Here is a 95501-nt window from a genome sequence, read left to right on the forward strand (position 1 = left end):
GGGACGTCGAGGGCCTCGACGTCCCCGCCGGCGCCGATATCGTCACCACCTCTCCGGCCGCCGCCGTCGAGGGCTCGGCGCATCCGGAGCTCGGCCGGGAGTTCGTGGATCTGCTGGCCGGCGAGGAGGGCCGGCAGGTCCTTCGCGAGCACGGGTTCGGCCGCCCATGAGATCCCTCCCCCGCTGGGTGCTGCTCCCGGCGCTGCTGGGCCTGCTGCTGGTGGTGCTGCCGCTGGTCTCGATGGCCGCGCGCGTGCACTGGGGCGACATCGGGGAGCTGCTCACCAGCGAGTCCTCGCTCGCGGCCCTGCGGCTGAGCCTGCAGACCTCCGCGCTGAGCGCCGCGCTGTGCGTCCTGCTGGGAGTGCCGCTGGCCGTGCTGCTGGCCCGCTGCGAGCTCCCCGGGATCGCCCTGCTGCGCGCCCTGGTCCTGATCCCGCTGGTGCTGCCGCCGGTGGTGGGCGGCATCGCGCTGCTGTACACCTTCGGCCGCCAGGGCCTGCTGGGCCGGCACCTCGAGCTGCTGGGGATCCAGATCGCCTTCTCCACCACGGCCGTGGTCATCGCACAGACCTTCGTCGCCCTGCCGTTCCTGGTGATCAGCCTCGAGGGAGCGCTGCGCACCGCCGGCACCCGCTACGAGCAGGCCGCCGCCTCGCTCGGCGCGCGCCCCACCCGGGTGCTGCTGCAGGTGACGCTGCCGCTGGTGCTGCCCGCGCTGGCCTCCGGCACCGTCCTGGCCTTCGCGCGGGCGCTCGGCGAGTTCGGGGCCACCATCACCTTCGCCGGCAGCCTGCAGGGCACCACCCGCACCCTGCCGCTGGAGATCTACCTGCAGCGCGAGACCGACCCGGAGGCCGCCGTGGCCCTCTCCTTCCTGCTGATGGTGGTCGCGGTCGCGGTGATCGCCCTGACCCGGCGCAGGCCGACCGCATGAGCCTGACGATGCACGCCACCGTTCCCGAGCGCGGCCTCGACGTCGCCCTCGAGGTCGCCGAGGGGCAGACCCTGAGCCTGGTGGGCCCCAACGGCGCCGGCAAGTCCACGATCCTCGATCTCATCGCAGGGACACTGCGGCCGGCCACCGGCAGGATCGCCCTCGATGCGCAGGTGCTCACCGAGGGGCGCACGCTCGTGCCGCCCCACGCACGATCCATCACCACCCTCAGCCAGGATCCGGCGCTGTTCCCCCACCTCACGGCGGCCGGGAACATCGGCTTCGCCCTCCGCTCCCGCGGCGTGCCGCGCCGACGTGCCCGGCTCGAGACGCGGCGCCGGCTCGCGGAGGCGGGCCTGGAGCAGCTCGCCGACCGTCGGCCCGCGCAGCTCTCCGGCGGCCAGGCGCAGCGGGTGGCGATCGCCCGCGCCCTCGCCGCGAGCCCGCGCCTGCTGCTGCTGGACGAGCCGATGGCGGCGCTGGACATCGACGTCGCTCCCGCGCTGCGCGAGCTGCTGCGCCGCGTCCTCGCCGAGCGCACCGCGATCGTGGTCAGCCACGACGCCCTGGACGCGGTGACCCTGGCCGACCGGATCGCGGTGCTCGAGGAGGGCCGGATCATCGAGTCCGGGCCGACGGCCGAGGTGCTCGCCCGGCCGCGCACCGCCTTCGCGGCGCGCTTCGCCGGGCTGAACCTGCTGCACGGCAGCTGGGACGGGGATGGAGTGCGCCTGCCGGGAGGCGAGCTGGTCCCGGCGACGCCCTGGCAGCCCGTGCGTCCCGGCACGCCCATGTCCCTGGCACTGCGCCCGTCGGCCGTCGCCGTCGCCGGCTCCCTCCCCGGCCCCGCGGCCGACGGTCCCAGGCCCGGCCCCGGCCGACCCACGATGCGCCGTCGCATCCGCTCCCTGGAGCCGCTGGGCGATCTGGTCCGGGTGCGGACCGACGATCTCGCCGCGGACCTCGAGCCGCAGCGAATCGCCGCGCTCCGGCTCCGGCCCGGCACGGAGATCGACCTCGTGGTCCGTGGACGGGATGCGGTCGCCTACCCGGCGCGCTGAGCCCGGACGCACAATGGGGGGATGAGCGACTCCCCGGGCAGCAGCAGTCTCACCGTCCTCCTCGCCTTCTGCGCGAACCTCCTCATCGCGATCGCCAAGACGGCGGTCGCCGTGCTCACGGGCTCCGCCTCGATGCTCGCCGAGGCCGTGCACTCCTGGGCGGACACCGGCAACGAGGTGTTCCTGCTGATCGGCGAGCGTCGGCAGGATCGCGCCCCGGACGCCTCCCACCCGCTGGGCTACGGACGGGTGGGCTACGTGTGGGCGATGTTCGCCGCGATCGGGCTGTTCGCCGTGGGCTCCGGGGTCTCGGTGTGGCACGGCATCCAGTCCCTCGGCGCCGAGGCGGAGGACGGCACCGGCTACGGCTGGGCCTACGCGGTCCTGGCCATCGCCTTCGTGCTCGAGGGGACCTCTTTCCTGCAGGCCCTGCGCCAGGCGCGCAGCGGCGCGAAGGTGCGGCGCATCGGTGCCCTGCGCCATGTCAGCACCACCTCGGATCCGATGCTGCGGGCGGTCTTCGCCGAGGATGCCTGCGCGCTGATCGGCCTGCTCATCGCCGGCGGCGGCCTGGCCCTGCACCAGCTGACCGGGAACCCGGTGTGGGACGCGATCGGCTCGATCCTCGTGGGCCTGCTGCTGGGCGCGGTCGCTCTCATCCTCATCTCCCGCAATGCCGCCTTCCTCTCCGGGGAGGGAGGCTCCCCGCGCACCCGCGACCGGCTGCTGCACCTGCTCACGGAGCATCCCGACATCGAGCGCGTGACCCTCCTGCACACGGAGTGGGTGGGCGCCGACCGGCTGCTCGTGGTCGCCTCCGTCGATGTCACCGGCAATGTGCGCGAGTCCGAGCTGCAGGTGCGCGTCCAGGCGATCGAGGACCAGCTCGAGGAGGAGCCGGTGGTGGCGCGGGCGCTGCTGACCCTCGCCCGGCCCGGCAGCACCGAGCAGCTGGTCCCGGGGCGATGAGCGGCCAGGCGCCCGCCGACGACGCGTCCCCTGCCCCCCAGGGCACCTCGCCGGGGGCGGTCGACCTGCGGGCCCTGCACGCGGAGCTGCGGCATCGCCACGGCCCGCAGGGCTGGTGGTGGCCGGGCGAGGAGCCCTTCGAGATCGCCGTGGGCGCGGTGCTCGTCCAGCGCAGCCGCTGGGAGCAGGCGGCCGCCTCGCTGGCCGCTCTGCGCGGACAGGGGCTGCTCGCCCCGGCGCCGCTCGCCCGCGCCGAGGAGGCCCGGGTGCGGGAGCTCGTGCGCCCCTCCGGCCTGCCCACCCTCCGACCGCGCCGTGTGCTCGCCCTCGCGCGGTGGTGGACACGCCGCGCCGAGGAGGTTTCCGTCCTGGACGACGGGGCGCTGCGCGCCGAGCTGCTGGCGGTCGAGGGGATCGGCGAGGAGACGGCCGACGCGATCGGCCTGTACTGCTTCGGCCGGCCCGCCTTCGTGTGCGACGAGTACGCACGCCGGCTGCTGCGGGCGCGGGGTGCCGTGGTGCCCGGCTCCTACCGGGCCTTCCGGCGCGAGATCGCGCCGGCGCTCGACCGGGCACGGCTCGAGGTCGCCGAGCTCGCGGAGCTCCACGGCCTGATCGTCGAGGAGGGGAAGCTCAGAGCGCGCTGAGCAGCTCCCGCACCGCGGCGTCGAAGGACTCGGGCCGCTCGAGGTTCGGGTAGTGGGCGGCGCCCGGGATCTCGACGTAACGCCCGGACCCGCCCACGGAGTCCGCGAGGCGCCGGCCCATCGACCGATGGTCCTCGCTCTCCTGGTCGCCCCCGATCGCGAGCACGGGCACCCGGATCGTGCCCAGCCGTTCCCAGGTCTGCGTGACCGGGGTCGGCGGGTGCGGCGGCAGCGGGAGGCCGTCGGGTCCGACGCGGAGGTGCTGGTGGACGGTGTCGCGGGCCATGGTGCCGATGAGGTCCCAGACGGCGGGGTCGACCTCGTCCCGGGTGCGGTGAGGGCCGGTGGTGAAGCGCTGCAGCACCTCGACCCAGGCCTCGAGGTCGGAGCCCTGCTCGGCCGCGCGCCAGTCGGCGAAGGCCTGCAGCACCCACGGGTCGGTGAACTGCGGCTCGCTGGTCCCGGTGCCGCCCACCACGAGGGCGGTGACGCGGTCGGGATGCTCGAGGGCGACGTCCACGGCCGTGCCGCCGCCCATGGAGATGCCCGCGAGCACGGCGCGCTCGATGCCCAGTGCGTCCAGGAGCGCGACCACGTCATCGGCCAGGCGGTAGGGCCCTTCGGCATCAGAGGATCCGCCGTGGCCGCGCGCGTCCGGGGCGAGGACGCGGTGCTCGGGGAAGGCGGCGAGCTGCGGGTGCCACATGCGCCTGTCCACGGCACCGCCGTGGAGGAACAGGACGGGGAGGGCATCGGCCGGGCCGGTCTCGACGTAGGCGATGCGCTGATCGGGAAGGTCGAGGGTCTGGGTGGAGAGCATCATGACAACCAGGGTGTCATGCCGCCGGACAGATGACAACCGTGGTGTCATACTGGACCGATGAGCACTCCGCTGGATCCGGACTCCCTCGCCGACCGCCTCGCCGAGGTGTACGTCGCCCTCGGCCCGGTCTACCGCCGGGTGGCGCGCATCGTCGAGAAGGACGAGGAGCTCAGCGGCCTCTCCGTGGGCGTGCGCAATGTGCTGGACCAGCTGCGCCGCGACGGCGAGCGCACCGTGCCCCAGCTCGCCCGCGCCCAGGAGCTGAGCCGGCAGTTCGTCCAGCGCATGGTCCATGACGCCCGGAGCGAGGGCTGGGTCGAGCTGACCGACAATCCCGCGCACCGCCGCTCCTCCCTGGTGCGGCTCACCCCGGCCGGCGCCGCGGCGATCGATGCGGTCACCTCGCGGGAGCACGCGCTGCTGGGACGAGTGGGCGGCGACCTCACCGCCGAGGAGCTCGGCGCGACCCTGCGGGTCCTGCACCACATGGATCACGCGCTGGTCGAGATCGAGCAGGAGCGCACCCCATGAGCGACCGGCCGTTCGACGCGAAGCGGGACCTGGACCACTACCGCGCCCGACGCGGCACCTTCCGGTTCCTCGACATCCCGCTCCAGCACTACCTGATGGTCGACGGCGCCGGGGATCCCAACGCCTCCCCCGCCTACCAGGCGGCGCTCGCGGCGCTCTACCCGCTCGCCTATCGCCTGAAGTTCCTCAGCGCACGGGAGCTGGGGCAGAACTACGTGGTCCCGCCGCTGGAGGGCCTGTGGTGGGCGGAGGACATGGCCGCCTTCACCACCGCCCGGGACAAGAGCCGCTGGCAGTGGCGACTGATGATCATGACCCCGGAGTGGATCCGGGCCGAGCACGTCGAGGCGGCCCGCACCGCGACGGGCACGCGGGCCGAGGGATCAGCGGGTGGACCACCGGTGCGCTGGGAGCCCCTCACGGAAGGGCTCTGCGTGCAGACCCTGCACGTGGGCCCCTACGACGCGGAGGGCCCCGTGCTCGAGAGGATGCACCACGAGGTGATCCCCGAGGCGGGTCGCACGAGGCGCGGGACGCACCACGAGATCTACCTCGGGGATCCGCGGCGCAGCGCCCCCGAGCGCCTGCGCACGATCCTGCGCCAACCGGTCGGCTGAGCGCCGCCCGCGCAGGAGGCGCCCCGCCGCGCGCCGGTCAGACGAGGACGTCTCCCGCGCGGGCCACGACGCGACCCCCGGCCAGCACGAGCTCCCGGCGCGGGGCGCGCACGATCGCGTCGGGGACGTTCTCCGCCTCGAGCAGGACCACATCGGCGCGCGCACCAGGCACGAGATCATGGACCTCGCGATGCACGTACGGCGCGGCGGCGCTCGTGGCCAGGCGCGCCACCTGCGCGAAGTCCTCGTCGTAGCGCACTCCGTGCAGGCGCGCGAAGTCCAGCGCGACCCGCAGCAGGTCGCCGTCGCCATAGGGGGACCAGAGGTCGCGCACGCCGTCGGTCCCCAGGCCGATGCCCACGCCGCCCTCGCGCATCGCGACCCAGGGCAGCGGCGCGGAGCGGATCGGCGCGACGGTGGACCAGGAGATGCCCAGCTCCGCGAAGTCCTCGAGCAGAGCCTGCTGGCGGCCGGGCGGGAGCTGGCCGAGCGCGAAGCCGTGGGCGATGTTGACCTTGCCGATCAGGCCCGCCCGACGGGTGCGGTCCACGATCAGGTCGTACTCGAAGGCGCCCAGGTCACCACCGGCATGGAGGTGGATGTCGATCCCGCAGCCATGGCGCGCGGCGATGTCGAACAGGCCGTCGAGCTGGGCGACGGGGTCCCGGTCGATGAGGCACGGGTCGAGTCCGCCGATGCTCTCCGCCCCCTCGCGGGCCGCACGGTCCAGCAGGTCCAGGACGCCCTCGCGCCGGATCACGCCGTCCTGGGGGAACGCGACGACCTCGACCTCGACGGCGTCGCCGAGCGCGGCGGATGCCTCACGGAGCACGGCGATGCCGTCCAGCCCCACCCCCAGGTCCACGTCGACGTGGCTGCGCACGGCGGTGGTGCCGTGGCGGAGGAACTCCCGCAGCACGCGCTCGGTCGATGCGGTGCTCGGGATGCCCAGCGCTCCGCGCTCGGCCCGCTCATGGGCGATGCGTCCCTGGGTGGTGGCCTCGCCGCCGTAGGACACCCATGGCGCGCCCCACCAGGACTTGTCCGCGTGGGCATGGGCGTTCACCAGGCCCGGCAGGGCGAGCAGACCCCGGCCGTCGATCACCTCGGCGCCCTCGGGGCGTCCGGAGCCGGCAGGGAGGACGGCGGCGATCGCCTCCCCCTCGATGACGAGGTCGGCGGAGTCGAGCCCCCAGGGGCGGACGGAGGCGAGGATCGTGGTTCTCGAGACAGTCATGGGACGCGATGGTATACCAAATGGTGTGCCGGGTCAGTCCGGCGCCGCGACGGGGGCCTCCTCGCGCTCCCGCGCGAGGGCCTCGCTCGTGGACAGGTGCTCGGCGACCAGGCGCTGCGCCTCCTCGGCGTCCTGGGCGGCGATCGCCGCGCAGAGGCGTTCGTGATCCCGGGCGATCGCGAGCAGGTCGTCGTGCTGGGAGAGGAACCAGCGCATTCTGCTGCCCAGCATCCGACCGATCTCCGAGAGCACCCCGTTGTCCGCGAGCTCGAGGACGACCTCGTGGAAGTCGGCCCCCGCCCGGCGGGCGGCGACCGCGTCCCCGCGCCGCGCGGCCTCCAGCTCCGCGGAGAGCACCCCACGCAGCCGGTCGAGCCCCTCGGGGGTGCGCCGACGGGCGGCCAGGGCGAAGGCGGTGGTCTCGAGGGCCTCCCGGGCCTCGGCCACGTCCTGCGCCTCCCGTGCGGTGAACTCGTGCACCACCGCCCAGGTGCGCGGTCGGAGGGTGACCAGCCCTTCGCCGGCGAGCTCCTTGAGGGCGTCGCGCACCGGGACCCGGCTGACGCCGAGCTCCTCGGCGAGCTCGCGCTCGACCAGCCGGCCGCCCGGGGCACGCACCCCGTCGAGGATCTCGTCGCGCAGGCGCGCGGTGATGCGTGCCGCCTCGGGCACATGATCGGCAGGTTCGCTCATGCCCTCATCCTCCCAGGGCGAGGCCGCGCCGGAACCGCGCCCGGTGGGCGTCTGGGAGGATCGAGGGCATGATGTCCGCGCTCCTGGATTCCCGTCGTCCTCTGGTCGCCGCCCCCATGGCCGGCGGTCCCTCCACGCCCGCGCTCGCCCGGGCGGTCGCCGCGGCCGGCGCGTTCCCGTTCCTGGCCGGCGGCAATGCCGCCCCCGAGGCGCTCGCGGCGCAGATCGCCGAGGTGCGTGCGCTGGGCGCGGGATTCGGGGTGAACCTCTTCGTGCTGCCTCCCCGCCCGCCGGACCGGGAGGCCTTCGCCGCCTATGCCGCGGAGCTGGCCGAGGAGGCCGCGGCCCACGGGGTGGCCCTGGACCCGGTCCCGCGCGAGGACGACGACCGTTACGGGGAGAAGCTCGCCCTGCTGCAGGCCCAGCCCGTGCCGGTGGTGTCCTTCACCTTCTCCCAGCCGCCCCGGGAGGACGTCGCCTCCCTGCAGGAGGTGGGGTCCACGGTGCTGGCGAGCGTCACCTCCCCGGCCGAGGCACGGGCGGCCGAGGCGCGCGGCGTGGACGGCCTCGTGGTCCAGGGCCCCGCGGCGGGAGGGCACAGCGCCGTCCACGACCCCTCCCGCACGCCGGATCCGATCGCCACACCGGCCCTCGTGGCGCAGGTGGCGGGCGCATCGACTCTCCCTGTGATCGGGGCCGGCGGGGTGGACGGCCCCTCGTCGGTGCGCGCGATCCTGGAGGCCGGAGCGCAGGCCGTGGCCGTCGGGACGATGCTGCTGCGCACCACGGAGGCGGGCACCTCCCCCACCCATCGCGCGGCCCTCGCCGATCCGCGCTTCACCGGGACGATCCTCACCCGCGCCTTCACGGGGCGGCCTGCACGGTCGCTGCGCAACGGCTTCGCGGAGCGCCACGACGCCTCGGCGCCCACGGGCTATCCGGCCGTCCACCGCCTCACCGGGCCGCTGCGCCGCGCGGCCGGGGCGGCGGGCGACGCGGAGCGGCTGCACCTGTGGGCCGGCACCGGGTGGCGCAGCGCCCCCGAGGGCTCCGCCTCGGAGGTCATCGACCGTCTCGCGGCAGGCCTCTGAGCCCTCCGCGCCGCGGCGGCGTCAGGGTCTGCGGTCGTCGGGGCCGGGCGTGGACGCCAACAGGGCGCGGAGCTGCTCGGTGGTGCGCTCGGACTGGGCGATCAGCGCCGCGAGCTGCTCGCGGAGGTCATCCTCCGCCGGCGTGTCCGCGGCGCCGGCCGTGATGGCACCGGAGGTCCCACCCGCCGCCACGCCCACGGCGGTGTCGGAGGCGTCCTGCCCCTCGAGCTCCGGCGCTCCCGCCCCCTCCTCCGCGTTCTTCGCGGGTCCCAGGAACACATTGGCGAGATAGCCCGTGAAGGTGCCGAAGATGCCCACCCCGACGACGATGACGAGCACGCCCACCAGGCGGCCCGCGGTCGTGACCGGGTAGTGGTCGCCGTAGCCCACGGTCGAGATGGTCACGAGGGTGTACCAGAGGGCGTCGGACGCCGAGGTGATGTTCGAGCCCTCGGCGCCTCCCTCGACCGTCAGGATCGCGAGGCTCCCGAACTGCAGCACGAGCACGCCCAGCAGCAGCAGGGTCATCAGTGCGCTGTTGGCGCGGTCGCGCACCAGGGCGTTCCAGACGCGGCGCGCACCGAGGTGGCGCAGGAGCCGCACGACGCGCAGGAGGCGGAACACGCGCAGCACCTTCAGCTGCGGGAACGGCAGGCTGGCCAACAGGTCGGCCCAGCCGTACTGGCGGAGGAGATAGCGGGAGGCGGAGGAGGCCGTCGTGATCCGATAGACGAAGTCCCCCAGGAAGACGACGCTGAACAGTGCGTTCATCACGGCCAGGACGAGCTGCAGGGCGCCGTCGGAGGGGATCGCGACCAGGAGCACGAGATTGACGATCGAGAGGATCGACAGCGCTCCGAGGAAGATCTCGTACGCCGTGCTCTTCAGCTCGGTCCGCTCCCGCCTCCGTCTCCTGACCATCGCGCCATTGTGCCCGACGCCGGATCGCGGACGGTTGCCCGTCCGCTGGGCACGAGAGGATGGCTCCATGACCTACGCGATGACCGAGACCTTGGACGAGCACCCCGCGCAGCGGCTCACGCTGGCCACCTCGGCGCACTTCGACGGGCTCGTCGCAGCACTCGAGCAGGCGGTGCCCGCCCTCTCCGATCCGGAGGCCCTGCGGCGCCTGGCCGAGGACGGCGACTGGGCGGCCTTCGTCCGCGGCCTGGCGTGGGAGTCGCCGAGCGGTTTCGTGCGGGTGGCGACCTCGCGTCCGTCGGACCTGCTGCAGCATGCCGGCAGCCGGTCCTCCTGCATCGTGTGGAGCCTGGCCCACCATGCGATCGCCGCCCGGATGATCCGGCACGACCCGAGCACGATGCTCCACTCCCCGCTGCGACTGGCGGCGTACACCACCGGTTCCCCGGGGACGACGCTGAGCCTGGAGGTGCCCAGCTCCTCGCTGGGCGGCTTCGGACTCGCGAAGATCGCGCAGGCCGGGGCGGAGCTGGACCGCGCGCTCGGCGATCTGCTGGAGGACCTGGGCCTGCCGCGCCCGGCGGCGCTCCGCCGCTGAGGTGCCGGGACAGCAGAAGGGCCCCACCCGGAGGTGGGGCCCTTCTGACGAGTCACTGTCTCACGGTTTCTCGAGTGGAGCTAGGGAGATTCGAACTCCCGACCTCTTCCATGCCATGGAAGCGCGCTACCAACTGCGCCATAGCCCCGTACTGGGCGCCGCCTCTCTCGTGGCGACTCGTAGAGATTACAACGCCTCGGGCCGTCAGGGGAAATCGGGGGCCAGGTTGTGTGACACCAACCTCATGAGCCCGCTGTCGGGCTCCGCGAGGAGGGGTTCGAGGATCGTGCGATGGCAGTTCTCGAGCCCGGCGACGCCGCGGAAGCCGTTGGTGTCCAGCCCGAGCAGGGCGGTGATCCCCAGCGTGATCGCGGCACCGTGCGCGACCACCATCACGGTCGACCCGGCGTGCTCGTCGAGCAGGCGGCGGCAGGCCGACGCGACGCGCGCGCCCACCTCGGGCCGGTCCTCCACCCCGACGCCGAGCACGGGACGGTGCTCGCGCCAGGCGGCGTGCTGCTCGGGCCAGCCGTCCCTGATCTCCTCGCCCCGCAGTCCTTCCCAGTCCCCGAAGCTGCGCTCGAGGAAGGCCGGATCGGTGGCGACCTCGAGTCCGGCGGAGCGGCCGATGATGCGCGCGGTCTCGCGGGCGCGCTGCAGCGGCGAGGCGACCAGGACGTCCGGCGGGTTCCGGGCGACCACGGCCGCGAGGGCAGCCGCCTGGCGACCGCCGGTCTCGTTCAGGGGGATGTCGACCTGGCCCTGGAGGCGCCCGTCGCGGTTGTAGTCGGTCTGCCCGTGCCGGACCAGCACGAGCCGCGTGCCGATCCTCACTCCGCGGCGCCCTCGTCGATCTGCAGGTCGATGATCGGCGCGTCCCGCCACAGCCGCTCGAGCGCGTAGAAGGCGCGGTCCTCGGCGTGCTGGACGTGCACCACGATGTCGCCGTAGTCCAGCAGGACCCAGCGGGCATCGCGCTCCCCCTCGCGGCGCAGCGGCTTGCGGCGGCGCTCGGTCAGCAGGGCCTCCTCGATGCCGCCCACGATGGCGGAGACCTGCCGCTCGGTGTCCCCGCTGCACACGAGGAAGACGTCGGTGATCACGACCAGCTCGGAGACATCGAGGCCGATGACCTCCTGGGCGAGCTTGTCGGCGGCGGCCTGGCCGGCGATCCGGGCGAGGTCGATGATGTCGTCGGGTGCGCTCACGCGGCAGGTTCCTCCAGAACGAGGTGGATGAGGGACGGATCGTGCACGGCGGCGTCCAGGGCGGACGCCTCCGCGGGGCCGATGACCCCGGTCAGCAGCAGGATCACGAGCACCACGATGGCGATCGCGATGAGGGCCCAGACCAGCCACACCAGCGGCAGACCGCCGGAGCGCTCGGGCCGGTGGAGCACCTTGCCGTCGAAGCGCGGTGCGGGGCGCGGGTCGGGAGCCTCGGTGACGGACAGCTCGCCGAGCTCCACGCCGTCGTGATCGCGCTGGATGTCCGGCGCGGTCCGCTCGTCGGGGACCGTCGAGGAGGACTCCTCGCTGAGCTCGATGATGCGCGCGCGACGTCCGAACTTGCGGAGCGTCGGCACCGGGTCCTCGGCGGTGGGCGGGGCGACGGCGCCGCGGACGCCCGGGACCCGGTCCTGCTCGCCGGTGGCCTCCACGGCGGCGCGGGCCTCCAGGGCGGCGCTCTCCTCGGGGCTCAGCGTGCGGGCGCGACGGCCCCGGCGGGGGGTGGTGTCGGGCTCGGTCATCGGCCGTCACCTCCTGTGTAGAGGGCGTACTTGTTGATGTATTGGACGACCCCGTCGGGGACCAGGTACCACACGGGGGCGCCCGCGGCGACCCGGGTGCGGCAGTCGGTGGAGCTGATGGCCATCGCGGGGACCTCGATGAGGGTGACGCCGTCCTCCGGCAGTCCGGAGGTGTCCAGGGCGTGCCCGGGGCGGGTGACGCCCACGAAGTGCGCGAGCGCGAAGATCTCCTCGGTGTCCTTCCAGGTGAGGATGTTCTGCAGGGCATCCGCACCGGTGATGAAGAACAGGTCCGCATCCTCGTGCTCCCGGCGCAGGTCACGCAGGGTGTCGATGGTGTACGTCGCCCCCGGCCGGTCGATGTCGACGCGGGAGACGGTGAAGACGGGGTTCGCCGCGGTCGCGACGACCGTCATCAGGTACCGGTGCTCGGGGTCGGAGATGTCCCGGTCGTCCTTCTGCCAGGGGCGCCCGGTGGGGACGAAGACCACCTCGTCCAGACCGAACACGCTCTGGACCTCGCTGGCGGCGACGAGGTGGCCGTGATGGATGGGATCGAAGGTCCCGCCCATCACGCCGATCCGGCGTCGCTGCAGCTCCACGTCGATCAGTGATCGGTGGAGGAGTCGGACTTCTTGTCCTTGGAGCGCTGGTGCGCACCGCCGGTGAGCCAGGTGAGACCGAGCAGGGTCATCAGGATGATGAAGGCACCGATCCCGACGACGGGCGCGCTGAGCCCCTCGCTCGCTTCGGCGCCGGACTCGGCGAGGATCATGAGCTGATCGATCATGTTCGTGCAGGCCTTTCCACGGGTGACCGCGCCATCATCCCACAGCACGGCGCCGGGTCACCCCCCGGCGCGCGCGATGGGAGCGGGTTCACGGGCGCACCTGCCCCTGACCGACGACGAGCCACTTGGTCGCGGTGATCTCGCGCAGGCCCATCGGGCCCCGGGCATGGAGCTTCTGCGTGGAGATCCCGATCTCCGCGCCGAAGCCGAACTGGCCGCCGTCGGAGAAGCGGGTGGAGGCATTGGCCATCACCACGGCGGAGTCCACCTCGTCGAGGAAGCGCTGCTGGCTGCGCAGGTCCCGGGTGAGGATCGACTCGGTGTGCCCGCTGGAGTGGGCGCGGATGTGGGCGAGCGCCGCGTCGAGATCGTCGACCACCGCGACGGCGAGCTCGAGGGCGAGGTACTCGGCGTCCCAGTCCTCCTCGGTCGCAGGGACCACCTCGACCCCGGTGCCGGCGAGCAGGGACCGGGAGCGCTCGTCGGCGTGCAGCCGCACCCCGGCCGCGGCGAGCGGCCCGGCCAGCCGGGGCAGGGCCGCCTCCGCGATCTCCCGATGCACCAGCAGCGTCTCGAGGGCGTTGCACACGCCCACCCGCTGCGTCTTCGAGTTCAGGATGATGGGCTCGGCCTGGTCGAGATCGGCGCCGGCATCGAGGTAGACATGGGTCGTGCCGGTGCCGGTCTCGATCACCGGGACCAGGGAGTTCTCGACCACGCGACGGATCAGGCCGGCGCCCCCGCGCGGGATCAGCACGTCCACCAGGCCGCGGGCGCGCATCAGCGCATCGACCCCGTCGCGGCCGTGCTCGTCGATGCCCACCACGAGGTCCTCGGGCAGATCGTGCGCGGCGAGCACTCGTCGGAGCACCGCGATCAGGGCGGTGTTGGAGTGCAGGGCCGCGGAGCCGCCGCGCAGCACCACGGCGCTGCCGGCCTTGAGGGCGAGGCCGGCGGCATCGACGGTGACATTGGGGCGCGCCTCGTAGACCATGCCGATCACGCCCATGGGCACGCGCACCTCGCGCAGCTCGAGCCCGTTGGCCAGCACCGAGCCGCGCACCACCTCCCCGACCGGATCGGGCAGGGCGGCGGCATCGCGCAGCTGGCCGGAGATCGTCCCGACCCGCTCGACGTCCAGCGCGAGGCGGTCCCGCAGTCCCGGCTCGATGCCGGCGGCATCGGCCGCCTCGAGGTCCCGGGCGTTGGCCGCGACGATCTCCCCGGCGGAGGCCACGAGCGCGTCGGCCATCGCGTGGAGCACCGCGTCCTTGGTGTCGCGATGGAGCCGGGCCAGTGCGGGCTGGGCCTCGCGCGCCGCGCGGGCGGCGGAGGTGACGGCGTTCTGGACGGCAGAGCGATCTTCGGTCATGCCGGGAGTCTACGGAAGAGGGCATACAGCGGAGCCGGAGCGTCCGTTCAGGGAACCTTGCACCACGTGCCCTACCGTCGCCACACCTGACTGTGCACGCCGAGCCCCGAGGAGGGACCGCCCCCGATGGACTCCGTGCTGCACCTCGTGGAGGTCGTGATGGCCTCGCCGTGGCTGTATGCGGTGCTGTTCCTGGTGGTGGCCGTCGACTCCGTGTTCCCGGTGCTGCCCGGCGAGACCGTGGTCGTCACCGCCGGCACCTACGCGATCGTCCAGGACTCCCCCGCCCTGTGGCTGCTGCTGCCGGTGACCGTCGCCGCCGCCGTCTGCGGCGACCTCACCGCCCACCACGTGGGACGGGGCGCCGGGCCGCTCGCGCAGCGGCTGCGGCGGAACCGGATGGGCGATCGGCTGTTCACCTGGGCCGAGGACGGACTGAGGACCCGCGGCGGCGCCATCATCGTCACCGCCCGCTTCGTGCCAGGAGGCCGCACCGCCACCTCGATCACCTCCGGGATGATCGGGTATCCGCGCGGGAAGTTCCTCGCCTTCTCCCTGCTGGCCGCCACCGCCTGGGCGATCTACTACATCGGCCTCGGGATGGCCGGGGGCTACCTCTTCCGCGACCAGCCGCTGCTGGGCGTGGTGATCGGCGTGGGGATCGCCCTCGTGCTCAGCACGATCATCGAGCGGGTGCGCGTGCGCCGCATGCGTCGCGCGCAGCGGCGTCGGGCGGCGGCGGAGATCGCCGAGGACCCGGCCGCGAGCAGCGAGCAGAGCGTCGGCGCCCTGGGCTGAGCCTCAGAGCACCACCAGGTGGTCGCGGTGGATCGCCGACCGCCGGTATCGCTCCCCCAGCCTCTCGCGCAGCTCGTCGGAGCCGTGGCCGGCCATGACGCGCAGCTCCTCGCTGCTGAAGCTCGTCAGTCCCCGCGCGAGGATCGTGCCGTCGGGTGCCGCGAGGTCCACCGGGACCCCGGCCGGGAAGGTGCCCTCGACCCCGGTGATCCCCACCGCCAGCAGGGACCGACGGCGGGTCCGCATCGCCGCGGCGGCGCCCTCGTCCAGGTGCACGGTGCCCGCGCCGCGGGTCGCGAAGCGCAGCCACACCAGGCGGGAGCGACGGCGCCCGTGGTGCGCGGGGAAGAAGGTGCCGATGTCCTCGCCGGCCACGGCCGCCGCGAACTGCTCGGTCGAGGTCATGAGGGCTGCGGTGCCGGTGGTCGAGGCCAGCTGGGCGGCCGAGAGCTTGGTGACCATCCCGCCGGTGCCGACCTTCGAGCCGACCTCCCCGATGCTCACCCCGGCCAGGTTCGCGACGTCCTCGACCAGGCCGATCCGCCGGGCGCCGGGCTCCCGCGGGGGCGCGGTGTAGAGGGCGTCGACGTCGGTGAGCAGCACCAGCGCATCGGCGCCGAGCAGCTGGGCGACCAGCGCGGCGAGCCGGTCGTTGTCCCCGAAGCGGATCTCGTGGGTCGCGGTGGTGTCGTTCTCGTTGACCACCGGGACGGTGCCGAGCGTCAGCAGGGACTCCAGGGCGCTGCGGACATTGCGGTAGGTCTGGCGGCGGATCACGTCGGACTCCGTCAGCAGCACCTGGCCGGTGATCCGGCCGCGGGCGGCGAAGGCGCTGGACCAGGCGGTGGCCAGCAGGGCCTGGCCCACGCTGGCCGCGGCCTGCTGCAGCTCCACGGAGGTGGGACGCTGCTCCATCCCCAGCGGGCCGAGCGCCGCGGCGATCGCGCCGGAGGAGACGATCACCAGCTCCGTGCCACGCTCGGCGAGAACCGCCGCGGTGTCCACGATCTGCTCGATGCGCCCGCGATCCAGATGCCCGTGGGCGTCGGTGAGGCTCGAGGAGCCGATCTTCACCACGATCCGACGGGCCTGCGCGAGGTCCTCCCGGGTGGTGAGCCGTGCGGGCTGGCGCAGCTCCGCCGCGCCGTTGCCGGTGCCCGCCACGCTCAGCGGGGCCCGTCGTCGTCGGCCGGATCCGCCCAGTGACCCTGCTCGCGCTCGGCCCGCATCGCCGAGATCCGGTTCATCCGCGCCTCGGTCCGGGCCCGCTGGTCCTCGCGCTTCTGCTCGCGGGTGGGGCGGTGATCATCCTCGAGCCGCTTGTCGGTGCCGCGCCGGCCCAGCAGCTCGGCGCCGCCGACCATCGTCGGCTCCCAGTCGAAGACGACCGCGTCGTCGCCGGGGCCGATCAGGACGGTGGAGCCCGCGACGGCGCCGGCCGCGTACAGCTTGTCCTCGACGCCCAGGCGGGCCAGACGATCGGCGAGGAAGCCGACGGCCTCGTCGTTGGTGAAGTCGGTCTGACGCACCCAGCGCTCGGGCTTGTCGCCGCGCACACGGAAGGCGGTCTCGCCCTCGTACTGCTCGGTGACCACCCGGAACCCGGTCTCGTCGACCGCCCGCGGGGTGAGCACGATGGGGGCCGCCTCGGGCGCCGGGAGGGCGGCACGGGCCTGCTCGACCAGCTCGCCGAGGAGGAAGGACAGCTCACGCAGCCCCTTGCGGGAGACGGCCGAGACGTCGAGGATCGGGATCTCGCGCTCGGCGAGCCGCTCGCGGACCATGTCGGCCATGTCGGCGCCGTCGGGGAGATCGGTCTTGTTCAGGACGATGACCGTGGGGCGCTCCATGAGCGGGACGCGCGTCTCTGCCTCCTCGTCGAGGCCCGCCGCGTACACGGCCAGCTCGTTCTCGATGATGGCGAGGTCGCTGACCGGGTCACGATCGGACTCGAGGGCCGCGGCGTCCAGGACGTGCACGATGACGTGGCAGCGTTCGATGTGGCGCAGGAAGTCCAGGCCCAGCCCCTTGCCCTGGCTCGCGCCGGGGATCAGGCCGGGGACGTCGGCGATGGTGTAGCGGTGCTCGCCGGCCTCGACCACCCCGAGGTTGGGGACCAGGGTGGTGAAGGGATAGTCCGCGATCTTGGGGCGGGCGGCGCTCATGGCCGCGATCAGGGAGGACTTCCCGGCGCTGGGGTATCCCACCAGCGCCACGTCCGCCACGGACTTGAGCTCGAGCACCAGGGTGCGCTCCTGCCCGGGCTCGCCGAGCAGCGCGAAGCCGGGGGCCTTGCGCTTGGTGGAGGCCAGGGCCGCATTGCCGAGCCCGCCGCTGCCGCCGCGAGCGGCGACGAAGCGGGTGCCGATGCCCATCAGGTCCGCGAGCACCGTGCCGTCCCCGTCGGTGACGACCGTGCCGTCGGGCACCGGCAGGACGAGGTCCTCGCCGCGCGCGCCGTGGCGCAGGTCCCCCTTGCCGAAGCCGCCGCCGGTGGCCCGCTGATGGGGCCGGTGGTGGTACTCGAGCAGGGTGGTGGTCGAGGCGTCGACCTCGAGGATCACATCGCCGCCGCGGCCGCCGTCGGCACCGTCGGGCCCCGCCAGCGGCTTGAACTTCTCGCGGCGGATGGAGGCGGCGCCGTGGCCGCCGGATCCCCCGACGACCTGCAGCTGGACGCGGTCGACGAATGTGGCCATGGGTGCTCTCCGAACGTGGTGGTGAGATGCGTCGAGGGGCGGAGCGTTCGGCTCCGCCCCTCGATGAGACGCTGCATGCCCCGGCGTGCGGGGCGAGCGGTCAGACCGTCTCGACGATGCTGACCACGCGGCGATCGCGCTTGCGGCCGAACTCCACGGTGCCCGCGGTGAGCGCGAACAGGGTGTCGTCGTTGCCGCGACCCACGCCGTCGCCGGGGTGGATCTTGGTGCCGCGCTGGCGCACGATGATCTCGCCGGCGCCGACGGTCTGGCCGCCGAAGCGCTTGACGCCGAGGCGCTGGGCGTTGGAGTCACGCCCGTTCTTGGAGGAGCTGACGCCCTTCTTTGATGCCATCTGGAATCAATCCTTGTCTTGTCTCGAAGGGATCGCTCAGGCGATGCCCGTGATCTTCAGCTTGGTGAGCTCCTGGCGGTGGCCCTGGCGCTTCTTGTAACCGGTCTTGTTCTTGTAGCGGAGGATCCGGATCTTGTCGCCGCGGAGGTCCTCGACCTTCTCGGCGGTGACCTTCACCGCGGCCAGCTCGCTCTGGGCGGACGTGACCTTGTCACCGTCGACCAGCAGCACGGGAGCGAGATCGATGCTGTCGCCCGCCTCGCCTGCCACGCGGTTGATCACGATGGTGTCACCGACCGACACCTTCTCCTGACGACCGCCTGCGCGGACGATTGCGTACACCACGTCACTGCTCCATCTTGTGAATCGGATCTGATCTTCGAGTCGTGCATCCTGCTGGGTGTCACCGCGGACCTGCGACCGTCAACCGCTGCCTCGCCCCGTGAAGGGATCGGCCGGGAGATGCGGTCGCGCGATGTCCACCTCGGTCACGACATCGGCACGTTCTGCGCCAAGGAACAGCTTACGATCCCGTGAACGGTCGGTCAACCACCAGAGGCCGTGCGACCTGCGAGAACGCGGTCACACCCTGTGGAACGCGTCACCTCTGGGAGGGGGCGTCCTGCTCCCACTCAGAAGCGGACGAGCCGCCGTCCTGCGCGGGCGCCGTCCCCTCGGCCTCCGGGGCGTCGGCGGCGGGGCTCTCCTGCTGCTCCGCCGGCGACGCCGACGGCTCCCGGTCGGCCTCGGCCGCGCCGTCGTCCGCCTCGGGGGAGGTCTCGGACGGCGTGTGGCTGCCCGAGGCGGCGGCGATCGAGGCGATCGTCGCCCGGGCGAGCGCACGGCTGTCCGCGTCGTCCTCGAGACGGTGGACGTCGTCCTGCGATTCCTGCGACGAGGAGTCCTCGGTCTCCGGGGCCTCCTTCGCGCCACCCCGGGAGCGCCGCCCCCGGCGTCGCGAGGACTTCGAGGACTCGTCCCCGCCGCCGTTCCCGCCGCCGCCGTGGGTGTGCTCGCCGTCCATGTCGACGACCAGCCCGCGCCCGTGGCAGTGCTCGCAGGGGGCGGAGAAGGTCTCGACCAGGCCCTGGCCCACGCGCTTGCGCGTCATCTGGACCAGGCCCAGGGAGGTGACCTCGGCGACCTGATGCTTGGTGCGGTCGCGGCCCAGGCACTCCACCACGCGGCGCAGCACGAGGTCACGGTTGGACTCGAGCACCATGTCGATGAAGTCGATGACGATGATGCCGCCGATGTCGCGCAGCCGGAGCTGCCGCACGATCTCCTCGGCCGCCTCGAGGTTGTTCTTGGTGACGGTCTCCTCGAGGGAGCCGCCGGAGCCGGTGAACTTGCCCGTGTTCACGTCGACCACGGTCATGGCCTCGGTGCGGTCGATCACCAGGGAGCCGCCCGAGGGCAGGTACACCTTGCGGTCCATCGCCTTGAGCAGCTGCTCCTCGATGCGGTGCTTGGCGAACACGTCCTTGTCGCCGACGTGCTTGGTGACGCGCTCGAGGAGATCGGGGGCGACCTCCTTGACGTAGGCATGGACGTCGTCGTAGACCGCGCCGCCCTCGACGATCAGGGAGGTGAAGTCCTCGTTGAAGACGTCGCGCACCACCTTGATCGCGATGTCGGGCTCCTGCGAGAGGGCCACCGGCGCGGACTTCGCCTTCTGCGCCTTCTGGATCCGCTCCCACTGGGAGCGCAGGCGCTCCACGTCGTGCGTGAGCTCCTCCTCGCTCGCCCCCTCGGCGGCGGTGCGCACGATGACGCCCGCGTCCTCGGGGATGATCTGGCGCATGATCTTCTTCAGCCGCGAGCGCTCCGTATCGGGCAGCTTGCGGGAGATGCCGGTCATGGAGCCGCCGGGGACGAACACCACGTAACGGCCGGGCAGGGAGATCTGGCTGGTCAGTCGCGCACCCTTGTGCCCGATCGGGTCCTTGGTGACCTGCACCAGCACGGGGTCGCCGCTCTTGAGCGCGAGCTCGATGCGGCGCGGCTGCCCCTCGAGGCCCACCGCGTCCCAGTTGACCTCGCCGGCGTAGAGCACGGCGTTGCGGCCCTTGCCGATGTCCACGAAGGCGGCCTCCATGGACGGCAGCACGTTCTGGACCTTTCCCAGGTAGACGTTCCCGACCATCGACGTCTGCGACTTCTGGGCGACGTAGTGCTCGACGAGCACATCGTCCTCGAGGACGGCGATCTGGGTGCGCCCGGGACGCTCGCGCACCACCATGGAGCGCTTGACGGACTCGCGGCGGGCCAGGAACTCGGCCTCGGTGATGACGTTGCGGCGACGCCCGGCGTCGCGACCCTCCCGGCGGCGCTGGCGCTTGGCCTCCAGACGGGTCGAGCCCTTGACGGCCTTGACCTCGTCCCGCGCCTCGCGGACCTTCACCACGGTGTTGGGCGGATCGTCGGTGGAGCCGCTGCTGTCGTCGCTGCCGCTGCCGCCGGAGCGACGGCGCCGACGCCGGCGCCGCGAGCTCGAGGAGCCGCGATCGGAGCTGCGGTCCTCGTCCCCCTCGCCTGAGGAGGAGTCCCCCTCGGAGTCCGTCGAGCCGTCCGTGTCCTTCGCGGTGTCCTTCTCGTCCTCGGCCGAGTCGCCCTCGTCGTCCCCGCGTCCGCGGCCGCGGCGACCGCGGCCACCACGACGACGACGCCGGCGGGAGCCCCCGCCGGAGGACTCGGAGGAGCTCTCCTCGTCCCTGTCCTCGTCCTCCTCGGAGGTCTCCGGGGACTCCGTCGCGGCCGGGGCGTCGGCCGGAGTGCTCTCCTCGACCGCTCCGCTCTCGCGCTGGGCGGAGCGGCGCGAGCGGCTCCGGCTGCGGCGGGAGCGGGTCGACTGCTCCTCGTCGCGCCCGGCGTCCTCGGCACCGTCGCCGTCCTCCTCGGCCGGCTCCTCCTCGACGGCCGCGAAGGAGAGCTCCGCGCTGCCGACCGGGGCGTCCTGCGCCCCGACGGTGGTGCGGGGCTGCGGGGTGGGCGCCTGGAACAGGAGGGAGGCGAAGTCCATCTGGACCTGCTCCCGGCGGCGGGCGCGGTCGGTGTCCTCCGCGGAGGCGTCCTCGGCGGGCTCGCTCGCCTCGCCCCGCGCGGTGGCCAGGGCGCGCAGATCGCCGACGACGGGGTTCTCGCCGGTCTCGTCCGCACCCTCGGTGCTCGCGGTCGAGGAGTCCTCCTCCGCGTCCTCCGCGGGCTCGACGTCGTCGGTCGCGGCGGTGGCCTCGTCCTGCGGGGCCTGCGCACCGGTGGTCGTCGGGGCGGGGCTCGCCGCGCGCTCCGGGGTGCTCACGGGCTCGGCGTCCTCGCTGCGGGACTCCTCCGCCTCCGGCTCGGCGGGGGCGGGGATCACGGGGGCTCCGGCGGGGGCCCCGGCACGGCGGCGACGGCGCTTCGCGGCGGTCGGCGCCGGCGCGGCGGGCTCCTCGGTGCTCGCCTCCTGCGGGGCGACGACGGTGCGCGGCGCCGTCTCCGACTGCGGAGCGATCGGGGGCGGAGTGAACGCCGGCGCTCCGGCCGGCGAGCCGGCGCGTCGCCGCTGCCGGCGGGCCGGAGCGGCCTCCGGCGTGCCGTCCGGGTTCTCGGAGTTCTCGGGAATGCGGGTGCTGTCAGCCATGCGGCCGTCTCCTTCTGGAGGGCCAGCGCACCCTGACCCCTTCTGGTCATCGTCCCTGGGGACGGAAGTCTCTAGCCCTCGCCGTCGCGCAGCTCCCCGATGGAAGCGCTGCGATGCCGAGCGAGAGAGCACTGCGGTCGCGGTCGTCCGCGTAGCCGGTGCTCCGACGTCACGACGCCGGGAGGTTCCCCCACCCGGTACGGAGCGGGAGAGTGCCTCCGCCAGTATGGCACAGCGGGATCTGCCCGCCGGGAGCGACATGCTCCCCGGCAACCTCGCTGATCAGGGCGGAGCACGGGATCCCACCGGCCGTCCGCGGGGCGCCGTCGCGGACCCGCGGACGCCCCGACATCGCTTTCCGCCGCGTTCCGGGGGACCATGGTCCCGTCGCAGGACACAGGGGGCCCCTAGGTTTCCTGACAGCGTGTCGTCCATCCGGGAGGATCCATGGAAGCCCTCGACCTCGCACGGTGGCAGTTCGGCATCACCACCGTGTACCACTTCATCTTCGTGCCCCTGTCGATCGGGCTGTCCCTGCTCGTGGCCATCATGCAGACCATGGCGATGCGGGCCCGCGACCCGCTGCGCAAGGACGCCTGGACGCGGATGACGAAGTTCTTCGGCTCGATGCTGATCGTGAACTTCGGCATCGGCATCGCGACCGGCATCGTCCAGGAGTTCCAGTTCGGCATGAACTGGTCCGAGTACGCGCGGTACGTGGGCGACGTCTTCGGCGCGCCCCTCGCGCTCGAGGGGCTCGCGGCCTTCTTCCTCGAATCGGTGTTCCTGGGGCTGTGGATCTTCGGGTGGGGGAAGATGCCCGAGAGGATCCACCTGCTGACCATCTGGGCGGTCGCGATCGGGACCATGCTCTCGGCCTACTTCATCATCGCCGCGAACTCCTTCATGCAGCACCCCGTCGGCGCGATGCTCAACCCGGAGACCGGGCGCGCGGAGCTGGATCCGTCCCAGGGCTCGCTCTGGGGCGTGCTGACGAACATCACCGCGCTCGCGGCCTTCCCCCACGTCATCTCCGGCGCCTGGCTGGTGGCCAGCGCCTTCCTCGTCGGGGTCGCCTCCTGGCACATGGTGAAGCACCATCGGGCCGCCCGCGAGCTCGGCCTGGAGACCGAGGAGGGGGCCGAGCAGGACCGCGCCGCCCGCGACCTCTACCGCCCCACCGTGCGCTTCGGCGTGATCGCCATGGTGGTCTCCGCCGTGGTGCTCGTGATCTCCGGGGACTTCCAGGCGCAGATCATGTTCAAGCAGCAGCCGATGAAGATGGCCTCCGCGGAGGCGCTGTGCGAGACCGAGAGCGGAGCACCGTTCTCGATCCTCACCGTCGGCGGGCCCGACGCCTTCGCGACCGACTGCTCCGAGGTCACCCACCTCATCGAGATCCCCTACCTCACCTCCTTCCTGGCCACCCACACCTTCGACGCCACCCTGCAGGGCGTCGACGATCTCAACGCCCAGTACAAGGAGGACTTCGGCGAGACCGTGACCGACGTCCAGGGCAACGAGGTCGCCGTGGACTACCGGCCAAACCTCTTCGTCACCTACTGGTCCTTCCGCCTCATGATCGGACTGGCCGCCTTCAGCGGGATCGTCGCGCTGTGGGCGCTGTGGGCGACCCGCCGCGGCCGGACCACCGGGTCGAAGGCCTTCCAATGGTTCACCGTGCTGGCGATCCCCATGCCCTTCCTGGCGAACTCCGCCGGCTGGGTGTTCACCGAGATCGGGCGCCAGCCATGGGTGGTGCACCCCAATCCGGACGATCCGACGATCCGCCTGCTCACCATGCAGGGCGTCTCCGGCAATCCCGGGTGGATGGTCGTGATCTCCCTGGTCGCCTTCACCCTCGTCTACGGCGTGCTGGCGGTGATCTGGTTCCGGATGATGCGGCGGGCGGCCCTCAAGGGCGTCCCCCTGGCCCGCCGGGACCCGACGTCCGACGAGCTCGACACCCCCACCCTCTCCTTCGACTACTGAGAAGGGATCCGCGCAGATCATGGATGCCATGCTCGACCCCACGGTCCTCCAGACCCTGTGGTTCTCCCTCATCGCCTTCTTCTTCCTGGGCTACTTCGTGCTCGAGGGCTTCGACTTCGGCGTGCAGATGAACGTCGCCGCCTTCTGGAAGCGGGGTTCCGGCACCCGCGGCACGATCCTGAGGACCATCGGACCGGTCTGGGACGGCAACGAGGTGTGGGTGATCACCGGCGGCGCGCTGCTCTTCGCGGCCTTCCCCGAGTGGTACGCGACCCTGTTCTCCGGCTTCTACCTCGCCCTGCTGCTGCTCCTGCTGGTGCTGATCGTGCGGGTGTGCGCCTTCAAGTGGCGCGACAAGGTCGACAGCAAGCGGTGGAGGACGTCCTGGGACGTGGTCCACGTGATCGGCGGCTTCGCCCCCGCGCTGCTGTGGGGCGTCGCCTTCGGCAACATCGTCGCCGGTGTCGAGATCGACGAGAACCGCTGGGTGACCACCACCCTGCTCGAGCTGCTGAACCCCTTCGCGCTGCTCTCGGGCGTGGTCTTCGTGCTGCTGTTCTGGCTGCACGGCACCCTGTACCTGACGCTCAAGGTCGACGGACCGCTGCGCGCGGACGCGCGCCGGCTCGCCGGCGTGCTGGCGTGGCCGACGATCCTCGCCGGCGCCGCCTTCCTGCTGTGGTTCCAGATCGCCCACTCGAACACCTGGCTGACCCTGATCCCGATCGCGGTCGCGGCCGTGGCGCTGATCGCTGTGGTCCCCCTGAACCGGATGCGCCGGGAGGGCTGGGCCTTCGGGGCGACCACTGCCGCGATCGCCGGCGCCTCGATCGCGCTGTTCGGCGGCCTGTTCCCCTACGTGCTGCCGGCCACGAACGATCCCGCGCTCTCGCTGACGGTCCAGAACGCCTCGTCCTCCGCGCACACGCTGACGATCATGCTGGTGGCGCTCGCGATCCTGCTGCCCATCGTCATCGCGTACACGATCTGGACCTACCTGGTGTTCCGCCACCGGATCACCGACGAGGACGCCCCCGCCCCCGGCTCCGAGCTGCTGGACAAGGCCAAGAAGGGGTACCGGGAGGCCTTCGAGCAGGAATGAGCGGATCCACGGAATGTCCTCGATGACCGCCGCGACCACCGCGGCCGCTGCCGGGTCCGGTGCCGGTCCCGCCACGGCACCCCGCCGCGCCCGCCGGGCACCGCTGGATCCCCGCCTGCTGCGTGAGGTCCGCGCGGCCCGCCGGCACGTGGTCCGCAACGTCGCCCTGGGGCTCGTGCAGTCCGCGTGCGTGATCGTCACGGCCCTGGTGATCGCCCGTCTCGGCGCCGATCTCCTCGTCGATCGGGAGCTGCCGCAGAACGCACCGGGGGCGCTGGCGCTGCTGGTCGCCGCGCTCGCCGTGCGGGCCGGCGCGATCCTGCTCGAGCAGCGTGGAGCCCATCGCGCGGCGACCGCGGCCATCGGTGAGCTGCGCGGGAGGATCGTCGGCCATGCGGCGCAGCTGGGGCCCCGCGGCGGCGCCGGGCGCGGCGCCGACCTCACCGCCCTGGCCACCACCGGCATCGAGAAGCTGCGCCCCTACCTGGTCGGCTACGTGCCCCAGCTGATGCTCGCGCTGACCGTGACCCCGCTGTGCCTGCTCGCCATCGCCCTGCTGGATCCGCTCAGCGCGCTCATCGCCGCGTTCACGCTGCCGCTGATCCCCGTGTTCATGATCCTCGTCGGCACACTCACCGTGGGCCGCTCCGAGCGGCTGCTGGCGGACATGCGCACCCTGTGGTCGCAGCTGCTGGATCTCGTGGAGGGGCTGCCCACCCTGCGGTCGCTGGGACGCGAGCGGGGCCCGGAGAGCGCCGTGCGAGCCCTGGGCGACCGTCACCGGGCCTCGGCGATGGGGTCGCTGCGCTACGCCTTCCTCTCCTCGATGGTGCTCGAGCTGCTGGCCACGCTCTGCGTGGCGCTGATCGCGGTGAGCATCGGCCTGCGGCTGGTGGGCGGGGACATGGAGCTCGCCCCCGCCCTCGCCGTGCTGGTCCTCGCCCCGGAGGTGTACCAGCCGCTGCGCAACGTCGGCTCCCAGTACCATGCCTCGACCGACGGTCTCGCCGCCGTCTCCGCCGCCTTCGCGCTGTTCGACGAGGAGCCGGCGGCCGACGGGAGCGTCCCCGCCCCGGACCTGCGGGCCTCCGCCCTGGCCCTGCGCGGCGTCTCCGTCCGCTCCCGCGACGGCGAGGCCCCGCAGCGCGCCGAGCTCGTGGTGCGACCGGGCCGGGTCACCGCGCTGACCGGCCCGTCGGGGGCGGGGAAGACCACCGCGATGCAGGTGATGCTGGGGCTGCTCGAGCCCGCCGCCGGCCGGGCCGAGGTGATCTCCGCCGACGGCGTCGCGAGCGATGTGCGCGCGCTGCAGCGGCGAAGCCTCTGGGACCAGGTGACGCTGCTCCCCCAGCGCCCCGTGCTGCCCCCGGGCACCCTGCGCTCCGTCCTGGCCGATGCCCGGCCCGGCGTCTCCCGGGCGGAGCTCGAGGCGGCGGCCGCCGCGACCGGGCTCGACCAGGTGATCGCCGAGCGCGGCTGGGAGGCGGACCTGGGCCGCGGCGGCGGCGGGATCTCGTTGGGCGAGCGGCAGCGCCTGGCCCTGGCCCGCGCGCTGCTGACCCCGTGCCCGCTGGTGGTGCTCGACGAGCCCACCGCCCACCTGGACGGCGCCGCGGAGCAGGTGGTCCTCGACCTCATCCGGCGCCTGCGCGAGGAAGGACGGACGGTCGTGGTCATCGCCCACCGCTCCCGCCTGGTGGATGTGGCCGACGACGTGGTGAGCGTGGAGGCGAGCCGATGAGCGCCCGCACCGCCGTCCCCGCGTCCTCCCCGGCGCTGCGCCGGGCCGAGAGCGCCCTGGAGATCCCCCGTGCCCGCCTGCTGGCCGCGGTGCTCGCCGCCTGCGCGACCCTGGGCTCCGCCTTCGCGCTCGCCGCCGTCTCCGCGTATCTCGTCACGCGCGCCTGGACCATGCCGCCGGTGCTGGACCTCACCGTCGCCGTGGTCGCGGTGCGGGCGCTCGGGATCTCCCGGGGCGTGTTCCGCTGGCTGGAGCGGATGCTCACCCACGACGTCGCGCTGCGCGGCGTGGTCTCTCTGCGCACGAACCTGTTCACCGCGCTCGCCGCCCGCCGCGACGACGCCCTGACCCGACTGCGCCGCGGGGAGCTCCTGGCCCGCCTCGGTGACGACGCCCAGGAGCTCGGCGATCACGTCATCAAGGCCGTCGTCCCCGGCCTGGTGTCCGTCGTGATGGCGGTGGCGGTGCTGGTCACCTTCGCTCCGCTCTCCCTGCCGGCGACCGCCGTGATGCTCGCCGCCCTGGTGCTCGCGAGCGTGCTCGCCCCGCTGGCCGCCCACCGGGCGGCGCGGCTGTCCGAGCAGGCGGTGCTCACCACGCGCTCCGCGGTGACCGCCCAGGCGCTCGAGATCCTCGACGACGCCACCGCGCTGCGCGTGGACGGACGGCTCGAGGAGGCCCTGGCGGACCTGCGATCCACGCAGTCCGCGCACGATGCCGCCATCGACCGGGCCGCTCTGCCCGCCGCCGTGGCCGCGACCGCCGTGCCGCTGGCGATCCTGCTGGCCGCCACCGGGTCCGTGCTCGCCGCCGGTGGGCTGTGGCTGGACGGCGGGGCCTCCGCCGGGCAGATCGGCATGCTCCTGCTGCTGCCGCTGTCCTCCTTCGAGGCCGCGACCGCCCTGCCCGCCGCCGCGACCCAGCGCGCCCGCTCCCGGGCGGCCGCCGAGCGCCTCGCCGATCTCGTCGGCACCTCGGACGCACCCGCCCCGTCGGCGCCGACGGACGCGGCATCCGCCCCGGCCGGCGGCGCAGTCCCCCACCCTCGCTCCGCCGCTCTGCGGGCGGTGGGTCTCGACGCCGGCTGGAGCCCGCAGTCCCCACGGCTGGAGGCGCTGGACCTCGACCTGCCCCCGGGATCCCGCCTGGCGGTGGTCGGTCCCTCCGGCTGCGGGAAGTCGACCCTGCTGGCCACTCTGGCCGGCCTGCTGGACCCGCTGGCCGGCCAGGTGGAGCTCGACGGTCACGACCTCCGTGCGCTGCCTCCCGCGCAGGTCCGCGCCGCCGTCACCCTGTTCGCGGAGGACGCGCACCTGTTCGCGACCACGGTGCGGGAGAACCTGCGCGTGGTGCGTGGCGACCTCGAGGACGAGGAGGCGCTCGCGGCGCTCGCCGCCGTCGGCCTCGAGGGCTGGCTCCCCACCCTCCCGCACGGACTGGACACGATGCTCGGTCCGGACGGGACCACCGTCTCCGGCGGGGAGCGGCGCCGCCTGCTGCTGGCCCGGGCCGTGCTGCGCCGCGGGCCCGTGCTGCTGCTCGACGAGCCCACCGAGCACCTGGACACCGAGCGCGGGGACGCCCTGCTGCACGCCCTGCTCGCCCCGGAGGACGACTCCCTGGTCCCGGCCACCAGCACGGTCGTGGTGGTCACCCACCGTCCCGAGGCGATCCCCCGCGGCACCGCCGTCCTGCACCTGGGCCCCGGGCCCGCGCACCGGATCGAGGAGAGCTGATGTCGACGACCCCTCCCCCGCCGGACCGCGCCCGCCTCCAGGACCTCACCAGCGCCGTCCTCGCCGGCGGCGAGAGCGAGGACCTGCTGGACCTGCTGGTGCGCTCGGCCCATCGCGATCTCGCCGCCCGCAGCGCCGCGCTGATCATGCCGCTCGCGGCCGGGCGCTGGGGCCTCGAGATCGTCGAGGGTCCGGACGCCCCGGAGCTGCTCGGCGAGGTGGTCCCCGAGCGGTCCGCACTCGGCGAGGCGCTCCAGCGGGCCGATCCCGAGGCGCTCGAGGCGCTCGGGGAGATCGAACTGGGCGGCCGGACCCAGCGGGCGCTGCTCGCCGCGGTCGACGGCGCGGAGCACGGGATGGGGGCGCTCGCCGTGCTGCGGAGTCCGGCGGACGGGGACGAGGGACGGGCCGACCGCGAGCGGCTCGATGCCCTCGCGGGTCTGGTCTCCCTCACGCTCCGTGCTCCGTCGCTCGCGGCGCCCGCGGAGTTCGACGACGAGCGCGGACGCATCGCCCGCGACCTCCATGATCTCGCCATCCAGGAGCTGTTCGCGGTCGGCATGGAGCTGGAGGCCCTGGTCCGGGCGCTCGGCTCCCCCGACCGCGCCCCCTCGGACGCGCACGTCCGCGCCGCCGTCGCGACCTCCGTGCAGGGGGTCGAGAACGCGGTCGCCCAGATCCGTCAGATCGTGCAGTCGCTGCGCCGCGAACGCTCCGAGGCCACCCTCTCGGAGCAGCTGCGCCACGAGGTGGGGCTGGCCACCGCCGGCCTGGGCTTCGTGCCCGCCCTGCGGCTGCCACCGCACCTCGCGGAGCTGGACGCCGAGCTGCCGCCCGAGATCGCCGAGGACGTGGTCGCGGTGGTGCGGGAGGGGCTGGCCAACGCCGCCCGCCACGCCCAGGCCACGGCGGTCGCCGTCTCGGTGAGCGTGTTCTCCGAGGGGGTGGACCGCGTGGTGCAGGTCAACGTCTCCGACAACGGGCGGGGCATCGATCCGACGGTGCAGCGGCGCAGCGGCCTGGCGAACCTCTCCGCACGCGCCCGGCGCCACTCCGGATGGGTGGACGCGATCAACCTCGAGCCGGGCACGATGATCTCCTGGCGGGTCACCCTGCTCGCCCACTGAGGGCGGCCGGGCGCCATCCTGCCGAGCCGTCCTACGGCTTCCAGCCGGCGCGCCGACGGGCCGCGACCATCGCGGTGACCTGGGTGCGGCGCTGCAGGTCGAGTGCGTGCAGGATCACCGTCACCCGGTTCTTCACGGTCTTCTCCGCGATGCCGAGCGCCTCGGCGATCTCACGGTTGGAGTGCCCGTCGCCGATGAGCTCGACGATCCGGTGATCGGACTCGGAGAGCTCCGAGAGGTCATCGGGATGGTCCGCGGGCCAGATCGACCCGCCGGCGTGCACCCGGGTGATCGCCGCCAGGATCTCCTGCGAGCGGGCGGACTTCAGCATCATCCCGGCGGCCCCGGCGGCCCGGGACTCGCGCAGCGCCGCATCGTCGTCGAAGCTGGTCAGCACCAGCATGACCTGCTCGGGGTCGAGCTCCCGCGCCGCCTGCATGACGTCGATGCCGGTGCCGTCGGGCAGCTGCAGGTCCACCACCAGGACATCGGGCCGGATGGCGGGCAGGCGCCGTGTGGCCTCGAGCACGCTGGAGGCCTCGCCCACCACGCGGAGCGATCCGCTCGCGTCGATGACCGTGACGATGCCGCGCCGGACCACCTCGTGGTCGTCGACCAGCATCACCCGGATCGGTTCCTGCTCCCGAGGTCCTTCATGGATCGTGTCCCCAGTCGCTGTCACGGGGCATCCTTCCTGCATCGTGCCGCGGGCCGCCGGGCGCCCAGGCGGCCGCGATGACGTCGTCCCTGGTGGACGGCTCGTTCCTGCAATGTATCGCACGGCGGGCTCGGTTCCTGGGGGTCCCCGGGCTCCGGTCAGGGCCGGCGCCGCCGTGACCGCCCGGATCGGCCTTCGGGGCTCGGGGCTCGGGGCTCGGGGCTCGGGGCTCGGGGCTCGGGGCTTCACGATCACTGTCGGAATACGGACAGGCAGAGCGCTATTCGTCCTGCCTGTCCATATTCCGACAGTGATCGTCACGCGCGAGCGGCGCGCCCGTCACCGGCGCGGGGAGAGCCGGGCGAGGAGCTCGTCCACGATCTGCTCGACGGTGACCGGGGCCTGCCCCTTCCCGAGATGCCCGCCCAGGTGCAGTTCGATCGCACCGTGGACCGTGGAGCGGATCAGATCCGCCGTGAGCGCCGGGTGGGTCGTGGCGATGCGCCCGGCCGCCACGGCGGCGTCGACGAGGTCCACGAGCGCCGCCAGCGCATCGGCCGCCGCGGCGGCCAGGGCCGAGGACTCCACCGTCCATCGGCCGTAGACGAGACGGAACCGATGCGGCCGATCGATCGACCGCTCGATGGCCGCCCGCAGCGCGGCGGCAGGATCGTCGCGGTGCGCACGGAGGATCCGGGCGGTCTCGCGGAGCTCGCAGGCCGCGATCTCGGCGAGCATCACCTGCTTGTCGGCGAAGTGCTTGTAGGGCGTGTTGTGCGAGACGCCCGCACCGGCCCCGACCGCGCGCATCGTGACAGCCTCCGGGCCGTCGGTGTCGAGGAGCTCGGCAGCGGCGGCGAGCAGGGCGTCGCGAGTGGAGGTCACCGGCTCATCCTACGCCCGTGGTTGACAGTGTCACCCGTGCGCCCTAGCGTCGGCTCCGTAAGGGTGACAACGTCAACCTCAGGAGTTCTCATGTCCCTCTCCACCGGCCGTGGGCGATGGATCGCCGCAGGCATCATCGCCGTCATCACTCCTCTCGCCCTCGTCGGCCACCGGTCGACGAGGCCGCCGCCCCGCTTCCCGGACTTCGCCGGGCCCGTGCCACAGGTCGCCGAGGGCGGGTACCTCCGGGCCGTCCACACGACGCAGATCGCCGCGCCGCCCGGCGAGGTGCGGGACATCCTCAGCGATCCGAGCCTGTCGCTGGAGGACGTCATCGAGTTCGACGGCGGCCTTCCCCCGGTGGTGGGAACCGATGCGCTGATCGGCTCGTGGGATCCCGGCGAGCGCACCGGGGATCGCCGGCGCGTGCGCTTCGCCGACGGGCACTGCCTCGCGGAAGAGGTGCTCGTCGACGAACCCGATCGGTTCCGCTACATCGTCTGGGGGTTCACGAACCCGCTGCGCTGCGCCGTCCGGCATGCCGTCGCGGAGTTCCGGTACGAGGCGCACGAGGGAGGAACCCTCGTCCGGTGGACCTACTCGCTCCTCCCGACGTCGGCGCTGATGGCTCCGGTCGTCTCGCGCATCGTCGACCGGACGATGTCACCGATGATGATCGCGACGCTCGACGGGATGCGTGCGCACGTCGAGCGGACGGTCGCGTCCTGGCGCGGCGCCTACTCCCCGGGCGCGAGCAGGCCGCTCTCGTAGGCGAGGATCACGAGCTGTGCGCGGTCGTGGGAGCGGACCTTGGTCATGATGCGGTTCACGTGGGTCTTGGCCGTGTGCGGGGAGATGAACAGCTTCTCGGCGATCTCGCCGTTGGACAGTCCTCGTGCCACGAGCAGCAGCACCTCGGCCTCGCGGTCGGTCAGCTTCGCGAGCGCCGCGGCCGCCTGGGGTTCGGCTGGCCTCGTCCGTGCGTCGGCGAGCACATAGCGGTGGATGAGCCCGCGTGTCGCCGCCGGAGAGAGGAGCGAGTCTCCGGCATGCACGGAACCGATGGCGCGCGCGATGTCCTCCGGCTCTGCTCCCTTGCCGATGAAGCCGCTGGCACCTGCCCGGAGCGCTGCGACGACGTACTCGTCCTCCTCGAAGGTGGTGAGGATGAGGACCTTCGTCTCTGACAGGTCGGGGTCCTCACAGATCAGCTCGGTGGCTTCGATGCCGTCGAGGCCCGGCATGCGGATGTCCATGAGGACGACGTCCGGGTGCAGCTCCCTGGCGAGTGAGAGTGCCTCGGCCCCGTTCTCGGCCTGGCCGGCGACGGAGATGTCGGGGTGGGATTCGAGGATGCCGGCGACGGCCCGTCGGATGAGCGGCTGATCGTCGGCCACGAGCACGGATGTCACGCCGATCCCCCTTCTCTGGACAGGGGCAACTCTACGTCCAGTCGGTGGCGTCCCTCCTGCCGACTCGTCGAGACCGTCCCCTGCGCAGCGGCCACGCGTTCGCGCAGTCCGATGAGGCCGAGGCCCGTGCCCGCACCGGCGGCGGCACCCCGGGGCCGCGACGGCTCCTCCGGCACCGGGTTGTCGATCTCGATGCGCAACTGCGTCTCCCCCGCGGTGACGCGAAGCCGCGCAGCGTGCCCGTCGCCGTGTTTGTGAGCGTTCGTCAGGCCCTCCTGGATCACGCGGTACGCGACGTGTCCGGTGGTACCGGTGACTCGGGACAGATCGCCCCGGATGTCGGTCTCGATCACCAGGCCCGCCTCCCCCATGCGGCCGAGCAGGGCGTCGAGGACGTCGAGGCTCTGCTGCGAGGGCGTGGAGTCCGCGCTCTCGTCCTCCCGCAGATATCGCAGCAGATCGCCGATCTCGCCCAGTGCGCCCCGGGCGGCCTCACGAATAGTGGCCAGCGCGTCCTGGGCGCGTTCGGGCTGGCGAGCGATGTACCCCGACGCCGCTCCGGCGTGCAGATTGATCACGGAGATCTGATGGGCCACCGTGTCGTGCAGATCGCGGGCGATCCGCAGCCGCTCCTCCGACACCCGCCGGAGGGCCTCGGCCTCACGCGTCAGTTCGGCCCGCCGGGCGCGGTCCTCGGCCTGCAGGAGATACTCCTGCCGAGAGCGGGCGCTGTCGCCGAGCGCCGCAGCGATGGCGAGCGCCGCTCCGACCTGGAACACCCGAGAGTCCAGCGATTCCCCTCCCGTCGTCGCGAAGGCGAGGGCGACGACCAGCGCCGTGGCGGTGGCCGTCACCGCCAACACCACCGTCCGCCGGGCACGGAATGCGAAGGCATGGGCCGCGATCGTCGCCGCGATACCCGGTCCCAGCGAGGGCAGGCCGAGCAGCACGGCGAGGACGAATCCGGCGAACGCGACGGCGAGCGCGGGGATCGGCCACCGCCGCCGGACGAGCATGAGCGCTGCCGGCACGATGAGCAGCGCCAGCGTCAGCAGCGGGGCCTCGACAGCGGCAGCGGACGGCCCGCCCGGCCCCGACCCGTCGAAGCGAACGTCCGGTGGGCCGTCGACGGGTCCGAGGAACTCCGGGCCCGGGAGGAGCGCGCCGCCCAGCAGCCCGCCACCGAGCAGAACGACCGCCGCGGCGATCACGTCGCCGAGATGGCCCATCCACCATGACCGATCTCGCGGCGCTGCCGCGCGCTCCGGTCCCCTCGGATCGGTCCCGGTCCCGGAGCCGGGCGGCGTGGGTTCCTCGCTCATGCCCCCCAGTGTGACGCCCGCCCAGCGCACGCGGCGTCCACCCACTGCGGCCTCACGCCGTACCGCGGGCGCGGTACGTGGTGTCTGCGGCGGGGCGACGCGCGGGCCGCGCCCTCGGGGAAAGCTCGATGCATGAACGGAAGGAGACGATCATGACGACCCGAATCCCGGAGCCCACGCCCACCGCTGAAGGGCCCGCCTACGAGGGGCGGCTGCTCGATCGGCCGGACGAGGAGGTGGTCGACCAGGGCGCGAGCTTCGACATGCGCACGCTCATGAGTCGACGAGCGCTCCTCGGGACCGGCCTGGCGGGCTTCGGCTCCGTCGCGCTGGCCGCCTGCGCTGCCGGTGGGAGTGACACCTCGACACCGTCCGGAACAGCTGCCTCGGGCTCGGAGATCCCCGATGAGACGGCCGGCCCCTATCCGGCCGACGGCTCCAACGGCCCCGACGTGCTGACCCGCTCGGGGATCCTGCGCAGCGACCTCCGATCGAGCATCGGGGCAGACGATCCGGTCGACGGCGTGCCGCTCGACGTCACGTTCACCGTCATCGACATGGCAGGCGGCGACGTCCCCTTCGCCGGTGCGGCGGTGTACGCCTGGCACTGCGACGCCCAGGGGCGGTACTCGATGTACTCCGACGGTGTCGAGGACGAGACCTGGCTGCGCGGCGTCCAGATCGCCGACGCCGACGGCACGGTGACGTTCACCTCGATCATCCCCGGCTGCTACACGGGACGCTGGACCCACATCCACCTCGAGGTCTATCCCGACGTGGACTCCCTCACCGACGCCGCGAACGCGATCGCGACGTCGCAGATGGCGCTGCCCGAGGACGTCCTCGCCGCGGTCTACGAGCTGTCCGCCTACGACGGCTCGTCCCGGAACCTCTCCGGGATCACGCTCGCGTCGGACAACGTCTTCGGGGACGACGGCGCTGCGAGCCAGATGGCCGCCATGACCGGTGCCATCGACGCCGGGTACACCGCCGCGCTGGACGTCCGCGTCGACACCACCACGGAGCCGAGCGGCGGCGGTGCCCCGCCCGCGAACGGCGGAGGACCCGGCGGCGAGTCGCCGCCCGGGGACGGGCCGACGGAGCCGAGCTCCTGATCCCGGCGCGTCCTGCGCCCGTCGACGTTCACCATCACCACCCGACTTCCAGGGAGAACACCATGCGACAGACCACGTCCGACACCACCACCTCCGCCCGCCGACTCCTGCGCCGCGGCGCACTGCAGGCCGCCTCCGCCCTGATGATCGGCGGACTCGTCCTGACCGGATGCTCCGCAGGGTCCACGGACACCTCCGCCTCGGAGGCGACTGCCCAGTCCTCGAGCACGTCGACCACGGACTCCACGAGCAGCGACAGTGACACCTCGACCAGCGACGCGGCGACCACCGCCTCGACCATCTCCGACACGACGGCCGCCGCCGAGGCATTCATGGCCACGCTGACCGACGAGCAGATCGAGACCTTGACCTACGAGTACGACGACGAGACCAAGTCGACGTCGTGGTCGAACTTCCCCGTGACCTTCGTCGACCGCGCGGGCCTGAACCTCGCCGACCTCACCGACGAGCAGCGGGCCGCCGCCCTCGAGGTCCTCGAGGGGCTGCTCAGCGAGGAGTCCTACGCGATGGTCGAGGGCATCATGGGCGGCGACGAGTACCTGCTGGAGAACAGCAGCACCACCGAGGACTCGCTGGGCCAGTACTACATCGCCTTCTTCGGCGATCCCTCCGACACCGACGCCTGGTCGATCCAGTTCGGCGGCCACCACCTCGGCATCAACGCCGACCTGAACGGCGCCGAGAGCGCCATCACCTTCGCTCCGACGCACCTGGGCGTCCAGCCGGCCGTCTACACGACCGAGGACGGCGAGGAGGTGCAGCCGTTCGACGCGATCTACACCGACGCCTTCGCCTTCTTCGACAGCCTCACCGAGGAGCAGCAGGCCACGCTCACCTCCGGCGACGTCAGCATGTGCGCACCCGGCGGCACCTGTGACTTCTCCACCGGCTCCGGGCTGACCGGCGCCGACCTCACCGCGGAGCAGAAGGAGCTCCTCCTGGAGCTGATCGCGAACTGGGCCGGGATGGCCGACGAGGAGACGAACGCGGCTGAACTGGCCGAGATCGAGGCGACGCTCGACGACACCGTCATCGCCTGGTCGGGAGAGACCACGTACGACATGAGCACCGGCGACGGGATCAGCTTCTCCATCTCCGGGCCGGACGTCTACGTCGCCTTCCAGGCCCAGGAGGGCTCGGCCGGGGCCGACGTCGACGGCGTGACCACCTCCGGCTGGGGCCATGTCCACACCATCTACCGAGACCCGAGCAACGACTACGCCGGAAGCGTCCCCCAGCAGGAAGGCTCCGGAATGGCCGGAGGCCCCGGCGGCGAGGGGGACGCACCCGGCGGTGCCGGTGACACCCCGCCCGAGCGTCCGTGAGCCACGGCGCGGAGCGGCCAGGACGGTTCCGATGCACGTTCCGTCGCGGCGACGAGGGCTGACGCGTCGCCGTTCGGTCCACGCCGGACACGCGTCGCCCGGGCGACGGACCGCCGGCATCCGAGACGCACGCGCCGGATGCGACCGACTGCTAAGGTCGTATTCCTTGAATCCATGGAATACCGCTGAGGTGAGCAAGGAGTCCGTCGTCGAGGTCTTCGCCGAGGCGGTCAAGGCGATCGCGAACGGACGGCGGCTCGAGCTGATGGAGCTCATGGCCCAGGGTGAGCACGCGGTCGAGGCGCTCGCCCGACAGACGGGCATGGCCACGACGACCACGTCCGCACACCTGCAGACGCTCCACCGGGCGGGCCTGGTGGTCAGGCGGCGCGAACGGACCACCATCTACTACCGGCTCAGCGGGGACGATGTCGCCGAGCTGTACACGGCGGCCAAGCGCGTGGCGCTGAACCGGTACCCGCGGCTGCGGGAGGCCCTCGACGCCTACATGGGCGAGCCGCGCGCCCAGGGACCGGTCATCGACCCTGCCGCAGTGACCTCCCAGATGGTCGTCATCGACGTGCGCCCGGCCGAGGAGTACGACGCCGGGCACTTCCCCGGCTCGGTCTCCTTCCCGCTGGCGGAGCTGGAGGACCGCATCGACGAGCTCCCCGAGGACCGCGAGATCGTCGTGTACTGCCGCGGCGAGCTGTGCCGGCTGGCGCGCGAGGCGGCCGTGCTCCTGCGCGCGCACGGACTGGACGCCAAGGCCATGGACGAGGGCGTCGTCGAGTGGCGCGCGAGCAAGGAGATCGACCTTGGAGTCGGCTGACGCCAGCACCGCGGAGCGCGCGGTCGCCGTCGAGTCCGAGCGGGCACGGGTCCACCGGCGAACCCTGACCGTCGTCATCCTCAGCCAGATCCTCGGCGGCGCCGGGTTGGCGGCCGGGGTCTCCGTGGGCGCACTGCTGGCCCAGGACATGCTCGACTCCGATGCCCTGTCCGGACTGCCCATCGGCCTGTTCACCCTCGGGTCCGCGCTGGCCGCGTTCCTGGTGGGCCGCTCCACGCAGCAGTTCGGCCGCCGGGTGGGCCTGGCCTACGGTTTCCTCGTCGGCGGCGTCGGGGCCGCCGGGGTGGTCGCTGCCGCGGTCCTCGACAGCGTGCCCCTGCTGTTCCTCGCCCTGTTCATCTACGGCTCGGGCACCGCCACCAACCTCCAGGCCCGCTACGCCGGCACGGATCTCGCCCCGGCGAGCAGGCGCGGCTTCGGCACCAGCATGGCCATGGTCGCGACCACCGTCGGTGCCGTCGCGGGGCCGAACCTCATCGACCCGATAGGCAGCGTCGCCCAGTCCCTGGGCGTGCCCACCCTGGCCGGGCCCTTCCTCCTCGCCGCCGCCGCGTACGGGGCGGCCGGACTGGTGCTGTTCGTCTTCCTGCGCCCTGATCCGTATCTGCTGGCCAAGCGCATGGCCACCGATGCAGCTGCCGCGGACGGGACAGGTGCTGCGAGCGGCGCGGTCCCCGAGGTCGGGATCGGCGCGTACGTGGGCGCGGCGGTGATGGTTCTGACCCAGATCGTGATGGTCGCGATCATGACGATGACGCCCATCCACATGCGGGCCCACCACCACGAGATGGCCGCCGTCGGCCTCGTCATCGGCATGCACATCGGGGCCATGTGGCTGCCCTCGCTCGTCACCGGCATCCTGGTGGACAAGCTCGGGCGCACCTCCATGGTCATCGCCTCCGGCGTCACGCTGCTGCTCGCCGGAGTCGTCGCGGCCATCGCGCCAGGCGACTCCCTCGGCCCGCTCATCCTCGCTCTCGTCCTGCTCGGCGTCGGATGGAACCTCGGCCTGGTCTCCGGCACCGCGCTGGTCGTGGACGCCACCGTGCCGCAGAACCGCCCGCGCACGCAGGGCACCATCGACGTGCTCGTCGCCCTCTCCGGAGCCGGCGGCGGCGCGATGTCCGGCATGGTCATGTCCGCGACCAGCTATCAGGCCCTGTCGCTCGGCGGCGGCATCCTCGCCCTGCTGCTCATCCCCGTGCTGCTGTGGGCCCGTGCCCGCCATGCCGTCGCCGCCTGAGCTCGGCCCGACCTCGCACGCCGCGCGAGGTCGCTATGGGCGGCGCTGGCAGGAACGACAGAAATGCGAGGACCGGTTCTGGTAGGTGACGCGCCGGATGGTGCTCCCGCACCGCGGGCACGGCTCCCCTTCCTTGCCATAGACGTTCAGGCTCCGCGCGAAGTACCCGCTGCGCCCCTCGACGTTGACGTACAGCGCGTCGAAGCTCGTCCCGCCCACGGCGAGGGCGCGCTCCATGACCTCGCGGGCCGCGCGCAGGATCGCCAGCGCGCGACGCTGCGTGAGCGCCTGGCCCGGGGTGTCGTAGCGGGTGCGGGCGGCCCACAGCGCCTCGTCGGCATAGATGTTGCCGATCCCGCTGACCAGGTCCTGCGCGAGCAGCAGGGACTTGATGCCGGCGCGGCGGGCGCGCAGCGTGCGGGCGATGGCGGGCAGATCGGCGGCCGGGTCCAGCAGGTCACGGGCCACGTGGGCGGCGTCCTGCGGGAGCAGCGCATCGAGGCTGCCCGCCCCGGCGAGCGCACCGTCGGCCGCTGGCACCAGATCGCTGATCCACAGGCCGCCGAACAGCCGCTGGTCGAGGAAGTCGATCACGGCGCCGTCGTCGAGGTGCAGGGACAGGCGGCGGTGGCGCAGCGGATCCGCGGCCGGCCCCTCGGAGGGCTCCGCGGCGACCGCGAGCGCCCCCTCGGCGGTACGCAGGCGCAGCTGACCGCTCATGCCCAGGTGCGCCATCAGCGCTTCGCCGCTCTCCGCTCCCCCGGCCTCGGCCAGGCGCCACCACAGGAACTTCCCGCGCCGCACCACGGCGGTCAGCCGCGCCCCGAGCAGGGCGGCGCGGAGGCGGTCCTCTCCCCCGCGCTGGCGGCGGATGCTGCGGGCATCGAGGACCTCGAGCGCGGTGACGGTGCGGCCGACGGTGCGGGGCTCGAGGCCGCGGCGCACCACCTCGACCTCGGGCAGCTCGGGCATGCGCTCAGCCCCGTGGGATGAGGGTCTCGCCGCGCTCGGCGAGCACGGCCCGCACGGCGTTCTGGGCGGCGGCGAGCTCGGCGTCCTTCTTCGAGGCGCCGTCCCCGTCGGCGGTGATCACGCCTTCGACGGTGACCGTCGCGGTGAAGGTCTTCTGGTGCTCGAGGCCGCTCTCGCCGAGGGCGTAGGCGACCGTGCGGCCCTCCGCGGCGGCGATCTCCTGCAGGCGGGACTTGTAGTCGTAGCCCGCCTCGAGGAACTCGTCGGACTCCAGCAGCGGCCCCATGAGCTCGAGCACCATCCGCCGCGAGACGTTCTGGCCCAGCGCGAGGTGGACCGCACCGATGACCGCCTCGGTGGTGTCGGCGAGGATGGAGGCCTTCGTGCGCCCTCCCGTGAGGTCCTCGCCGCGGCCCAGCTTCACGTAGGCCCCCAGATCCATCCGGGAGGCGACCACGGCGAGCGCCCGGGTGCTCACGGTCGCGGCGCGGCGGCGGGCCAGGTCCCCCTCGGGCAGCGTGGGGTGGGTGGCGTAGAGGTGCTCGGTGACCGCCAGCTGCAGCACCGCGTCGCCGAGGAACTCGAGCCGCTCGTTGTGCGGGACGCCGTCGTGCTCGTAGGAGTAGGAACGGTGGGTCAGGGCGAGGTCGAGCAGCCCGGTGGCGGTGAGATCGGCGGCCTGGGCGGCGTCCAGCGGCAGCGCGTCGAGCAGGGCCGAGGGGTCGGCGGCCTCGGTGGCGCGGCGGCGACGCGCCATCAGGATTCCTTGGGCTCGTCGTCGAACAGGCCCTTCAGCGCGGCGAAGCGGTCGTCGATGACGTCGTGGTGGTGCTCGGGATCGTCCTCCATCCGGGCGCCGCACTGCGCACACAGGCCCGGGCAGTCCTCCCGGCACAGCGGACGCTCCTCGGCCTCCATCGCCAGCAGGTCACGCACCAGCGGGCCGAGGGTCACGGCGTCCTCGACCAGGAGGACAGCGTCCTCCTGCTCCTCGGCCTTGACCTTCTCGGGGATCATGAACAGCTCGTCGAGGCGGGCGTCCACGTCCTGCTCAACGGGGTCCAGGCAGCGGGAGCACTCCCCCTCGAGGTGGGCGACGACGGTGCCGTGGACGTAGATGCCCTCGACCACGGCCTCGAGCTCCACGTCCACGGCGATGTCCTCGCCCTCGGGGACCTGCATCGCGAGGCCGCCGGCCTCGCGGGCGGGGGCGGGCACGGTGGCGGAGACGTGGCGATGGGTGCCGGCGCGGCCGACGAGGTCGACGGCGTCGAACCGCAGCAGGCTGTCGAGCGGGGAGGTGGGAACGGAGTCGGAAGTCATCGGCGGCGGTCCTGTTCGTGACGTCGGGGCAGGTGGTGCGGTGCGAGATGGCGGGGTGGTGCGGTGCGCAGGACCATTCAGGATACGGCCGCGGCGGCGTGCAGCGCGTCCAGGGACGGGGCCGGGATCATGTCGGAGACGTCACCGCCCAGTGCGTGGACCTCCCGCACCAGCGAGGAGGAGATGTGGGACCAGGTGGCGTCGGTGAGCAGGAACAGCGTCTCCACGCCCGCGAGATGGTGGTTCATGCGGGCCATCGGCTCCTCGTAGGCGAGGTCCAGCTGGGAGCGCAGGCCGCGCACCACGGCGCCGGCCCCCACGTCGCGGCAGAAGTCGACCAGCAGCCCGCGGGGCAGCGTGCGGGCCTCGACCTGCTCGGCGAGACCGGCCTCGGCGAGGACGGCGGTGATCGCCCCCAGGCGCGCCTCGAGGTCGAGCGTCCCCTTCTTCGCGGGGTTGTGGGAGACGGCGATGATCACGTGGTGCCCGAGCGCGGCCGCCCGGCGCGTGAGATCCAGATGCCCCAGAGTGAAGGGGTCGAACGAGCCGGGCAGGACGACGGTGCTCATGGCGCCACTGTAGTGCGCCCGGCGCCGTGCAGGACGCCGGATGCGCGGGGCCGACGGCGACCGGCCGATCGTCGGCGGTCCGGAGCGCCCGAGGAGTCAGTCGAGGTCGAGCGTGACCTGGTGCACGCCGTCGTCCCCGATCCCGTCGATGGTCACGGTGCCCGTGGTGCCGGCGAGCTCCTCGGTGCCCGAGCCCGGGGCGATGACGTAGTGCAGGGCGGGTTCGCCGTCGGTCATCGTGCCGAGCTGCTGCAGGGTGAGGCGTCCGCGGCGGCCGTCGAGGGTGCCCTCGAAGATCTCGGTGGCCACATAGCCGGCACCTCCGGAGGCCGGGTCCCCGGCGGTGAGCATGAGACCTTCCGACCTCCCGTCGAGGTCGCCCTGCCAGGTCTTGGCCAGCGCGAAGCGGTTCCAGGCTCCCGGGAGCGGTTCCCCGGGGTGCGTCGTCACGGTGAAGGTCGCAGACAGGCGAGGCATGGCCCCACCTTAGACCTCCGTCCCTCGGCGCGCTCCGGCGGAGGGGGTGGCCGCGACCCCCTCGGCATAGCGTGCAGGGGTCGTCCCGGTCACCTGGCGGAAGTCCCGCACGAAGTGCGACTGGTCGTACCAGCCCAGCTCCTGGGCGAGGTCCGCGGTCGACACCGCCTCGCCGCGGTCGAGGGCGGCGACGGCGTCCCTCACCCGCGCCCGCACCACCATGCGCTTGGGCCCGACGCCGACGAAGCGGCGGAACATCCGCTGCAGGGAGCGCAGCCCCAGCCCGGAGCGCTGCTCGAGGGCGGCGGTGCCCGTGACGCCGGGGTCCTCGAGCAGCGCCAGGACGCTCAGGAACGCCGCGTAGCCCGGGTCCTCGCGGGGTCTCACGGCGAGCAGCCACGCATCGAGCACGGGCGCGGCCGTGCTCGCGGTGCCGGGCCCCTCCGGTCCGATCTCCGGCAGCGCGTTCGCGAACCACGCGGACGCCGGGACGGTTCGGTCACGCAGCTCCGCCGGCTTGGCGTCGACGAAGGCGGTGATGCCTCCCGGACGGAACCGGACTCCGACCACCCCGCCGGAGCCGTGCTGGGTGACGTCGAAGCGTCCGCGGGTGACCGGGCCGGTGATCCAGCTGCCCGCGCCGTCGGTGTCCGCGCGCCGGACCCCGCCCCACTCGCGCGTGAGATGGACGGCGGGCTCGTCCAGCGTGGCCGCGCGATGGGACTGGCCCGGCCCCAGCTCCCAGCGCACCGACCAGTACCGGTCGATCCAGCGCCGCAGCGCGGGCGCGGGGGCGGCGCTGTCGTACCGGGCGCGGGCGAGGAGCTCCTCGGGACGCAGCACGTGGCCGTACATGTGCTCGGGAGGAGGGGACGCTGTCGCGTTCGTCCTATCCGCGCTGCCGGTCATGGCGCGAGTGTGGCAGACATGACCGACACCGCACAGGACACCACCGCCCCCGATGCCGCCCCCGTCGCCTCGCTGGCGATGATCACCCTCGACGCCGCGGAGACGGAGCCGCTCGCCCGCTTCTGGCACGCGGTGCTGGGCTGGCCGATCCTCCACCTCACCGCGGAGTACGCGATGCTGCAGGGCCCCGCGCACGCCCTGGGCATCGGGGCGATCCCCGACCATCGTCCGCCGTCCTGGCCCGACGAGGGCCGCAAGCAGTTCCACCTCGACCTCGCCGTGGCAGACCTCGAGGCCGCCGCGACCCGCTGCGAGGAGCTCGGTGCGACGCGCGTCGACGAGCAGCCCGGCGAGACGTGGATCGTGCTGCGCGATCCCGCCGGGCACCCCTTCTGCCTGACCAGGGCGGAGAACTGGGCCTGACCCCTCCCCGCCCGGCGACGGCGCACGACCTCCGCGCTGCTCAGCGCTGCTGGTCGCGATGCTCCGCGGCCAGCAGCGCCCAGCTCATCCCGTCGAGCCAACGGCCGCTGCGGTGCAGGGATTCTTCGCGATGGACGCCTTCCAGGCGCATCCCGATCTTCTCCAGCACGCGCCGTGAGGCGAGATTGTCGGCGAAGCAGTGGGCCTCGACGCGGCGCACCCCGATCCCCTCGACGGCCAGGCGCAGCAGCGCGTAGGCGAACTCGGTGCCCAGCCCCTGCCCGTGGACGCCGGGGTCCAGCACCCAGCCCAGCTCGGCCTGCTGCCCGCGGGCCTGCTCGACCATGTCGGCCTGCGACCAGGCGTCCTGCTGCTCGATCTTCCCGACCGCGACGATCCTCTCCCCGCGCAGCCCCACCACGGACAGGGACAGCCGGTCCTCCCACCACGCCTGGTGCTCCTCGAGCGCGGTGTGCCAGGACGTCGTCCACTCCTGCACCGCGGGCAGGCGGTACCAGGGCCAGATCGCGGCCGCGTCCTCGCTGCGGGCGAGGCGCAGCTCGAGGCGATCGGTGCGGACCGGCCAGTCGAGAGCCGCGAGCGGTGTGGTCATGGCCTCAGCGTAGTCATGCGGGTCCGCCGAACTGCAGGACGGTCTCGCCGTAGGTCCTGGTGCCGTCGTCGGCCCACCCCTCCGGCCACGCGACGGGGCGGGTGCGGGAGGAGCGCTCGAGGACCACCAGCGCCTCCGGTCCGAGCGCCGGGACGAGGCCGAGCAGCAGCTGCTCGAGCGCCTCGCTCGCGACGTCGTAGGGCGGGTCGAGGAAGACGAGGTCGATGCCGCGCCCCCCGAGCTGGGGCACGACGGTCTCCGCCTTCCCGGGGCGGATCTCGCAGCGCTGCTCGAGGCCGAGGTCGCCGGCGGTGCGGCGCAGCTGCGCCGCGGTGGCACGGTGCAGCTCGACGAGCAGCGCGTGCTCGGCGCCGCGGGAGAGGGACTCGAAGGCGAGGGCGCCGGTGCCGGCGTAGAGGTCGAGCACCCGGGCCCCGGCCAGGGCGTCCCACCCCTCGAGACGGGAGAAGAGGGCCTCGCGCACCCGGTCGGAGGTGGGGCGGGTGCCCTTGCCGGGCGGACCGGGGATGGTGCGGCCTCCCAGGGTGCCGGCGATGATCCGCGGCATGTCAGCTCCTCTCGACGTCGGGGTCGGCATCGCGCAGCCGTTCGGCGATCGCGGTCTCGAGAGCGCCGTGCGCGGCGAGCTCGGGGTCGCCGGCGACCACGGCGAAGGCGTCTTGCCGGGCATTCTCGATGAGGCGGGCGTCGCGCAGCACGTCGAGGTGGCGCAGGGTGCGCCGCAGACCGGACTGCTCCTCGCCGACGAGGTCGCCGGCTCCGCGTCGCTGCAGGTCGAGCTCGGCGAGGGCGAAGCCGTCGGCCGCCTCCGCGATCGCCTCCAGGTGCTGGGAGTGCGCCCCGCCCACCTCGACGCGGGTGTCGAGGAAGGCGATGCCGGGGTGCTCGCCGCGGCCCACCCGGCCGCGCAGCTGGTGCAGCTGGGAGATGCCGAAGCGCTCGGCGTCCAGCACGATCATCACCGAGGCGTTCGGCAGGTCCACCCCCACCTCGATGACGGTGGTGGCCACCAGCAGGTCGAGGGTGCCGTCCCGCACGGCGTCCATCGCCTCCTGCTTCGCCTCCGCCTCGAGGCGGCCGTGGAGCACACCGATCCGGGCGCCGCGCAGAGCCGGGTGGCGGCGGAGCCGCTCGGCGGTCTGGGTGACGCCGCGCGCCGGCTCCAGCGGCGGCGGCTTCTCCGCGCCGTCCTGCTCGGGGCCGCGGGGCTCCGGGGCCTCGTCGAGGTCCTCGTCGATCCGGGCGCAGACCACGAGGACCTGCCGCCCCTGCGCGATCTCCTCCCCGGCCCGCGCCCACATCCGCTCCTCCCAGGCGGGGAGCTGCTCGTGGACCACGTAGCTGCTCACGCCGGCGCGGTTCCCCGGGCTCTCCCGCAGGGTGAGGACGTCGAGGTCGCCGACGGTCGCGAGCGCCGCCGTGCGCGGGATCGGCGTGGCGGTCATGACGACGACGTGCGGACTGGTGCCGCCCGGCCCCTTGGTGCGCAGGCGGCGGCGGTGATCCACGCCGAAGCGATGCTGCTCGTCGATGACCACGAGGCCCAGCGCGGCGAACTCGACGCTCTCGGTGAGCAGCGCGTGGGTGCCCACCACGATCCCGGCCTCGCCCGAGGTGACGTCCAGCAGGGTCTCGCGCCGGGCGCCGGTGCGCTGGGACCCGGTGAGCAGACGGACGCGGGTGGCCTCCGGGTGGCCGTCGAGCTGACCGGCCCGGGCGAGCTCCCCGAGGAGACCGGTGAGGGTGCGGTGGTGCTGTTCGGCGAGGACCTCGGTGGGGGCCAGCAGCGCCGCCTGGTGGCCGGAGTCCACGGCGCGCAGCATGGCGCGCAGGGCGACGACCGTCTTCCCGGAGCCGACGTCCCCCTGCAGCAGGACGCTGGTGGGGTGGTCGCGGCCCACGTGCTCGACGAGCTCGGCGCCGATGCTGCGCTGGCCCTCGGTGAGCGAGAACGGCAGGCGCTGCTCGAACAGCCCCTGCAGCGGCCCCTCGGCGCGCAGCGCGGGAGCGGGGGTGCGCTCGTCCTGGGCGCGGCGCTGGGCGAAGATCGACTGCAGCACGAAGGCCTCCTCGTACCGCAGATGCGCCATGCCCGCGCGGGTGTCCTCGAGGGTGAGCGGCGTGTGGACGAGCCGGGCGGCCTCGGCGAGGCTGACCAGACCGCGCTCGGCGAGCACCTCGTCCGGGAGGATCCGGGTCAGGGCCTCCGCGTGCTCGACCCCCTTCTCCGTCGCCTCGCGCATCGTGCGCTGGGCGATGTTCTTGCGCAGCGGGTAGACGGGCCGGGGCCGCTGGGCGTGGGCACGGCCCGCCGCGGTGTCCTCGACCGGCTCGTACTCGGGGTGGGTGATCTGGAAGGTGCCGCGGTAGTCGTTGCGGCCCACCCGGCCGTGGACGACGATCAGCGCACCCACGGGGAGATGGCTGCGGTGCCAGTCGACCAGGTGCGGCTTGGCGAGGAAGAAGGTGAGGGTGATCTGCTCGGAGGAGTCGGAGACCGTCACCTCGAGGACGGAGCCGGGCCGGGTGCGCATCCGGCGCTCGTGCACGCCGACGACGGTGACGATCGCGCTGACCTCCTCCCCCTCGCTGATGGTGCGCAGGGAGGTCAGAGGAGCAGGGACCAGGTAACGGCGCGGGGCGAAGCGCATCATCGCGTCGAGATCGCGCACGCCGAAGGACGCCATGGCCTTGGCCTCCTTCGGGATCAGCAGCTCCCGCAGCGGCATCGCGCCGCGCGGGGGATCCTGCGTCCTGGCCATGCGGTCTCTCCTCGAGGACTCTCCGTGCGCACGGTGGCCCGTGCCGGGCACCATGGTGCCACTGCCCTGCGACGTTGTGGCGGAGTCCACAGCGTGCCGACCTTCCGCCCCTCTTCTGGCGCGCAGGAAGGTGAGCTATGATTCCGTGGTTGCCCTGACCGCCGGGGGCTCGCACCTCCGTGCTCACCCAGGTCACCGACTCCGCCGAATCGATGCGGGGCTGGAGTGGGCACCGCGATCAGAAATCGACTTACCAGGAGACGACAGTGGCTGCTTCCACGTGTGACATCTGCGCCAAGGGCCCTCGCTTCGGCAAGGCCGTGTCTCACTCGCACCGCCGCACCTCGCGTCGCTGGAACCCGAACATCCAGTCGGTCCGCACTGTGATCAACGGCACCAGCAAGCGCGTGAACGTGTGCACCTCCTGCCTCAAGGCAGGCAAGGTCAGCACGCTCGGCGCCTGAGCGAGACCGCCCAGGACTCATCCGCGCGAGCCCTCACCCCTCGGGGTGGGGGCTCGCGCGCTGTCCGGGGCGAGGCCGCGGGCGCAGCGCCGGTAGCCTGAGCAGCTCCGGGCCCCCTCACCCCGCCAGGAGCAGCCGATGCCCGCCTCCGAGCCCACGATCCTGGCCACCAGTGCCGGATACCGTCCCCACCCCCGGCTGCGCTTCGGCTTCGGGCCGATGATCGCCTTCGCCGTCGAGCTCAGCCGTGAACAGGGTGCCGACCCCCGCGTGAGGCCCCGGATCTGCAACGTCTCCACCGCCTCCGGGGACGACAGGGGCTTCCAGCGGGACATGGAGGAGGCTGCCCGCGAGGCCGGGTACGAGCTCTACCATCTGAGCCTGTTCTCGATGCCGAACGTCGAGGACGTCGAGAGCTACCTGCGCGGCGCCGACGTGGTGTGGGTCAACGGCGGCTCGGTGGTGAACCTGCTGGCCGTCTGGAGGGCGCACGGCCTGCCGGAGATCCTCCGGCGGCTCTGGCAGGAGGGCGTGGTGCTGGCGGGGATCTCCGCCGGCTCGATCTGCTGGTTCGAGGGCGGGGTCACCGATTCCTTCGGCCCGGAGCTGCGGCCGGTCACCGACGGCCTGGGCCTCCTCCCCGGCGCGAACGGAGTACACATGGACTCCGAGGAGGGCCGGCGTCCGCTGCTGCGCGCGCTGGTGGCCGACGGGACCCTCGGGCCCGCCCTGTGCACGGACGACGGTGCGGGGCTGCTCTTCCGGGGCACCGAGCTGGTGGAGGCGGTCGCCGAGGTGGACGGTGCCCGCGCGACGCGGATCGCCCGGGACGACTCCGGCGCGGTGCTCGAGACGGAGCTGCCGGTCCGACTGCTGCGGTGACGACAGCGATCGAGGCGTGGTCGCCGGGGAACTCTCCCCGAGTTCCACAGTGTCCACGCCTCGACCGCGTGCACGGGCCCGCGCAACGAGCCTCTCAGCCGAGGTCCCGCAGGCGCGAGGTGAGCCCGTTCGGGATCTCGACGAGATGGACGGGATCCTTCTCGACGGGATCGAGCGTCGCCAGCAGCGGGGCGGCGTGCGGATCGGTGGGATGGTTGTCGAGGTCCAGGTGGGTGACCCCGAGGTCGCACAGGCCCTCGAGCGCGGCGGCGAGGCACAGGGCCACATCGAGGCGCGCCGTGGGTTCCGAGGCGTCCACTGCTTCCACGCACGCCTCGCGCACGGGGCCGACGGGCTCGTCGTAGACGTCCAGCAGCGCGGTGATCCGTCCTTCCCGCAGTGTCGCCCAGGACAGCTCCAGAACGCTGTTCTCCACGATACTCGCCCCCACCTCCGAGACCAGGACGTCGCGGGAGGCCGTCGGCGACCAGCTGGCGTGCTGCCAGTGGTACCGGTCGGCGAGGGCATCCGCCACGTCGGCGCGCGGCAGCTCGCCGAGGCGGACCAGCTGGACGTCCCCGTCGGCGGCCTCGCACACCGCCGCGCACCAGCGCTCCGTGCGCTCCGCGGCGGCGTGGACGGAGAGCAACGGGACCGGCAGGTAGGTCACCGCTCCGAGGGAACGCAGGAAGAGGTCCCGCTCGCTGCCCGGCGCCACCTTCGAGGACAACGGATTATTGCTGTATCTGCCGAGTTCGCGGAGAAGCGCTGTTCCGTGGCCTTGGCGACGATGGGCCGGATCGATCTCGAGCTCCACCAGATCGCGCCGCGGATGCACCGTGCTCGCACCGATCCGGCCCACGCCGATGACGCGCCAGGTCCCGTCGCCGCCTTCCTCGATCTCCAGCACGAGGGCGCGGAAGCCCTCCCGCCAGCCGTCGGGCTTCAGCCAGGCGAAGCGGTGGCCGTCACGGGCGACGTCCTCCGCGGTCGCGGGGCGGGACCGGCGCGGGCAGCTCACGCCACCGCCGCGTCCTCGAAGCTCGCGATGTCGATGACGACGCGGAAGGCCACGTCGCCGGCCACCACGCGGTCGTAGGCCGCATCGACCCCGTCGACCCCGATCGTCTCGACCGTCGCGGCCAGGCCGTGCTCGGCGCAGAAGTCCAGCATCTCCTGGGTCTCGGCGATGGAGCCGATGTTGGAGCCGGCGAGGACCTTGTTGTCCCCGATGAGCGAGCCGAACCCGAGCGACTGCGGCTCCGGCGGCAGCCCCACCACCGCCATCACGCCGCGCGGCGCCAGCAGCGAGAGGTAGCCGTCCAGCGGGAGGTTCGCGCTGACGGTGTTGAGGATGAGGTCGAACTCCCCGCGATGTGCGGCGAAGAAGCCCTCCTCCGTCGTGGCCAGCACGCGGTGCGCCCCGAGCTCGAGCGCCTGGTCCCGCTTCCTCAGCGTGCGGGTCAGCACGGTGACCTCGGCGCCCATGGCGGCGGCGATCTGCACGCCCATGTGGCCGAGGCCGCCCAGACCCACGACGGCCACGCGCTTGGCGCGCCCCTCGACCTGCTCGCCGGCGCCCCAGCGGGCCAGCGGCGAGTAGGTGGTGATGCCCGCGCACAGCAGCGGCGCGGCCTCCTCGAAGCCGATCGCCTCGGGGATGCGCAGCACGAAGTCCTGGTCGACCACGACCTTCTGGGCGTAGCCGCCCTGCGTGATGGTGCCGTCGACGTCGGTCGCGTTGTAGGTGCCGACATTGCCCTCCCGGCAGGACTGCTCGTACCCGGCGAGACACTGGGCGCAGCGGCCGCAGGAGTTCACCATGCACCCCACACCCACGCGGTCGCCGACGCTCCACCGCGTCACCTCGGACCCGACGGCGGAGACCACGCCCGCGATCTCGTGGCCGACGGTGAGCGGGAAGTGCGCCTCACCCCACTCGTTGCGGATCGTGTGGATGTCGCTGTGGCAGATCCCGGCGGCGACGATGTCGATGACGACGTCTCCCGGCCGGGGGTCTCGACGCTCGATGGTCGTCACTTCGAACGGCTGGTCGGCGCCCGTCTTCTGCAGGGCCTTGACCGTGATCGACATGGGGATCCTCCTCGTGGCTGGATGGCGCGCACCAGCCTACGGCGCGGCGTCGAAGTGATCGAACCCGTGGCCGGGGATCGGGGAGCCGTCCAGGACCACCGCGGGGAAGGCGGCGTCGACTACCCGACCGATGGGTCGGAACCCCGCCGGGACGGCGCCGACGGGGAAGGTGGCGAGCATCGCGTGTTCCTCGCCCCCGTGCAGCACCCAGGTCCAGGGATCGATCGTGAGCTCCTCCCCGAGTGCTGCGAGGGATCGCACGTCCGGGGTGAGGGCCTCGCGATCCAGGTCCAGCGCGACACCGGAGGCGCGGGCCAGGCGCTCCCCGTCCCGCACCAGGCCGTCGGAGAGATCCATCATGGCGCTCGCACCGCGGCCGACGGTCCACCCCAGGGAGAGGTCCGGCGCCGGGGCGTCGTGCCAGGCGACGAGGTCCGCGAAGGAATCGGCCCCCAGCACCGCGCCGTCCTCGACCCGGATCAGACCGGACAGGACCAGCGCGAGGCCCGCCGCCGAGCGGCCCAGGCGCGGCGCGCCGATCGCGAGCACCTGCCCGGGCCGCGCACCGGAGCGGAGCACGGGCGGGCATTCCCCCTCGAGGGCGCCGAGGGCGGTGACCGTGAGGCTCAGCCGCTCCGCGCGGCCCAGGTCCCCGCCCACCACGCGGGCGCCGTCGGCTTCGGCACGCTCGGCCAGGCCCGCCGTGATCTCCTCGAAGACGGAGCTCGGCGTGGAGGCGGGCGCCGAGAGCGAGGAGACCAGCGCGACCGGCCGGGCGCCCATCGCCGCGACATCGGCGAGGTTCTGCACCGCCGCCTTGCGGCCGATCCACCGCGGCGCCGTGGTCCCCGGCAGGAAGTCGTGACCCTCCACGAGCGTGTCGGTGGTCACGACCACCCGCGGCGAGGGCAGGCGGACCACGGCGGCATCGTCCCCGGGCCCCACCTCGACGCGGTCATCGGTGGACAGCAGCGGGAGCATCCGGGCCAGCAGCTCGCTCTCCCCGCGGGGCATCTGGGCACTCATGCTCCCACGGTAGTCTCGACGGGTGCTCCGCTCCCGCTCCCTCGCCCTGGCCGCCGGCGGCGCTCTCGCCGCGGGCCTCGTGCTGACCTCGTGCGCCGCCGTCCAGGTCCCTCCGGGCCCCGAGGCCCAGGACCCGCTGTGCGCGGACATCGTGCTGGGCGCACCGGAGCAGGTGCTCGGGATGGAGAAGGTGGAGACCTCGAGCCAGGGCACCGTGGCCTGGGGCCACGGGGAGGACACGGTGGTGATGCGCTGCGGCGTCACCCCGCCCGGTCCCACCACCGACCAGTGCACGACCCTCGCCGACGGCAACGGCACGGAGGTGGACTGGATCGTGCGCGAGCTGGAGGACGGGGTCTTCCTCTACACCACCTACGGCCGGGAGCCCGCGATCGACGTCACGGTGCCGCTCTCCGCGGCGCCCGATCAGCCCTCGGCCGCCGCTCTCGACCTCACGCAGGTCATCACCCGCACCATCGAGGCGACCGACCGCTGCGTGGGTCCCGGGGACACCGCGGCGCCGTGACCCCGGCGCCCGGCCCTCTCAGCGGGAGCCGAGGCGGCGGGAGCGGGCCTGCTCGATGAGATCCGTGATGAGATCGGCGTAACTGAGCCCCATGGCCTCCCACAGCACCGGATACATCGAGTACGGGGTGAAGCCGGGCATGGTGTTGACCTCGTTGATCAGCACGCGATGGTCCTCGGTGACGAACATGTCCACCCGCCCCAGCCCCTCGAGGCCGAGGGCCGTGAAGGCACGGGCGGCGGTCTCGCGGACCTCCTCGAGGTCGCGGTCGGGCAGCGCGGCGGGCACCTGGATCTGCACCGTGCCCTTGCCGAAGTACTTCGCCTCGTAGTCGTAGAAGTCGAGGTCGTCGCCGACGGCGACCTCGCCGGGGAGGGTGGTGCGCGGTTCGGCGCCGTCGCGGCCCTGGAGCACGCCGCACTCGATCTCGCGCCCGGTCACGCCCTCCTCGATGAGCACCTTGGGATCCTCGGCGAAGGCCTCCTTCAGCGCGAGGTCCAGCTGTGAGGGGTCCGTGACGCGGCTGACCCCGAGGCTCGAGCCGGCGCGGGCGGGCTTGACGAACCAGGGCAGCGGGTGGTGCGCCTGCAGGTGCTCGAGGACCTGGCGGGACCCGGCGGCCCAGCGGTCCTCGTGGACCACGATGCCCGGCGCGCACTCCAGGCCGTGGGCGCGCAGCACGAGCTTGGAGGCGGCCTTGTCCATGGCCGCGGCGGAGGCGAGCACACCGCTGCCCACGTAGGGGATGTCCAGCATCTCGAGCATGCCCTGGACGGTGCCGTCCTCCCCGTAGGCGCCGTGCAGCAGCGGCCAGACCACGTCCACCTCCGCGAGCGGCCGGACCACCCCGTCCACGACGGTGCGCAGCACGGCCCGCTCCCCCGGGCGGTGCCGGGACTCGGGCAGCAGCACCTCGGCGCCGCGGGGGTCGATCTCCGGGGCACGGCCGTCGACCATGGTCCAGTCCGAGGCGTCGTCGGAGACGTGGATCCAGCGCCCCTCGCGGGAGATGCCGATCGCGATCACGTCGAAGCGGCGGCGGTCGATCGCGGCCAGGATGCCGCCGGCGGTCACGCAGGAGATGCCGTGCTCGCCGCTGCGGCCGCCGAACAGGAGGGCGATGGTCGTTCTCATACCGAAGAGCTTATTGCTCGGGACGGACCGAGCGTGACAGCAGGGCCGCGGTGACCTCGTCGATCCGTGCGCCGTGGTCGACGACGGCGACCACCGCGCGGGCGATCGGCACGTCCACGCCGATCCGCGCGGCGAGATCCGTCACGGCGCGGGCGGTCGCGACGCCCTCGGCGGTCTGACCCACCTCGGCGGCGGCCGCCTCCACGTCCAGCCCGCGCCCGAGGGCGAGGCCCAGGCGGTGGTTGCGGCTGAGCGGCGAGGAGCAGGTGGCCACCAGGTCGCCCATCCCGGCGAGTCCCGCGAAGGTCTCGCGCCGCCCGCCGAGGGCGACGCCGAGGCGGGTGATCTCCGCGAGGCCGCGGGTGATGAGGGAGGCGGTGGTGTTGTGCCCGTGCCCCAGACCCACCGCGGCGCCCACGGCGATCGCGATGACGTTCTTCACGGCGCCGGCGATCTCCACGCCCAGCACGTCGGTGGAGGTGTAGGCGCGCAGGTACGGCGCCTCGCACCAGGTGGCGAGGACGTCCGCCAGCTCCTGGGAGGGGGCGGCCACGACGCTCCCGCACGGCCGGCGCTGCAGGATCTCGCCGGAGAGGTTGGGGCCGGAGAGCACGCCCACGCGCTCGGGGTCCGCTCCCCCGGCCTCCACCAGCACCTCGCTGATCCGTGCGTCGGTGCCGCGCTCGAGCCCCTTGGCCAGGGACAGCACGGGCACCGGAGGCAGGGCGGGCCAGGTCTGCAGGGTCGCGCGCAGCGACTGCGCGGGGACGGCGACGACGATCCCGTCGGCCCCCTCGAGCGCCTCTCCGAGCTGCGAGGTGGCGCCGACGGTGGCGGGCAGCTCGTGCTCGCCGAGGTAGCGGCGGTTGCGGTGCTCCTCGCGGATCTCGCGGGCCACCTCCTCGCGCCGAGCCCAGAGCATCGTCTCGCTGCCGCCGTCGGCGAGCACCTGCGCGACGGTGGTGCCCCAGCTGCCGGCGCCGAGGACGGCCAGGCGGGTCATGACTCCTGCTTCCAGGCCCGGTAGCCGGGCTGCGTCCTGCCGATCTCGGGGCGGTGCGCGTCCATGCTCCCATCATGCAGCACGGCGGGCGGCGTCTCGCCGCGCAGCCGGCCGAGCAGCTCCGCGATCCGCGCCATCAGCTCCTCGGTGACCCGCCGCACGGCCTGCTGGGAGGTCTCCCCCTCTCGGCGGGAGACCGTGAAGGGCTCGCCGACGAGCATCTGCACGCGCCGGCCGGGCCCGGGGTGCGGGACCGGGGAGCCGACGGGCCACAGCGCGCGCGAGCCCCAGCTCGCGATCGGCACCAGCGGGGCCCCGGTCTCCAGGGCCAGGCGCGCAGCGCCGTAGCGTCCCTGCATCGGCCACAGGTGGCGATCGCGCGTGTAGGTGCCCTCGGGGAAGATCATGAGCAGCTCTCCCCGGCCCAGGGCGGCGCGGGCGTCGCCGAGGGCGTCCCCGCTGCGGGAGGTGCCGCGGCGCACGGGGATCTGCCGGGACTGACGCAGCAGCGTCCCCAGCACCGGGACGCGGAACAGCGACTCCTTGGCGAGGAAGCGGGGCGCGATGCCGGAGGCCTGCAGCAGGTGCCCGTAGCCGAGAGGGTCGAAGGCGCTGAGATGGTTGCCGCAGGCGATCGCCGGCCCGGTGGCCGGGAGGTTCTCGACGCCCTGCCAGCGCGGCCGCGCGAGCAGGGACAGCAGGGGGCGCAGCGGGATCTGCGCGAGGTCGATGACCGCCCCGGCGCGACGCGGGGCCGGGCGGGCCCGGCCCACGTCCCAGCTGCGCAGGACGCCCTTCACCGGGACGTGGTGGAGGTGCCGCGGCCCAGCGCCCTGCGGGAGACCTGACCGGTGAGGGAGGCCGCCCGGGGGTTGCCGGCGAGGGCGCGGCGCTTGAGGGTCGTGGGCGCCCGACGGGCCAGGGTGTTCACCGCGGCGGCGTGCATCAGGCGGCGCGGGGCGAAGGCCAGGCGGCCGCGCACCGAGCGGTACTTCACGGCCGTGGTGACCTGGAGCAGCGATCCGCCGGGGAGCAGGGAGACGCCGATGCGGATCTGCAGCTTCTCGTCGTCGTCGATGATCAGCGCCTCGGAGCCGACCACCTCGTCCGCGAGGTACTCCTTCTCCGGCGGCGGGACCATGTCGAACAGGCGGATCGCCTCGTCCCGCAGGGCGCGGACGCCGCGGGAGGTCAGCGGGGTGTTCTCATGGGCGAAGATCGCATCGGCCCAGACCCGGGGATCCGATTCCTCGACCCCGCCGGTGGGCACGATGACCACGTCGCAGTAGTCGGGGATCGGGATGTCGCGCAGGGCGAGGGAGCTGGTGGCCGCGGCCACCGGTGCCTCCTCGTCGCGCTGCGCCTCCGGTGCGGCGCCCTGCTCGAGGTGCTCGCTCATGCTCAGTCCTCCCAGAACTCGGCCCCGAGCGCCGCGAGCTTGTCGCGGAAGGACTCGTAGCCACGGTCGATGAGGTCGATGCCGCGGATCGTGGAGACCCCCTCGGCCCCGAGGGCCGCGATGAGGTAGGAGAATCCGCCGCGCAGGTCGGGCACCGTGATGTCCGCACCGTGCAGGGGCTTGGGCCCCGAGATGACGGCCGAATGGTTGTAGTTGCTGCGACCGAAGCGACAGCTGGAGCCCCCCAGGCACTCGCGGTAGACCTGGATGCGGGCGCCCATGTCGTTGAGGGCCCGGGTGAAGCCGAGACGGTTCTCGTAGACGGTCTCGTGGACGATCGAGATGCCGTCGGCCTGGGTGAGGGCGACCACCAGCGGCTGCTGCCAGTCGGTCATGAGACCGGGGTGCACGTCGGTCTCCACCGCGATCGAGCGCAGCGTGGTGCCGGGGTGGTAGAAGCGGATGCCCTCCTCGGTGATGTCGATCCCGCCGCCGATCTTGCGGAAGACGTTGAGGAAAGTGGACATCGGCTTCTGCTGGGCGCCGCGGAGGAACACCGAGCCCTTGGTCACGAGCGCGGCGCAGGCCCAGGAGCCGGCCTCGATGCGGTCCGGCAGCGCCCGGTGCTCGTAGCCGCCGAGGGTCTCGACGCCCTCGATGGTGATGGTGCGGTCCGTCTGCACGGAGATGATCGCGCCCATCTTCTGCAGCACCGCGATGAGGTCCTCGATCTCGGGCTCCACCGCGGCGTTGGTCAGCTCGGTGACGCCCTGGGCGCGCACCGCCGTGAGCAGCACCTGCTCGGTGGCGCCCACGCTCGGGTACTCGAGATGGATCTTGGTGCCGCTCAGACCGTTCGGCGCGGTGATGTAGATGCCCATGTCGCGCTTGTCGACGACCGCACCGAAGCTGCGCAGCACGTCGAGGTGGTAGTTGATCGGCCGGTCCCCGATGCGGCAGCCGCCCAGATCCGGGATGATCGCCTCGCCGAGCCGGTGCAGCAGCGGGCCGCAGAAGAGGATCGGGATCCGCGAGCTGCCGGCATGGGCGTCGATGTCGGCCACGTGCGCGCGCTCGACGTTGGAGGGGTCCAGGCGCAGCACCCCGCCGGGGATGTCGTGCTCGATCTTGACCCCGTGGATCGACAGCAGGTTCGAGACGATCCGCACGTCGGAGATGTCCGGGACGGAGGAGAGCACGCTGGGACCCTCCCCCAGCAGAGCGGCCACCATCGCCTTCGAGACGAGGTTCTTCGCTCCGCGGACGGTGATCTCACCGTCGAGGGGACGTCCCCCGCGCACATGGAATGTCGAGCTCATGGTGTCCTTGCCTCGAGGGGAGGGTGCCGCCGGCGCCCGGTTCTGACCGGGTCACCATACCGGAGGCTCCTGCACCGGGCGATGAGCCCGCAGGTCCCGCGGCGGAGGGCCGCGGGCCTGCGGGGACGCCTCAGATCGAGTCGGCCGTGCGCGCCGGCAGCGTCTTCGGCATCCACGCCGGACGAGTGGCCTCGAAGGCGGTGATCTCCTCCTCGTGGCGCAGCGTCAGGCCGATGTCGTCCAGGCCCTCCATGAGGCGCCAGCGGGTGTACTCGTCGACGTCCATGCGGAAGGTCGCATCGGCCGCGTGCACCTGACGGTTCTCGAGGTCGACGGTCACCTCCGCGCCGGGGCTCTCCTCGAGGATCTTCCACAGCTGCTCGATGTCGTCCTGGGCCAGGACGCCCGCGACCAGGCCCTGCTTGCCGGCGTTGCCGCGGAAGATCTCCGCGAAGCGGGTGGAGAGCACGGCCTTGAAGCCGTAGTCGCGCAGCGCCCAGACCGCGTGCTCGCGCGAGGAGCCGGTGCCGAAGTCCTCCCCGGCCACGAGCACGGTGCCCTGCGCGTAGGCCGGGCGGTTGAGGACGAAGTCGGGATCGTTGGTGCGCCAGGCGTTGAACAGACCGTCGTCGAAGCCCGTCTTGGTGACGCGCTTGAGGTAGACGGCGGGGATGATCTGGTCGGTGTCGACGTTGCTGCGCCGCAGGGGGACGCCGATGCCGGTGTGGGTGGTGAAGGCTTCCATCGGGATGCTCCTGATCAGGCGACAGGCTGGAGGTCGGTGGGCGCGACGGGCGCGCCGAGATCCGACGGCGAGGACAGGGTGCCGCGCACGGCGGTGGCGGCGGCCACGACCGGCGAGACCAGATGGGTGCGCCCGCCCTTGCCCTGGCGGCCCTCGAAGTTGCGGTTGGAGGTGGAGGCGGCCCGCTCGCCGGGGGCCAGCTGGTCCGGGTTCATGCCCAGGCACATCGAGCAGCCGGCCTGGCGCCACTCGGCGCCGAAGTCCAGGAAGATGCGGTCCAGGCCCTCCTGCTCGGCCTGGATCCGCACACGGGCGGATCCGGGCACCACGAGCACGCGGACGTCGGGGTGCTTGGTGCGTCCCTCGAGCACGGAGGCGAAGGCGCGCAGGTCCTCGATGCGGCCGTTGGTGCACGAGCCCATGAAGACGGTGTCGACCGGGATCTGCTTCAGGGGGGTGCCGGGCACCAGGTCCATGTACTCCAGCGCGCGCTCGGCGGCGTTGCGCGCGCTGTCGTCGGTGAAGTCCTCCGGGGCGGGGACGTCGGCGCTCAGCGGGAGACCCTGGCCCGGGTTGGTGCCCCAGGTGACGAAGGGCTCGAGCTGGTCGGCGTCGATGACCACCTCGGCGTCGAAAGTGGCGTCGTCATCGGAGCGCAGCGTCTTCCAGTACGCGACGGCCTCGTCCCAGTCGGCGCCCTGCGGGGCGTGAGGACGGCCCTGGACGTACTCGAAGGTGGTCTCGTCCGGGGCGATCATGCCCGCGCGGGCGCCGGCCTCGATGGACATGTTGCAGATCGTCATCCGGCCCTCCATGGAGAGCCGGCGGATCGCCTCGCCGCGGTACTCGAGCACGTAGCCCGCGCCGCCGCCGGTGCCGATCTCGGCGATCACCGCGAGGATGATGTCCTTGGCGGTGACGCCCGGCTTGAGGTCGCCGTCGACCGTGATCGCCATGGTCTTGAAGGGGGTCAGCGGCAGGGTCTGCGTGGCCAGCACGTGCTCGACCTCGCTGGTGCCGATGCCGAAGGCGAGGGCGCCGAAGGCCCCGTGGGTGGAGGTGTGGGAGTCGCCGCAGACCACCGTGATGCCGGGCATAGTCAGCCCCAGCTGGGGGCCGACGACATGGACGATGCCCTGGTCCTTGTCGCCGAGGGAGTGGATGCGCACGCCGAACTCCTCGGCGTTGCGGCGCAGGGTGTCGATCTGGGTGCGCGAGGTGATGTCCGCGATCGGCTTGTCGATGTCGATCGTGGGGGTGTTGTGGTCCTCGGTCGCGAGGGTCTGGTCGAGGCGGCGCGGGGACCTGCCCTCCTGCCGGAGCCCGTCGAAGGCCTGCGGGCTGGTGACCTCGTGCAGCAGCTGGAGATCGATGTAGAGCAGGTCCGGCTCGCCGTTCTCCCCGCGGCGGACCACGTGATCCGCCCAGACTTTCTCCGCGAGAGTCCCCGCCATGTCGATCCTTCCCTGCGCCCGGGATGCGGGCGCGTTCCGTGAATGCTGAGCAGCGCTCGGGGTGCGAGCGCAGTCATCATCGTGTTCCGGTCCACGATCCGACGCACTTGCGTCTCACCAAATAAGACGGCAGTATCGGACCATGGACAAGATCTCGGAGGAGAACGGCAGCGGCGTCGGCGTGCTCGACAAGGCGGCGATCGTGCTCGGCGCCCTGGAGGCCGGACCGGCGACTCTCGCCCAGCTCGTGCAGTCGACCGGGCTCGCGCGACCCACGGCGCACCGCCTGGCGGTGGCGCTGGAGTATCACCATCTGGTCGCCCGCGACATGCAGGGGCGCTTCATCCTGGGCCCGCGGCTCGGGGAGCTCGCCGCCGCGGCCGGTGAGGACCGGCTGCTGGCCGCCGCCGGTCCGGTGCTCGCGGCGCTGCGGGACCACACCGGGGAGTCCGCCCAGCTGTACCGCCGCCAGGGCGACCACCGCATCTGCGTCGCCGCCGCCGAGCGCCCCATCGGGCTGCGCGACTCGGTCCCGCTGGGCGCGGCGCTGACCATGAAGGCCGGCTCCGCCGCCCAGATCCTGCTGGCCTGGGAGGAGCCGGACCGCCTCCACCGCGGACTGCTCGGCGCCCGCTTCACGGCCACCCAGCTCTCGGCCGTGCGCCGCCGCGGCTGGGCGCAGTCCATCGGGGAGCGCGAGCCCGGCGTCGGCTCGGTCTCCGCCCCGGTCCGCGGCCCCAACGGCCGCGTGGTCGCGGCGCTGAGCATCTCCGGCCCGATCGAGCGCATCACGCGCCAGCCGGGCCGCCTGCACGCCGCCTCGGTCATGAGCTCCGCGAACCACCTCACCGAGCTGCTGCGCCGCGCCGGCTCCTGAGCGCCCCCGGGCCGTGCCCGCCCTCGGGGCCGGTGGGTGACGTCTCGACGACCCCTCCCACCGGGTGGAACCCAGCGGGATGGATCAGTCGCGCTCGATCCACACCGGGGTGTGGGCGAAGCGCAGGACGTTGACCAGCTGGCGCGGCGCGCCGACCCGGCCGTCGTCCGCCGCGGACCGCTCCCCCGCCACCACCGTCAGGCACGCGTCCCGGCTCGCCTCGATGAGCTCCTTCGCGGTATCGGCCGCGGCGACGGTCACGTCCCGGACGAACACCGAGGGATGCGTCAGCGCGATCCGCTGCGCGGTGCCGGCCAGGATCTCCTGCGCCTGCTCCTCGGTGGTGCCCGGCCGCACGATCAGATGGATGTCGCGCCCGTAGGCCTCGGCCAGATCCGCGGCGCGCGTGACCACCTCGGTGGCGGTCTCGTGATGGACCAGGCCGATCGGCCCCTCCCCCTCGATGCGCCCGCGCACCACCACCACCGGGCAGGCCGCACGCGCGGCCAGGGCGAGGCTCTTGGAGCCGACGATGAGCGTCATCAGCCGGCCCAGCCCTCGACCCCCCAGCACCAGCAGATCCGCCTCAGCGCTCACCCCGACCAGCACCGGCACGGCGTTGCCGTCGATCACCTCGGAGGTGATGGGGAGGTCCGGATGGTCCTCCCGCGCGATCGTGAGGGCGTCCTTGAGCAGGCTCTGGGCGGCGCTGCGGAAGCCCGATCCGGCCATGCCCGAGATCGGGTCGATGTTGACGTCGAGCTCGGTCCAGACGAAGGCGTGGACCAGATGGAGCGCGCCGCCGACGGTGGCGGCGTGCTGGGCGGCCCAGCGGACCGCCAGATCGGATTCGTCGGCATCGAAGACGCCGACGGTGATTCTCGGAGCTGCGCTGTGCGTCATGTCACGACGATACTCTCCCCCGGCCCCGGCGCGCAGGGGCGTGGTCCGCGATACCGCCCGCATGGTCGCGCCGAACGAGGTGAGGCCGCGAAGACGGCGGGAAAAGGGGGAGAAATGAGAAGGAGCCGGCGCTCATGAGCGCCGGCTCCTGTCCGTACCCCGTACCGGATTTGAACCGGTGTTACCGCCGTGAGAGGGCGACGTCCTGGGCCGCTAGACGAACGGGGCGGGTGCGAGATCCGAAGATCTCGCCTCGTACCCCGTACCGGATTTGAACCGGTGTTACCGCCGTGAGAGGGCGACGTCCTAGGCCGCTAGACGAACGGGGCGCGGACTGCGCGACAGGAAACTGCCGCGTAGCGCTGGGGTACCAGGACTCGAACCTAGAACGACGGTACCAGAAACCGCTGTGTTGCCAATTACACCATACCCCATGGTGAGAAGTACTTTCCGTGGTTCTTCCCGTTCCGCTCCCCGGTGGTTTCCGTGGGCTTTCCGGTCAGTCCTGCGTGCCGTACCGAGGTAAGACTCTACCGGCTCTGTGCCCGCAAGACAAAGCGAGAGGGCCTCTGAGCGCTGTGAGGCTCGGCACCTCGCCCCACAGCGCTCCGCGGGCTCACTGCGCGGCGGTCGCCTCCGCGAGGCGATCGCGCAGCGCGCGCAGGCGAGCGATGCTCGAGGCGCGCCCGAGCAGCTCCATGGACTCGAACAGCGGCGGGGAGATCCGGCGGCCGGAGATCGCGCTGCGCAGCGGACCGAAGGCCAGGCGCGGCTTGATCCCCATGTCCTCGACGATCGCGGCGCGCAGGGCGGGCTCGAGGTGCTCCGCGGTGAAGGCGCCGTCCTCCAGTGCCTCCACCTCGACCAGGGCACGCTCCAGGACCGCCACGGGGTCGTCGCCGAGCTTCTTCAGCGCGTCGTCCTGGACCACCAGCTCCTCATCGGGCACGAAGAGGAAGCCCAGCAGGTCCGGAGCCTCGGCCAGGAGGTTCATACGGGTCTGCACCAGCGGCGTGGCGGCGGCGACGAGCTCCCGCTGCTGCGCGGTGACCTCCTCGCCCAACACGCCGCCCCGCTGGAGGTACGGGAGCAGCCGCTCGGCGAGCTCCGCCTCCGGCAGCAGACGGATGTGATCGGCGTTGATGGCGGTGGCCTTCTTGAGGTCCACGCGCGCCGGATTGGGGTTCACGTCGTTCGCATCGAAGCGCTCGACGAGCTGCTCGCGGCTGAAGATGTCCTCGTCGGCGCTGTAGCCCCAGCCCAGGAGGGCGAGGTAGTTGACCATGCCCTCGGGGGTGAAGCCCTGATCGCGGTAGAGGAACAGGTTGGACTGCGGATCGCGCTTGGAGAGCTTCTTGTTGCCCTCCCCCATCACATAGGGGAGGTGGCCGAACTCCGGGATCCGCTCCGCCACGCCGATGTCCACCAGCGCGCGGTAGAGGGCGATCTGGCGCGGCGTGGAGGACAGGAGGTCCTCGCCGCGCAGCACGTGGGTGATGCGCATGAGGGCGTCGTCGACGGGGTTGACCAGCGTGTACAGAGGCTGTCCGTTCGCGCGGACCACCACGAAGTCCGGGGTGGAGCCGGCCTTGAAGGTGATCTCCCCGCGCACCAGGTCGGTGAAGCCGAGGTCGGTCTCCGGCATGCGCAGGCGCCAGGTGGGCTCGCGACCCTCGGCACGGAAGGCCGCCTTCTGCTCCGCGGTGAGCTCGCGGTCGTAGCCGTCGTAGCCGAGCTGCGGGTCGCGCCCGGCGGCACGATGACGCTCGGCGATCTCCTCCGCGGTGGAGAAGGACTCGTAGATGTGCCCGGCGTCCTTGAGCTTCGCGATGACGTCCTGATAGATCTCGCCGCGCTGCGACTGGCGGTAGGGGCCGTGGGGGCCGCCCACCTCCACGCCCTCGTCCCAGTCGATGCCGAGCCAGCGCATCGCCTCGAGCAGCTGGTGGTAGGACTCCTCGCTGTCCCGGGCGGCGTCGGTGTCCTCGATGCGGAAGATGAGCTTCCCGCCGTGGTGGCGGGCGTGGGCCCAGTTGAACAGGGCGGTGCGCACGAGGCCGACGTGCGGGGTGCCGGTGGGGCTGGGGCAGAAGCGCACCCGGACCTCATCGGTCGGGGTGGCGTTCGCGGCGGGGACGGTGGTCACGCGGGGTGCTCCTGGAGGATCTGGGCGGGCGAGGGGGCGGGGCCGGTCAGCGGCGCACGATGGGGTTCGAGAGCGTGCCGATGCCCTCGATGGTGATGTCGACGGAGGATCCCGGTTCGACGGCGCGCACGCCGGCCGGCGTGCCGGTCAGGACGAGGTCCCCCGGCAGGAGGGTGACGACGGCGGAGATCTCGGCGACGAGCGCCGAGACGTCGCGGAGCATGTCCGCGGTGGTGCCGTCCTGGGCGACCTCGCCGTCGACCGCGCTGGAGATGCCCAGGGACGCGGGGTCGAGGTCGGTCTCGATCCAGGGGCCGATCGGGCAGGAGGTGTCGAAGGCCTTGGCGCGGAACCACTGGTTCTCCGCCGCCTGGGCGTCGCGGGCGGTGAGGTCGTTCGCGCAGGTGTATCCCAGGACATGCTCCGGGACCTGCTCCGGGGTGAGGTCCTTGGACATCCGCTTGATGACCACCGCGAGCTCCGCCTCGAGGCTCACCTCCTGGCTGTACGCCGGCAGGACGACGGGGTCTCCGGGGCCGACGACGGCCGTGTTGGGCTTGAGGAAGTAGAGCGCCTGCTCGGGGACCTCGTTGCCGAGCTCGGCGGCATGGGCGGCGTAGTTGCGGCCCACGCACACCACCTTCGAGCGCGGGATGACGGGTGCCAGCAGGCGGACGTCCTCGAGCGGGAGGATCGTGCCGGTGGGGCGGATCTCGGTGTACAGGGGGTCACCGGTGATCCCATAGACCATGTCCCGGCCGTCCTTCTCCTGGACGATGCCGTACTGGGGATCCTCGCCGGTGGTGAATCGGGCGATGCGCATGCCTGTCAGTCTAGGCGGTCGCGCCGGCCGGGCATCACCGGCCGGCTCCGTCCTGCATGTCACCCCTCGCTCGCCGGTAGCAGGAGGGCGCGCAGCCGCAGCTCCGCCTCGCTGCGGTCGATGCCGTCGTAGACGTCGCGCACGAGCGGATGGGAGACGGTGGAGTCGGGCACCACGAGAGGCAGCTCCATGCCTCGGGTGAGGATCTGGACGGGGAGCGAGGTGGACCGGGAGTACCCGTCGACCTGCGTGGCCAGCTGCCCGGGATACACCTCCGAATGCTCCGGGTCCTCGTAGTGCTCGGTGTAGTCGAGGAAGCTCTCCTCGCTCACCTGGACCCACAGCGCGCTCTCGAGGCCGAGATCCTCCCCGCGCACCGGGATCCTCAGAATCCCCCGCAGGTAGAAGTCCGGCAGGGGGCGCACCCAGATCATGCAGAGCTCCTCCGTGCCACGGGCATGATGCTCACGCTCGTGGCCCGAGAGGGCGAGATAGGCGTCGGGACACGGGTAGTCCACGCCGGGCCAGGGCTCCAGCAGCGTCCCGTCCGGGGCGGTGAGCGGTCTGCCGCAGTCGGCACAGTGCGCGCGGTGGTCGTCGCGGTCGACATGGTCGTCGTGGGAGGTCATCGGTGCTGCTCCTCGTCGGAAGGGGTGAGGCGACGCTAGATCGGAACGGCCCGCCTCCACCGCACCCACGGCCCCGTTGTGGAGGCCGGGGCGGTGGGGAGGAACGGTCCGCGCCGCCTCGTACGATGGATCGCCCCGACGGACCACCCCTGCAAGGAGCTCCCGTGACCCCGCTCCCGGTCGACTCTCCGACCCGCGTCCTCTCCCGCGCCGAGGCGATGCGCTCGCGCCGCGCCCACGAGCAGCGGGCCGATGCGCTGACCGCCGGTCATCGCGAGCGTCGCGCCCAGGGCATCAAGCACCCGGTCGAGGACTTCCTGTTCACCTACTACCCCTTCAGCGCCGCACGGCTGCGGCGCTGGCATCCGGGCTGGGAGCTGGCATACGACCCCTCGGCCGACGTCGACGCCGACGGTCGAGCTGTGATCGCGGATGTCGACGCCGAGGGACGTCGCTCCTGGTACCTCGACTCCCCCGGCCCCGCGGGCGGACCGACGCGGCGCGCGGACCTCCGGCGCTATCTGGACGAGCGGGCGGATGCCGTCGACTTCATGGCGCGCCTGCTGCGCTCCTCCTCCCTCGCACGGCGGACGCCGAACTTCTCCTGCTTCGGCCTGCACGAGTGGGCGATGGTCTACCGTCTCGCGCCCGGCGAGCAGCGCCACGAGGATCTCCCGCTGCGGCTGGGGCAGGAGGCGACCGACGCGGTGGTCGAGAGCGAGCGTCTGGTGTGCTCCCATATCGACGCCTTCCGCTTCTTCACGCCCCCGGCGGTGCCGCGCAACGCGATCACGCCCACCCGTGCCACGCAGGTGCAGCGCGACAACCCCGCCTGCCTGCACGTGGGCATGGACCTGTACAAGTGGGCGATGAAGCTCGTCCCGCTGATCCCCTCGTCGCTGGCGCTGGACTGCTTCGAGCACGCGCGCGCCACCCGCGTGCTGGACATGGAGGCCAGCCCGTACGACGTGCGGTCGCTCGGCTACGGCGTGGTGCCGATCGAGACGGCCGAGGGGAAAGCGGAGTACCGGCGCCGCCAGCACGATCTCGCCGAGCGCGCCGACGCGCTGCGCGAGCAGATCCTCGCGCATCTCGAGCCGCTGCTCTCCGCGGAGGCCTGACCCCAGCGGTCTCGCCGCCCACGGGCGCGCAGCGTGGCGAGTCAGGTCATGGTCCCGGGCGCCGCGGCCGCGCGGGGAGTGCTGGAGGGTCGGAGCTCCCTGGCAGACTGGACCCCATGCCGATCCTCACGCCCTTCCTGCCCGAGAGCTCCGCCGATGCCGGACAGGACGCGATCGTCGACGGGTTCGTCGAGGCCCAGGAGTCCGTCGGCCGGACCCTCTACCCGCACCAGGAGGAGGCGCTGCTGGCCATCGCCGCGGGCGATCATGTCATCGCGGCCACGCCCACCGGCTCCGGCAAGACCACGATCGCCTACGCGGCCCTCTTCGCCGCCCTCGCCCGCGGCGAGCGCGCGTACTACACCGCACCGATCAAGGCGCTGGTGAGCGAGAAGTTCTTCGACCTGGTCGCCCAGTTCGGCGCGGAGAGCGTCGGCATGATGACCGGCGACTCCTCCGTGAACCACGAGGCGCCGATCATCGTGTGCACGGCGGAGATCTTCGCGAACCACGCCCTGCGCGAGGGACCCACCAGCGAGGTGGGCCTCGCGGTGATGGACGAGTTCCACTACTACGGGGACCCGCAGCGCGGATGGGCCTGGCAGGTCCCGCTGATCGAGCTGCCCCGCTGCCAGTTCGTGCTCATGAGCGCGACCCTCGGCGACGTCACGCGCTTCGAGGAGGACCTCGAGGAGCGCACCGGGCGCGCCGTGTCCACGATCGACGACGCCCCGCGCCCGGTGCCGCTGGACTTCCGCTGGTCCCTGGAGCCGCTGCCGGACACGATCGCCACCATCCTGCAGGACCGCGATGCGCCGGTCTACATCGTCCACTTCACCCAGAAGGACGCGCTCGAGCAGGCCCAGGCGCTGCGGGGGCAGAAGATCCTCGCCGACGGCGAGAAGGAGCGGATCCGGGAGATCATCGGGGACTTCCGCTTCTCCCGCGGCTTCGGGCAGGTGCTCTCCGGCCTGGTGCGCGAGGGGATCGGGGTCCACCACGCCGGCATGCTGCCCAAGTACCGCCGCCTGGTGGAGAAGCTCGCCCAGTCCGGGCTGCTGAAGATCATCTGCGGCACCGACACGCTGGGGGTGGGCATCAATGTGCCGATCCGCACCGTGCTGCTCACCTCCCTGGCGAAGTTCGACGGCAAGCGGATGCGGCTGCTCAACGCCCGCGAGTTCCATCAGATCGCCGGGCGGGCGGGACGCGCCGGCTACGACACCGTGGGCCACGTCGTCGTGCAGGCGCCGCCGTGGACCATCGAGTTCGAGCGCGAACGGGCCAAGCAGCGCGCCCGCGAGGAGTCCGGCACAGCTCCCAACAGCGCCAAGAAGCGGAAGAAGGAGCCCAAGCCCCGCATCCCCGAGGGTGCCGTGAGCTGGTCCGAGGCGACCATGACCAAGCTGGTCGAGAACGCTCCCGAGCCGCTGCGCCCCCACCTGAAGGTCACCGCCGGCATGGCCCTGGCGCTCATCGCCCGGCCCGGCGATGCGATCGCCGCGGGCCGCCACCTCATCCTCTCCAGCCATCAGACCAGGACGCAGAAGCTCAAGCTGGTGCGCGAGGCGGTCGAGATCCTCCGCGGCCTGCGGGATGCGGAGATCATCGAGGTGCTCGAGGAGCCGGACCATCTGGGGCGCCGCTTCGCGCTGGTCGAGGACCTCCAGCTGGACTTCACCATGAACCAGCCGCTGGCCCCGTTCGCCATCGCGATGATCGACTCCCTCGACGAGGAGTCCGACTCCCTGACCCTGGACACCCTCTCGATCATCGAGGCGATCCTCGAGGATCCCCGTCAGATCCTCATGGCGCAGCTCAACGCGGCCAAGGGCGAGCTTCTCGCCGAGCTCAAGGCCGACGGCGTCGAGTACACCGAGCGCATGGCCCGGCTCGACGAGGTCACCTGGCCCAGGCCCCTCGAGGAGGATCTCGAGGCGGCCCTCGAGATCTATGCGCGCTCGCACCCCTGGGTGCGCGCCGACGACCTCTCCCCCAAGTCCGTGGTGCGCGAGATGTACGAGACCGGGCAGACCTTCAGCGAGTTCGTGCAGCGCTACGGCCTGCAGCGCTCCGAGGGCATCGTGCTGCGCTATCTCTCCGACGCCTACCAGGCGATGCGGCGCACGATCCCGCAGGACCTGCGCACCGAGAGCCTCGACGACCTCATCGAGTGGCTGGGCGTGCTGGTGCGCGGCATCGACTCCTCGCTGCTGGACGAGTGGGAGGCGCTCTCCCATCCCGAGGAGCTCGAGGCCGACGGCGCCTCCGAGATCCGCCCCAGCACGCCGCGCGGACTCTCCGCCCAGACCAAGGTGCTGCGCACCATGGTGCGGGCCGCGATGTGGCAGCGCGTGGAGCACTTCGCCTTCGAGCGCGAGCAGCGTCTCGCCGAGCTCGACGGCGCCTCCGGTTGGGACCGGCCGCGCTGGGCGGAGGCCATGGACGCCTACTACGACACCTACGACCACGTCGGCATCGACGGGCCGGCCCGCTCCCCGCAGCTGCTGCAGATCACCGAGGAGTCGCGGACCTGGCGGATCCGCCAGGTCCTCGACGACCCCGATCGCCACCACGACTGGGCGATCGAGGCGGAGCTCGATCTCGAGGCGACCGACGAGGCCGGGGAGCCGGTGCTCGCCATCACCCGCGTGGGTGACCTCGCCGACCGCTGAGGCAGCCGGTCGTCGGCGCGATGGAGGCCGGCACCACCAGGGTGCCGGCCTCCATCACGTCCGCGCCGACCCCGAGGGTCGGCGGTGCGGACTACTGCGGGTTCACCTCGACGGCCAAGGTGACGCCGCGCTGCGGGTTCACCTCGACGTACTGCGGGTTCACCTCGACACGCTGCGGGTTGACCTCGACGCGCTGCGGGTTCACCTCGACGAAGGAGCGGAGACTCCGCTGCGGATTGACCTCGACAGCCGAGGCGGCACCCGCACCCGCCAGTCCGAGGGACAGGACGAACGCGGCACCCACGGCGGCACGCGCCGTGCGTCCGAGCCGTCGACGCGGGCGGGACGGCGGAAACTCTTCGGAAGCAGGATTCACGGTGGGGTCCTCTCGAGGGAGACGAGCACCGGCTCCGGCGCCCGCAGCCTCAGGATAGCCCCGCAGCACTCTCGGCAAAAGGGGCATTCCCGGCCGAACCGGAATCGTCCCGATCAGCCCTGCCGGTGGTCACCGCACCGCGGGGGCCGCGGCGCGGGGGCCGCGGCGCGCCCCGGTCCTGCACAGTGTCAGTACTTCACCTTCTCCCAGCCCCGCCGCTCGGCCTCCTTGCGGGGGTCCTTGCTGCGGTAGACGATGTACGGCCTGGTCAGATAGCCGAGCGGGGCGGCGAAGACGTGCACCAGGCGCGTGAACGGCCAGATCCCGAACAGCAGCAGCGCGGAGAGGATGTGCAGCTGGAAGAAGATCGGCGCCTGCCCCATCAGCTCCGGATCGGGTCGCAGGGTCCAGAACTCTCGGAACCAGATCGAGACGCCCTCGCGGTAGTCGTATGTGCCGAGGGCCGAGTGCACGATCGTGGCGAGCAGGCCGAACAGGATCGTCAGCGACAGCATCAGGTACATCAGCTTGTCCCCCGCCGTGGTGGCGCCGAAGACCCGGGTGTTGGTGCGCCGCCGGTACAGGAGGATCAGCAGCCCGCCCACGCAGGCCACGGCCGCGGCGAGCCCGATGGTGATCGCCATGAGGTGGTACAGATGATCGCTGACCCCCAGGAACTCCGTCCAGGACTTCGGGATGCCGAGGCCCACCACATGGCCGAAGAAGATGCCGATGATCCCGAAGTGGAACAGCGGCGAACCGATCGACAGCAGGCGCGACTCGTAGATCTGGCTGGAGCGGGTGGTCCAGCCGAAGCGGTCCGCGCGGAAGCGCCACACGTGCCCGAGCACGAACACGGCGAGCACCATGTACGGCAGCACCACCCACAGCAGCAGGTCGAGCGTCGAGACGTCGGTCATGAGGGTCGTCCTCTCATCAGGTCCACGGGAACCGGTCCGGGAGCGGCCGCCCCGGACCCGCAGGAGGAGGCGGCGGAGGTCTGACCGGCGAGGTCGCCGGCGGCGCCGTCCAGTCCGAACCCGTCCGCGCCGTAGCCGTCCAGGCCCACCAGCTCCTCCTCGGGTCCCTCCTCGGCCAGGCGCAGCACCGCGGCGCGGTCGTCGGCGTCCAGCGGCGGGAGGGTCGCGCACAGGGCCACGAGCGCCCCGTGCCACGGCGAGCCGATGTCCGCCAGATGCAGGCGCAGCAGCTCGACGCCCGGACGATTGGCGCGCAGGATCTTCGCGCCGCGCTCGGCATCGTGGGCGGCGGCGAACTCGAGCACCACGGGGAGGTGGTCGGGAAGCTCCTCGGCACCGATCACGAGGCCCGCCGCCCGGAAGTCCTGCTTGATGCGCAGCAGGGCCATCCCCCGCCGGCGGGTGTCCCCGTGGCTGAAGTACGTCAGGTGCAGGCAGCCGCGCCGGCGCGTGTCGAAGGTGTCCACGTACTGCTCCTGGAGGATCACCGGGTCCTGCGCGGACAGCTGGTGGAGACTGCCCAGGAGGGCGGTGCGCGCCGGGTCCGGGAGTCCGCCGGCGAGCTCGCGCACGGCGGTGAAGCGCTCGATGGTCCGCTCCTCGGGGTAGGTGAGCATCCACGAGACCGCGATCCAGCAGATCCGCAGCTCCTCGGTGGTCATCCCGGAGGCGTGCAGCTGGTCCTTCCCGGCCCGTCCGCGCGGCGAGGAGGCCGTCGCGGCACCGGGCCCGCCGTCCCGTCGGCCCAGCAGCCGGGCGAGCGCACCCATCACGCGCTCCCCGTGGCCGGGGACGGGAACAGGCCCTCGGGCCTGCCGGTGCCGTCCCAGTTCAGGAGGTTCACGCGTCCGGCCTCGGGCCGGGGGACGGTCTCGCGGCGCTGGGTGGCGTATCCCGGCCCGGACATGCCCATCGGCTCCTCCGGCGGGGACATGCTCATCCCCGGCCCACCCGGTGCGTTCAGCGGGCAGTCCGTGCCGGTGCTCTCGAGGTCATGGGCCGATTCGTGGTGCCCCACCGGGATCACGTAGCGGTCCTCGTATTTCGCGATCGCGAGCAGGCGGTACATCTCCTCCATCTCCTGGCCGGACATGCCCACCGCATTGGCGATCCCCTCCTTCGGCTCGCGGCCCAGGTTGATGTCGCGCATGTACGAGCGCATCGCCGCCATCCGGTACAGCACCCGCTCCACGGTGGGGACGTCGCCGGCGCTGAACAGGTTCGCGAGGTACTCCACGGGGATGCGCAGCGCATCGATCGCCGCGAAGAGGCTCTCCGCGTCCTCCGCGTCGTAGCCGGTGTCCCGCACCACGTCCACCACCGGGGACAGCGGCGGGATATACCAGACCATCGGCATGGTGCGGTACTCGGGGTGCAGCGGGAGCGCGACCTCGTAGTCCTTGATGAGCCGGTAGGTCGGTGATCTCTGGGCGGCCAGGAGCCAGTCGTGCGGGATGCCCGCGGCGCGGGCCCCGGCGATGACCTCGGGATCGTTCGGGTCGAGGAGGAGGTCGCGCTGGGCGCGGTAGAGGTCCTTCTCGTCCGGGGTCGAGGCGGCCTCGGTGACGCGGTCGGCGTCGTAGAGGACCAGACCGATGTAGCGCAGGCGGCCCACGCAGGTCTCCGCGCACACCGTCGGCTCACCCTGCTCGATGCGCGGATAGCAGAAGGTGCACTTCTCGGCCTTGCCGGTGCGGTGGTTGAAGTAGATCTTCTTGTACGGGCAGCCGGTGACGCACATGCGCCAGCCGCGGCAGCCGTCCTGGTCCACCAGGACGATGCCGTCCTCCTCGCGCTTGTAGATCGCGCCCGAGGGGCAGGAGGCGACGCAGGTGGGGTTCAGGCAGTGCTCGCAGATGCGCGGCAGGTAGAACATGAAGGTCTGGTCGAACTCCATCGTGACCTTCTCCTCGATGCCCTTGAGCATCGGGTCGAGGTCCTTGGCCGCGTAGGTTCCGCCGAGGTCGTCGTCCCAGTTGCCGGACCAGGTGATCTCGGTGCGCTCCCCGGTCAGCAGCGAGGTCGGCGGCGCGGTGGGGATCGTCTCCTGCTGGGCGGGGGCGCGCAGCAGGTTGTCGTAGTCGTAGGTCCACGGCTCGTAGTAGTCCTCGATGCCCGGCAGGCGCGGGTTGGAGAACAGCTGGAGCAGCTTGGTCAGGCGACCGCCGGCGCGGAGCTTCAGCCGACCGTTCCTCCCCAGCTCCCAGCCGCCCTTCCACTTCTCCTGGTCCTCGTACCCGCGCGGGTAGCCCTGTCCGGGCCGGGTCTCGACGTTGTTGAACCAGATGTACTCGGTCCCGGAGCGGTTGGTCCACGCCTGCTTGCAGGTGACCGAGCAGGTGTGGCAGCCGATGCACTTGTCGAGGTTCATCACCATCGACATCTGGGCCATGACGCGCATGAGGGGGATTCCTTCCGACGGGCGGACGACGGGCGGTGGGCGGCGGTCTCAGTACTCGACGGGAGCGGTGCGCTTGCGGATCACCGTCACCTCGTCGCGCTGGTTGCCGGTGGGCCCGTAGTAGTTGAAGGCGTAGGAGAGCTGGCCGTAGCCGCCAATCAGGTGCGAAGGCTTGAGCATGATGCGGGTCAGGGAGTTGGTGACTCCGCCCCGCTTCCCGTCCCGCTCGGTGAGGGGGACGTTGACCGTGCGCTCCTGGCCGTGGTGCATGAAGGCGGTCCCCCGCGGCATGCGATGGCTGACCACGGCGCGCGCGGCGACCACGCCGTTGCGGTTGACGGCCTCGACCCAGTCGTTGTCCTCGATGCCCACGGCCTCCGCGTCCTCGACGCTCATCCAGATGTTCTGCCCGCCGCGGGACAGGTTCATCATGAAGAAGTTCTCCTGGTACATCGAGTGGATCGCCCACTTGTTGTGCGGGGTCAGGTAGCGCACGGAGATCGAGGTGCCGGCCTCGTCCTGCTCGCCCAGCGGGCGCTCGCCGAAGAGCGCGGTCATGTCCAGCGGCGGCCGGAAGACCGGCAGCGCCTCCCCGATCTCGAGCATCCAGTCGTGGTCGAGATAGAAGTGCTGACGGCCCGTGAGCGTGTGCCAGGGCTTCTTGCGCTCGACGTTGATCGTGAAGGGGCTGTAGCGACGTCCCCCGGTCTCGGAGCCGGACCATTCGGGGCTGGTGATGACCGGCACCGGGGCGGCCTGGGTGTCCGAGAAGTGGATGCGCTTGCCCTCGTTCTCCGCGGAGAGGTCGCGCAGCGCCACGCCCGTGCGCTTCTCGAGGGTCTCGAAGCCCTGGGTGGCCATGTGCCCGTTCGTGGTGCCGGACAGTCCCAGGATGAACTCGCAGGCCTGGAGGTCGGTCTCGATCTTCGGGCGTCCCGCGGCGGGACCGGAGCGGTGGACGCCGTTGAGCCGTCCCAGCTCCTCGACCTGCTTCGTCACGTCGTAGGTGATGCCCTTGGTGGTCATCCCGAGGGTGTCCAGCAGCGGCCCGATCGAGGTGAACTTCGCGTGGATCTGGGTGTAGTCCCGCTCCACCTCCACGAGCGTGGGCATGGTGAGCCCCAGGATCGGTTCGCACTCCCCCGCCTTCCAGTCCCGCACCCTCCCGTGCGGGGTGGCGAGCTCGCCGGGGGTGTCGTGCTGGAGGGGGAAGGCGACCACGTCCTTGCGGGTCCCCAGATGGGTCTCGGCCAGCTCGCTGAACTTCTTCGCGATCGAGGCCCAGGTCTCCCAGTCCGTGCGGGACTCCCAGGGGTTGGAGATCGCGGGGTTGAAGGAGTGGATGAAGGGGTGCATGTCCGTGGTGGACAGGTCGTGCTTCTCGTACCAGGTGGCCGCCGGCAGCACCACGTCGGAGTGCAGGGTGTGGCTGGTCATGCGGAAGTCGAGCGTGAGCAGCAGGTCCATCTTGCCGATCGGGGCCTCCTCCCGCCATCGCACGTCGCGCGGGCGCAGATGCTCCGGCGTCTCCTCCCCGGTCGCGGCGCTGTCCACGCCCAGCAGGTGGCGGAAGAAGTACTGATCGCCCTTGGCCGAGGAGCCCAGGGTGTTGGCCCGCCAGATCGACCAGATGCGCGGATGGTTCTGCGGGGCGTCCGGGTCCTCGGCCGCGAAGTTGATCTCGCCGTTCTTCAAGGCCTCCACGAGATACGGGATGGTCTCCTGGCCGGCGGCGGCGGCCCGATCGGCGACGTCCAGGGAGCTGATGTCGAACTGCGGGAAGAAGGGCTGCCAGCCCAGACGCTGGGAGAGGGCCACGGCATCGGCGGCGGTGGTCCCGGCGAAGCGGCCCGCCCCGGTGGTCGCGGTGAGGGTGTCGGCCCCGAAGCGGTCATAGCGCCACTGGTCGGTGTGCATGTACCAGTAGGTGGTCTGGGTCATCTGGCGGGGCGGGCGCGACCAGTCCAGGGCGTTGGCCAGATGCAGCCAGCCGGTGATGGGCCGCACCTTCTCCTGGCCCACGTAGTGCGCCCAGCCGCCGCCGTTGACGCCCTGGGTGCCGCACAGCGTGGTCAGGGTCAGGAAGGAGCGGTAGATGGTGTCGGAGTGGAACCAGTGGTTGGTGCCGGCGCCCATGATGATCATGGAGCGCCCGCCGGAGTCGACGGCGCTCTGCGCGAACTCGCGCGCGATCCGTGCGGCGGCCTGCCCGGGCACGCCCGTGATGGTCTCCTGCCAGGCCGGGGTGTAGAGGGCCTCGGCGTCGTCGAGCCCGCGGGCCCATGTGCCAGGCAGGCCCTCGCGCCCCACGCCGTACTCGGCCAGCAGCAGGTCGTAGACGGTGGTGACGGCGCGGCCGTCGATCCGGCGCACGGGGACGCCCCGCGTCACGTCGCCGCGGCCGCCCTGGCCGGCGGTGTCGAAGCGCGGCATGAGCACCTCGGCGACCTCTTCGTGGTGGCCCAGCAGCGTGAGCGCCGGGTCGAGATCGCCCAGCTCGAGATTCCAGCGGCCCTCGCCGTCGGCGCTGTAGCGGTGGCCGAGCGTTCCGTTGGGGACGGCGGCCTCACCGCGGGCGGCGTCGAAGAGCAGCGGCTTGAAGTCCGCGTGCTCGGTCGCAGCCTCCGCGGTGCGCACCTCCCCCAGGTCGCTGGCGACGAGGAACTTGCCCGGGACCAGCGCGCCGTCCTCCCGCTGCTCGAGCTGGACGAGGAAGGGCAGGTCCGTGTACTGGCGGGCATAGTCGAGGAAGGCCGGCGTCTGCTTCTCGACGTAGAACTCGCGCAGGATCGTATGGCCCATGCCCATGGCCAGCGCCGCATCGGTGCCGGGATGGGGGGCGAGCCACTCGTCGGCGAACTTCACCGACTCCGCGTAGTCGGGGGCGACGGAGATGACCTTCTGGCCCCGGTAACGGGCCTCGGTCATCCAGTGCGCATCCGGGGTGCGGGTCTGCGGGACGTTCGATCCCCACATGATGAGGTAGGCGGCGTCCCACCAGTCCCCGGACTCCGGGACGTCGGTCTGGTCGCCGAAGACCTGCGGGGAGGCGGGAGGCAGATCCGCGTACCAGTCGTAGAAGGACAGCATCGAGCCGCCGATCAGCTGATGGAAGCGGGCCCCCGAGGAGAAGGAGACCTGGCTCATCGCCGGGATCGGGGAGAAGCCGGTGGCGCGGTCGGGGCCGTACTCCTTGACCGTGTGCACGTAGGCGGCGGAGATCATCTCGATCGCCTCGTCCCAGGAGGCGCGCACGAGGCCGCCCCGGCCGCGGGCCCGCTTGTACCGCATGGCCTTCTCGGGATCGGAGACGATCGCCTTCCAGGCCTCCACCGGATCGTGGCCCGGCGCCTTCGCCTTCTCCTCGCGGTACAGCCGCAGCAGCTCGGAGCGCACGTAGGGGTACCGCACCCGGGTGGGCGAGTAGGTGTACCAGGAGAAGGACGCGCCGCGCGGACAGCCGCGGGGCTCGTACTCGGGCTTGTCCGGGCCGGCGGACGGGTAGTCGGTCTCCTGGGACTCCCAGGTGATCACCCCGTCCTTGACGTACACCTTCCACGAGCAGGAACCCGTGCAGTTCACGCCGTGGGTCGAGCGCACCACCTTGTCGTGGCTCCAGCGCTCCCGGTAGAAGGAGTCGCCGCCGCGCCCGCCCACGCGATGGGTCTCCCGGCCGTCCGCGCTGATCGCCTCCGAACGGCTGAACATCCTGCGCGCACCGATCAGCGCATCGAACAAAGGGGAATCCGTCCCCGTGCCGGTGCCGGGGGCGGCGGCGCGCGGCGTCCGCGGCCCCTGCTGCGTGTCCTGGTCGTCCTGAACGGTCATGAACTGCTCCTCCTGAGGGGCGGACGGACGGCGGTGGGCGCGTGGGGCGGCGGACCTACGGGACGGCCGGCTCCCGGCGGCCGGCTCCCCGTCCCACCATCAGGGTCACGCCGATCGCGCCGAGGGTGGCCAGCAGCAGCAGCGCGATCCCGATCGAGTAGCTGCCCTGGGCGGAGTACACGGCGGCCATGACCAGCGGCGGCACGAAGCCCCCCAGGCCACCCGCGGCTCCGACGAAGCCGGTCACGGACCCCACCACGGACGGGTCCGAGGTCTGTGCCACCAACGCGAACACCGCGCCGGAGCCGAGGCCGAGGCCCGCGGCCATGAGGATGTACACGATCGTGCCCAGGGGCATCAGGTCCGGCTGGAAGATCAGCACGAACGCGGCCACGGTCACCGCGGTGTAGGCGACGAGCAGGGTGCGCACGGCGCCCAGACGATCGGAGAGGGTGCCGCCCAGGGGCCGCATGATGACGGCGACGATCACGAAGCCGGCCATCCGGAAGGAGGCGTCGGTCGCCTCCAGGCCGTACCAGTTCTGCAGCATCGTGGGCAGGAAGACGGAGAAGGCCACGTAGCCGCCGAAGCTCAGCGCGTAGAGGTAGCAGGCCTGCCAGGTGACGGTCAGCTTCATGACCGCCACGGAGGAGGTGATGATGTTCCGGTGCGAGGGCGACCAGGTGGGGGCGTCCTTCATGAACAGCCAGGCGACGATCGCGTAGAGCACGAGGGCGATCGCGGTGAGCACGAAGGGCGCGGCGTCGCCGATCGCGTTCACCAGCGGCACGGTGGTGAAGGCGCTGATCGCGGTGCCGCCCATGCCCATCCCGTACAGGCCGGTGGCCATGCCGCGCTTGGCGGGCGGGAACCAGGAATTCACATAGGGAACACCGATCGCGAACGTGGTGCCGGCGATGCCGAGGAAGAATCCGCCCAGCAGAAGCGTCCCGAATCCGTACTGCCCCACGAACCCGAGGAACAGCACGGGGATCACGGTGAGCAGGGAGACCAGCGGGAACATGAGATGGCCGCCGAAACGGTCGGACAGCGCCCCCACCACAATCCGGCCCAGGGAGCCGACGAGCACCGGGATCGCGACGATCAGGGAGGAGTCCGCGGCCAGACCGCGCTCGACGTAGATCGGTCCCAGCGGGCTGAGCAGGGCCCAGGCCCAGAAGTTGATCCCGAACCCGAGCGTGACCAGGAACAGGGCGCGCCAGGCCCCGGCCGGTACGGCGTCGGGATCGGTGGTGTCGGCGGAGGGACGGGCGGACTCGGTCATCGGTGGCCTCCACGATCGAGGGCGGAGACGGAGCCGCTGGGCGACCCGTCCCACGCATCGGCGGAATGCGGAACCCTCACAGGATCCACGTCCCGTCCTGCCACACTAAGGGACCTCGGTCCCGTCAGAGAAGGCTTTCCGGTGAACTCCTCGACCGCAGCCCGGGAATCCCGCTTTTCGAAACGAAGGCCTTCCGGAATTCCCGCCCCGGTCGGAGCGCGAGGAACCGGACGGACCGGTCAGCCGGCCGTGTCGAGCTCGAGGTCGACCATGAGCTCGGCGGCGATCTCCTCGAGCGCGTCCCGGACCTGTCCCTGGTCCGTGCCGGCGGGAAGGCGCAGCTCGGCCTCCGCCTCGAACAGCATGCCGCCGCCCTCCGGGGCTTCCCGGGTCCAGCTGCGCAGACCGTCGATGGTGGCCCCCTGGGAGCGCAGCGCGGCGGTGACCTCGCGGACCATGCCGGTGCGGTCCTGGCCCAGCAGGTGCAGGCTGAGCGCCTCGCCCGAGGCGTCCGGCGATCCGGAGCCCGCGGTCCCCTCGGTGGCCTCGACGCTCAGGCCCTCGCTCGCAGCCAGCGCCGGCAGGGCGGCCAGGAGCGCGTCGACGTTCTGCTCGGGCACCTCGACCAGGACGATCCCGGCGAACTTCCCGGCGAGCAGCGAGAGCTGGCTGTCGACCCAGTTCCCCCCGTGCTCGTCGACGGCGGCGGCGAGGGCGGCGACGAGGCCGGGGCGGTCGTCGCCGATGGCGGTGAGCACATAGGTCGTCATGCGCTCAGGGTAGCGTCATGCGACGGCCGGGCGGGCCGCCCGCTCGGATCCCCTCCGGCTCAGGGTCCAGGTGATCGCGAGCGCCCCGACCGCGGCCGCCGCGAGGAGCAGGATCGCCGGGGCGTAGGTGCCCGTCGTCGTCAGCGCCGCGGCCATGAGGATCGGCGGCACGAAGCCGCCCAAACCACCCGCCGCACCGACCACCCCGGTCACCGCCCCGACGGCGGAGGGCTCGGTGACCTGGGCGACGAGCGCGATGACGGCCCCCGCACCCAGGCCCAGCGCGCCGGCGATCACGAGCAGGGCCACCGTCCCCACCGGCACGAGCACCGGATGCGTGCTCAGCAGCAGCGCCGCGGCGAGCACCGCCAGGTAGGAGACCGCGAGGGTCCGGCCCGCGCCCGCACGATCGGCGAGCACACCGCCCAGGGGGCGCAGGAGCACGGCGACCAGGACGAACCCGGCCAGCCCCAGCGAGGCCTCCGCGCTGCCGAGCCCGTACCAGGTGCTCAGCAGCGTGGGCAGGAAGACGGCGAAGGCGACGTAGCCGCCGAAGGAGAGCGCGTACAGGCACGAGGCCTCCCAGGTCCCCCGGTGCCGCAGGACGCCCACGGTCCCCCGCAGCGCGGCCCCGCGGGACGGCGTCCAGCCCGGCGCGGTGGGCAGCAGCAGCCAGGCCACCGCGGCGTAGAGGCACAGCGCGATCGCGGTGACCACGAAGGGGGCGCTGTCCCCCACCGCGGTCAGCAGCGGCACGGTGGTGAAGGCGCTGATGGCCGTGCCGCCCATGCTGGCCCCGAAGATGCCGGTGGCGAGCCCGCGGCGCCCCGGCGGGAACCAGGAGTTGACGTAGGGGACCCCGATCGCGAAGGCCGTGCCGGCGATGCCGAGGAAGAAGCCGCCCACCAGGAGCGTCGCGGCGGAGTGCTGGCCCACCAGGCCGAGGAACAGCACCGGCACCACGGAGGCCAGCGCGATGAGCGGGAACATGACCCGCCCGCCGAGGCGATCGGTGAGGGCGCCGACGGGGATCCTGCCCAGTGAGCCGACCACCACCGGCACCGCGACCAGCAGCGCGGCCTCGGGGACGACGCCGCGCTGGACGTAGACCGGCCCCAGCGGGCTCAGCAGCGCCCAGGCCCAGCTGGTCAGGGCGAAGCCGATGGTCGCGAGGACGAGCGCCCGCACGGCGCCGCGCGGCGGCGCCGTCGCAGGGGCGGAGGGCGGTCTCGTGCGGGTGGCGGTGGACGGCTGGGCCATGGAGGACGCTCCGCTCCGGACAGGTGGCGAGGACGTCCGCCAGCATGCCCGCGGCGCGGCGCCGGGAGCCCCTCCCCCGGGTCCCGACGAGACCGATGGTCACGGTCGGGTCACACGGAGCGCGCCATCTTCACACCCCGGACTTGTAGAGCCCGTAGGTGTACGCATCGTAGACCGCCTCCCAGGAGGCCTCGATGACGTTGGGCCCCACGCCAACTGTCTGGAACTCGAGCCCGCGCCCGGAGGTGCGCACGAGGACCCGCGTGGTGGCGTCGGTGCCGTGCTGGGCATCGAGGATGCGCACCTTGAAGTCCCGCAGCTCGAATTCGTCGACCTCCGGGTGCCGCTCCCGCAGGGCCGATCGCAGCGCGAGGTCCAGGGCGTTGACCGGACCGTTGCCCTCCGCGATGGCGACCCGCCGCTCGTGTGCGCCGTCGCCGTCGGCGACCAGCTTCACGGTCGCCTCGCTCTCGAGGATCCCGTCCCGGCCCAGCTGGGAGGTGGCACGCCAGGACTCGACCGTCGAATAGCTGGGCACCTGGCCCAGCTGATCCAGCAGGAGCAGCTCGAAGGAGGCGTCGGCCGCCTCGTAGGAGTAGCCCTCGGCCTCGCGCTGCTTGACGGCGCGCGCGAGGCGGGAGAGCAGCTCCTGATCCCCGGCGAGGTCGAAGCCCAGCTCGCGGCCCTTGAGCTCGATCGAGGCGCGCCCGGCCATGTCGGAGATGATCATGCGCATGTCGTTGCCGACCCGGTGCGGATCGATGTGCTGGTACAGGTCAGGATCGACCCGGATCGCGCTCGCATGCAGCCCCGCCTTGTGGGCGAAGGCGCTCGCTCCCACGTAGGGGGCACGGGAGCCCACCGGCATGTTCACGATCTCTCCGATCGCGTGGGCGATCCGGGTGGCCTCGGCGAGGGTCTGCTCCGAGACCAGATCCAGTCCCATCCGGAGCTGGAGGTCCGCCAGGAGCGTCACCAGGTCCGCATTCCCCGTGCGCTCTCCGTAGCCGTTGACGCAGCCCTGCACATGGGTGATCCCCGCGCGCACGGCGGCCAGCGCGTTGGCGACCGCGCAGCCGGAATCGTTGTGGGTGTGCACACCGAGCCGGGCGTCGCCCGCCCCGCCGGCCGCCAGGCGCTCCCGGAGGTCCTCGATCACCTCGGTGACCTGGTGCGGGAGCATGCCGCCATTGGTGTCGCACAGCACCAGCACGGCGGCGCCGGCCTCGTGGGCGGCGCGGAGCACGGCGGTGGTGTAGTCGGCGTCGTGGAGGAAGCCGTCGAAGAAGTGCTCGGCGTCGAGCATCACCTCACGGCCGAGCCCCACCAGGTGCGCGACCGTCTCGCGCACCATCGCGAGATTCTCCTCTGCAGTGGTGCGCAGCGCTCCGGTGACATGGCGCAGATCGGACTTCGCCACCAGGGTGATGGTCTCCGCGCCCGAGGCGACGAGCGCGGCCACCTGGGCGTCCTCGGCGACCGCGACCCCGGCCTTGCGGGTCGCGCCGAAGGCGGCGAGTCGGGCGTGGCGCAGCTCGAGCTCCTCGGCGGCACGGGCGAAGAACTCGGTGTCGCGCGGGACGGCGCCGGGCCAGCCGCCCTCGATGTAGGTCACCCCGAGCTCGTCGAGGTGGCGGGCCACAGCCAGCTTGTCGGCCACCGAGAGGGTGAGCCCTTCCTGCTGGGAGCCGTCGCGCAGGGTCGTGTCGTAGAGGTGGAAGGCAGGGATCGCCGGCACGGCCGGGCTCGTCGCGGTCGTCATGGCGCTCAGACCAGCCGGGTCAGCCAGCCGTGACGGTCCGGGATCCGGCCGTACTGGATGTCGGTGAGCTCCTGGCGGAGGGACAGCGTGGTCTCGCCGGAGCCGCCGTCGCCCACGGTCCAGGTCCCGCCGCGGGCGCGGAACTCGCCGATCGGGTTGATGACCGCGGCGGTGCCGCAGGCGAACATCTCCACGATCTCCCCGGAGCTCAGCTGCTCGAGGACCTCGCTGATGAGCAGGTGGGTCTCCTCGACCTGCAGACCGCGCTCGGCGGCGAGGGTGAGGATCGAGGAGCGGGTGACGCCCTCGAGGATCGAGCCGGTCAGCGCCGGGGTCAGCAGCCGGCCGTCGCGGGTGAGCGCGAAGACGTTCATGCCCGAGAGCTCGTCGATGGACGAGCGGGTCTCCGAGTCCAGGAACAGGACCTCGTCGGCGCCCTGCTCCGCGGCCTCCCGCTTGCCCAGCAGGGAGGAGGCGTAGTTGCCGCCGCACTTGGCGGCGCCGGTGCCGCCGGCGCCGGCGCGCGAGTAGTCGTCGGAGATCCAGACCACCAGGGGCTGGACGCCGCGCGGGAAGTAGGGCCCCGCCGGGGAGGCGATCACGTAGTAGTCGACGCTGTGCGCGGCCCGCACCCCGAGGAACTCCTCGCCGGCGAACATGAAGGGACGCAGGTACAGGGACTCCTCGCTCGTGGCCTCGGGGACCCACGGCTCGTCGGCCGCGACCACGGCCCGCAGCGAGGCGAGGAAGTCCTCGATCGGCAGCTCGGGCAGGGCGAGCCGGCGGGCGGAGCGCTGCAGGCGCTCGGCGTTGGCCTGCGGCCGGAAGGTCCACACCGAGCCGTCGGCGTGCCGGAAGGCCTTCAGCCCCTCGAAGATCTCCTGGCCGTAGTGGAGCACCGCGGAGCCCGGTGAGAGCTGGATCGGTCCGAAGGGCACCACCTCGGCGCCGCCCCAGCCGTCCTCGAGGGTCCAGCGCGCACGGGCCATGAAGTCCGTGAAGTGCGATCCGAAGCCGGGGTCGGCGAGGATCTGCGCGCGCTCGTCCTCGCCGACGCGACGGGTCGTGCTGGTCTGGGTGAAGTCGAGCGCGCTCACGGGGTGCTCCTCAGGGGCGGGGGTCGGGGTGGGGATGTCGCGGTGTCGCGGCGGTTCGGCGGGCGCGATCAGCGCCCGGAGATCGCCGCGACCAGGTCGTCGCCGATGCGCACGGTGCCGCGGACGCGCAGCTCCTCGGAGTCGGCGCGGGCGGCGATGTCCGCCTCCACGGCGGAGCGGACCGCGGCCGCCGGCGCGGTGTGGCCCAGGTGGTCCAGCAGCAGCGCGACCGAGAGCACGGTCGCGGTGGGGTCGGCGAGGTCCTTCCCGGCGATGTCCGGGGCGGAGCCGTGGACCGGCTCGAACATCGAGGGGTAGGCGCCGGAGGGATTGAGGTTCGCGCTCGCGGCGAGGCCGATGCCCCCGCCGACGGCCGCGGCGAGGTCGGTGACGATGTCACCGAAGAGGTTGTCGGTGACGATGACGTCGAAGCGGGACGGATCGGTGACCAGGTAGATCATCGCCGCGTCGACATGGGCGTAGTCGACCTCCACCTCGGGATGCTCGGCCCCGACCTCCTCGACGATGCGCCGCCACAGGTGCCCGGCGTGGACCAGCACGTTGTGCTTGTGCACCAGGGTGAGCTTCTTCCGACGCCGCTCGGCCTGCGCAAAGGCGTAGCGCACCACGCGCTCGACGCCCACGGCCGTGTTCAGGGAGACCTCGGTGGCCACTTCGAGCTCCGTGCCGGTGCGCATCGAGCCGCCGTTGCCGACGTACGGGCCCTCGGTGCCCTCCCGCACCACCACGAAGTCCACCTCGCCCGGTGCGGCGAGCGGGGAGCCCACCCCCGGGAAGAGCGTGGTGGGCCGCAGGTTCACGTAGTGGTCGAAGCCGAAGCGGAGCTTCAGCAGCAGACCGCGCTCGAGGACCCCCGAGGGGACACCGGGGTCACCGACGGCCCCCAGCAGGATCGCGTCGTGCTCGGCGAGGCGCGCCATGTCCTCATCGGTCAGGGTCTCCCCCGTGCGGTGCCAACGCCCCGCACCGAGGTCGAAGTCGGTGGTCTCGACCGTCACGCCGACGGGGTCGAGCGCGGCGCGGAGGGCGCGCAGGCCCTGGGGGACGACCTCGCGGCCGATGCCGTCGCCCTCGATGAGGGCGAGCCGGAGGGTGCTGGGGGTGCTCATGGGGGCTCCGTTTCCGGGAACGTGTCAGGGGCTGCTGGGGGCGTGGGCGGTGATCAGTAGACGAGGTCGACCGCGTGGATCGAGCGGGCGCCGATGCTCTCGCCGAGCTCCTCGGCGAAGTCCCGGCCCACGGACTCGTCGAGGTCGAGCACCACGAGGGCCTCGGAGCCGGGGCCCCGTCCGGCGCGCGAGACCTGCATGCCGGCGATGTTCACACCGGCCTCGCCGAGGCGCAGGCCGTACTGGCCGATCAGGCCCGGCCCATCCTCGTAGCGGATGATCAGCAGGTGGTCGCTGAGCGGGACGTCGAGCGCATGGCCGGCGACCTCGGTGAGCTTGTGCTCCTGGTCCACGCCGCTGAGGGTGCCCGAGACGGAGACGACCTCCCCGCCGCGCAGCGTGCCGCGCAGGGTGACGACGTTGCGGAAGCGCTCCGTGGCCTCCTCGGTGACCAGCTGCACGGTGATGCCGCGCTCCTCGGCCAGGACGGGGGCGTTGACGTAGCTGACCTGCTCGGTGACCACCGAGCGGAACACGCCGCGCAGGGCGGAGAGCTTCAGCGCGGTGACGTCGCGGGAGGCGATCTCGCCGTGCACCTCGATGTCCAGCAGCTCCGGGGACTCGCCCGCGAGCGCGGTGAACAGCTGGCCGAGACGGTCGGCCAGGGCCACGCCCGGACGGACCAGGTCGTCGATCGCGCCGCCGGCGACGTTGACCGCATCGGGCACCAGCTCGCCGGCCAGGGCCAGGCGCACCGAGCGCGCGACGGCCACGCCGGCCTTCTCCTGCGCCTCCGCGGTCGAGGCGCCCAGGTGCGGGGTGAGGGTGACGCTGTCGAGCTCGAGCAGGCGCTTCGCGGTCTCGGACTGCGCGGGCGGCTCGGTGGTGTAGACGTCCAGCGCCGCGCCGGCGATCCGGCCGGCGACGAGCGCCTCGTAGAGCGCCTCCTCGTCGATGAGCCCGCCGCGCGCGGCGTTGACGACGTGGAGGGAGGGCTTGGCGAGGGCGAACTGCTCGGCGCCGAGCAGGCCCGTGGTCTCCGGGGTCTTGGGCATGTGGACGGTGGCCACATCGGCCTCGCGCATCAGCTCGTCGAGCTCGACCACGCGCGCCCCGAGCTCCGCGGCCCGGGTGTGGTTGACGTAGGGGTCGTAGGCGAGCAGCTCGACGCCGAAGGGCGCGAGGCGCTCCGCGACCAGCTGGCCGATCCGGCCGAAGCCCACCACGCCCACGGTCTTGCCCAACAGCTCGACGCCGGTGAGCTGCTTGCGCTCCCAGCGCCCGGCCTTCACCGAGGCATCGGCGCGGGCGAGGTTGCGCAGCGAGGCGAGGATCAGCGTCACCGCGAGCTCCGCCGCGGAGACGATGTTGGAGGTCGGGGCGTTGATGACCATGACGCCGGCGGTGGTCGCGGCGGCGACGTCCACGTTGTCCAGTCCCACGCCCGCGCGGGCGACGACCTGGAGCTTCTTCGCCGCGGCGAGGACCTCGGCGTCGACCTGGGTCGCCGAGCGGACCAGCAGGGCGTCGGCCTCGGCGATCGCCGAGAGCAGGGCGGGACGGTCGGTGCCGTCGACGTGGCGGACATCGGCGCCGTCGCCGAAGACCTCGATGGTGGCGGGCGAGAGCTCTTCGGCGAACAGGACGACGGGACGCGTCACGGGAAAAACCTCCGGGTCGGGTGATGGTGCCCGGACTGCCGTCTCCGGGGCCGGGGACAGAGTACTGCGGTGTCCGCCATGCGGTCGCCTCGGCCAGGATCCGAGACCCTTGTCCACGCCCTGACACGGGGCGCACCGGCGGCTGGGGGCCGACGGCCGTGGGACCGACCCGCGGGCCGGCCGCACGGCCGTCGGCAGCAGCGGCGCCGTGAGGCACCGCTGACGGGATCAGCGCGCGGCGCTGCCCTCGGTGTAGTCCTCGTCGAGCGGCTGGGCGCTCCAGGAGAACATCTTGCGCAGGTCCTTGCCGACGACCTCGATCTCGTGCTTCGCCTCCTCCTCGCGCAGCGCGGCGAACTCCTTCGCGCCGTTGTCCTGGTCCTCGATGAACCGCTGGGCGAAGGTGCCGTCCTGGATGTCGGAGAGGATCTCCTTCATCGCCTTCTTGGTCTCGCCGGTGATGACGCGCGGGCCGGAGACGTAGTCGCCGAACTCGGCGGTATCGGAGATCGACCAGCGCTGCTTGGCGATGCCGCCCTCGAACATGAGGTCGACGATGAGCTTGAGCTCGTGGAGGACCTCGAAGTAGGCGATCTCCGGCTGGTAGCCGGCCTCGGAGAGGGTCTCGAAGCCCGCCTGGACGAGGTGGCTCATGCCGCCGCACAGGACTGCCTGCTCACCGAAGAGGTCGGTCTCGGTCTCCTCGGTGAAGGTGGTCTTGATGACGCCCGCACGGGTGCCGCCGACGCCCTTGGCGTAGGAGAGCGCGAGGTCCCAGGCGGTACCGGTCGCATCCTGCTCGACGGCGACGATGTCGGGGATGCCGCGGCCGGCGACGAACTCGCGGCGCACCGTGTGGCCGGGGGCCTTCGGGGCGATGAGCAGCACGTCGACGCCCGCGGGCACCTCGATGTAGCCGAAGCGGATGTTGAAGCCGTGCGCGAAGGCGAGCGCCTTGCCCTCGGTCAGGTGCGGCTGGATGGACTCGCTGTAGACCGTCCGCTGATCCTGATCCGGGGTGAGGATCATGATGAGGTCGGCCCATGCGGAGACCTCGGCGACGGTGCCGGTGCCCAGGCCCTGCTCCTCGGCCTTGGCCCGCGAGGACGAGCCCTCGCGCAGGCCCACCCGGACCTCGACGCCGCTGTCGCGCAGGTTCAGCGCGTGGGCGTGGCCCTGCGAGCCGAAGCCGATGATGGCGACCTTCTTGCCCTGGATGATGGACAGGTCGGCATTGTCGTCGTAGAAGATCTCTGCCACGGTGTGCTCCTTCGTGTCGGGGGTGCGGTGCGCCCGTCGGGTCCGACGTCGGCGCCCGGCGGCGATAGGACGATCCTACCGCCGCATGTCTTACGTTCTGAGAGACTGTCTCTGGATGCGGGACGAGCTCAGGAGAGCAGGCTGCGGTCGGTGATCGCGCGCCCGCCGCGGCCGATGGCGACCTCGCCGGACTTGACGATCTCGCGGATCCCGAAGGCCTCGAGCATCCCCAGCAGCGCGGTGAGCTTGTCCTGGGTGCCGGTGGCCTCGATGGTCACCGAGTCGGCGGCCGCATCGACCACCTTCGCCCGGAACATCTGCACGATCTCCAGCACCGAGGTGCGGGTGGTGTTGTCCGCGGTGACCTTGATGAGGATGAGCTCGCGCTGGACGGTCTGCCGCGCGTCGAGCTGGACGATCTTGAGCACGTTGACGAGCTTGTTGAGCTGCTTCGTGATCTGCTCGAGACGATGCTGGTCGACGTCGACCACCACCGTGATGCGGGAGATCTCCGGATGCTCGGTCGGTCCGACGGCGAGCGAGGAGATGTTGTAGCCGCGACGCGAGAACAGAGCGGTGACCCGGGTGAGGACGCCGGGCTTGTTCTCGACCAGCACCGAAAGGGTCTGGCTGTGCGGGGTCATGACGTAGTCGGTCGTCGAGGTGGTAGTCATGATCAGATGTCCCTCTCCCACTCGGGGCTCATGCCCTGGGCGATCTGGATCTCGTCGTTGGAGACGCCGGCCGGCACCATCGGCCACACCATGGCGTCGGCGCTGACGGTGAAGTCCACGACCACGGGGCGGTCGTTGATCTCCAGCGCCTGCTGGATCGTGGCGTCGATGTCCTCGTCCCGCTCGCAGCGCAGCCCGGCGCAGCCGTAGGCGTCGGCGAGCTTGACGAAGTCCGGGATGCGGCGCGAGCCGTGGCCCGTGTTCAGCTCGGTGTTGGAGTAGCGCTGGTCGTAGAACAGGTTCTGCCACTGCCGGACCATGCCGAGGCTCGAGTTGTTGATGACCGCCACCTTGATCGGGATCTGGTTGATCACGCAGGTGGCGAGCTCTTGGTTGGTCATCTGGAAGCAGCCGTCGCCGTCGATGGACCACACCACGCGATCGGGCATGCCCACCTTCGCCCCCATGGCCGCCGGCACCGAGTAGCCCATCGTGCCCAGCCCGCCGGAGTTGATCCAGGTGCGCGGGTTCTCGTAGGTCACGAACTGGCTGGACCACATCTGGTGCTGGCCCACGCCCGCGACGTAGATGGCCTCGGGACCGGAGAGCGCGCTGAGACGCGAGATGACCTTCTGCGGCGCGGTGAAGCCGTCCTCGGTCTCGGTCCAGCCCAGCGGGTAGTTGTCCCGCAGCATCGACAGCATGGTCCACCAGGCGCCGTAGTCGCGCTCATCGGCGGCGGCGAGCCGCTCGCGCAGCTCGGCGGTCAGGGCGCGGGCGACGTCCGCGGCCTGCCCGACGATCGGGACGTCGGCCTCGATGTTCTTCGAGATCTCGGCCGGGTCGATGTCCGCGTGGACGATCTTCGCCGAGGGGGCGAAGGAGTCCAGGCGTCCGGTCACGCGGTCGTCGAAGCGGGCGCCGATGTTGACGATCAGGTCCGCCCGCTGCAGCGCGGAGACCGCCGCAACGGTGCCGTGCATGCCGGGCATGCCCAGCTGCTGCGGGTGCGAGTCGGGCAGGGCGCCGCGGGCCATGAGGGTGGTGACGAAGGGCGCACCGGAGAGGTCCACGAGCTCGCGGATCTCCTCGGTGGCATCACCGCGGATCACCCCGCCGCCCAGCAGGAAGACCGGACGCTGGGCCTCCAGCAGCATGGAGACGGCCTCGCGGATCTGCTTGCCGTGCGGACGCGACTCCGGCTTGTAGCCGGGCAGGTCCATGCTCTCGGGCCAGACGAACTCGGTCATCGCCTGCTGGGCGTCCTTGGTGACGTCCACGAGCACCACGCCGGGGCGCCCGGTCGAGGCGATGTGGAAGGCCTGCTTGATCACCTTGGGGATCTCCGCGGCGTCCTTGACCAGGAAGTTGTGCTTGGTCACGGGCATCGTCATGCCGACGATGTCCGCCTCCTGGAAGGCGTCGGTGCCGATGAAGGGCGAGCCCACCTGCCCGGTGATGGCCACCATCGGGATGGAGTCCATCTGGGCGTCGGCGATCGCGGTGATGAGGTTGGTGGCGCCGGGGCCGGAAGTCGCCAGGCACACGCCGACCTTGCCCGTGGCGTGGGCATAGCCGCTCGCGGCGTGGCCGGCGCCCTGCTCGTGGCGGACCAGCACGTGGCGCAGGCCCTCGGCGTCCATCAGCGGGTCGTAGGTGGGCAGGATGGCACCACCGGGAAGGCCGAAGACGACCTCGGCTCCGGCGTGCTTGAGGGACTCGACCAGCGCTTGGGCGCCGGTCATGGTCTGTCCGGTCATCGGAACTCCTTCGTCGTCTCGGACGGTGGGCATGGCGGGGATCCTGCGCACCTCCCCCGCACCCCGCATCCTGCCGGGGCACGAAAAAGCCCCTCCGCCTGGGGCTCAGGGAGGGGCGCGGAAGACGAGCTCGTAGAACGAACGGGCGTCAGCCGCGCTCGGTAACTACGAGAAGGTTCATCTCCATGCCGACATGCTAGGTGCTCCCCCGCGCAGATCACCAGGTGTCCGGATCGCGAGATGTGTGCCACGACGCCCTACGTGCCGCCCGGCGCCCGGGCATGTCATCCGCCGACACACATGCCCCAAGAAGTTGTAATGCCGCCCATAACCTTGCATGATCTGGGTATGTCCCGCACCGACACCGCAGAGACCCTGTCGAGCACCGCTTCCGCGGCCACCGCCACGGCGCCCGTCCGGGCGCGACCCTCCCGCTCCGGGAAGCCGCAGGGCCAGTGGAAGATCGACGGCACCGAACCGCTGAACCACAACGAGGAGTTCAAGGCCGAGGACAACGGCCTCAACGTCCGCGAGCGCATCGAGACCATCTACGCCGAGGCCGGCTTCGACGCGATCCCCGGTGACGACCTTCACGGCCGGTTCCGCTGGTGGGGGCTGTACACCCAGCGCCTGCCCGGCATCGACGGCGGGCGCACTGCGCAGCTCGAGCCGCACGAGCTCGAGGACCGCTACTTCATGCTCCGCGTCCGCACCGACGGGGCCTCCCTCTCCCCCGCCGCCCTGCGGGTCCTCGGCGGCATCTCCGACGAGTTCGGCCGCGGCACCGCGGACATCACCGACCGGGAGAACATCCAGTACCACTGGATCGAGATCGAGGCGATGCCCGAGATCTGGCGGCGCCTGGAGACCGTGGGCCTCGAGACCACCACCGCCTGCGGCGACACCCCGCGCGGCTTCCTCGGCAGTCCCGTCGCCGGCGTCGCGGCCGACGAGATCATCGACCCCACCCCGGTGATCGCCGAGATCAAGCGCCGCTACCTCGGCGACCCGGACCTCGCCAACCTCCCGCGCAAGTTCAAGACCGCCATCACCGGCCACCCCACCCAGGACGTGGTCCCCGAGATCAACGACGTCTCCCTGGTGGGCGTGGTCCACCCCGAGCTCGGCCCGGGCTACGACCTGTGGGTGGGCGGCGCGCTGTCCACCACGCCGCGCCTGGGCGAGCGGCTGGGGACCTTCGTGACCGAGGAGCAGGCCCCCGACGTCTGGCACGGCGTGGTGCGGATCTTCCGCGACTACGGCCATCGCCGGCTGCGCAACAAGGCCCGGCTGAAGTTCCTCCTGGCCGAATGGGGCCCCGAGAAGTTCCGCGAGGTCCTGGAGACCGAGTACCTCGGGTACTCCCTGGCCGACGGTCCGGCGCCGGGCGCACCCACGGGGCCCGGCGACCACGTCGGTGTGCATCGACAGAAGGACGGCCGCCACTACGTCGGCGCGACGCCCACGGTGGGGCGGATCGGCGACGGCCGGCTGAGCGCGCTGGCCGATCTCGTCGAGTCCGTCGGCGCCGAGTCGGTGCGCCTGACCCCCTTCCAGACCCTCGTGGTGCTGGGCGTGCCCGAGGAGGGCGTGGAGGGCCTGGTCGCGGGGCTCCAGGAGCTCGGGCTCAGCACGCGGCCCAGCCCCTTCCGCCGCTCGACCATCGCGTGCACGGGCCTGGAGTTCTGCAAGCTGGCGATCGTGGACACGAAGGACACCGCCGAGCGGACCATCGCGGAGCTCGAGGAGCGCCTCGGCGAGCTCGCGCCCGCGCTCGGCGCGCCGATCAGTCTGCACGTCAACGGCTGCCCCAACTCCTGCGCCCGCATCCAGACCGCGGACATCGGCCTCAAGGGGCAGATCATCACCACCGACGAGGGCGAGCAGGTTCCCGGTTTCCAGGTGCATCTGGGAGGATCGCTCGCGCGGCCCGACCTGGCCGAGCCGCAGCTGGGCCGTACCCTGCGTCGGCACAAGGTCGCCGCCCGCGACCTCACCGACTACGTCGAGCGCGTGGTGCGCTCCTATCTGGCCGGGCGCGAGGCCGAGGAGAGCTTCGCCGCCTGGGCGCACCGCGCCGAGGAGGAGGATCTGCGATGAGCACCGAGACCGTCGATGACCTGAGGACCGAGCGCCTGCGCGCCGTGGCCGCGGAGGCGTCCGAGCGCTTCGCGGCCCTCGAGCAGGACCTGGGCCCCGAGGAGCTGGCCGAGGAGGCCTCGCGCTGGGCGGCGGAGACCTTCGGGTCCTCGCTCGCGGTGGCCTGCTCGATGGCCGATGCGGTGCTGCCGCACGTGGTGGCCCGTCACCGCCCCGGTGTGGACGTGCTCTTCCTCGAGACCGGGTACCACTTCCCCGAGACCCTGGCCACCCGGGACCGGGTGGCGCGGGAGCTCGACGTGACCGTGATCGACGTCCTGCCCGAGCGCACCGTGGCCGAGCAGGACGCGGCCCACGGGGCGCGTCTGCACGACCGCGATCCCGGCGCCTGCTGCGCGATGCGGAAGATCGACCCGCTGCGTGCGGCGCTGCGCGGCTACGACGCCTGGGTCACCGGCGTGCGCCGCGAGGAGGGCCCCACCCGGGCGGGCACCCCGGTGGTCACCTTCGACGAGGCCTTCGGCCTGGTGAAGATCAACCCGCTGGTCACCTGGTCCTTCGATCGCCTCATGGGCTATTCCCGCGAGCACGCGCTGCCGGAGAACCCGCTGCTGGACCAGGGCTACCCGAGCATCGGCTGCGCCCCCTGCACCCGCGCCGTCGCCCCCGGCGAGGACCCTCGTGCCGGCCGCTGGTCCGGGAGCGCGAAGACCGAGTGCGGACTCCATCCCGGCACCGAGCAGGCCGGGGCCCCCGCCGACGGCAGCGTCACCGCGCTGTCGCTGCTGTCCCTCGACACGACCCAGGAGGACCGATGACCGCTCTGATCCCCGAGACGCGGACCACCACCGCCGCGGCCACCGGATCGGCTCCGGCCGCCGATCTGCTCGACGCCCTCGAGAGCGAGGCGATCCACATCCTCCGCGAGGTGGTGGGCGAGCTCGAGCGTCCGGCCATGCTGTTCTCCGGCGGCAAGGACTCGGTGGTGATGCTCCACCTCGCCGCCAAGGCGCTGTGGCCCGCCCCGGTCCCCTTCCCCGTGCTCCATGTGGACACCGGGCACAACTTCCCCGAGGTGCTCACCTTCCGCGACGAGGCCGTCGAGCGCTACGGCGTCGAGCTGAAGGTCGCCTCGGTCCAGGACTACCTCGACGACGGCCGGCTGCGCGAGCGGGCCGACGGCACGCGCAACCCGCTGCAGACGCTCCCGCTGCTCGACGCCATCGAGCAGCACCGCTTCGACGCCGTGCTGGGCGGCGGTCGCCGCGACGAGGACAAGGCCCGGGCCAAGGAGCGGATCGTGTCCCTGCGCAGCTCCTTCGGCCAGTGGGACCCCAAGAACCAGCGCCCCGAGCTGTGGCATCTGTACAACACCCGCCGCCAGCCCGGCGAGCACGTGCGCGTCTTCCCACTGTCGAACTGGACCGAGCTGGACGTGTGGCGGTACATCGCCCGTGAGGGGATCGAGCTGCCCCCGCTGTACTACGCGCACGAGCGCGAGGTCTTCGAGCGCGACGGGATGCTCCTGTCCCCCGGCGCGTGGGTCACACCGCGCGAGGGCGAGCGCACGGAGGTCCGGACGGTCCGCTACCGGACCGTCGGCGACATGTCCTGCACGGGCGCGGTGCCCTCCTCCGCGGCCGACGTGGAGGCGGTGATCGCCGAGGTCGCCGCGACCACGATCACCGAGCGCGGCGCGACCCGCGCCGACGACCGCCTGTCCGAGGCCGCCATGGAGGACCGCAAGAAGGAGGGCTACTTCTGATGAGCACCACCACCCTGACCCCCGCGACCGCGCTGGACGACGCGGCCTCCCCGACCCTGCTGCGCCTGGCCACGGCCGGCAGCGTGGACGACGGCAAGTCGACCCTCATCGGGCGCCTCCTGCACGACACGAAGTCGGTGCTGGCCGATCAGCTCGCCGCCGTGCAGGACGCGAGCCGGCGCCGCGGGTGGACCGGCGAGCTGGCGGACCTCGCGCTGCTCACCGACGGCCTGCGCGCCGAGCGCGAGCAGGGCATCACGATCGACGTCGCCTACCGCTACTTCGCCACCGCCGAGCGCTCCTACGTGCTGGCCGACACCCCCGGTCACGTCCAGTACACCCGCAACATGGTCACCGGCGCCTCCACGGCCGACGTCGTCGTGGTGCTGGTCGACGCCCGCCACGGCGTCCTCGAGCAGACCCGTCGGCACCTCGCCGTCGCGGCCCTGCTGCGGGTCCCTCACGTGGTGGTCGCCCTGAACAAGATCGACCTGGTCGAGCACCCCCAGCAGGTCCACGCCGACGTGGTGGAGCAGCTGGGGAGCGTGGCCGCCGCGCTCGAGATCCCGGTGCCCGAGGTGGTCCCGCTCTCGGCGCTGCACGGGGACAACGTGGTGGAGTCCTCCGCCCTCACCGCCTGGTACGAGGGGCCCACGCTGCTGGGGATCCTCGAGGCGCTGCCCGCGGGCCGTCACGCCGTGGACGAGCCCTTCCGCCTGCCGGTGCAGCTGGTGATCCGCCCCCAGCTCGGGGCGCGGGATCCTGCTCATCGCGACTATCGCGGCTATGCGGGGCTGCTCACCTCGGGCTCCCTCGCCGTGGGCGACGAGGTGCTCGTGGCCGGCTCCGGCCGCACCACCACGGTGGCGGGCATCGACCGCGCCCAGGAGTCCGTCCAGCGCGCGGAGGCGGGGGACTCCGTCACGGTCCGCCTCGACGAGGATCTCGACATCTCCCGGGGTGACCTGCTCGCCGCACCCGGTGCCCCCTCGCCGGTCCGCGCCGCGGAGGCCATGCTCTGCTGGCTCGCCGAGACCCCGCTGCGCCCCGGCGCCCGGGTGCTCGTCAAGCACGGCACCCGCACCGTCCAGGCCCGTGTCAGCACGCTCCACGACCGCCTCGACATCAGCACCCTCGAGCGCATCCCCGCCGAGCAGGCCGATCTCAACGACCTCGTGCGGGTGGGCCTCGAGGTCGCCGAGCCGCTCCCGCTCGAGCTCTACTCCGCCTCCCGCGACGGCGGCGCGCTGCTGGTCATCGACCCGCAGACGGCCACGACCCTCGCGGCGGGGATGGTCTCCGCCCGCGACGCCGTCTGAGGCTCGGGCGTGCTGCTCGAGCTGCTCCCCGCCGGCATCGCCGGGTTCCTCGCGCAGATGATCGACGGGGCGCTGGGGATGGGATTCGGGGTCACCTCGGCCTCGCTGCTGCTGGCCACCTCGATGGCGCCGGCCGTCGTGGCCTCGACCGTGAAGTTCGCCCAGCTGGGCACCACCCTCGCCTCCGGAGCGAGCCACTGGGGCGTCGGGAACGTCGATCGCGGCATGATGCTGCGTCTGGCCGTGCCCGGCGGGATCGGGGCGCTGGTGGGCGCGACGGTGCTCTCCTCGCTGTCTCTCGCGGCGGCCGCACCGCTGATGTCCGCGCTGCTGCTCGGTCTGGGCGTGCTGGTGCTGCTGCGCTTCCTGCTGGGGGGCATCCCGGGCCCGGCCGTGCCGGGAGCCGCCGACGGCGGCACCCCGGCCTCCCGGCGCCGCGGCCTGCTGGTGCCCCTCGGGCTCGTGGGCGGTCTGGTGGACTCCACGGGCGGGGGCGGCTGGGGGCCCGTGGTCTCCTCGACGCTGCTCTCGACCGGCCGGACCGCGCCGCGGCGGGTGATCGGCTCCGTCGCCGCCGCCGAGTTCGTCGTGACGGTCTGCGCGAGCATCGGCTTCGTGCTGGGCCTGGGGATCGGCGGGGTCCCCGTCGGCCTCGTGCTCGCGCTCATGGCCGGCGGCGTCCTCGCCGCCCCGATCGCGGCGCGCCTGGCCGGGCGTCTGCCCGCCCCGCTGCTCGGCATCCTCGTGGGCAGCCTGATCATCACGCTGAACCTGGGCCCGGTGCTCCTCACCCTGGGGCTCCCGGCGCCGGTGCGCGTCGGGGTGCAGCTCGGTGCGGCCGTGATATGCCTCGGCCTCGTGGCGCGCACGATCCGGATGCTCCGCCGGCGACCGCGTGGCCTCGGGGATTCTCCGGGGGAAACCGCTGCGAAGCCCGTGGCTGTGCCCGAGCCGGCCTCCTCGTGATCGTCGGCATGGAATGGACAACCGCGCCGTGACCCACCGGGAGATGGAACGATGAGAGTCATGTTCGACGATTCGCCGCTTCGCGACGGCTGCCCCGGGAACCGTGTCCCGGCATTCGTCGGCGACGACGCACGAGTCCGGTGCCACCGACCGTGAATCCGCTTCCTGCCGAGGCCGTCCTCGCCCCGGGCTCCGTCGCCCTCATCGGCGGCGGGCCCGGCGCGCTGGACCTCGTCACCGTCCGCGGCCTGGCCCTGCTGCGCCAGGCCGACGTCGTGGTCGTGGACCGCCTGGGGCCGGTGGGCCTGACCGAGCAGCTCGGCGAGGACGTCGAGGTGATCGACGTCGGCAAGACGCCCGGGCGCCCGTCGCTGGGTCAGGCGGGCATCGAGGAGCTGCTGGTCGCCAAGGCCCTCGCCGGCCATCGCGTGGCCCGCCTCAAGGGCGGGGACCCCTTCGTGCTGGGCCGCGGTGGGGAGGAGGTGCTGGCCTGCCGCGCCGCCGGCGTGCCTGTGCAGGTGGTGCCCGGGGTGACCTCCGCGATCGCCGGCCCCGCCGCCGGGGACGTGCCCGTCACCCACCGCGGCCGCGCCGTCGCCGTGCACATCGTCAACGCCCACGGCGACCTGGGCCCGGCGGACCTCGCCGCGCTGGCCGATCCGGGCACCACCACGGTGCTCATGATGGGCGTGGGCTGGTTGCCGCGTCTGGCCGCGCAGGCGCTGCTGAACGGCGTGGATCCCGCGACCCCGGTCGCGATCGTGCAGAGCGCGACCCTGCCCGCCCAGCGCACCGTCCACGGCACCCTCGCCACCATCACGGAGGTCGCGCGCGAGCATTCGATCGCCTACCCGGCGGTGATCGCCGTCGGCCCCACCGCCGCCGAGGGCTTCCTGGAGCCGCCGCGCACCGGGGACGAGCCCCGTGGCTCGGGCCGCGAGGCCCTGAACAGCTCCCCGGCGCTCACCGGTCCGGCGGCCGAGGGAACCGCTCCTGCCTCCTTCTGGCCGGTGCTCATCGGCTGCGCCCACGGCACCCGGATCCGCGAGGGTCGCGATGTCATCCGCGCGCTGCTGCAGGACATCGCCGGCCAGCTCCCCGGGGTCGCGGTGCGGGAGGCATATGTGGACGTCCAGAGTCCGGAGCTCGCGGAGGTCGTGGCCCGGCACGCCCCGGTCACCGCGGTGGAGCGCACCCGCGAGACCGAGGGTGCGCCCGCGGCCGTGGTGGTCCCGCTGCTGCTGTCCACCGGCTTCCACGTGGGCCAGGACGTCGCGGAGGCCGTCACCGGTCGCGAGGCGCTGGCCGCCGAGCCGCTGGGCCCCGATCCCCGGCTCGCCGAGGTCATGGCGCAGCGCCTGGCCGAGGCGGGCGCGCGCGAGGACGACATCGTGGTCATGGCCGTGGCCGGGACCCGCGACGAGGCCGGACAGGCGATGGCCCGCCGGATGAGCGAGCAGCTGGGCGCGCACCTGGGCCGGAGCGTGGGCCTGGGCTACATCTCCGCCGCGCAGCCGCCGATCGCCGAGGCCGTCGCCGCGGCCCGCGCCGGCGCCGCCGCGGGCGCGCGCGTGGTGATCGCGAACTACCTGCTGGCCCCGGGGACCTTCCACGCCCAGCTCGAGACCGCCGGCGCGGACCTGGTCGCCGCGCCGCTCGGGAACCATCCCCTGGTCGCGCAGATCGCCGCGGACCGCTTCCGCACCGCCCTCGGCGCCTGAGGGCCGACGCCGCCCCGGGACGGAGAAGCGCCCGACGTTCCCGCGGGAACG

90 protein-coding genes and 4 tRNA genes are annotated in these 95501 nt (G+C 72.5%); 33 read left to right on the forward strand and 61 right to left on the reverse strand.

Annotated features, from left to right (window positions below; genetic code table 11):
- Positions 1–38 precede the first annotated feature (38 nt).
- From CXH06_RS18820 to CXH06_RS13095, 5 genes are read left to right on the forward strand one after another with little or no spacing between them, the layout of a single operon-like run.
- Positions 39–170, forward strand: coding sequence for a substrate-binding domain-containing protein (locus CXH06_RS18820; protein WP_369832994.1), 132 nt, complete (start codon positions 39–41; stop codon positions 168–170).
- Positions 167–937: an ABC transporter permease gene (locus tag CXH06_RS13080; RefSeq protein ID WP_114855643.1), complete on the forward strand. Its 771-nt coding sequence runs from the start codon at positions 167–169 to the stop codon at positions 935–937. Before CXH06_RS18820 ends, CXH06_RS13080 begins: the two co-directional genes overlap by 4 nt.
- On the forward strand, positions 934–1998 hold the full coding sequence (locus CXH06_RS13085) for an ABC transporter ATP-binding protein (RefSeq protein WP_114855644.1): 1065 nt from the start codon (positions 934–936) through the stop codon (positions 1996–1998). Before CXH06_RS13080 ends, CXH06_RS13085 begins: the two co-directional genes overlap by 4 nt.
- Positions 1999–2019: 21 nt before the next feature.
- Positions 2020–2967, forward strand: a complete 948-nt coding sequence (locus CXH06_RS13090) for a cation diffusion facilitator family transporter (RefSeq protein WP_114855645.1) — start codon at positions 2020–2022, stop codon at positions 2965–2967.
- On the forward strand, positions 2964–3614 hold the full coding sequence (locus CXH06_RS13095) for an endonuclease III domain-containing protein (protein WP_114855646.1): 651 nt from the start codon (positions 2964–2966) through the stop codon (positions 3612–3614). Before CXH06_RS13090 ends, CXH06_RS13095 begins: the two co-directional genes overlap by 4 nt.
- Here the strand turns inward: CXH06_RS13095 and CXH06_RS13100 are convergent.
- Positions 3601–4437, reverse strand: a complete 837-nt coding sequence (locus CXH06_RS13100; RefSeq protein ID WP_114855647.1) for an alpha/beta fold hydrolase — start codon at positions 4435–4437, stop codon at positions 3601–3603. The two genes, CXH06_RS13095 and CXH06_RS13100, sit on opposite strands and share 14 nt — an antisense overlap.
- Before the next feature lie 57 nt (positions 4438–4494).
- On the opposite strand from CXH06_RS13100, the gene CXH06_RS13105 reads away from it, so the two are divergent.
- Positions 4495–4968, forward strand: coding sequence for a MarR family winged helix-turn-helix transcriptional regulator (locus tag CXH06_RS13105; RefSeq protein WP_114855648.1), 474 nt, complete (start codon positions 4495–4497; stop codon positions 4966–4968).
- Positions 4965–5585 (forward strand): GyrI-like domain-containing protein, encoded by a 621-nt coding sequence (locus CXH06_RS13110; protein ID WP_114855649.1) that lies wholly within the window; start codon positions 4965–4967, stop codon positions 5583–5585. The genes CXH06_RS13105 and CXH06_RS13110 overlap by 4 nt, the downstream gene beginning before the upstream one ends.
- 37 nt (positions 5586–5622) lie before the next feature.
- Here CXH06_RS13110 and CXH06_RS13115 read toward each other — a convergent pair whose 3' ends face one another.
- Both CXH06_RS13115 and CXH06_RS13120 read right to left on the reverse strand, forming a co-directional pair.
- Positions 5623–6822 (reverse strand): amidohydrolase family protein, encoded by a 1200-nt coding sequence (locus CXH06_RS13115; protein ID WP_114855650.1) that lies wholly within the window; start codon positions 6820–6822, stop codon positions 5623–5625.
- Positions 6823–6855: 33 nt separating this feature from the next.
- The gene (locus CXH06_RS13120; protein WP_114855651.1) at positions 6856–7515 is read right to left on the reverse strand and encodes a GntR family transcriptional regulator; all 660 of its coding nucleotides are present in this window, start codon (positions 7513–7515) and stop codon (positions 6856–6858) included.
- A 68-nt stretch (positions 7516–7583) separates the two neighbouring features.
- On the opposite strand from CXH06_RS13120, the gene CXH06_RS13125 reads away from it, so the two are divergent.
- A complete protein-coding gene (locus CXH06_RS13125) occupies positions 7584–8606 on the forward strand; it encodes a nitronate monooxygenase family protein (RefSeq protein WP_114855652.1) in 1023 nt (340 codons plus the stop codon).
- Positions 8607–8627: 21 nt separating this feature from the next.
- On the opposite strand, the gene CXH06_RS13130 is transcribed toward CXH06_RS13125, so the two are convergent.
- The gene (locus CXH06_RS13130) at positions 8628–9527 is read right to left on the reverse strand and encodes a potassium channel family protein (RefSeq protein WP_114855653.1); all 900 of its coding nucleotides are present in this window, start codon (positions 9525–9527) and stop codon (positions 8628–8630) included.
- 67 nt (positions 9528–9594) lie between these two features.
- Between CXH06_RS13130 and CXH06_RS13135 the strand changes: the two genes are divergently transcribed.
- Positions 9595–10125, forward strand: a complete 531-nt coding sequence (locus CXH06_RS13135) for a hypothetical protein (RefSeq protein ID WP_114855654.1) — start codon at positions 9595–9597, stop codon at positions 10123–10125.
- A gap of 75 nt (positions 10126–10200) precedes the next feature.
- Here the strand turns inward: CXH06_RS13135 and CXH06_RS13140 are convergent.
- The 7 genes from CXH06_RS13140 to CXH06_RS13170 all read right to left on the reverse strand — a co-directional run bounded on the left by CXH06_RS13140 (position 10201) and on the right by CXH06_RS13170 (position 14037).
- Positions 10201–10273 (reverse strand) — tRNA-Ala (locus tag CXH06_RS13140).
- A 56-nt stretch (positions 10274–10329) separates the two neighbouring features.
- The gene (locus CXH06_RS13145) at positions 10330–10959 is read right to left on the reverse strand and encodes a histidine phosphatase family protein (protein ID WP_114855655.1); all 630 of its coding nucleotides are present in this window, start codon (positions 10957–10959) and stop codon (positions 10330–10332) included.
- Positions 10956–11333 (reverse strand): ribosome silencing factor, encoded by a 378-nt coding sequence (gene rsfS, locus CXH06_RS13150; RefSeq protein WP_114855656.1) that lies wholly within the window; start codon positions 11331–11333, stop codon positions 10956–10958. The genes CXH06_RS13145 and rsfS overlap by 4 nt, the downstream gene beginning before the upstream one ends.
- Positions 11330–11875, reverse strand: a complete 546-nt coding sequence (locus CXH06_RS13155; RefSeq protein WP_114855657.1) for a hypothetical protein — start codon at positions 11873–11875, stop codon at positions 11330–11332. Before CXH06_RS13155 ends, rsfS begins: the two co-directional genes overlap by 4 nt.
- Complete coding sequence (gene nadD, locus CXH06_RS13160) at positions 11872–12477, reverse strand: nicotinate-nucleotide adenylyltransferase (RefSeq protein WP_114855658.1); 606 nt, start codon at positions 12475–12477, stop codon at positions 11872–11874. The genes CXH06_RS13155 and nadD overlap by 4 nt, the downstream gene beginning before the upstream one ends.
- 5 nt (positions 12478–12482) lie before the next feature.
- On the reverse strand, positions 12483–12665 hold the full coding sequence (locus CXH06_RS13165) for a hypothetical protein (protein ID WP_114855659.1): 183 nt from the start codon (positions 12663–12665) through the stop codon (positions 12483–12485).
- 88 nt (positions 12666–12753) lie between these two features.
- The gene (locus tag CXH06_RS13170; RefSeq protein WP_114855660.1) at positions 12754–14037 is read right to left on the reverse strand and encodes a glutamate-5-semialdehyde dehydrogenase; all 1284 of its coding nucleotides are present in this window, start codon (positions 14035–14037) and stop codon (positions 12754–12756) included.
- A gap of 126 nt (positions 14038–14163) precedes the next feature.
- On the opposite strand from CXH06_RS13170, the gene CXH06_RS13175 reads away from it, so the two are divergent.
- Positions 14164–14835 (forward strand): DedA family protein, encoded by a 672-nt coding sequence (locus tag CXH06_RS13175; protein WP_114855661.1) that lies wholly within the window; start codon positions 14164–14166, stop codon positions 14833–14835.
- Between the two features lie 3 nt (positions 14836–14838).
- Here the strand turns inward: CXH06_RS13175 and proB are convergent, their stop codons facing one another.
- The 5 genes from proB to CXH06_RS13200 form a co-directional block, all read right to left on the reverse strand.
- A complete protein-coding gene (gene proB / locus CXH06_RS13180) occupies positions 14839–15999 on the reverse strand; it encodes a glutamate 5-kinase (protein WP_114855662.1) in 1161 nt (386 codons plus the stop codon).
- Positions 16000–16001: 2 nt separating this feature from the next.
- A complete protein-coding gene (gene obgE, locus CXH06_RS13185) occupies positions 16002–17534 on the reverse strand; it encodes a GTPase ObgE (RefSeq protein ID WP_114855663.1) in 1533 nt (510 codons plus the stop codon).
- A gap of 100 nt (positions 17535–17634) precedes the next feature.
- Positions 17635–17889 (reverse strand): 50S ribosomal protein L27, encoded by a 255-nt coding sequence (rpmA, locus tag CXH06_RS13190; RefSeq protein ID WP_114855664.1) that lies wholly within the window; start codon positions 17887–17889, stop codon positions 17635–17637.
- A gap of 36 nt (positions 17890–17925) precedes the next feature.
- Entirely contained in the window at positions 17926–18234 is a 309-nt protein-coding gene (gene rplU, locus CXH06_RS13195; protein ID WP_114855665.1) for a 50S ribosomal protein L21, read from the reverse strand.
- Positions 18235–18490: 256 nt separating this feature from the next.
- Entirely contained in the window at positions 18491–21514 is a 3024-nt protein-coding gene (locus tag CXH06_RS13200; protein ID WP_114855666.1) for an Rne/Rng family ribonuclease, read from the reverse strand.
- Between the two features lie 447 nt (positions 21515–21961).
- Here CXH06_RS13200 and CXH06_RS13205 point away from each other — a divergent pair, with 447 nt between their 5' ends.
- From CXH06_RS13205 to CXH06_RS13225, 5 genes are read left to right on the forward strand one after another with little or no spacing between them, the layout of a single operon-like run.
- Entirely contained in the window at positions 21962–23506 is a 1545-nt protein-coding gene (locus CXH06_RS13205) for a cytochrome ubiquinol oxidase subunit I (RefSeq protein WP_114855667.1), read from the forward strand.
- A gap of 19 nt (positions 23507–23525) precedes the next feature.
- Positions 23526–24608 (forward strand): cytochrome d ubiquinol oxidase subunit II, encoded by a 1083-nt coding sequence (cydB, locus tag CXH06_RS13210; protein WP_157975742.1) that lies wholly within the window; start codon positions 23526–23528, stop codon positions 24606–24608.
- Positions 24609–24630: 22 nt separating this feature from the next.
- Positions 24631–26349, forward strand: a complete 1719-nt coding sequence (gene cydD / locus CXH06_RS13215; RefSeq protein ID WP_157975747.1) for a thiol reductant ABC exporter subunit CydD — start codon at positions 24631–24633, stop codon at positions 26347–26349.
- On the forward strand, positions 26346–28085 hold the full coding sequence (gene cydC, locus CXH06_RS13220) for a thiol reductant ABC exporter subunit CydC (RefSeq protein WP_114855669.1): 1740 nt from the start codon (positions 26346–26348) through the stop codon (positions 28083–28085). Before cydD ends, cydC begins: the two co-directional genes overlap by 4 nt.
- A complete protein-coding gene (locus CXH06_RS13225; RefSeq protein ID WP_114855670.1) occupies positions 28085–29212 on the forward strand; it encodes a sensor histidine kinase in 1128 nt (375 codons plus the stop codon). The genes cydC and CXH06_RS13225 overlap by 1 nt, the downstream gene beginning before the upstream one ends.
- 31 nt (positions 29213–29243) lie before the next feature.
- Here CXH06_RS13225 and CXH06_RS13230 read toward each other — a convergent pair whose 3' ends face one another.
- Positions 29244–29834 (reverse strand): response regulator transcription factor, encoded by a 591-nt coding sequence (locus CXH06_RS13230; protein WP_198684072.1) that lies wholly within the window; start codon positions 29832–29834, stop codon positions 29244–29246.
- Positions 29835–30209: 375 nt separating this feature from the next.
- Positions 30210–30755 carry a TetR/AcrR family transcriptional regulator gene (locus CXH06_RS13235; protein ID WP_114855672.1) on the reverse strand — a complete coding sequence of 182 codons (546 nt, stop codon included), beginning with the start codon at positions 30753–30755 and terminating at the stop codon, positions 30210–30212.
- A gap of 90 nt (positions 30756–30845) precedes the next feature.
- Here CXH06_RS13235 and CXH06_RS13240 point away from each other — a divergent pair, with 90 nt between their 5' ends.
- The gene (locus CXH06_RS13240; RefSeq protein ID WP_114855673.1) at positions 30846–31526 is read left to right on the forward strand and encodes an SRPBCC family protein; all 681 of its coding nucleotides are present in this window, start codon (positions 30846–30848) and stop codon (positions 31524–31526) included.
- Here the strand turns inward: CXH06_RS13240 and CXH06_RS13245 are convergent.
- Positions 31493–32167 carry a response regulator transcription factor gene (locus tag CXH06_RS13245; protein WP_114855674.1) on the reverse strand — a complete coding sequence of 225 codons (675 nt, stop codon included), beginning with the start codon at positions 32165–32167 and terminating at the stop codon, positions 31493–31495. The two genes, CXH06_RS13240 and CXH06_RS13245, sit on opposite strands and share 34 nt — an antisense overlap.
- Positions 32164–33489, reverse strand: a complete 1326-nt coding sequence (locus tag CXH06_RS13250) for a sensor histidine kinase (RefSeq protein WP_157975743.1) — start codon at positions 33487–33489, stop codon at positions 32164–32166. The genes CXH06_RS13245 and CXH06_RS13250 overlap by 4 nt, the downstream gene beginning before the upstream one ends.
- Before the next feature lie 152 nt (positions 33490–33641).
- Between CXH06_RS13250 and CXH06_RS13255 the strand changes: the two genes are divergently transcribed.
- The 4 genes from CXH06_RS13255 to CXH06_RS13270 all read left to right on the forward strand — a co-directional run bounded on the left by CXH06_RS13255 (position 33642) and on the right by CXH06_RS13270 (position 38046).
- Complete coding sequence (locus tag CXH06_RS13255; protein ID WP_114855676.1) at positions 33642–34604, forward strand: intradiol ring-cleavage dioxygenase; 963 nt, start codon at positions 33642–33644, stop codon at positions 34602–34604.
- A gap of 62 nt (positions 34605–34666) precedes the next feature.
- Entirely contained in the window at positions 34667–35950 is a 1284-nt protein-coding gene (locus CXH06_RS13260; protein ID WP_114855677.1) for a DUF3500 domain-containing protein, read from the forward strand.
- 190 nt (positions 35951–36140) lie between these two features.
- On the forward strand, positions 36141–36782 hold the full coding sequence (locus CXH06_RS13265) for a metalloregulator ArsR/SmtB family transcription factor (protein WP_198684071.1): 642 nt from the start codon (positions 36141–36143) through the stop codon (positions 36780–36782).
- A complete protein-coding gene (locus tag CXH06_RS13270) occupies positions 36769–38046 on the forward strand; it encodes an MFS transporter (protein WP_114855678.1) in 1278 nt (425 codons plus the stop codon). Before CXH06_RS13265 ends, CXH06_RS13270 begins: the two co-directional genes overlap by 14 nt.
- A 33-nt stretch (positions 38047–38079) precedes the next feature.
- Here CXH06_RS13270 and mutM read toward each other — a convergent pair whose 3' ends face one another.
- The 6 genes from mutM to CXH06_RS13300 all read right to left on the reverse strand — a co-directional run bounded on the left by mutM (position 38080) and on the right by CXH06_RS13300 (position 42296).
- Positions 38080–39018, reverse strand: coding sequence for a bifunctional DNA-formamidopyrimidine glycosylase/DNA-(apurinic or apyrimidinic site) lyase (mutM, locus tag CXH06_RS13275; protein WP_114855679.1), 939 nt, complete (start codon positions 39016–39018; stop codon positions 38080–38082).
- A 4-nt stretch (positions 39019–39022) separates the two neighbouring features.
- Positions 39023–39775 (reverse strand): ribonuclease III, encoded by a 753-nt coding sequence (gene rnc / locus CXH06_RS13280; RefSeq protein ID WP_114855680.1) that lies wholly within the window; start codon positions 39773–39775, stop codon positions 39023–39025.
- Positions 39775–40341, reverse strand: a complete 567-nt coding sequence (locus CXH06_RS13285; RefSeq protein WP_114855681.1) for a DUF177 domain-containing protein — start codon at positions 40339–40341, stop codon at positions 39775–39777. The genes rnc and CXH06_RS13285 overlap by 1 nt, the downstream gene beginning before the upstream one ends.
- A gap of 77 nt (positions 40342–40418) precedes the next feature.
- Positions 40419–40910, reverse strand: a complete 492-nt coding sequence (gene coaD / locus CXH06_RS13290; protein ID WP_114855682.1) for a pantetheine-phosphate adenylyltransferase — start codon at positions 40908–40910, stop codon at positions 40419–40421.
- 96 nt (positions 40911–41006) lie between these two features.
- Entirely contained in the window at positions 41007–41387 is a 381-nt protein-coding gene (locus CXH06_RS13295) for a DUF3224 domain-containing protein (protein WP_114855683.1), read from the reverse strand.
- 9 nt (positions 41388–41396) lie between these two features.
- On the reverse strand, positions 41397–42296 hold the full coding sequence (locus CXH06_RS13300) for a helix-turn-helix domain-containing protein (protein ID WP_232820352.1): 900 nt from the start codon (positions 42294–42296) through the stop codon (positions 41397–41399).
- An 18-nt stretch (positions 42297–42314) separates the two neighbouring features.
- Here CXH06_RS13300 and CXH06_RS13305 point away from each other — a divergent pair, with 18 nt between their 5' ends.
- A complete protein-coding gene (locus CXH06_RS13305; protein ID WP_114855685.1) occupies positions 42315–42719 on the forward strand; it encodes a VOC family protein in 405 nt (134 codons plus the stop codon).
- Between the two features lie 40 nt (positions 42720–42759).
- Here the strand turns inward: CXH06_RS13305 and CXH06_RS13310 are convergent, their stop codons facing one another.
- Genes CXH06_RS13310 through CXH06_RS13320 form a run of 3 tightly spaced genes read right to left on the reverse strand, consistent with a single transcriptional unit; the run spans position 42760 to position 46115 of the window.
- On the reverse strand, positions 42760–43332 hold the full coding sequence (locus CXH06_RS13310; protein ID WP_114855686.1) for a GNAT family N-acetyltransferase: 573 nt from the start codon (positions 43330–43332) through the stop codon (positions 42760–42762).
- Positions 43333–43345: 13 nt separating this feature from the next.
- Positions 43346–43900 (reverse strand): 16S rRNA (guanine(966)-N(2))-methyltransferase RsmD, encoded by a 555-nt coding sequence (gene rsmD, locus CXH06_RS13315; protein ID WP_232820353.1) that lies wholly within the window; start codon positions 43898–43900, stop codon positions 43346–43348.
- A 1-nt stretch (position 43901) separates the two neighbouring features.
- Complete coding sequence (locus CXH06_RS13320) at positions 43902–46115, reverse strand: ATP-dependent DNA helicase RecG (protein ID WP_114855688.1); 2214 nt, start codon at positions 46113–46115, stop codon at positions 43902–43904.
- 266 nt (positions 46116–46381) lie between these two features.
- Between CXH06_RS13320 and rpmB the strand changes: the two genes are divergently transcribed.
- Together rpmB and CXH06_RS13330 are read left to right on the forward strand one after the other, a co-directional pair.
- A complete protein-coding gene (gene rpmB, locus CXH06_RS13325) occupies positions 46382–46579 on the forward strand; it encodes a 50S ribosomal protein L28 (RefSeq protein ID WP_114855689.1) in 198 nt (65 codons plus the stop codon).
- A gap of 138 nt (positions 46580–46717) precedes the next feature.
- Positions 46718–47461, forward strand: coding sequence for a peptidase E (locus CXH06_RS13330; protein WP_114855690.1), 744 nt, complete (start codon positions 46718–46720; stop codon positions 47459–47461).
- 94 nt (positions 47462–47555) lie between these two features.
- Here CXH06_RS13330 and CXH06_RS13335 read toward each other — a convergent pair whose 3' ends face one another.
- Genes CXH06_RS13335 through thiL form a run of 3 tightly spaced genes read right to left on the reverse strand, consistent with a single transcriptional unit; the run spans position 47556 to position 50581 of the window.
- Positions 47556–48482 (reverse strand): GNAT family N-acetyltransferase, encoded by a 927-nt coding sequence (locus tag CXH06_RS13335; RefSeq protein ID WP_114855691.1) that lies wholly within the window; start codon positions 48480–48482, stop codon positions 47556–47558.
- On the reverse strand, positions 48479–49555 hold the full coding sequence (locus CXH06_RS13340) for an NAD(P)-dependent alcohol dehydrogenase (RefSeq protein ID WP_114855692.1): 1077 nt from the start codon (positions 49553–49555) through the stop codon (positions 48479–48481). The genes CXH06_RS13335 and CXH06_RS13340 overlap by 4 nt, the downstream gene beginning before the upstream one ends.
- A 36-nt stretch (positions 49556–49591) precedes the next feature.
- The gene (gene thiL, locus CXH06_RS13345; RefSeq protein WP_114855693.1) at positions 49592–50581 is read right to left on the reverse strand and encodes a thiamine-phosphate kinase; all 990 of its coding nucleotides are present in this window, start codon (positions 50579–50581) and stop codon (positions 49592–49594) included.
- Between the two features lie 22 nt (positions 50582–50603).
- On the opposite strand from thiL, the gene CXH06_RS13350 reads away from it, so the two are divergent.
- Positions 50604–51107: a DUF3515 family protein gene (locus CXH06_RS13350; protein ID WP_114855694.1), complete on the forward strand. Its 504-nt coding sequence runs from the start codon at positions 50604–50606 to the stop codon at positions 51105–51107.
- Between the two features lie 18 nt (positions 51108–51125).
- On the opposite strand, the gene CXH06_RS13355 is transcribed toward CXH06_RS13350, so the two are convergent.
- The 7 genes from CXH06_RS13355 to leuC form a co-directional block, all read right to left on the reverse strand.
- A complete protein-coding gene (locus CXH06_RS13355; RefSeq protein WP_114855695.1) occupies positions 51126–52241 on the reverse strand; it encodes a D-alanine--D-alanine ligase family protein in 1116 nt (371 codons plus the stop codon).
- A 10-nt stretch (positions 52242–52251) separates the two neighbouring features.
- Complete coding sequence (locus tag CXH06_RS13360) at positions 52252–53244, reverse strand: NAD(P)H-dependent glycerol-3-phosphate dehydrogenase (protein ID WP_114855696.1); 993 nt, start codon at positions 53242–53244, stop codon at positions 52252–52254.
- Positions 53241–54044: a 1-acyl-sn-glycerol-3-phosphate acyltransferase gene (locus CXH06_RS13365; RefSeq protein WP_114855697.1), complete on the reverse strand. Its 804-nt coding sequence runs from the start codon at positions 54042–54044 to the stop codon at positions 53241–53243. Before CXH06_RS13365 ends, CXH06_RS13360 begins: the two co-directional genes overlap by 4 nt.
- Positions 54041–54643 carry a hypothetical protein gene (locus tag CXH06_RS13370; protein ID WP_232820354.1) on the reverse strand — a complete coding sequence of 201 codons (603 nt, stop codon included), beginning with the start codon at positions 54641–54643 and terminating at the stop codon, positions 54041–54043. Before CXH06_RS13370 ends, CXH06_RS13365 begins: the two co-directional genes overlap by 4 nt.
- Before the next feature lie 2 nt (positions 54644–54645).
- A complete protein-coding gene (gene murA / locus CXH06_RS13375) occupies positions 54646–55962 on the reverse strand; it encodes a UDP-N-acetylglucosamine 1-carboxyvinyltransferase (RefSeq protein ID WP_114855698.1) in 1317 nt (438 codons plus the stop codon).
- A gap of 130 nt (positions 55963–56092) precedes the next feature.
- Entirely contained in the window at positions 56093–56707 is a 615-nt protein-coding gene (leuD, locus tag CXH06_RS13380) for a 3-isopropylmalate dehydratase small subunit (protein ID WP_114855699.1), read from the reverse strand.
- Between the two features lie 14 nt (positions 56708–56721).
- Positions 56722–58161: a 3-isopropylmalate dehydratase large subunit gene (leuC, locus tag CXH06_RS13385; protein WP_114855700.1), complete on the reverse strand. Its 1440-nt coding sequence runs from the start codon at positions 58159–58161 to the stop codon at positions 56722–56724.
- A 142-nt stretch (positions 58162–58303) separates the two neighbouring features.
- Here leuC and CXH06_RS13390 point away from each other — a divergent pair, with 142 nt between their 5' ends.
- Positions 58304–59038 (forward strand): IclR family transcriptional regulator, encoded by a 735-nt coding sequence (locus CXH06_RS13390; RefSeq protein WP_114855701.1) that lies wholly within the window; start codon positions 58304–58306, stop codon positions 59036–59038.
- A gap of 84 nt (positions 59039–59122) precedes the next feature.
- Here the strand turns inward: CXH06_RS13390 and CXH06_RS13395 are convergent, their stop codons facing one another.
- From CXH06_RS13395 to CXH06_RS13425, 7 genes are all read right to left on the reverse strand, one after another.
- Complete coding sequence (locus CXH06_RS13395) at positions 59123–59941, reverse strand: universal stress protein (RefSeq protein WP_114855702.1); 819 nt, start codon at positions 59939–59941, stop codon at positions 59123–59125.
- Positions 59942–60096: 155 nt separating this feature from the next.
- Positions 60097–60169, reverse strand: a tRNA-Glu gene (locus CXH06_RS13400).
- A gap of 28 nt (positions 60170–60197) precedes the next feature.
- Positions 60198–60270: transfer RNA gene (locus CXH06_RS13405), tRNA-Glu, on the reverse strand.
- Positions 60271–60303: 33 nt separating this feature from the next.
- Positions 60304–60375: transfer RNA gene (locus CXH06_RS13410), tRNA-Gln, on the reverse strand.
- Positions 60376–60557: 182 nt separating this feature from the next.
- Entirely contained in the window at positions 60558–62087 is a 1530-nt protein-coding gene (gltX, locus tag CXH06_RS13415; RefSeq protein WP_114855703.1) for a glutamate--tRNA ligase, read from the reverse strand.
- Positions 62088–62133: 46 nt separating this feature from the next.
- Entirely contained in the window at positions 62134–62910 is a 777-nt protein-coding gene (locus CXH06_RS13420; RefSeq protein WP_114855704.1) for a fumarylacetoacetate hydrolase family protein, read from the reverse strand.
- 59 nt (positions 62911–62969) lie between these two features.
- Entirely contained in the window at positions 62970–63539 is a 570-nt protein-coding gene (locus CXH06_RS13425) for a DUF2199 domain-containing protein (protein ID WP_114855705.1), read from the reverse strand.
- A 218-nt stretch (positions 63540–63757) separates the two neighbouring features.
- On the opposite strand from CXH06_RS13425, the gene CXH06_RS13430 reads away from it, so the two are divergent.
- On the forward strand, positions 63758–64660 hold the full coding sequence (locus CXH06_RS13430; protein ID WP_157975749.1) for a 3-methyladenine DNA glycosylase: 903 nt from the start codon (positions 63758–63760) through the stop codon (positions 64658–64660).
- 116 nt (positions 64661–64776) lie between these two features.
- Entirely contained in the window at positions 64777–67335 is a 2559-nt protein-coding gene (locus CXH06_RS13435; protein ID WP_114855707.1) for an RNA helicase, read from the forward strand.
- Between the two features lie 91 nt (positions 67336–67426).
- Here the strand turns inward: CXH06_RS13435 and CXH06_RS13440 are convergent, their stop codons facing one another.
- The 15 genes from CXH06_RS13440 to CXH06_RS13510 all read right to left on the reverse strand — a co-directional run bounded on the left by CXH06_RS13440 (position 67427) and on the right by CXH06_RS13510 (position 87579).
- Positions 67427–67639 carry a hypothetical protein gene (locus CXH06_RS13440; protein WP_157975745.1) on the reverse strand — a complete coding sequence of 71 codons (213 nt, stop codon included), beginning with the start codon at positions 67637–67639 and terminating at the stop codon, positions 67427–67429.
- A 260-nt stretch (positions 67640–67899) separates the two neighbouring features.
- Complete coding sequence (gene narI, locus CXH06_RS13445) at positions 67900–68631, reverse strand: respiratory nitrate reductase subunit gamma (RefSeq protein WP_114855709.1); 732 nt, start codon at positions 68629–68631, stop codon at positions 67900–67902.
- Positions 68628–69461: a nitrate reductase molybdenum cofactor assembly chaperone gene (gene narJ / locus CXH06_RS13450; RefSeq protein ID WP_114855710.1), complete on the reverse strand. Its 834-nt coding sequence runs from the start codon at positions 69459–69461 to the stop codon at positions 68628–68630. The genes narI and narJ overlap by 4 nt, the downstream gene beginning before the upstream one ends.
- Positions 69461–71092, reverse strand: coding sequence for a nitrate reductase subunit beta (gene narH / locus CXH06_RS13455; protein ID WP_114855711.1), 1632 nt, complete (start codon positions 71090–71092; stop codon positions 69461–69463). The genes narJ and narH overlap by 1 nt, the downstream gene beginning before the upstream one ends.
- A 48-nt stretch (positions 71093–71140) precedes the next feature.
- Entirely contained in the window at positions 71141–74920 is a 3780-nt protein-coding gene (locus CXH06_RS13460; RefSeq protein ID WP_114855712.1) for a nitrate reductase subunit alpha, read from the reverse strand.
- A gap of 55 nt (positions 74921–74975) precedes the next feature.
- Positions 74976–76205, reverse strand: coding sequence for an MFS transporter (locus CXH06_RS13465; protein WP_114855713.1), 1230 nt, complete (start codon positions 76203–76205; stop codon positions 74976–74978).
- Positions 76206–76444: 239 nt separating this feature from the next.
- Complete coding sequence (locus CXH06_RS13470; protein ID WP_114855714.1) at positions 76445–76975, reverse strand: glycine cleavage system protein R; 531 nt, start codon at positions 76973–76975, stop codon at positions 76445–76447.
- A 15-nt stretch (positions 76976–76990) separates the two neighbouring features.
- Positions 76991–78235, reverse strand: coding sequence for a nitrate/nitrite transporter (locus CXH06_RS13475; RefSeq protein WP_114855715.1), 1245 nt, complete (start codon positions 78233–78235; stop codon positions 76991–76993).
- A gap of 130 nt (positions 78236–78365) precedes the next feature.
- A complete protein-coding gene (cimA, locus tag CXH06_RS13480; RefSeq protein ID WP_114855716.1) occupies positions 78366–79997 on the reverse strand; it encodes a citramalate synthase in 1632 nt (543 codons plus the stop codon).
- A 5-nt stretch (positions 79998–80002) separates the two neighbouring features.
- A complete protein-coding gene (locus CXH06_RS13485; protein WP_114855717.1) occupies positions 80003–81094 on the reverse strand; it encodes a branched-chain amino acid aminotransferase in 1092 nt (363 codons plus the stop codon).
- 68 nt (positions 81095–81162) lie between these two features.
- Positions 81163–82224 carry a 3-isopropylmalate dehydrogenase gene (locus CXH06_RS13490; protein WP_114855718.1) on the reverse strand — a complete coding sequence of 354 codons (1062 nt, stop codon included), beginning with the start codon at positions 82222–82224 and terminating at the stop codon, positions 81163–81165.
- A gap of 53 nt (positions 82225–82277) precedes the next feature.
- On the reverse strand, positions 82278–83885 hold the full coding sequence (serA, locus tag CXH06_RS13495; RefSeq protein ID WP_114855719.1) for a phosphoglycerate dehydrogenase: 1608 nt from the start codon (positions 83883–83885) through the stop codon (positions 82278–82280).
- Between the two features lie 228 nt (positions 83886–84113).
- The gene (gene ilvC, locus CXH06_RS13500) at positions 84114–85145 is read right to left on the reverse strand and encodes a ketol-acid reductoisomerase (RefSeq protein ID WP_114855720.1); all 1032 of its coding nucleotides are present in this window, start codon (positions 85143–85145) and stop codon (positions 84114–84116) included.
- Positions 85146–85273: 128 nt separating this feature from the next.
- A complete protein-coding gene (ilvN, locus tag CXH06_RS13505; RefSeq protein WP_114855729.1) occupies positions 85274–85789 on the reverse strand; it encodes an acetolactate synthase small subunit in 516 nt (171 codons plus the stop codon).
- Positions 85790–85821: 32 nt separating this feature from the next.
- Positions 85822–87579, reverse strand: a complete 1758-nt coding sequence (locus CXH06_RS13510) for an acetolactate synthase large subunit (RefSeq protein WP_114855721.1) — start codon at positions 87577–87579, stop codon at positions 85822–85824.
- Positions 87580–87927: 348 nt separating this feature from the next.
- Here CXH06_RS13510 and CXH06_RS13515 point away from each other — a divergent pair, with 348 nt between their 5' ends.
- The 6 genes from CXH06_RS13515 to cobA all read left to right on the forward strand — a co-directional run bounded on the left by CXH06_RS13515 (position 87928) and on the right by cobA (position 95450).
- Positions 87928–89679, forward strand: a complete 1752-nt coding sequence (locus CXH06_RS13515; protein ID WP_114855722.1) for a nitrite/sulfite reductase — start codon at positions 87928–87930, stop codon at positions 89677–89679.
- Positions 89676–90497 carry a phosphoadenylyl-sulfate reductase gene (locus CXH06_RS13520; protein WP_114855723.1) on the forward strand — a complete coding sequence of 274 codons (822 nt, stop codon included), beginning with the start codon at positions 89676–89678 and terminating at the stop codon, positions 90495–90497. The genes CXH06_RS13515 and CXH06_RS13520 overlap by 4 nt, the downstream gene beginning before the upstream one ends.
- On the forward strand, positions 90494–91444 hold the full coding sequence (gene cysD, locus CXH06_RS13525) for a sulfate adenylyltransferase subunit CysD (RefSeq protein ID WP_114855724.1): 951 nt from the start codon (positions 90494–90496) through the stop codon (positions 91442–91444). Before CXH06_RS13520 ends, cysD begins: the two co-directional genes overlap by 4 nt.
- Complete coding sequence (locus CXH06_RS13530; protein ID WP_114855725.1) at positions 91444–92763, forward strand: sulfate adenylyltransferase subunit 1; 1320 nt, start codon at positions 91444–91446, stop codon at positions 92761–92763. The genes cysD and CXH06_RS13530 overlap by 1 nt, the downstream gene beginning before the upstream one ends.
- Before the next feature lie 9 nt (positions 92764–92772).
- A complete protein-coding gene (locus CXH06_RS13535) occupies positions 92773–93729 on the forward strand; it encodes a sulfite exporter TauE/SafE family protein (protein ID WP_232820355.1) in 957 nt (318 codons plus the stop codon).
- Between the two features lie 152 nt (positions 93730–93881).
- Positions 93882–95450, forward strand: coding sequence for a uroporphyrinogen-III C-methyltransferase (gene cobA / locus CXH06_RS13540; protein ID WP_114855731.1), 1569 nt, complete (start codon positions 93882–93884; stop codon positions 95448–95450).
- Positions 95451–95501 lie beyond the last annotated feature (51 nt).

This window comes from Brachybacterium sp. YJGR34 (genome assembly GCF_003347015.1).
GTDB lineage: Bacteria > Actinomycetota > Actinomycetes > Actinomycetales > Dermabacteraceae > Brachybacterium.

What these genes read in the sequence shown, in the direction of transcription:
- CXH06_RS13080 (WP_114855643.1), top strand. Translation starts at nt 167, where the DNA reads ATGAGATCCCTCCCCCGCTGGGTGCTGCTCCCGGCGCTGCTGGGCCTG.
- CXH06_RS13085 (WP_114855644.1), top strand. Translation starts at nt 934, where the DNA reads ATGAGCCTGACGATGCACGCCACCGTTCCCGAGCGCGGCCTCGACGTC.
- CXH06_RS13090 (WP_114855645.1), top strand. Translation starts at nt 2,020, where the DNA reads ATGAGCGACTCCCCGGGCAGCAGCAGTCTCACCGTCCTCCTCGCCTTC.
- CXH06_RS13095 (WP_114855646.1), top strand. Translation starts at nt 2,964, where the DNA reads ATGAGCGGCCAGGCGCCCGCCGACGACGCGTCCCCTGCCCCCCAGGGC.
- CXH06_RS13100 (WP_114855647.1), bottom strand. Translation starts at nt 4,437, where the DNA reads ATGATGCTCTCCACCCAGACCCTCGACCTTCCCGATCAGCGCATCGCC.
- CXH06_RS13105 (WP_114855648.1), top strand. Translation starts at nt 4,495, where the DNA reads ATGAGCACTCCGCTGGATCCGGACTCCCTCGCCGACCGCCTCGCCGAG.
- CXH06_RS13110 (WP_114855649.1), top strand. Translation starts at nt 4,965, where the DNA reads ATGAGCGACCGGCCGTTCGACGCGAAGCGGGACCTGGACCACTACCGC.
- CXH06_RS13115 (WP_114855650.1), bottom strand. Translation starts at nt 6,822, where the DNA reads ATGACTGTCTCGAGAACCACGATCCTCGCCTCCGTCCGCCCCTGGGGG.
- CXH06_RS13120 (WP_114855651.1), bottom strand. Translation starts at nt 7,515, where the DNA reads ATGAGCGAACCTGCCGATCATGTGCCCGAGGCGGCACGCATCACCGCG.
- CXH06_RS13125 (WP_114855652.1), top strand. Translation starts at nt 7,584, where the DNA reads ATGATGTCCGCGCTCCTGGATTCCCGTCGTCCTCTGGTCGCCGCCCCC.
- CXH06_RS13130 (WP_114855653.1), bottom strand. Translation starts at nt 9,527, where the DNA reads ATGGTCAGGAGACGGAGGCGGGAGCGGACCGAGCTGAAGAGCACGGCG.
- CXH06_RS13135 (WP_114855654.1), top strand. Translation starts at nt 9,595, where the DNA reads ATGACCTACGCGATGACCGAGACCTTGGACGAGCACCCCGCGCAGCGG.
- CXH06_RS13155 (WP_114855657.1), bottom strand. Translation starts at nt 11,875, where the DNA reads ATGACCGAGCCCGACACCACCCCCCGCCGGGGCCGTCGCGCCCGCACG.
- CXH06_RS13165 (WP_114855659.1), bottom strand. Translation starts at nt 12,665, where the DNA reads ATGATCGATCAGCTCATGATCCTCGCCGAGTCCGGCGCCGAAGCGAGC.
- CXH06_RS13170 (WP_114855660.1), bottom strand. Translation starts at nt 14,037, where the DNA reads ATGACCGAAGATCGCTCTGCCGTCCAGAACGCCGTCACCTCCGCCGCC.
- CXH06_RS13175 (WP_114855661.1), top strand. Translation starts at nt 14,164, where the DNA reads ATGGACTCCGTGCTGCACCTCGTGGAGGTCGTGATGGCCTCGCCGTGG.
- obgE (WP_114855663.1), bottom strand. Translation starts at nt 17,534, where the DNA reads ATGGCCACATTCGTCGACCGCGTCCAGCTGCAGGTCGTCGGGGGATCC.
- rpmA (WP_114855664.1), bottom strand. Translation starts at nt 17,889, where the DNA reads ATGGCATCAAAGAAGGGCGTCAGCTCCTCCAAGAACGGGCGTGACTCC.
- CXH06_RS13200 (WP_114855666.1), bottom strand. Translation starts at nt 21,514, where the DNA reads ATGGCTGACAGCACCCGCATTCCCGAGAACTCCGAGAACCCGGACGGC.
- CXH06_RS13205 (WP_114855667.1), top strand. Translation starts at nt 21,962, where the DNA reads ATGGAAGCCCTCGACCTCGCACGGTGGCAGTTCGGCATCACCACCGTG.
- cydB (WP_157975742.1), top strand. Translation starts at nt 23,526, where the DNA reads ATGGATGCCATGCTCGACCCCACGGTCCTCCAGACCCTGTGGTTCTCC.
- cydD (WP_157975747.1), top strand. Translation starts at nt 24,631, where the DNA reads ATGACCGCCGCGACCACCGCGGCCGCTGCCGGGTCCGGTGCCGGTCCC.
- cydC (WP_114855669.1), top strand. Translation starts at nt 26,346, where the DNA reads ATGAGCGCCCGCACCGCCGTCCCCGCGTCCTCCCCGGCGCTGCGCCGG.
- CXH06_RS13225 (WP_114855670.1), top strand. Translation starts at nt 28,085, where the DNA reads ATGTCGACGACCCCTCCCCCGCCGGACCGCGCCCGCCTCCAGGACCTC.
- CXH06_RS13230 (WP_198684072.1), bottom strand. Translation starts at nt 29,834, where the DNA reads ATGCTGGTCGACGACCACGAGGTGGTCCGGCGCGGCATCGTCACGGTC.
- CXH06_RS13240 (WP_114855673.1), top strand. Translation starts at nt 30,846, where the DNA reads ATGTCCCTCTCCACCGGCCGTGGGCGATGGATCGCCGCAGGCATCATC.
- CXH06_RS13250 (WP_157975743.1), bottom strand. Translation starts at nt 33,489, where the DNA reads ATGAGCGAGGAACCCACGCCGCCCGGCTCCGGGACCGGGACCGATCCG.
- CXH06_RS13255 (WP_114855676.1), top strand. Translation starts at nt 33,642, where the DNA reads ATGACGACCCGAATCCCGGAGCCCACGCCCACCGCTGAAGGGCCCGCC.
- CXH06_RS13260 (WP_114855677.1), top strand. Translation starts at nt 34,667, where the DNA reads ATGCGACAGACCACGTCCGACACCACCACCTCCGCCCGCCGACTCCTG.
- mutM (WP_114855679.1), bottom strand. Translation starts at nt 39,018, where the DNA reads ATGCCCGAGCTGCCCGAGGTCGAGGTGGTGCGCCGCGGCCTCGAGCCC.
- rnc (WP_114855680.1), bottom strand. Translation starts at nt 39,775, where the DNA reads ATGGCGCGTCGCCGCCGCGCCACCGAGGCCGCCGACCCCTCGGCCCTG.
- CXH06_RS13285 (WP_114855681.1), bottom strand. Translation starts at nt 40,341, where the DNA reads ATGACTTCCGACTCCGTTCCCACCTCCCCGCTCGACAGCCTGCTGCGG.
- coaD (WP_114855682.1), bottom strand. Translation starts at nt 40,910, where the DNA reads ATGAGCACCGTCGTCCTGCCCGGCTCGTTCGACCCCTTCACTCTGGGG.
- CXH06_RS13295 (WP_114855683.1), bottom strand. Translation starts at nt 41,387, where the DNA reads ATGCCTCGCCTGTCTGCGACCTTCACCGTGACGACGCACCCCGGGGAA.
- CXH06_RS13300 (WP_232820352.1), bottom strand. Translation starts at nt 42,296, where the DNA reads ATGACCGGCAGCGCGGATAGGACGAACGCGACAGCGTCCCCTCCTCCC.
- CXH06_RS13305 (WP_114855685.1), top strand. Translation starts at nt 42,315, where the DNA reads ATGACCGACACCGCACAGGACACCACCGCCCCCGATGCCGCCCCCGTC.
- CXH06_RS13310 (WP_114855686.1), bottom strand. Translation starts at nt 43,332, where the DNA reads ATGACCACACCGCTCGCGGCTCTCGACTGGCCGGTCCGCACCGATCGC.
- rsmD (WP_232820353.1), bottom strand. Translation starts at nt 43,900, where the DNA reads ATGCCGCGGATCATCGCCGGCACCCTGGGAGGCCGCACCATCCCCGGT.
- CXH06_RS13320 (WP_114855688.1), bottom strand. Translation starts at nt 46,115, where the DNA reads ATGGCCAGGACGCAGGATCCCCCGCGCGGCGCGATGCCGCTGCGGGAG.
- CXH06_RS13330 (WP_114855690.1), top strand. Translation starts at nt 46,718, where the DNA reads ATGCCCGCCTCCGAGCCCACGATCCTGGCCACCAGTGCCGGATACCGT.
- CXH06_RS13340 (WP_114855692.1), bottom strand. Translation starts at nt 49,555, where the DNA reads ATGTCGATCACGGTCAAGGCCCTGCAGAAGACGGGCGCCGACCAGCCG.
- thiL (WP_114855693.1), bottom strand. Translation starts at nt 50,581, where the DNA reads ATGAGTGCCCAGATGCCCCGCGGGGAGAGCGAGCTGCTGGCCCGGATG.
- CXH06_RS13355 (WP_114855695.1), bottom strand. Translation starts at nt 52,241, where the DNA reads ATGAGAACGACCATCGCCCTCCTGTTCGGCGGCCGCAGCGGCGAGCAC.
- CXH06_RS13360 (WP_114855696.1), bottom strand. Translation starts at nt 53,244, where the DNA reads ATGACCCGCCTGGCCGTCCTCGGCGCCGGCAGCTGGGGCACCACCGTC.
- CXH06_RS13370 (WP_232820354.1), bottom strand. Translation starts at nt 54,643, where the DNA reads ATGAGCGAGCACCTCGAGCAGGGCGCCGCACCGGAGGCGCAGCGCGAC.
- murA (WP_114855698.1), bottom strand. Translation starts at nt 55,962, where the DNA reads ATGAGCTCGACATTCCATGTGCGCGGGGGACGTCCCCTCGACGGTGAG.
- leuD (WP_114855699.1), bottom strand. Translation starts at nt 56,707, where the DNA reads ATGGAAGCCTTCACCACCCACACCGGCATCGGCGTCCCCCTGCGGCGC.
- leuC (WP_114855700.1), bottom strand. Translation starts at nt 58,161, where the DNA reads ATGGCGGGGACTCTCGCGGAGAAAGTCTGGGCGGATCACGTGGTCCGC.
- CXH06_RS13390 (WP_114855701.1), top strand. Translation starts at nt 58,304, where the DNA reads ATGGACAAGATCTCGGAGGAGAACGGCAGCGGCGTCGGCGTGCTCGAC.
- CXH06_RS13395 (WP_114855702.1), bottom strand. Translation starts at nt 59,941, where the DNA reads ATGACGCACAGCGCAGCTCCGAGAATCACCGTCGGCGTCTTCGATGCC.
- CXH06_RS13420 (WP_114855704.1), bottom strand. Translation starts at nt 62,910, where the DNA reads ATGCGCATCGCCCGATTCACCACCGGCGAGGATCCCCAGTACGGCATC.
- CXH06_RS13425 (WP_114855705.1), bottom strand. Translation starts at nt 63,539, where the DNA reads ATGACCTCCCACGACGACCATGTCGACCGCGACGACCACCGCGCGCAC.
- CXH06_RS13430 (WP_157975749.1), top strand. Translation starts at nt 63,758, where the DNA reads ATGCGCTCGCGCCGCGCCCACGAGCAGCGGGCCGATGCGCTGACCGCC.
- CXH06_RS13435 (WP_114855707.1), top strand. Translation starts at nt 64,777, where the DNA reads ATGCCGATCCTCACGCCCTTCCTGCCCGAGAGCTCCGCCGATGCCGGA.
- narI (WP_114855709.1), bottom strand. Translation starts at nt 68,631, where the DNA reads ATGACCGACGTCTCGACGCTCGACCTGCTGCTGTGGGTGGTGCTGCCG.
- narJ (WP_114855710.1), bottom strand. Translation starts at nt 69,461, where the DNA reads ATGGGTGCGCTCGCCCGGCTGCTGGGCCGACGGGACGGCGGGCCCGGT.
- narH (WP_114855711.1), bottom strand. Translation starts at nt 71,092, where the DNA reads ATGCGCGTCATGGCCCAGATGTCGATGGTGATGAACCTCGACAAGTGC.
- CXH06_RS13460 (WP_114855712.1), bottom strand. Translation starts at nt 74,920, where the DNA reads ATGACCGTTCAGGACGACCAGGACACGCAGCAGGGGCCGCGGACGCCG.
- CXH06_RS13465 (WP_114855713.1), bottom strand. Translation starts at nt 76,205, where the DNA reads ATGACCGAGTCCGCCCGTCCCTCCGCCGACACCACCGATCCCGACGCC.
- CXH06_RS13470 (WP_114855714.1), bottom strand. Translation starts at nt 76,975, where the DNA reads ATGACGACCTATGTGCTCACCGCCATCGGCGACGACCGCCCCGGCCTC.
- CXH06_RS13475 (WP_114855715.1), bottom strand. Translation starts at nt 78,235, where the DNA reads ATGGCCCAGCCGTCCACCGCCACCCGCACGAGACCGCCCTCCGCCCCT.
- cimA (WP_114855716.1), bottom strand. Translation starts at nt 79,997, where the DNA reads ATGACGACCGCGACGAGCCCGGCCGTGCCGGCGATCCCTGCCTTCCAC.
- CXH06_RS13490 (WP_114855718.1), bottom strand. Translation starts at nt 82,224, where the DNA reads ATGAGCACCCCCAGCACCCTCCGGCTCGCCCTCATCGAGGGCGACGGC.
- ilvN (WP_114855729.1), bottom strand. Translation starts at nt 85,789, where the DNA reads ATGACCCCGCACAGCCAGACCCTTTCGGTGCTGGTCGAGAACAAGCCC.
- CXH06_RS13510 (WP_114855721.1), bottom strand. Translation starts at nt 87,579, where the DNA reads ATGACCGGACAGACCATGACCGGCGCCCAAGCGCTGGTCGAGTCCCTC.
- CXH06_RS13515 (WP_114855722.1), top strand. Translation starts at nt 87,928, where the DNA reads ATGTCCCGCACCGACACCGCAGAGACCCTGTCGAGCACCGCTTCCGCG.
- CXH06_RS13520 (WP_114855723.1), top strand. Translation starts at nt 89,676, where the DNA reads ATGAGCACCGAGACCGTCGATGACCTGAGGACCGAGCGCCTGCGCGCC.
- cysD (WP_114855724.1), top strand. Translation starts at nt 90,494, where the DNA reads ATGACCGCTCTGATCCCCGAGACGCGGACCACCACCGCCGCGGCCACC.
- CXH06_RS13530 (WP_114855725.1), top strand. Translation starts at nt 91,444, where the DNA reads ATGAGCACCACCACCCTGACCCCCGCGACCGCGCTGGACGACGCGGCC.